General features: G+C 65.2%; 88 protein-coding genes, 2 tRNA genes and 1 pseudogene (1 of these 91 only partly in view). 30 read left to right on the top strand and 61 right to left on the bottom strand.

Annotation, left to right across the window (positions count from 1 at the left end; genetic code table 11):
* Positions 1-128 precede the first annotated feature (128 nt).
* From CFB82_RS08410 to CFB82_RS08350, 13 genes are all read right to left on the bottom strand, one after another.
* Positions 129-1,520, bottom strand: coding sequence for a sigma 54-interacting transcriptional regulator (locus CFB82_RS08410; RefSeq protein WP_089483892.1), 1,392 nt, complete (start codon positions 1,518-1,520; stop codon positions 129-131).
* Between the two features lie 108 nt (positions 1,521-1,628).
* Positions 1,629-3,653: a pilus assembly protein TadG-related protein gene (locus tag CFB82_RS08405; protein ID WP_256990305.1), complete on the bottom strand. Its 2,025-nt coding sequence runs from the start codon at positions 3,651-3,653 to the stop codon at positions 1,629-1,631.
* An 11-nt stretch (positions 3,654-3,664) separates the two neighbouring features.
* Positions 3,665-3,991 carry a DUF3613 domain-containing protein gene (locus tag CFB82_RS08400; protein WP_089483890.1) on the bottom strand — a complete coding sequence of 109 codons (327 nt, stop codon included), beginning with the start codon at positions 3,989-3,991 and terminating at the stop codon, positions 3,665-3,667.
* Between the two features lie 20 nt (positions 3,992-4,011).
* Positions 4,012-4,857, bottom strand: a complete 846-nt coding sequence (locus CFB82_RS08395) for a tetratricopeptide repeat protein (protein WP_089483889.1) — start codon at positions 4,855-4,857, stop codon at positions 4,012-4,014.
* Between the two features lie 17 nt (positions 4,858-4,874).
* Positions 4,875-5,870 carry a type II secretion system F family protein gene (locus tag CFB82_RS08390; protein ID WP_089483888.1) on the bottom strand — a complete coding sequence of 332 codons (996 nt, stop codon included), beginning with the start codon at positions 5,868-5,870 and terminating at the stop codon, positions 4,875-4,877.
* Between the two features lie 4 nt (positions 5,871-5,874).
* Positions 5,875-6,876, bottom strand: coding sequence for a type II secretion system F family protein (locus CFB82_RS08385; protein ID WP_089483887.1), 1,002 nt, complete (start codon positions 6,874-6,876; stop codon positions 5,875-5,877).
* On the bottom strand, positions 6,869-8,224 hold the full coding sequence (locus tag CFB82_RS08380) for a CpaF family protein (RefSeq protein WP_089483886.1): 1,356 nt from the start codon (positions 8,222-8,224) through the stop codon (positions 6,869-6,871). Before CFB82_RS08380 ends, CFB82_RS08385 begins: the two co-directional genes overlap by 8 nt.
* A 3-nt stretch (positions 8,225-8,227) precedes the next feature.
* Positions 8,228-9,502 (bottom strand): fimbrial protein, encoded by a 1,275-nt coding sequence (locus tag CFB82_RS08375; RefSeq protein ID WP_089483900.1) that lies wholly within the window; start codon positions 9,500-9,502, stop codon positions 8,228-8,230.
* Positions 9,503-9,562: 60 nt separating this feature from the next.
* On the bottom strand, positions 9,563-10,891 hold the full coding sequence (locus CFB82_RS08370) for a type II and III secretion system protein family protein (RefSeq protein WP_089445495.1): 1,329 nt from the start codon (positions 10,889-10,891) through the stop codon (positions 9,563-9,565).
* Between the two features lie 65 nt (positions 10,892-10,956).
* Positions 10,957-11,889 carry a Flp pilus assembly protein CpaB gene (gene cpaB / locus CFB82_RS08365; RefSeq protein ID WP_089483885.1) on the bottom strand — a complete coding sequence of 311 codons (933 nt, stop codon included), beginning with the start codon at positions 11,887-11,889 and terminating at the stop codon, positions 10,957-10,959.
* Between the two features lie 86 nt (positions 11,890-11,975).
* On the bottom strand, positions 11,976-12,422 hold the full coding sequence (locus CFB82_RS08360; RefSeq protein ID WP_089425228.1) for a TadE/TadG family type IV pilus assembly protein: 447 nt from the start codon (positions 12,420-12,422) through the stop codon (positions 11,976-11,978).
* Positions 12,419-12,919, bottom strand: coding sequence for an A24 family peptidase (locus CFB82_RS08355; protein ID WP_089483884.1), 501 nt, complete (start codon positions 12,917-12,919; stop codon positions 12,419-12,421). Before CFB82_RS08355 ends, CFB82_RS08360 begins: the two co-directional genes overlap by 4 nt.
* Before the next feature lie 114 nt (positions 12,920-13,033).
* Positions 13,034-13,240, bottom strand: coding sequence for a Flp family type IVb pilin (locus tag CFB82_RS08350; protein WP_089483883.1), 207 nt, complete (start codon positions 13,238-13,240; stop codon positions 13,034-13,036).
* Between the two features lie 674 nt (positions 13,241-13,914).
* On the opposite strand from CFB82_RS08350, the gene CFB82_RS08340 reads away from it, so the two are divergent.
* The 4 genes from CFB82_RS08340 (at position 13,915) to CFB82_RS08325 (ending at position 19,436) form a co-directional block, all read left to right on the top strand.
* The gene (locus CFB82_RS08340) at positions 13,915-15,582 is read left to right on the top strand and encodes a collagen-like triple helix repeat-containing protein (protein ID WP_089483881.1); all 1,668 of its coding nucleotides are present in this window, start codon (positions 13,915-13,917) and stop codon (positions 15,580-15,582) included.
* 40 nt (positions 15,583-15,622) lie between these two features.
* On the top strand, positions 15,623-16,969 hold the full coding sequence (locus CFB82_RS08335) for a collagen-like triple helix repeat-containing protein (RefSeq protein ID WP_089483880.1): 1,347 nt from the start codon (positions 15,623-15,625) through the stop codon (positions 16,967-16,969).
* 144 nt (positions 16,970-17,113) lie between these two features.
* Complete coding sequence (locus CFB82_RS08330) at positions 17,114-18,799, top strand: ShlB/FhaC/HecB family hemolysin secretion/activation protein (RefSeq protein ID WP_089483879.1); 1,686 nt, start codon at positions 17,114-17,116, stop codon at positions 18,797-18,799.
* 175 nt (positions 18,800-18,974) lie between these two features.
* Positions 18,975-19,436, top strand: a complete 462-nt coding sequence (locus tag CFB82_RS08325) for a DUF2147 domain-containing protein (RefSeq protein ID WP_089483878.1) — start codon at positions 18,975-18,977, stop codon at positions 19,434-19,436.
* 103 nt (positions 19,437-19,539) lie between these two features.
* Here CFB82_RS08325 and CFB82_RS08320 read toward each other — a convergent pair whose 3' ends face one another.
* From CFB82_RS08320 to typA, 6 genes are all read right to left on the bottom strand, one after another.
* Positions 19,540-19,950 (bottom strand): transposase, encoded by a 411-nt coding sequence (locus CFB82_RS08320; RefSeq protein ID WP_069247828.1) that lies wholly within the window; start codon positions 19,948-19,950, stop codon positions 19,540-19,542.
* A gap of 144 nt (positions 19,951-20,094) precedes the next feature.
* Positions 20,095-21,192 (bottom strand): cell division protein ZapE, encoded by a 1,098-nt coding sequence (gene zapE, locus CFB82_RS08315; protein WP_069247827.1) that lies wholly within the window; start codon positions 21,190-21,192, stop codon positions 20,095-20,097.
* Between the two features lie 98 nt (positions 21,193-21,290).
* Positions 21,291-22,721 carry a dihydrolipoyl dehydrogenase gene (gene lpdA / locus CFB82_RS08310; protein ID WP_069247826.1) on the bottom strand — a complete coding sequence of 477 codons (1,431 nt, stop codon included), beginning with the start codon at positions 22,719-22,721 and terminating at the stop codon, positions 21,291-21,293.
* Positions 22,722-22,804: 83 nt separating this feature from the next.
* Complete coding sequence (gene odhB, locus CFB82_RS08305) at positions 22,805-24,085, bottom strand: 2-oxoglutarate dehydrogenase complex dihydrolipoyllysine-residue succinyltransferase (protein ID WP_047849437.1); 1,281 nt, start codon at positions 24,083-24,085, stop codon at positions 22,805-22,807.
* 135 nt (positions 24,086-24,220) lie between these two features.
* Positions 24,221-27,085 (bottom strand): 2-oxoglutarate dehydrogenase E1 component, encoded by a 2,865-nt coding sequence (locus tag CFB82_RS08300; protein ID WP_069247825.1) that lies wholly within the window; start codon positions 27,083-27,085, stop codon positions 24,221-24,223.
* Positions 27,086-27,403: 318 nt separating this feature from the next.
* The gene (gene typA, locus CFB82_RS08295) at positions 27,404-29,230 is read right to left on the bottom strand and encodes a translational GTPase TypA (RefSeq protein ID WP_039358989.1); all 1,827 of its coding nucleotides are present in this window, start codon (positions 29,228-29,230) and stop codon (positions 27,404-27,406) included.
* Positions 29,231-29,558: 328 nt separating this feature from the next.
* Here typA and CFB82_RS08290 point away from each other — a divergent pair, with 328 nt between their 5' ends.
* The 4 genes from CFB82_RS08290 to CFB82_RS08275 all read left to right on the top strand — a co-directional run bounded on the left by CFB82_RS08290 (position 29,559) and on the right by CFB82_RS08275 (position 34,489).
* Complete coding sequence (locus CFB82_RS08290) at positions 29,559-30,050, top strand: MarR family winged helix-turn-helix transcriptional regulator (RefSeq protein ID WP_069247824.1); 492 nt, start codon at positions 29,559-29,561, stop codon at positions 30,048-30,050.
* Positions 30,051-30,137: 87 nt separating this feature from the next.
* Positions 30,138-31,634: an efflux transporter outer membrane subunit gene (locus tag CFB82_RS08285; protein ID WP_089445484.1), complete on the top strand. Its 1,497-nt coding sequence runs from the start codon at positions 30,138-30,140 to the stop codon at positions 31,632-31,634.
* Positions 31,635-31,686: 52 nt separating this feature from the next.
* Entirely contained in the window at positions 31,687-32,901 is a 1,215-nt protein-coding gene (locus tag CFB82_RS08280; RefSeq protein WP_069247822.1) for an HlyD family secretion protein, read from the top strand.
* Positions 32,902-32,929: 28 nt separating this feature from the next.
* Positions 32,930-34,489, top strand: a complete 1,560-nt coding sequence (locus CFB82_RS08275; RefSeq protein WP_069247821.1) for a DHA2 family efflux MFS transporter permease subunit — start codon at positions 32,930-32,932, stop codon at positions 34,487-34,489.
* A gap of 91 nt (positions 34,490-34,580) precedes the next feature.
* Here the strand turns inward: CFB82_RS08275 and truB are convergent, their stop codons facing one another.
* The 9 genes from truB to CFB82_RS08230 all read right to left on the bottom strand — a co-directional run bounded on the left by truB (position 34,581) and on the right by CFB82_RS08230 (position 46,768).
* Positions 34,581-35,513 carry a tRNA pseudouridine(55) synthase TruB gene (gene truB, locus CFB82_RS08270; RefSeq protein ID WP_089483877.1) on the bottom strand — a complete coding sequence of 311 codons (933 nt, stop codon included), beginning with the start codon at positions 35,511-35,513 and terminating at the stop codon, positions 34,581-34,583.
* 13 nt (positions 35,514-35,526) lie between these two features.
* On the bottom strand, positions 35,527-35,925 hold the full coding sequence (gene rbfA / locus CFB82_RS08265; protein WP_039339297.1) for a 30S ribosome-binding factor RbfA: 399 nt from the start codon (positions 35,923-35,925) through the stop codon (positions 35,527-35,529).
* 113 nt (positions 35,926-36,038) lie between these two features.
* Positions 36,039-38,957, bottom strand: coding sequence for a translation initiation factor IF-2 (infB, locus tag CFB82_RS08260; protein WP_069247818.1), 2,919 nt, complete (start codon positions 38,955-38,957; stop codon positions 36,039-36,041).
* Between the two features lie 91 nt (positions 38,958-39,048).
* Entirely contained in the window at positions 39,049-40,524 is a 1,476-nt protein-coding gene (nusA, locus tag CFB82_RS08255) for a transcription termination factor NusA (RefSeq protein ID WP_006476166.1), read from the bottom strand.
* Positions 40,524-40,982: a ribosome maturation factor RimP gene (gene rimP, locus CFB82_RS08250; protein WP_014897219.1), complete on the bottom strand. Its 459-nt coding sequence runs from the start codon at positions 40,980-40,982 to the stop codon at positions 40,524-40,526. Before rimP ends, nusA begins: the two co-directional genes overlap by 1 nt.
* A 453-nt stretch (positions 40,983-41,435) precedes the next feature.
* A complete protein-coding gene (rluB, locus tag CFB82_RS08245) occupies positions 41,436-43,214 on the bottom strand; it encodes a 23S rRNA pseudouridine(2605) synthase RluB (RefSeq protein ID WP_089483876.1) in 1,779 nt (592 codons plus the stop codon).
* Between the two features lie 60 nt (positions 43,215-43,274).
* The gene (gene scpB, locus CFB82_RS08240; RefSeq protein ID WP_089483875.1) at positions 43,275-44,306 is read right to left on the bottom strand and encodes an SMC-Scp complex subunit ScpB; all 1,032 of its coding nucleotides are present in this window, start codon (positions 44,304-44,306) and stop codon (positions 43,275-43,277) included.
* A gap of 272 nt (positions 44,307-44,578) precedes the next feature.
* Positions 44,579-45,790 (bottom strand): pyridoxal phosphate-dependent aminotransferase, encoded by a 1,212-nt coding sequence (locus CFB82_RS08235; protein WP_089483874.1) that lies wholly within the window; start codon positions 45,788-45,790, stop codon positions 44,579-44,581.
* A gap of 75 nt (positions 45,791-45,865) precedes the next feature.
* Positions 45,866-46,768 (bottom strand): LysR family transcriptional regulator, encoded by a 903-nt coding sequence (locus tag CFB82_RS08230; RefSeq protein ID WP_011351793.1) that lies wholly within the window; start codon positions 46,766-46,768, stop codon positions 45,866-45,868.
* A 431-nt stretch (positions 46,769-47,199) separates the two neighbouring features.
* Between CFB82_RS08230 and CFB82_RS08225 the strand changes: the two are divergent.
* Positions 47,200-47,595, top strand: a pseudogene (locus CFB82_RS08225) (transposase); the annotation flags it as partial.
* 201 nt (positions 47,596-47,796) lie between these two features.
* Positions 47,797-48,048 carry a hypothetical protein gene (locus CFB82_RS08220; RefSeq protein ID WP_069247814.1) on the top strand — a complete coding sequence of 84 codons (252 nt, stop codon included), beginning with the start codon at positions 47,797-47,799 and terminating at the stop codon, positions 48,046-48,048.
* 195 nt (positions 48,049-48,243) lie between these two features.
* On the opposite strand, the gene CFB82_RS08215 is transcribed toward CFB82_RS08220, so the two are convergent.
* Positions 48,244-48,561: a hypothetical protein gene (locus tag CFB82_RS08215; protein WP_011351791.1), complete on the bottom strand. Its 318-nt coding sequence runs from the start codon at positions 48,559-48,561 to the stop codon at positions 48,244-48,246.
* 157 nt (positions 48,562-48,718) lie between these two features.
* Between CFB82_RS08215 and CFB82_RS08210 the strand changes: the two genes are divergently transcribed.
* The 3 genes from CFB82_RS08210 (at position 48,719) to CFB82_RS08200 (ending at position 50,328) form a co-directional block, all read left to right on the top strand.
* Positions 48,719-49,435 (top strand): YdcF family protein, encoded by a 717-nt coding sequence (locus CFB82_RS08210; protein ID WP_069247813.1) that lies wholly within the window; start codon positions 48,719-48,721, stop codon positions 49,433-49,435.
* A gap of 220 nt (positions 49,436-49,655) precedes the next feature.
* Positions 49,656-49,934 carry a hypothetical protein gene (locus CFB82_RS08205; RefSeq protein ID WP_069247812.1) on the top strand — a complete coding sequence of 93 codons (279 nt, stop codon included), beginning with the start codon at positions 49,656-49,658 and terminating at the stop codon, positions 49,932-49,934.
* Between the two features lie 136 nt (positions 49,935-50,070).
* Positions 50,071-50,328 carry a hypothetical protein gene (locus CFB82_RS08200; RefSeq protein ID WP_021162409.1) on the top strand — a complete coding sequence of 86 codons (258 nt, stop codon included), beginning with the start codon at positions 50,071-50,073 and terminating at the stop codon, positions 50,326-50,328.
* Positions 50,329-50,367: 39 nt separating this feature from the next.
* Here the strand turns inward: CFB82_RS08200 and CFB82_RS08195 are convergent, their stop codons facing one another.
* From CFB82_RS08195 to CFB82_RS43155, 5 genes are all read right to left on the bottom strand, one after another.
* Positions 50,368-50,658: a putative quinol monooxygenase gene (locus tag CFB82_RS08195; protein ID WP_089483873.1), complete on the bottom strand. Its 291-nt coding sequence runs from the start codon at positions 50,656-50,658 to the stop codon at positions 50,368-50,370.
* A 529-nt stretch (positions 50,659-51,187) separates the two neighbouring features.
* Positions 51,188-52,399, bottom strand: a complete 1,212-nt coding sequence (bamC, locus tag CFB82_RS08190) for an outer membrane protein assembly factor BamC (protein WP_089483872.1) — start codon at positions 52,397-52,399, stop codon at positions 51,188-51,190.
* A 141-nt stretch (positions 52,400-52,540) separates the two neighbouring features.
* Positions 52,541-52,617 (bottom strand) — tRNA-Pro (locus CFB82_RS08185).
* A 159-nt stretch (positions 52,618-52,776) separates the two neighbouring features.
* The gene (locus CFB82_RS08180; protein WP_089483871.1) at positions 52,777-53,490 is read right to left on the bottom strand and encodes a class I SAM-dependent methyltransferase; all 714 of its coding nucleotides are present in this window, start codon (positions 53,488-53,490) and stop codon (positions 52,777-52,779) included.
* 126 nt (positions 53,491-53,616) lie between these two features.
* The gene (locus CFB82_RS43155; protein ID WP_179255383.1) at positions 53,617-53,775 is read right to left on the bottom strand and encodes a hypothetical protein; all 159 of its coding nucleotides are present in this window, start codon (positions 53,773-53,775) and stop codon (positions 53,617-53,619) included.
* Positions 53,776-53,885: 110 nt separating this feature from the next.
* Between CFB82_RS43155 and CFB82_RS08175 the strand changes: the two genes are divergently transcribed.
* Both CFB82_RS08175 and CFB82_RS08165 read left to right on the top strand, forming a co-directional pair.
* The gene (locus CFB82_RS08175; RefSeq protein ID WP_256990303.1) at positions 53,886-54,701 is read left to right on the top strand and encodes a tyrosine-protein phosphatase; all 816 of its coding nucleotides are present in this window, start codon (positions 53,886-53,888) and stop codon (positions 54,699-54,701) included.
* Between the two features lie 345 nt (positions 54,702-55,046).
* Positions 55,047-57,257 (top strand): hypothetical protein, encoded by a 2,211-nt coding sequence (locus tag CFB82_RS08165; protein ID WP_089483869.1) that lies wholly within the window; start codon positions 55,047-55,049, stop codon positions 57,255-57,257.
* Between the two features lie 79 nt (positions 57,258-57,336).
* Here CFB82_RS08165 and CFB82_RS08160 read toward each other — a convergent pair whose 3' ends face one another.
* From CFB82_RS08160 to infC, 7 genes are all read right to left on the bottom strand, one after another.
* Positions 57,337-57,750 carry a MerR family transcriptional regulator gene (locus tag CFB82_RS08160; RefSeq protein WP_089483868.1) on the bottom strand — a complete coding sequence of 138 codons (414 nt, stop codon included), beginning with the start codon at positions 57,748-57,750 and terminating at the stop codon, positions 57,337-57,339.
* A 61-nt stretch (positions 57,751-57,811) separates the two neighbouring features.
* Entirely contained in the window at positions 57,812-58,198 is a 387-nt protein-coding gene (locus CFB82_RS08155) for an integration host factor subunit alpha (RefSeq protein ID WP_006486093.1), read from the bottom strand.
* A gap of 72 nt (positions 58,199-58,270) precedes the next feature.
* A complete protein-coding gene (gene pheT, locus CFB82_RS08150) occupies positions 58,271-60,700 on the bottom strand; it encodes a phenylalanine--tRNA ligase subunit beta (RefSeq protein WP_089483867.1) in 2,430 nt (809 codons plus the stop codon).
* Positions 60,701-60,796: 96 nt separating this feature from the next.
* Positions 60,797-61,810 carry a phenylalanine--tRNA ligase subunit alpha gene (pheS, locus tag CFB82_RS08145; RefSeq protein ID WP_006486107.1) on the bottom strand — a complete coding sequence of 338 codons (1,014 nt, stop codon included), beginning with the start codon at positions 61,808-61,810 and terminating at the stop codon, positions 60,797-60,799.
* Positions 61,811-61,958: 148 nt separating this feature from the next.
* Positions 61,959-62,318: a 50S ribosomal protein L20 gene (gene rplT / locus CFB82_RS08140; protein WP_004192938.1), complete on the bottom strand. Its 360-nt coding sequence runs from the start codon at positions 62,316-62,318 to the stop codon at positions 61,959-61,961.
* A 29-nt stretch (positions 62,319-62,347) separates the two neighbouring features.
* Positions 62,348-62,545 carry a 50S ribosomal protein L35 gene (gene rpmI / locus CFB82_RS08135; protein WP_004191477.1) on the bottom strand — a complete coding sequence of 66 codons (198 nt, stop codon included), beginning with the start codon at positions 62,543-62,545 and terminating at the stop codon, positions 62,348-62,350.
* A 189-nt stretch (positions 62,546-62,734) separates the two neighbouring features.
* A complete protein-coding gene (gene infC, locus CFB82_RS08130; RefSeq protein WP_217443260.1) occupies positions 62,735-63,199 on the bottom strand; it encodes a translation initiation factor IF-3 in 465 nt (154 codons plus the stop codon).
* On the opposite strand from infC, the gene CFB82_RS43925 reads away from it, so the two are divergent.
* A complete protein-coding gene (locus CFB82_RS43925; RefSeq protein WP_256990307.1) occupies positions 63,098-63,316 on the top strand; it encodes a hypothetical protein in 219 nt (72 codons plus the stop codon). The two genes, infC and CFB82_RS43925, sit on opposite strands and share 102 nt — an antisense overlap.
* On the opposite strand, the gene thrS is transcribed toward CFB82_RS43925, so the two are convergent.
* The 7 genes from thrS to CFB82_RS08090 form a co-directional block, all read right to left on the bottom strand.
* The gene (thrS, locus tag CFB82_RS08125; protein WP_069247806.1) at positions 63,309-65,216 is read right to left on the bottom strand and encodes a threonine--tRNA ligase; all 1,908 of its coding nucleotides are present in this window, start codon (positions 65,214-65,216) and stop codon (positions 63,309-63,311) included. The genes CFB82_RS43925 and thrS overlap by 8 nt on opposite strands.
* A gap of 271 nt (positions 65,217-65,487) precedes the next feature.
* A tRNA-Val gene (locus tag CFB82_RS08115) sits at positions 65,488-65,564 on the bottom strand.
* A gap of 87 nt (positions 65,565-65,651) precedes the next feature.
* Entirely contained in the window at positions 65,652-67,886 is a 2,235-nt protein-coding gene (locus tag CFB82_RS08110; RefSeq protein WP_089483866.1) for a RelA/SpoT family protein, read from the bottom strand.
* A gap of 39 nt (positions 67,887-67,925) precedes the next feature.
* On the bottom strand, positions 67,926-68,279 hold the full coding sequence (locus tag CFB82_RS08105; protein WP_027784253.1) for a RidA family protein: 354 nt from the start codon (positions 68,277-68,279) through the stop codon (positions 67,926-67,928).
* A gap of 80 nt (positions 68,280-68,359) precedes the next feature.
* The gene (locus CFB82_RS08100; protein ID WP_089483865.1) at positions 68,360-69,256 is read right to left on the bottom strand and encodes an alpha/beta fold hydrolase; all 897 of its coding nucleotides are present in this window, start codon (positions 69,254-69,256) and stop codon (positions 68,360-68,362) included.
* A gap of 199 nt (positions 69,257-69,455) precedes the next feature.
* Positions 69,456-70,097 (bottom strand): CoA transferase subunit B, encoded by a 642-nt coding sequence (locus tag CFB82_RS08095; RefSeq protein WP_089439875.1) that lies wholly within the window; start codon positions 70,095-70,097, stop codon positions 69,456-69,458.
* Between the two features lies 1 nt (position 70,098).
* The gene (locus CFB82_RS08090; protein ID WP_069247801.1) at positions 70,099-70,803 is read right to left on the bottom strand and encodes a CoA transferase subunit A; all 705 of its coding nucleotides are present in this window, start codon (positions 70,801-70,803) and stop codon (positions 70,099-70,101) included.
* 223 nt (positions 70,804-71,026) lie between these two features.
* Here CFB82_RS08090 and CFB82_RS08085 point away from each other — a divergent pair, with 223 nt between their 5' ends.
* The gene (locus tag CFB82_RS08085) at positions 71,027-71,572 is read left to right on the top strand and encodes a LuxR C-terminal-related transcriptional regulator (RefSeq protein WP_069247800.1); all 546 of its coding nucleotides are present in this window, start codon (positions 71,027-71,029) and stop codon (positions 71,570-71,572) included.
* A 112-nt stretch (positions 71,573-71,684) separates the two neighbouring features.
* Here CFB82_RS08085 and CFB82_RS08080 read toward each other — a convergent pair whose 3' ends face one another.
* Entirely contained in the window at positions 71,685-72,116 is a 432-nt protein-coding gene (locus CFB82_RS08080; protein WP_069247799.1) for an acyl-CoA thioesterase, read from the bottom strand.
* 32 nt (positions 72,117-72,148) lie between these two features.
* Positions 72,149-72,931 (bottom strand): SDR family oxidoreductase, encoded by a 783-nt coding sequence (locus CFB82_RS08075; protein ID WP_011351770.1) that lies wholly within the window; start codon positions 72,929-72,931, stop codon positions 72,149-72,151.
* Positions 72,932-73,109: 178 nt separating this feature from the next.
* Here CFB82_RS08075 and CFB82_RS08070 point away from each other — a divergent pair, with 178 nt between their 5' ends.
* Positions 73,110-74,783, top strand: a complete 1,674-nt coding sequence (locus CFB82_RS08070) for an electron transfer flavoprotein-ubiquinone oxidoreductase (protein ID WP_089460963.1) — start codon at positions 73,110-73,112, stop codon at positions 74,781-74,783.
* Positions 74,784-74,919: 136 nt separating this feature from the next.
* On the opposite strand, the gene aroC is transcribed toward CFB82_RS08070, so the two are convergent.
* From aroC to CFB82_RS08055, 3 genes are all read right to left on the bottom strand, one after another.
* Complete coding sequence (gene aroC, locus CFB82_RS08065; protein ID WP_069247797.1) at positions 74,920-76,020, bottom strand: chorismate synthase; 1,101 nt, start codon at positions 76,018-76,020, stop codon at positions 74,920-74,922.
* Positions 76,021-76,282: 262 nt separating this feature from the next.
* The gene (locus CFB82_RS08060; protein ID WP_089483864.1) at positions 76,283-78,217 is read right to left on the bottom strand and encodes an MFS transporter; all 1,935 of its coding nucleotides are present in this window, start codon (positions 78,215-78,217) and stop codon (positions 76,283-76,285) included.
* A gap of 139 nt (positions 78,218-78,356) precedes the next feature.
* Positions 78,357-78,812, bottom strand: coding sequence for a CBS domain-containing protein (locus tag CFB82_RS08055; RefSeq protein WP_006755543.1), 456 nt, complete (start codon positions 78,810-78,812; stop codon positions 78,357-78,359).
* A 157-nt stretch (positions 78,813-78,969) separates the two neighbouring features.
* Between CFB82_RS08055 and CFB82_RS08050 the strand changes: the two genes are divergently transcribed.
* On the top strand, positions 78,970-79,287 hold the full coding sequence (locus tag CFB82_RS08050; protein WP_039347312.1) for an Mpo1-like protein: 318 nt from the start codon (positions 78,970-78,972) through the stop codon (positions 79,285-79,287).
* An 18-nt stretch (positions 79,288-79,305) separates the two neighbouring features.
* Here the strand turns inward: CFB82_RS08050 and CFB82_RS08045 are convergent, their stop codons facing one another.
* Complete coding sequence (locus CFB82_RS08045; RefSeq protein ID WP_089483863.1) at positions 79,306-80,637, bottom strand: YihY family inner membrane protein; 1,332 nt, start codon at positions 80,635-80,637, stop codon at positions 79,306-79,308.
* 145 nt (positions 80,638-80,782) lie between these two features.
* Here CFB82_RS08045 and wrbA point away from each other — a divergent pair, with 145 nt between their 5' ends.
* Genes wrbA through CFB82_RS08025 form a run of 4 tightly spaced genes read left to right on the top strand, consistent with a single transcriptional unit; the run spans position 80,783 to position 84,088 of the window.
* Positions 80,783-81,403 (top strand): NAD(P)H:quinone oxidoreductase, encoded by a 621-nt coding sequence (gene wrbA, locus CFB82_RS08040; RefSeq protein ID WP_069247794.1) that lies wholly within the window; start codon positions 80,783-80,785, stop codon positions 81,401-81,403.
* Positions 81,400-81,792: a DUF2069 domain-containing protein gene (locus CFB82_RS08035; protein ID WP_089483862.1), complete on the top strand. Its 393-nt coding sequence runs from the start codon at positions 81,400-81,402 to the stop codon at positions 81,790-81,792. The genes wrbA and CFB82_RS08035 overlap by 4 nt, the downstream gene beginning before the upstream one ends.
* An 18-nt stretch (positions 81,793-81,810) precedes the next feature.
* Entirely contained in the window at positions 81,811-83,232 is a 1,422-nt protein-coding gene (locus CFB82_RS08030; protein WP_027787719.1) for an FAD-binding oxidoreductase, read from the top strand.
* Between the two features lie 25 nt (positions 83,233-83,257).
* On the top strand, positions 83,258-84,088 hold the full coding sequence (locus tag CFB82_RS08025) for a metallophosphoesterase (protein WP_089483861.1): 831 nt from the start codon (positions 83,258-83,260) through the stop codon (positions 84,086-84,088).
* A gap of 60 nt (positions 84,089-84,148) precedes the next feature.
* Here CFB82_RS08025 and CFB82_RS43150 read toward each other — a convergent pair whose 3' ends face one another.
* Both CFB82_RS43150 and CFB82_RS08020 read right to left on the bottom strand, forming a co-directional pair.
* Positions 84,149-84,301, bottom strand: coding sequence for a hypothetical protein (locus CFB82_RS43150; protein WP_163008969.1), 153 nt, complete (start codon positions 84,299-84,301; stop codon positions 84,149-84,151).
* Positions 84,302-84,418: 117 nt separating this feature from the next.
* Positions 84,419-85,360, bottom strand: a complete 942-nt coding sequence (locus CFB82_RS08020) for a LysR family transcriptional regulator (protein ID WP_089483860.1) — start codon at positions 85,358-85,360, stop codon at positions 84,419-84,421.
* Positions 85,361-85,517: 157 nt separating this feature from the next.
* Here CFB82_RS08020 and CFB82_RS08015 point away from each other — a divergent pair, with 157 nt between their 5' ends.
* From CFB82_RS08015 to CFB82_RS08000, 4 genes are read left to right on the top strand one after another with little or no spacing between them, the layout of a single operon-like run.
* Positions 85,518-87,110 carry an efflux transporter outer membrane subunit gene (locus CFB82_RS08015; protein WP_089483859.1) on the top strand — a complete coding sequence of 531 codons (1,593 nt, stop codon included), beginning with the start codon at positions 85,518-85,520 and terminating at the stop codon, positions 87,108-87,110.
* A gap of 14 nt (positions 87,111-87,124) precedes the next feature.
* Positions 87,125-89,326: an FUSC family protein gene (locus CFB82_RS08010; protein ID WP_089483858.1), complete on the top strand. Its 2,202-nt coding sequence runs from the start codon at positions 87,125-87,127 to the stop codon at positions 89,324-89,326.
* Positions 89,323-89,526 (top strand): DUF1656 domain-containing protein, encoded by a 204-nt coding sequence (locus tag CFB82_RS08005; protein WP_069247787.1) that lies wholly within the window; start codon positions 89,323-89,325, stop codon positions 89,524-89,526. Before CFB82_RS08010 ends, CFB82_RS08005 begins: the two co-directional genes overlap by 4 nt.
* A 12-nt stretch (positions 89,527-89,538) precedes the next feature.
* Positions 89,539-90,414: an efflux RND transporter periplasmic adaptor subunit gene (locus CFB82_RS08000; protein WP_011351755.1), complete on the top strand. Its 876-nt coding sequence runs from the start codon at positions 89,539-89,541 to the stop codon at positions 90,412-90,414.
* 21 nt (positions 90,415-90,435) lie between these two features.
* Here the strand turns inward: CFB82_RS08000 and CFB82_RS07995 are convergent, their stop codons facing one another.
* Positions 90,436-92,109 carry a methyl-accepting chemotaxis protein gene (locus CFB82_RS07995; protein ID WP_069247786.1) on the bottom strand — a complete coding sequence of 558 codons (1,674 nt, stop codon included), beginning with the start codon at positions 92,107-92,109 and terminating at the stop codon, positions 90,436-90,438.
* Between the two features lie 409 nt (positions 92,110-92,518).
* Here CFB82_RS07995 and CFB82_RS07990 point away from each other — a divergent pair, with 409 nt between their 5' ends.
* Complete coding sequence (locus CFB82_RS07990) at positions 92,519-93,757, top strand: MFS transporter (RefSeq protein WP_089483857.1); 1,239 nt, start codon at positions 92,519-92,521, stop codon at positions 93,755-93,757.
* Positions 93,758-93,831: 74 nt separating this feature from the next.
* Here CFB82_RS07990 and CFB82_RS07985 read toward each other — a convergent pair whose 3' ends face one another.
* Both CFB82_RS07985 and CFB82_RS07980 read right to left on the bottom strand, forming a co-directional pair.
* Complete coding sequence (locus CFB82_RS07985; protein WP_373558765.1) at positions 93,832-94,626, bottom strand: 5'-methylthioadenosine/adenosylhomocysteine nucleosidase; 795 nt, start codon at positions 94,624-94,626, stop codon at positions 93,832-93,834.
* The gene (locus CFB82_RS07980) at positions 94,626-96,989 is read right to left on the bottom strand and encodes a UvrD-helicase domain-containing protein (protein WP_085043069.1); all 2,364 of its coding nucleotides are present in this window, start codon (positions 96,987-96,989) and stop codon (positions 94,626-94,628) included. Before CFB82_RS07980 ends, CFB82_RS07985 begins: the two co-directional genes overlap by 1 nt.
* 213 nt (positions 96,990-97,202) lie before the next feature.
* On the opposite strand from CFB82_RS07980, the gene CFB82_RS07970 reads away from it, so the two are divergent.
* Together CFB82_RS07970 and galU are read left to right on the top strand one after the other, a co-directional pair.
* Complete coding sequence (locus CFB82_RS07970) at positions 97,203-100,070, top strand: valine--tRNA ligase (protein ID WP_089483855.1); 2,868 nt, start codon at positions 97,203-97,205, stop codon at positions 100,068-100,070.
* A gap of 87 nt (positions 100,071-100,157) precedes the next feature.
* Positions 100,158-101,042, top strand: a complete 885-nt coding sequence (gene galU, locus CFB82_RS07965; protein WP_069247781.1) for a UTP--glucose-1-phosphate uridylyltransferase GalU — start codon at positions 100,158-100,160, stop codon at positions 101,040-101,042.
* 61 nt (positions 101,043-101,103) lie between these two features.
* Here the strand turns inward: galU and CFB82_RS07960 are convergent, their stop codons facing one another.
* Both CFB82_RS07960 and CFB82_RS07955 read right to left on the bottom strand, forming a co-directional pair.
* Positions 101,104-101,718 carry a DUF4136 domain-containing protein gene (locus tag CFB82_RS07960; RefSeq protein WP_089483854.1) on the bottom strand — a complete coding sequence of 205 codons (615 nt, stop codon included), beginning with the start codon at positions 101,716-101,718 and terminating at the stop codon, positions 101,104-101,106.
* Between the two features lie 37 nt (positions 101,719-101,755).
* Positions 101,756-102,008: the 3' end of a CHASE2 domain-containing protein gene (locus CFB82_RS07955; protein WP_089483853.1), read on the bottom strand. Its footprint extends 2,135 nt past the window's final position; 253 of the gene's 2,388 nt are visible here — the last part of the coding sequence; its start codon lies beyond the right edge, outside the window; it ends in the stop codon at positions 101,756-101,758.

Genomic DNA, 102,008 nt, shown 5'->3' with positions numbered 1-102,008 from the left:
GTCACGCACGGCTTCGACCACCGTCTTCCTCAGGTACGCCTGCGTCGCCTGATCCAACTTTCGGGCATCAGTTTTCGTCTTCATACCCGTATAACGCACCACGAACTATTTGGTGCACTCGTCAGTAATTACTCACTTTCGCGGGTCTCGGGTTCCTCGTCGAAGATCTGGTATTTGCGCATTTTTTCCCACAGTACCTTGCGGCTGATGCCGAGCTGCTGCGCCGTATCCTGACGCCGCCAACCGTTTGCGTCGAGCGCCGCAATGACTCGGTTGCGCTCGCTCATGTCCCACTTGCTGCGATCGACGAAGACCTCGGCCGCACTCTCCACCGGTACCGGCTGGGCCGAACTGCGCGCGTGCGCGATCAGCCGCTGCAGCCGCGCGGCATCCCACCCGCCCGTCTGCCGCACCGTCACGCCGACACGCTCGGCGAGGTTGCGCAGTTCACGCACGTTGCCGGGGAAATAGCTGTCCGCGACGGAATCCGTCAGCCAGTACGGCAGGTCGGACAACTGAGCGAGCCGCTCCTCGCCGACGACCTGTGCGACGAACGACTTGAACAGCGCGATCTTGTCGACGGCGCCGCGCTCTTCCAGCGACGGAATGCTCAGCTCGATCACCGCGAGCCGGTAGTAGAGATCGGCGCGGAACAGCCCATCCTTCACGAGCTGCGGCAGCTTCTTGTTGCTCGCCGCGACCAGACGGAAATCGACCTTGACCGGTGTCGTCGCGCCGACGCGCAGCACCGCGCCATCCTCGAGCACGCGCAGCAGCTTGACCTGCTGGTACAGCGGCAGATCGCCGACTTCGTCGAGGAACAGCGTGCCGCCGCCCGCCTGCTCGAAATAGCCTTTATGCGCAACAACCGCGCCCGTGAACGATCCCTTCGCATGACCGAAGAACAGCGATTCGAACAGACCGTCGGGAATCGCGCCGCAGTTCACGGGTACGAATTCGCCATGCCGGTAGCGCGAATGTTTTTCGTGCAGCAGCTGTGCGATGCGCTCCTTGCCGACGCCGGTTTCGCCGTGCAGCAACACGTTGGTGTCGCAATCGGCGAACGTATCGACTTCGTGCAGCAGAGCCTGCATCGATTCCGAGTGCGCGACGAGTTCGGCCGGATGCGATGTTTCGGCCGTATGCGCGCGCAGTTGCGTGACGAGCTTGCCGATCATGCCGCGCAGTTCCGCGCACGTGAAGTCGAGCGGCAGGATGTGCGAATACTCGGGCGGATACTGCGACGCGTCGTGGTCGCGCGCCGCGCCGACCCAGACGACCGGCATGCCGATATTGGCCTGCCAGTCGCGCAGGAATGCCGCGCCGCCTTCGATCATCGTCACGCTGATGATCGCCAGCGACCGCCGCATCGCGGCGCGCTCGGGCGAGACCGTCGCGTTGTCGGCGCGGATCACTTCGACGTCGAAGCTCGCCATGCACCGGGCGACGCGGTCGACAATGTCCGCCTTGCCTTCCCAGACGTACAGGTCGAGCTCTTCGATTGCGGGCGTGGTTCTCATGTTTCGGGTGCGGCTTCAGTGATTGACGAGTTGCTTTGCATTGCAGATCAGTGCGCAGTTGCAGGCAGCAGCGACGCTGCCCGCGTTGATGACTGAACGTTCAGGCATTTATTGAACCAGCATGGGGTTGCCGCATTTGATCGAGTCCGGTGTGTTCGTGACATAGGCGTTCCCGAGGCCCAGACCGAGCAGGCCCGTGACCGAGTTCAGGAGAGAGTCGACCGGTTGCAGGAGCAGCGGAACGAGCGTACTTCCGAGTGCGCTCAGGAGCGGCACGGTCAGGACATTCAACACCGGATTCAAGATGCCGGCCAGCACCTTTGCAAGGCCACCTTGCGCCGACAACGTGAACGATAGTCCACTATTGGCTATTCCCTTGACAGCAGGCGCCAGAAACTGACCCGTTGTCGTACTAAGCATGTAAGGCGACCCAGGACTCGGCAGCGCGGACGACCCAGGTCCAGGATACGTAAACGTCAGCGGCGCCCAATTCTGATTGGCAACGGGAATCGTCACCTGTCCTGGCTGTATGGCGATGTTGACCGAAATCTGATTCAGGTTGATGAGCCCAAACGTCAGAGCAGTGAGCAAATCCGTCACGGAACCAAGGCCGAGCAGGTCGAGCAGACTCTGCAGGCTAACGGTCACCAGCGGAATCGGGGTTGCTCCGCTGTCGGGCGTATATCCAGACGGTGCGTTGAGATTGAGCAGCGTAGTCGATGAACCGCCGATATACACGGCAGCCACTCCGGTCTGCACGTTCACAGTTGCGCTCTTCGTACCGTCCGCGGAACAGGTGACGGACGCGAGGCCGGCCTTGGCCGGCGCCACGGAGGCGGTGATCGGCAATTGAACGGCAGCAAGCGGTGTCGGACTGCCCGAAGGGCAACTGCCGCCCGGATAGACCAATCCGCCGGTAGGACAGCTCGACAACAGCGATATCGACGTATTGAGGAAAATGTTCCCTTGCGCGGTCGACGTATTGGTCGTGCAATTGTCCGTTCCGCAGTTCGACGGCCCGGGCGGACCACTCGCGGTGGACGGCGGATTGGCCCCCAGCTTGACGGAACCCGACACGGTCACGTTCAGTAACGGCGCGAGCAAAGTAGGCGTCTGGACCGTGACGCTCGGAATGGCGACCGAATTCGTGCCATTCGCGATCTGCAATGCGGTCGACAGCAATCCGAGGGCATTGACGCTAGCGTCAACTGCGGAGGTTCCGGTCGCGGTTGCAGCGGAAACCAATTGGCCGAGCGCGATCTGCGGCCCGGTGCAGACACCGGTCGAACAAAGGGCGATGTTCAGCGCATTCAGCACCGTCAAATTCGCCGCGGCCACGTTTTGCTGTGTCGCTGCCTGCAATACGGCAGTGGCCAGTTGGCCGAGCGTCACGGTACCGTTCAATACGCCCGTGGTCGTGCCGACTGGCAGATTGGCGAGAATACCGGCCAGTTTCACGTTGACTTGCGCCAGACCCTGGTAGTCGAGGACCTTCAGACTCAGCGCATTCGGAGACCCCGTCAGCACTTGCAGCAACTTGTTGGCCAACCCGCCGTTCAACGCAGCCAGCGACGTGGTCAGCGTGAAGCTGTCGGTCGGCACGCTCTTGGCGATAGCCGACGCACTGATCGTGACGCCGTTGATAAAGATCCCGCTCACCGGCTCCGAAACGGTCACGCACACCGCGTTGACCGATTGCCCCGCGCCGACCGCTCCGCCTGACAAGCCCGCGCATTGGTTATTGGCGGGCAGCGGGGCTCCCGAGGTGCGTGTGAACTGGGCGCTCGCGCCGCTGGCTGCCGGCGGGCTCCAGATCCCGCACGTCACGGCTGCAGTGGCCTTTCCCGACAGCAGGCTTGCCGGCACGTTCGTGACTTGATTGACCGCAGTCGTTGCGGCCGTGCAAGTGGCATCGCTGGCGACCTGCGTCACGGCAGACAGCGCGGCCGTATCGGCGGCCGCCTGCATATGGCGTCGTTCGGCATAGAAGCGGCCTATATCGGTCGCGCCCAGCACGATAACCGCGATCGCCAGAAATATCGTCGCCATGATCGCCGCACCACCACGCTGGCGACGCCCCCCCGGGCAGCCGGCACGGCGCCGCCGAGCCACGTGTGATTGATCTGTGCGCATCGCCGTCTCGCTTACTGCGCGCTTTGACCGCCACCCGACATGCCGCTGGCAGAGCCGAGCTGCGAATTCATCGTGTCGGGAATCTTATTCTTGAACGAGTCGAGATAGCGTTGATAGACAAGCGACGCAACGTCGCCGAGCACCGGTTGCGCCGGCGCCGCAGCAAGATTGCCGCGCTGCATGTCGAGCCATTCCTTCGCCGAGCGCTCGACTTCGGACGCGCGCGGCGCACCTGCATCCTGTGCATAGGCGACAGCCGAGCCGACCACGATCCACACGATTGCACCGAGTGCTGCGATGCGGCCCACGCGCACGTTTCGATGATGTTTATTGTTCATGTCGTTCCCCCGATGTCTGTTCATTGTGCAAAGCGCTGCAACAGTGGCACGGTCTGGTCATAGCCGAAATTGTTCGCCATCGGTGTAATCGGCGCTGCGGCAGCGCGACGCGACACCACCGATGGTGTCGCGACCGCACGCTGCTGCGCCCGTGCCGCCGCGACGATCTTCGCCGCGTCGCCGGCGATGTCCTTGCGGATATCCGCCGGTAGATGTTGCTGATTCATCAACCGCTGAGCATCCTGTGTACGCCCCGCCGCGATCAGGTAAAGCGCAAGATTGCTGACAATCTTGGGATTGCGCTGATCCAGTTCGGCCGCTTTCATCAACGGCACCCGCGCACCGACGACGTCGCCGCTGCGCAACTTCGCGTATGCGAGATCGGACAGCAGCGACGCATCGGTCGGCGCGAGATCCGACGCCTGCGCGAGCACCTGCGCCGCACGATCGAAATCGCCTGCCGCGCCAGCGATCAACCCGAGCCCGCGATAACCTCGCGCGGCAAGCGGCGTTTTCAGCAGTTGCGTATAGACGGCCGCGCTTGCGGCCGGCTGGTCGGTCATCCGCAGTGCGTCCGCGCGCAACAGGATCGACTCCGGAATCGCGCCATAGGTCTTGTCGTACGCATCGATATGCGCGAGCGATGCAAAGTAGAGCCCCTGTCCCTGCATCCGCTGGATCAGACCGAGGTACATCCCGGGCGTATCCGGCACGGACTGCTTCTGATCGGCCGCCTGCATCAGCGCCGCACGCTCGGTCTGCGAGCTGACGCCGTACCCGTTTTCCTTGGTTGCGCACGCACCGAGCAGCAGCACTGCTGCCGCAGCCACGCCCATTTGCGATGCCATCCCGCTGATCCGCTTCATCGTCTTTCCTTCCACCGTCAATGGCGCGACGACAGTGCGTGCGTCACCGCCAGCAAACCCGGTCCGGCCGTCACGATCAGCAAGGCGGGCAGCAACGTCAACACCATCACGCCAGTCATCTTCACGGTCAATCGGCCAATCCGTTCACGCAACATCGCACGGCGCGTCTCGCGCAACCGGTCGCCGAACTGCTTGAGCGGCTCCTGCACCGCACCGCCATGTTTGTCGACCTGGACCATCAATCGCACGATCGCGCGCAGATCCTCGTTGTCGAATCCGCCGGACAGACGCTGCAACGACTGCTCGCGCGTCCGGCCTGCCGCGAACTGGCGCTGTGCGATCCCCATTTCCGACGACAGTACCGGCATCATTCCGCGAAAATCGTTCGTCACGACCTGCAGGCTCTGATCGAGCGACAACCCGACGCCTTGCAGCAGACGCAGCATGTCGACGAGCAACGGCAGTTCGTCGATCACGCTTTGACGCCGCGCCGCCGCGCGGCGCTGCACGTATAGCTTCGGCAACATGAAGCCGAGCCCGAAAGCGGCAAATGAGCCGACCATCCACGTGCTGCCCTTCATATGCCCGCTCGCGAAAATCGCGAACAGCAGCGGCAGCCCGATTCCGCACGCGACCCGCGCGCTCAGGAACAGCCCACGCGTGCGCGTGTCGACGTACCCGCATTGCTCGAGCAAGCGGCGATCCTCTTCCGCGACAGCGTATTTGCCGAGCCCGGTATCGAGCCAGCGCACACCTGCCGCCGACAGACGATCGAGAATACGTTCGACGCGCTGTCCCCGACGGACGTCGGGCTTGGCTGGCGCCTCGCCGCCGTCCGGCGCGGTCCGCGCTTTCGCTGCTTCGAGCGTGGCCATGCGCCGGTCGAGCGCATCGACAAGCGCGCGCTCGGCGCGCGTCGCGGCACTCGCACGCAACAACGCGATCATGCCGAACAGCAGCACGCCGAGTGCGCCGCTCCCCAGGGCAATCGCTCCGATCTGAGTCGCTGTCATAACATCACCTGAGTCGAGCCATTCGATACAGCCAGACACTGCCGGCCAATTGCAACAGGAACGCGAACATCAGGAGCGTCCGCCCGCTCGGGTCGTTCCACATTCCGTGCAAATACTTCGGATTGGTCACGACGATAAAGCTGCCGATCCCGATCGGCAACATCACGAGCACGAACGCCGACAACCGCGTTTCTGCCGACATCGCTGTCAACTCGCGTTCCGCCTGTTCGAGATCGCGCATGAACACGGCCATGCGCTCGAGCATCACGTCCGCGCGGCCGCCGTACTTGACCGACAGTCGCAACACGGAACCAACGAGTTCGAACTCCTCGGTCCGGTAGATTTTCGCGATGTGCACCATTGCGCGATCGATTTCGACACCGCCTCGCAACATCCTCGACACGTGATCGAGACAGCCGCGAAGCGGCTCCTCGGTCGTCAGCAGTGCGGACTGGAATGCCGCCGGCACGCTATTGCCAAGCGTCACGAGACGCACGATGCCGTCGAGGAACGACGGGATCTGCCGGACGATCTTCAGCCTGCGCCGCTGAATTCGCGACGCGAGCCAGACGCCGAAAATCGAGCAGCCGCACGCGAGCGCGGCGAAGCACGCGAGCGCGCCACCGCGGTTGCCCGCGAACGCCACGATCGCAACCAACACGGCGAGCGCGACCAGCGTCTTGCCGCGCGCATCCTCGATCCCCGCGCGACTCACAAGGTTCGTCAGATATTCGGATGCGACCGCATACTGACGCTTCCAGAACGTATCAGACGATGCGCTCCGTGCAGCGCCAGGTTGCGGTGACATCGCACGCTCGGCACCTGCCGTCGACGGCCGTGCTGCCCGTGCGGCAACCCCGGCACGTGCGCCCGGTTCGAGCCGGCTGTCGATAAAGCGTTTCGCGTCGGTCCGTACGCGCCGGTTCTCCGCGTGACGCCACAGCATCACCGCCGCCGCGACGCACAGCATCGCGAAAGCCAGCACCCACGCCATCGCGCTATACATTGAAGCCCCCGCCGCCGCGGCCGAACCCGCCACCACCGAAGCCACCGCCAAACCCGCCGCTCGTCAGCGTCTGACGGAATCGTGCGAGCTTCGGCGAATGCGGATGAATACCCAGCGTTTCCCAGTTGTCGACTTCCTCGCCCTCCGGCGTCACGCGCGCTTCATAGCGATAAAGCTCCTGCGTCGCGATGATGTTGTCGGACAATCCGGTCACTTCGGTGATCGACAGGATCCGCCGCCGCCCGTTCGACAGACGCCCGATCTGCACGATGAAGTCGATCGCGTTCGCGATTTGCCGGCGCAGGCTCGATTCGGTGCCCTGGAAGCCAGCAAATCCGGCAAGCATCTCGAGACGGTACAGACACTCACGCGGCGAACTCGCATGCACGGTGCCCATCGAGCCGTCGTGACCGGTATTCATCGCCTGCAGCATTTCCAGCACTTCGCCGCCGCGCACTTCGCCGACGATGATCCGGTCAGGGCGCATCCGCAGTGTATTGCGCAACAGGTCGCGAATCGACACGACGCCGGTGCCGTCGAACCCGCCCGGACGGCTTTCGAGCCGCACGACGTGCGGGTGGTTCAGCGACAGCTCCGCCGTATCCTCGATCGTCACGACACGCTCGATCTCCGGAATGTGGAACGCGAGCGCGTTGAGCAACGACGTCTTGCCGGAACTCGTGCCGCCCGACACGAGAATGTTGCAGCGTGCCTCGACCGCTGCCTGGAGCAGCGTGTTGATCTCTTCGTTGAACGTGCCGTTGCCGAGCAGATCGGACGGCTTCAGTGGATCCTTGCGAAATTTCCGGATCGATACGACCGGGCCGTCGATCGACAGCGGCTCGATCACGACGTTCACGCGGCCACCGTCGGGCAGCCGCGCGTCGACCATCGGGTTAGACTCGTCGAGCCGACGACCGATCGGCGCGAGAATCCGGCGCACGATCCGCAGCAGGTGCGCGTTGTCGGTAAAGCGCACCGGCAGCCTCGCGAGGATCCCGTGACGCGACACGTACACGTCGTTGTAGCCGTTGATCAGGATGTCCTCGACGGCCGGGTCCGCGAGCAGGTCCTCGATCGGCCCGAAGCCCGTAAGCTCCTTGGTCAGCGCCTCGGCGATCGCCCGCACCTCGTTCTCGTTGAGCGGAATGCGGCGCAGGCGCACGAAGCTGTCGATCTCGAGATCGACGAACTGGTTGATCGCCTGTCGGGACCATCGGCCGAATTCGGCGCCCAGTTCTTCGATGCGCGTCAGCAGATGTTCATGCGCTGCATTCTTGATGTCGTGGAATTGCTGCGTCTGGGAGAACGGCGCTGCGCCGTCGGCGAATTGAATGTCGTGTGCCATCGCTTACGACCGCTTGGACGAGGGTTGAATGAAGCGCTTCAGCGCAGACAGGCCGGATGCCGGTCGCGTGGCGGTCGATCTGACCGACACGCCCGGCAGCCGCGCGGCAAGCGACTCGAGCGCGCGAACGTACGGGTCGCGCTCCGTCATGTCGACGATGAGCCGGCCCTGGTTTGCCGCGTGGCCGATCGCGACGCGTCGCGACGGCAACGTACCCACCAACGCCAGGCCGAGACGCTCGGTAATCTGTGCAGGCGTCAGGTCGAGTGCGGGATCGTACTGGTTGACGACGAGCCGGACGCGATCGGTGTCGACACCCGCGTCGCGCAGCCCGGTGAGCAGATCAGCTGCGGACACGATCGACGCGACGCCCTGATCGCAGACGAGCCACGCCTCATCGGCCGACGTCGTCATCTGGGCAACGAACTCGCGATTCGAAAAACCACCGAGATCGACGATCTGCTGATCGAAGAAGGCTCGAAACCGGTTCAGCAACCCGGCACACGACGCATACGAGACATCGCGCAGCCCGCCGAGATCGGCAGGAAGCGTCGTCAATGCAACACCGCTCTCATGCCGGGTCAGTGCGGTATTCACGAAGGTTCGGTCGATGCGGCGCAGGTTGTGAACCGCATCGATGAAATGGAATTCGCAGCGGGTATTCAGGAACAGCGCACCGTCGCCTGCCGGCAGCCCCAGGTCGACGAGTGCGGTCTGGCGACCGGCCGGTGTGCTGCCAGTCGACTCGCCGCTCCCCCCCGGACTCACCGCGCGCTTCTGCAGCCATACGGCGAGATTCGCAGCGAGCGTGCTCACCCCCATGCCGGCGCGCGCGCCAAGCAATGCGACGACCTTGCCATGGCGGCTCGCCGGCTCGCCGACGTTCGCAAGCAGTCCGCGAGTCGTGCGCAATGCCTCCTCTGGCGGCGCCGACACGTCGATGAAATCGCGCACGCCTGCACGCAATGCAGCCAGCGTGCTCTCCGGCTGTGCGAGCGAGCCGAGCGCAACAATCGGCAGGCCCGGATGCGATGCGCGTACCGCTGCGGCCGCCACGCTCGCCGCCGTGCTGCCACCGGAAAAATCGATGAATACAAGAGCCGGGTTGAGACCCGTAATGCGCTGCGCGAGCACGCCCGGCTCAAGTGACGCAGGCTCGACCGCACCGGCCGATACGAGCGTATCCGCCAACCAGCGGACGTGCGCCTCCTGTTGCGATGCGCAAACGAAATAGTCTGTCACGGCGGGTTCACACAATGATTGGATTCGCGCGTTCATGTCGAACACCCCGGATTACGCAAGGCGAGGCAATACGTCGCGACTCGCGATGCATCGCACTCATTTCGAAAAACCCGGAGCTGCATCCGGCGATGCTGCTCCGCCCAAATACGATTTCCAAACCGGCCCGTCCCGCTGCTCAGACAGTTCACCAGGTGTCGCGGGCAATACCGCGCCCTTCGCAATCGGTGCGACGAGATGCGGCGTCACGATGAACAGCAATTCCTTGTCGTTCTGCTGATAGTTCAGATTCTTGAAGAACGTACCGATGATCGGCAAATCACCGAGCAGCGGCACCTTGTTGACGTTCGACATGGTCTGGCGATCGATCAGGCCGCCAATCACGAAGCTCTCGCCGTCGCCGAGCTCGACCGTCGTGTCCGCACGACGCGTTGTGATCCCCGGCACCGCAACACCGCTGATCGTCACGCTGTTCACGTAATCGAGTTGGCTCGATTCGGGCGCAACCTTCAACGCGATCCGCTGCGGGCTCAGCACCGTGGGCGTCAGCGACAGTCCGACACCGTACTGCTTCCACTGGATCGCGGTCGAGCCAAGCCCTTGCGGCGACGGAACCGGAATCTCGCCGCCTGCGAGGAAGCTCGCGCTCTGGCCGGACAACGCAACGAGCGTCGGCTCCGCAAGCACGCGGGCGAGATTGTTCGCCTCGAGCAGCGACAGGTCGGCGAAGATCCCGCGGCCCGCAGCGTTCACGACCAGGTTGAACGCGGACGAGACAGGCGAGCCGAGCGTCGGAATGTATCCCGCCGCGCCGGGGGACCCACCGTTATACGATTGCACACCGCCGGGCGAAAACGATCCGAACGAAAAGCCGTTGCTCTGCTTGAAGAAATTGAATCCGACCTGTTTGAGGACCGAGCGGCTGAATTCAACGACCCGCACGTCGACCTGCACGACGCTCTTGCCAGCGATCGTCGAGCGATCGATCACGGCGCCCTTCCCGCTCATGTTCTTGCCGACTGCGGCCGCGCGCGCATGCGCATCGAGCGACGCCGACGAACCCTGCAGCACGGCAGTGCCACCGTATGCATTGACACGCGGCGTGGAGCCGTCGAGCACCGCTTGCGCCGCCGCGTCGACAACCTCGACGCTCCAGACCGTCGGTTCGTCGTGACCACGCTCCCACAGCATCACATTCGTCGCGCCGGGCGCCTTCGCCGTCAGCAAGACGGAACCGGAGCGGCTGCCCTTCATGATCAGTACGTCGGCGATTGTCGGATCGCCAACCGCGACACGCTGCAGCGCACGGCCTGCCGAAAGCTGCCGCTGCGCGCCGACCGCCAGCTCGATCGTGCCGTTCGCGCTTGCAAACGACGCCAAAGTCATGGTGCAGATAGCAATCGCGAATCCAATCAGTGTGTTTTTCATTGTTTGGTCGACCGTCACGCGGCCCTTTACTTGTCGTCGCTGATATCGACGGCCGTCGATGTCGTTCAATTGGCAACCGTTTCCGACCGGCCGCCGCGGATCACTTCGATTCCGCCTCCGCCGCCCCCGCCCGTCCGCACCGCCGGCGGCAGACGCGATGGCAACGGCGGCACGTTCACATTGGCCACCGCGGTTCTCTGTGTGCCGGATAGTTGCTGCAGCGAGACGCCAGCGGCGGCGAGCGCCGACGGCGACAGCTTGTTGTCCGTCCGCACCGCGACCGTCTGTATCGCAAGCTCGTCGTCGCGCGGGTTGCGCAACGCGAACGTCAGGCGCCCGCTCGCCTCGCCGAGCGTCAGCGCATCGACTTGCGCGGTCGGCACCGCAAGCACCGCGATGCGGACGCCGGCCGGTTGACCGTTGTTGCCGTTGGCAGTGTTGCCGCTGTCTCGATCGGGTGTCGCGTCTCCGAACGACAACACACGCACCTTCGACAACAGCAGCCGCGCCTGCGTCTGCGAGACTTCGCCGTCAAGCATCGTGCCCCCGCCTTCGCGCTTCAAATTCAGAAATACGTCGACGAAATTGCCGGGCCGCAACCGGTTGCCGACCGCATTGGTTTCGTCGACCCGCACTGCGATCGCACGCTCGCCCGGTTGTACGTCCTCCGCAAGCCCCGACACCAGCGCCCCCGCGACAACCGGCGACGAAGCCGGAATATCCGCTGCCGGCACCCGGCCAACGAGCACGGACGGATCGGCAAACGCACCCGTCGGTATCGGTGCCGTCTGCTTGATCTTCAGTGCGTCGGCCGTGATCGGCTGGCCGGCGGGCAACACCCGTGTCGCGATCACGACCGGAAACGGGCTGGCCGCCACGGTTTGCTGGACTGGCGTCGCATTCTGCGTGCTGCGCCCGAGCATCCACGCGTAGATTCCGAGCAATACTGCGATCGCAATCAGCAGTCCCGCGATGATCTTCGTTAAATTGTTGGCCATGTTGTTGTGTGGATGCCGGAATGAAAGTCCGATGGGTTTCTGCGTGATTCGCGCGTCAGCGGGCCCTTCGCGTCACGATACGTACTTCAAAGGATCGACTGCGGAATCTGCACGACCGCCGTACTCGTCAACGGTCGATTCAGTATGCTTCCCAGAAATGGCATGGTCGTTATCCAGTCCTTGGGGGTGTAATTCACCGTAACCGACAGGCAGTACAACGACGGCGGAACCGACGTGTCGTAACTGCACGGCGGTGCCACGACTTGCGGCGTACCGACATTCAGCCAGGCCACGACACTCTGCGCAGTCGTTGTGGCGTTCGTTATGCGCGCCGCAAGAGTGGGGGCGTAAACCAACCCGGCCCGTGCACCTTCGCTGGCGGCGAATGTCAGGCTCTGCTGAATCGTGAAGATCATCCCGAAACTGACGACGCCGTAGAAAATCACGAACAACAACGGAAACACGATCGCAAACTCGACTGCCGTCGCGCCACGCTGCCGACGGCGTCCACGCGGACGCATCTGTCGTTTCATCGCACGCCCCCCCTTGCGACAAGAAAGACAACCCATGCGGCAGCTGGCGCCATGAGGCATGCCGCATAGGGTGTTGCCCGGTATTTGCCAAGCCCCATTGCCGGCCGGCCCCGTTGCCACAACGCGCTGATCGACGTGCGCGACAGCAGCATCAGGGCCAGAGCATGAATGCAGGCGGCAAGACTGGCGGCAATCCAGATCCACAGCAGCGCGTGTGCGCCGGACCACACGCCGATCGCGGCAAAGATCTTGACGTCCGCCGCGCCCATGACGCGCAGCAAAAAAAGCGGAAAAAAGGCGACCAACCCGACCAGCAGGCCGATCATCGCCTGCGCCGGGAGAATGCCGAATGGGCCGGCGTTGAAATACGCTCCACTCAGGCCAAAGACCAACCCCGCCAGAACGAGCGAATTCGAAACGCGCCGATAACGGATGTCGCTGGTTGCGACGAACGCAGCCCAGACCAGGAACACCCCGCTGAAAATGAAATGTGCCATCGCACCGCAACCTGCGACAAATGTCGCGGAGGACGGACTGCCAACGGCAATCCGCCCGCCACAACATCAAGACGACTCAATGTTTCGAGGTCGTACCAATTAACGCCAGGTGGGTTACTTAAAGATACTGGCAGCCGTACAGTTCGTGCCGCTCGGGGCGGTCAGACATGTCCCGAGGTTCGAGAACATATTGCCAAGATTAGTGCCGATCGTTGAAGCACCAGCCAGGATCGCGACAGCGATAAGACCCGCAATCAGCCCGTACTCGATCGCGGTAACCCCGTTGTTTTCCTTAAGAAAACGCTTGATGTTTGCTCTCATTTTATTCCTCGTGCCTGTATTTACGTTCTTTGGCCTTTTATACGTATACGTCCCCGCATATCTGGCCCTTGCCCCACGCTGTTCGCCACTTCTGCTGCAACGACAACCGGGTGCGCTTTCTTTATAGATTGCCCCGAGGGGCATGGCTCAACATTTGATGCAAGTTAACATTCGCGATAGTGACCCTCCTCGAACGTTGTGTACCGAACCGTACATTTCCTTACATCTGCTTCGGATTCTATATCCGATCCTATTTAACTTCCAACCTCTTTTAACGGCCTGGATGGAAAAAACTGACCAGGAGCGCAACGTATTTGTACGGCGTTTCGGTACGACTTACACATAGGATTTACGATAGGTTAGATGTGCACACCTAATCCACCAGTAAAACAATTGCCTCGTCCACCAAGCCTGCGCCCCCACGTTACGCCGCACGCGTAACGCCAATGTTGTGACGTTACGTTACGAAACACTCGAAACCGTTCTCATTCATCCGTCCTTAAACAGATTCAACAATCTTTCAATTTCCATAACTTCCTTTTCCGACAAGGAATTGCCCCGTTTAAAACCTGTTGTCGAACCGTCGAGCATCGAAATGGCACGACAGTTGCAGAGTAGTCCTCGCATCACTCAACACAACGCAGTTCACAACACATTTTTAATGCGAGGAAGAAATGGACATTAAGGTTATCCCTCATGGCGTGTTCCGGACGACTCTGATCGCGGCCACCGTTGCAGCCATGGTTTCCCTCTCCGCGTGCGGCGGCTCCGGTTCGATCAGCAAGGGCATCAGCGGCGGCTCGAGCTCCGGCGGCGGCGACTCCATCTCCACGTCGGGCGGCGGCACCTCGGGCGGCACGTCCGGCTCGACGAGCGGCGGCACGTCGGGCAGCACCAGCGGCTCGACGAGTGGGTCGACCAGCGGCACCACGAGTGGAACGTCCAGCGGCACTTCCAGCGGTACCTCCAGCGGCACGAGCGGCACCTCCGGCGTGTCGGCGAATCCAGTGGGTACCGTCATCGCAAAAAGCAGCAATCTCATCACGGATATCGGCGGCACCGTGTCGGGCGTCGGCACCGCGATCGCCGGCCAGTCGCTGCCGGGCGTGAACCCGGGCACGACGCAAGCGGCAGGCGGCATCGTGCAGAGCGTTGGCGGCGCGGTCACGGCACTCGGCAATGGCGTCGGCAACGGCCTCGGCCAGCTCGGCGCGACGAAAGACCCGGTCGGCGTCACGGTCGCCAGCACGGGCGGCGTCGTGAACCAGCTCGGCGGCGCAGTCACGCAGACCGGCAACCTCGTCACCAGCCTCGGCAGCGGCCCGCTGTCGCCGCTCGCACCCGTCACCGGCGCCGTCGGCGGCCTCGTGTCGACGCTCGGCGGCGCCGTATCGAACGGCGGCACCACCCTCACCAACGCACTGTCGACCGGCCCGATCCAGCAAGTCACGCAGACGGTCAGCTCGGCCATCACGCCGATCACGACGATGGTCGGCCAGACGACCCAGACGATCGGCACCGCGACCGGCCTCGGCGCGCCCGTCAATACGCTGCTCGGCACGGTCGGCAACGGCCTGAACCAGGCCGGCGCCCTGCTCGCGTCGGCGGGCGGCAACCCTGCCACGACCGGGCTTGGCAACACGGTCTCGTCGACAGGCAACACCGTGAAGGCCGTCGGCGGCCTGCTTACGGGCGGCACCGGCGGCGTGACCAACCCGCTCGCACCGCTCACGGGTCTCCTCACGACGGTCACGGGTACGCTTGGCGGCGCAACGGGTGGCGCCAGCAGCCCGCTCGCCCCGGTTACCGGCCTCGTCTCAACGGTCACGGGTGCGCTCGGCGGCGTAGCAGGCGGCGGCAGCGGCCCGCTCGCTCCGGTCACCGGCCTTGTCTCGACGGTCACGGGTGCGCTCGGCGGCGCGGCAGGCAGCGGCAGCGGCCCGCTCGCTCCGGTCACCGGCCTCGTCTCGACGGTCACGGGCGCGCTCGGCGGCGCAGCAGGCGGCAGCGGCGGCCCGCTCGCCCCGGTCACCGGCCTCGTCTCGACGGTCACGGGTGCGCTTGGCGGTGCAACGGGCGGCACGAGCGGCGGCCCGCTCGCCCCGGTCACGGGTCTCCTCGGCGCGGTAACGGGCGCACTCGGCGGCGCGACGGGCGGTGCAGGCGGCAGCAGCCCGCTCGCCCCGGTGACGAACGTCGTGTCCACGGTGACCAGCGCGGTCGGCGCACCGGCATTGACCGGCGGCACGGGCGCCGTCACGAACTCGGGTTCGTCGTCGAATCCGCTCGCGCCCGTCACGTCGCTGATCGGCGGCCTGCTCGGCGGCACGCACGGCAAGTAAACCAACATCCATCAATCGACAAGACAGCGAGGAGTCCATCATGTCCCAGCAACGTTCTCTCACGACAGCCGCCCTGCGCCAATGGCGCGCGCCCCTCACGGCCTTCGCCGCCGCCTGCCTGCTGGCCGCCTGCGGCGGCGGTGGCGTCAGCTCGCCGCCGGCCAGCAGCAGCAACAACAACCCGAGCACGAGCGGCACGCCGAGCACGAGCGGTACCAGCGGCTCGCCGACCGGCACCAAGGGCGCCGTCAGCACGCTCGGCCAGACCGCAACCGACCTCGGCAGCACGATCGGCAACGTCAGCCTGCCGGGCCTCGGCGACGGCGTGACGAAGGGTGTCGGTAGCACCGTGTCGAGCACCGGCACGATCATCAACGCGGCCGCGGATGCGTTGAGCAACGGGCTCGGCCAGACCGGCTCCATCAAGGATCCGGTCGGCACCACGGTCGCCGGCCTCGGCAACGTCGTCGGCGCGACGAGCAACACGGTGTCCGGCCTGAGCTCGACCGTCAAGGCGCTGGGCACCGGCCCGTTGGCACCGCTCGCGCCGGTCACGACGCCGGTCGGCACTGTGCTCGACACAGTCGCGAACGGCCTGTCGGCGGCCGGTACCACGGTCGGCTCGACGCTGTCGTCGGGTGCCGTACAGCAAGTCACGCAGCCGCTCAGCTCGGCGATCACGCCGCTGGTGATTACCGCGGGCCAGGTCACGCAACAGGTCGGCACGACCACCGGCCTCGGTCAGCCCGTGTCAGGCCTGCTCGGCCAGATCGGCGGCGCCATCAGCTCGGCCGGCAAGCAGGTCGCCGGCACGTCGAGCCAGCCGCTCATCGGCGACGTCGGTCAGCTCGTCACAGCGGTCGGCAACACCGTGACCAACGCGGGTGGCCTCGTCAACCCGAACGGCCCGAACGGCGCGGCACCGATCCCCGGTCTGATCACGAGCCTCGTTGGCGGCTCGACGGCGACCGTACAGAACGGCACGTCGTCGGGTTCCGGCTCGACGAATCCGCTCGGCGGCCTGCTGTCGGGTCTCGGCTCGACGCCGCTCGGTTCGCTCACGGGCGCACTCGGCGGCGCGACCGGCGGTTCGGGTAGCAGCCCGCTCGCGCCCGTCACGAATCTCGTGTCGACGGTCACGGGCACGCTCGGTGGCGCTACGGGTGGTGCAGGCAGTGCAAACCCTCTCGCGCCTGTCACCGGTTTGCTGAATACTGTCACCGGAGCAGTGGGCGGCGCAGCAGGAGCCGGGGGATCGAGCCCGCTCGCACCGGTCACGTCGCTGGTTGGCAGCGTCACGGGTACGGCAACGTCGGGTGGCGGCTCGACGGGGCTGCTGGCACCGGTAACGGGATTGCTGGGTACGCTGGGTAGCGTTGGCAAGTAAGGAGGACGGTCGCACCTTCGCAGCCGGAGCGGATGGCGCGGCCGTACCAACACAACCGGCATTGCGGCACGCGGCGCGCGGCACCCTGGTGTCGCGCGCCGGCATTACAAAGAAGACGAAGAGCAAGGCCAACGAGGAAGAACAATGAAATCCAGACTCGACAGATGGATGATGCTGCTCGCCATCGCGGCAGCAGGCACGGCACATGCACAAACGCGCGTCGGCGGTAACCCGCTCGACTCCCTGCCCCAGATCAATGCGCCGAAAACCGGCCCGAACGTGACCGTGCAGGTCGCACCGCAAGCGCCGCAATTGCAGGAGTTGCTGTCGCGCCACCTGACGCCGACCACATTCCAGGTCGAAGGCGTGAAGTCCGTTCCGTTCGAGGAAATCTCGCGTCGCTTCACCCCTCTCGTCGGCAAGGACATCACGATCGGCGAACTGATCGAAACCGCCAACGGCGTGACGAAGCTGTACCAGGATCGCGGCTTCGCGCTGTCGTTCGCGTTCGTTCCGGCGCAGACGTTCGAGAACGGCGTCGTGCGCATCACGGTTGTCGAAGGCTATGTATCGGACGTCAAGGTCACCGGCAAGCCCGGTGCGATGGAATCGAAGATTCGTGCAATCGCCGCGCATATCACTGCCGATCGCCCGCTGCGCCGCGCGACGTTCGAACGCTACGTGAACACCTTCGGCCTGTTGCCCGGCCTCACGGTCAAGGCGAACGTACCGCCGCCGCAAACCACCGACGGTGCCACCACGCTCGAACTCGCGGTCGACCGCAAGCCGTTCAACGTCAGCACCGGCATCGACTTCAACCACCCGGGCGTCCAGGGTCTCATCACCGCGACCGAAAACGGCCTCACGTCGTTCGGCGAGCAACTGAGCATTTCCGCGCTGGCGCCGCCGGGACGCGACAAGCAAACCTATTTCGCATTCAGCGGCGCGGTACCTGTGGGCAGCAGCGGCCTGATCACGCGCCTCGACGCGAGCACCTATCGCGGCAAGCCGACCGACAACCCGGGGCTGCCGTCGTACGTGCAGCGCACGGTCAAGAACGAGAAGCTGGGTCTTTCGGCATCCTATCCGATACTGTTGAACAACCAGCGCAGCCTGCTCGGCACGGTGTCTGGCTACGCGGCGCACAACGAGGACAATTACCAGAACCAGATCAACGGCGCGACGCTCAACAATCGGTCGCAGGTTCGCGTGCTGCAACTGCAACTTGACTACACCAGCGTCCAGCCGAAGCAAGTGCGAAAGTTGAGCGTCAACGTGGCCAAGGCGTTCGACATCCTCGGCGCGTCGAAGTCGCAGGTCGCCCAGGCGAACGGCTCGACGATCACGTACGCCGACCCGACTTCGCTGACGTTCGTCCGCACGGGCGCGACCTTCACGCAAACCAACGAGTGGCCGTTCCGGATCGGCACGTCGGTCTCGCTGACCGGTCAATACAGCCCCGACTCGCTGCCGACGTCCGAGCAGATCTCGTTCGGCTCGACGCGTTACGCGCTCGGCTATCAGCCGGGCGAGGCGTCGGGCGACTCGGGATGGGGGATGTCGCTCGAGGTCAACCGCGGCTTCACGCCGGGCTGGACGTATCTGAAATCGATCACGCCGTACATCGCATACGACATGGCGCGCGTGTATCTGCACGCGGGCACGCCATCGCCGAACCGCATGTCGTCGGTCGGCATCGGCGTACGGCTGACGGACAGCCGCTACTACAGTCTCGACCTGAACGTCGCCAAACCGGTCGGCGATGCGCCGGTCGAAAGCGCGTCACGCAGCCCGCGCATCAATGCGGCGTTCTCTTATCAGCTCAACTGATCGGTCACCAAAGTCACGAAACGGCCAGCGTGACGCTGGCCGTTTCGATTAGAGTCCCCTCTATCAAACGTGGCACGCGGTTTCACGTATTCTGGCGAAGCTCGCAACATGCCCGCCCCATGCAGACGGTCGTGCGAGCAAATCGCACACGACATGCAAAACAAGGAGGACGACAATGATTCAACTGACCCACCCGTTTCGTGCAATCGCCGTCGCAGGCGTACTGCTCGCTTGCGCCGCCCCCGCGTTCGCACAAGCAGACAGCCCTATCGGCATGTGGCAGACGATCGACGACAACACGCATCAGCCGAAGGCACTCGTGCAGATCGCCGAGGACGGTGACGGTGCGCTGACCGGCAAGGTCGTGAAGGGCCTCGGCGCGAACGATACGCCTGATCGCCGCTGCACTGCCTGCACGGACGAGCGCAAGGATCAGCTCATCAAGGGCATGACGATCATCAAGGCCATGAAGAAGGAAGGCGACCACTGGGACGGCGGCAACATTCTCGACCCGGAAAACGGCAAGGTCTACAAGTGCAAGATGACGCTTGAAGACGGCGGCCAGAAACTCGTCGTGCGCGGCTACATCGGCGTGTCGCTGCTCGGTCGTTCGCAGACCTGGGTTCGCCAGCAATAATGCGGCTCGCGCTTAAATGCGCGGCTCAATGAAAAAATCGGCCTGCGACGAAGTCGTCAGGCCGATTTTGTTTTGGTGCGTGCGTAGGTGGAACTGATGAAGATCACGCTGCATGCTTCAGCGTGTCCGACGCATAACTGCCAGGTGCGCGATACGCGGGCGCCGCATTGCTGCGTGCTTCCGCCGCCTTCGATTGCGTGTGCTTGCGCATCCGCGTGGACAACTCGTTGCACAGTTTCACACCTGCGTCGCCATAGAGCTCCCGCATGACACTCATCAACGTGCCCGTCTCGTGCCAGACCTTGAAGCGACGATGGCAAGTTTGGTACGAAGGGTAACGACGCGGCATGGCCGACCACGTTGCGCCGCTGTAGATCACCCAGAGCACGCCGTTCAGAACGGCACGCGTATTGGCCAACGGCCGGCCGCGCAACTCGGTGCGCGGCTGCATTTCGGGCAGAAGCGACGCAACACAGCGCCACTCTTGGTCGTTCAGATCGCGATACGGTGTCATGGACATCTCCAGCCTTGGTAACCATGACACAACGATATCGGCTCACCTCAACAATGAATATAAGACAAATCCGAAATTACCCGGGGATTGCTTTAATTTGACCGGAATTGACGTTTGAAGCCCGCCAATTGCCGGGAATCGCACTCAGGTCAGCGACGTATCGACGATGCGGCGCGGTGTTTCGATGTATTCCTTCGACTGCATCTCGACGATTCGCGAGACCGTACGCGCAAATTCGTTGGCCATCGGGCCTTCGATGTACAGCTGCTCCGCCGGCACCGCCGCGGACATCAGCAGCTTGACCTTGTGGTCGTACAGCACGTCGATGAGCCACGTGAAGCGCCGCGCCTCGGATGCCATCCGCGGCGACATCTGCGGCACCTCGGACAGCACGATCGCGTGGAAGCGGCTCGCCAGCTCGAGATAGTCGTTCTGCGAGCGCGGGCCGCCGCACAGCGTCGCGAAGTCGAACCATACGACACCGTCCGCCTTGCGCAGCGCCTTCAACTCGCGCTTCTCGATATGCAGGAGCGGGCTTTCGTCGGGAACGGCCGCGAGCTTCTGGAACGCATGCCGCAATTCGCGATCGGCATCCGCGCCGAGCGGCGTGTGATACATCTTCACCTGCGCGAGCGTGCGCTGGCGATAATCGACGCCCGCGTCGACGTTGAGTACGTCGAGCTTGGACTTGATCAGCGCGATCGCCGGCAGCATGCGGTCGCGATGCAGGCCGTCCGGATACAGGTCGTCGGGATCGTAGTTGGACGTCATCACGAACTGCACGCCGTTGTTGAACAGGCGGTCGAGCAGACGGTACAGGATCATCGCATCGGCAATATCCGACACGTGGAACTCGTCGAAACAGATCAGCCGGTAGCGCTTCGCGATGCGCCGTGCGAGTTCGTCGAGCGGATCGGCCTGCCCTTTCAGTTCCTCGAGCTCGCGGTGCACTTCGCGCATGAATTCGTGGAAATGCAGGCGCGTCTTGCGCTGCACGGGCACGACCGCGTAGAAGCTGTCCATCAGGAAGCTCTTGCCGCGACCGACACCGCCCCACATGTAGACGCCGCGCGGGAGGTCGGGATGATTGATGAGCTTCTTGAATGCGTTCGAGCGGCGCGCCTTGTACTCGACCCACTCGTCGAAACATTCCTGCAGACGATCGACGGCCGCGCGCTGGGCGGGATCGGACTGATAGCCGCGCGTGGTCAGTTCGCGCGTGTAGTATTCGGTGACGTTCATCGGGCAAACCGGAAAAAACGAAGGCGGACGGGAATCCCCGCCCGCCTTCGTCATGAGACGGCTGCGCCGGCCGATGGCCGGCTGGCGCTATACCGCGCTCAGCTGTTCAGCGAGCGCTTGTCGACGGCGAGCGCCGCTTCGCGCATCACTTCCGACATCGACGGGTGCGGATGGCAGATGCGGGCGATGTCTTCCGACGCCGCCTTGAATTCCATCGCGACCACGGCTTCGGCGATCAGGTCCGACGCGTTCGCCGCGATCACGTGCACGCCGAGCAGTTCGTCGGTCTTCGCGTCCGCGATCATCTTCACGAAGCCGTCCGGCGCGTTCATGCCGAGCGCGCGGCCGTTGATCGAGAACGGGAACTTGCCCGACTTGATCTCGCGGCCTTCCGCCTTCAGCTGCTGCTCCGTCTTGCCGACCCAAGCGATTTCCGGGTACGTGTAGATCACCCACGGAATGCAGTTGTAGTCGATGTGCGGCTTCTGACCGTCGATCACTTCCGCGACCAGCACGCCTTCGTCTTCCGCCTTGTGCGCGAGCATCGGGCCGCGCACCACGTCGCCGATCGCGTACACGTTCGGCACCGCCGTGCGGCAGTGGTCGTCCACGTCGATGAAGCCGCGCTCGTTCGCCTTCAGGCCGATTGCCTCGAGGCCGAGGTTGTCGGTGTTCGGCACGCGGCCGACCGACACGATCAGGCGGTCGGCGTCGAGCGTCTGCGCGTTGCCGTCCTTGTCCGTGTAGGCGATCGACACGCCATTCGCGGTCGTCTTCACTTCGCCGATCTTCACGCCGAGATGGATGTCGAGGCCCTGCTTCTTGAACAGCTTGGCCGCTTCCTTCGCGAGCGCTTCGTCAGCTGCGCCGAGGAACGCCGGCAGCGCTTCGAGCACCGTCACTTCGGCACCGAGGCGACGCCACACCGAGCCGAGCTCGAGGCCGATCACGCCTGCGCCGATCACGGCGAGCTTCTTCGGCACCGTATCGAACGTCAGCGCACCTTCGTTGTCCGACACGATCTTGTTGTCGACCGGAATACCCGGCAGGTGACGCGCCTTCGAGCCCGTCGCGATGATCACGTTCTTTGCGGTGACGACTTCGGTTTCACCTTCGCCGCTCACTTCGATCTGCACGCCGGCATCGGTCTTGCCGGTGAACTTGCCATGGCCCTTCAGCCAGGTGATCTTGTTCTTCTTGAACAGGAACTCGATCCCGCTCGTCATCTTCTCGACGATCGCGTCCTTGCGGCCGAGCATCTTCGCAACGTCGATCTTCACGCCGTCAACCGTGATGCCGTGGTCGGCCAGGTGGTGCGACGTGTTCTCGAACTCTTCCGACGATGCGAGCAGCGCCTTCGACGGGATGCAGCCGACGTTCAGGCACGTACCGCCGAGCTTCAGCGCGCCGGCCGGGTTCTTCCACTTCTCGATACAGGCAACGGTCTTGCCGAGCTGCGCGGCGCGGATCGCGGCGATGTAGCCGCCAGGGCCGGCGCCGATCACGACGACGTCAAATTCCTTGGACATGACAATCCTTTCTTCTTGTGCAACCGCACGGGCCGCGCGTGTCACGCGCCCGTGCGGTGCGGGTCAATGCGGTGAAACTCGGCTTACAGGTCGAGCAGCAGGCGTGCCGGATCTTCCAGTGCATCCTTCATCGCGACGAGCGACAGCACGGCTTCGCGGCCGTCGATGATGCGGTGGTCGTACGACAGCGCGAGGTAGTTGATCGGACGGATCACGATCTGGCCGTTTTCGACGACCGGACGCTCCTTCGTCGCGTGCACGCCGAGGATTGCCGACTGCGGCGGGTTGATGATCGGGGTCGACAGCATCGAGCCGAACACGCCGCCGTTCGAGATCGAGAACGTACCGCCCGTCATTTCCTCGATCGACAGCTTGCCGTCCTTCGCCTTCTGGCCGAATTCGGCGATCTTCTTCTCGATCTCGGCGAGGCTCAGTTGATCCGCGTTGCGCAGGATCGGCACGACGAGGCCGCGCGGCGAGCCGACAGCGATACCGATGTCGAAGTAGCCGTGGTAGACGATGTCGTTACCGTCGATCGACGCGTTCACGAGCGGGAACTTCTTCAGCGCGTGCACGGCCGCCTTCACGAAGAACGACATGAAGCCGAGCTTCACGCCATGTTCCTTCTCGAACTTGTCCTTGTACTTGTTGCGCAGCTCCATGACCGGGGCCATGTTCACTTCGTTGAACGTCGTCAGGATCGCGTTGGTCTGCTGCGACTCGAGCAGACGCTCGGCGATACGCGCACGCAGGCGCGACATCGGCACGCGCTGTTCCGGACGGTCGTTCAGCCAGGTCGCGGCCGATGCCGGCACCTTCACTTCCGGCAGCGACGGCTTCGCAGCGGCGGTCTTCGCCGGGGCGGCAGCCGGAGCGGCCTTCGGTGCGCTGCCTGCTGCCAGCGCGTCGCCCTTCGTGACGCGGCCGTCGCGGCCCGAACCTGCGACGTCGCCCGCCGACAGGCCCTTCTCGGCCAGCAGCTTCGATGCGGCCGGCGATGCGGTGGTCGACGATGCCGCTGCGGCTGCGGCGACCGGCTGTGCTGCCGGAGCGGCGGCAGCAGGCGCTGCTGCCGGCTTGACTTCGGCGGCGCCTGCCGCGGCTTCGGCCGCACCTGCCTTCGCTTCGGTGTCGATCGTTGCGATCAGCTGATCGGCAACGACGGTGTCACCGTCGTTCTGCAGCACTTGCGCGAGCACGCCCGCGGCCGGTGCCGGCACTTCGAGCACGACCTTGTCGGTCTCGAGTTCGATCAGGATTTCGTCTTGAGCAACTGCTTCGCCCGGCTTCTTCTTCCACTGCAGCATGGTGGCTTCCGAAACCGACTCCGAAAGCTGGGGGACTTTGACTTCTACGATAGCCATGTGATTTTCCTGGATGCTTAATCTGGGGTGTGACGAGGTTCGTGCGATTCCTTCGGCCGGTGCGGCGCGCAACGCGCCCGGCGGGCCAAAAGAGACGGGAAAGCGCATGGCGCCTTCCCGTTTCGCTTCCGTCGGTTATTTCGCGATCGATGCGCTCTTCAGGCGGCCGAAAGCACCCTCGATGAGGGCCTTCTGCTGCTCGTAGTGCTTCGCGTAGTAGCCAACCGCCGGCGAGGCCGAAGCCGGACGGCCGCTGTATGCCAGCTTCTGCCCTTCCTTCATGCCTTCCTTCAGATGGTGCTCGACGTAGAACCAGGGGCCCTGGTTCTGCGGCTCGTCCTGCACCCAGACCACTTCAGTCGCGTTCTCGTACTTCTTCATTTCGGCTTCGAACTGCTTGTGCGCGAACGGATACAGCTGCTCGATACGGATGATCGCGACGTCGTTCGCCTTCGCTTCGCGGCGATGTGCGACGAGGTCGTAATACACGCGGCCCGAGCATGCCAGCACGCGCTTGACCTTCTTCGCGTCGATGCCGCCGTCGGTTTCGCCCAGCACCGGCTGGAACGAACCCTTCGCGAGTTCCGACAGGTCCGACACCGCTTCCTTGTGACGCAGCAGCGACTTCGGCGTCGCGACGATCAGCGGCTTGCGGAACAGGCGGATCATCTGGCGACGCAGCAGGTGGAAAATCTGCGCCGGCGTCGTCGGTTGAACGACCTGCATGTTGTGATCCGCGCACAGTTGCAGGAAACGCTCGATACGCGTCGACGAGTGTTCCGGACCCTGGCCTTCGTAGCCGTGCGGCAGCAGCATCGTCAGACCCGACACGCGGCCCCACTTCACTTCGCCCGACGAGATGAACTGGTCGATCACGACCTGTGCGCCGTTGACGAAGTCGCCGAACTGCGCTTCCCACAGCACGAGCGTGTTCGGCTCGGCGGTCGAGTAACCGTATTCGAAGCCCAGCACCGCTTCTTCCGACAGCACCGAGTCGATCACCGTGAACTTCGCCTGACCTTCGGCGATGTTCTGCAGCGGCACGTACGTGCCGTCGTTCCAGCGCTCGCGGTTCTGGTCGTGCAGCACCGCGTGACGGTGCGTGAACGTGCCGCGGCCCGAGTCCTGGCCGGTCAGGCGCACCGAGTAACCCGATGCGACGAGCGACGCGAACGCGAGGTGTTCGCCCATGCCCCAGTCGAGCGGCTGGTCGCCACGCGCCATGTTGCGGCGGTCGTTGATCACGCGCTCGACGAGCGGGTGGACCTTGAAGTTTTCCGGGACCGTCGTGATGCGTTCGCCGAGGCGCTTCAGTTCCGCGAGCGGCACGGCCGTGTCGGCTGCATCCGTCCACTTGCGGTTCAGGAACGGAACCCAGTCGACCGCGTACTTGCTCTTGTAGTTCGACAGGACCGGGTCGACCGTGTGGTGACCGTCGTCCATCGCCTTGCGGTACGCCTTCACGTAGTTGTCGGCGTCTTCCGCGGTGATCACGCCCTGCTGCACGAGCTTCTCGGCGTACAGCGCACGGGTGCCCGGGTGCTGCGCGATCTTCTTGTACATCAGCGGCTGCGTGACCGCCGGCGTGTCCTGCTCGTTGTGGCCCAGCTTGCGGAAGCAGACGATGTCGATCACGACATCCTTGTGGAACTGCATCCGGTAGTCGATCGCGATCTGGATCGCGAGCACGACAGCTTCCGGATCGTCGCCGTTCACGTGCAGCACCGGCGCTTCGATCATCTTGACGACGTCGGTACAGTACAGCGTCGAGCGCGCATCGCGCGGGTCGGACGTCGTGAAGCCGATCTGGTTGTTGATGACGATGTGCAGCGTGCCGTGCGTGCCGTAGCCGCGCGTCTGCGCGAGGTTCAGCGTTTCCATCACGACGCCCTGGCCAGCAAAGGCCGCGTCACCGTGGATCTGCACCGGCAGCACTTGCAGGCCGTCTTCGTCGCCGCGACGGTCCATCCGCGCCTTCGCGGAACCTTCGACCACCGGGTTCACGATTTCGAGGTGCGACGGGTTGAACGCGAGCGACAGGTGGACCGGGCCGCCTTCCGTCGACACGTCCGACGAGAAGCCCTTGTGGTACTTCACGTCACCGGCCGGCAGGTCGTCGACGTGCTTGCCTTCGAATTCGGCGAACAGGTCGGCCGGCATCTTGCCCAGCGTGTTGACCAGCACGTTCAGACGGCCACGGTGGGCCATGCCGATGATGATTTCCTGCACGCCGCGCTTGCCCGCGTGCTGGACGACTTCGTCCATCGCCGCGATGAAGCTTTCGCCGCCTTCGAGCGAGAAGCGCTTCTGGCCGACGTACTTGGTATGCAGGTAGCGCTCGAGGCCTTCAGCGGCCGTCAGGCGATTCAGGATGTGCTTCTTCTCGTCTGCCGAGAAGTTCGGCGTCGCGCGGGTCGACTCGAGGCGCTCCTGCCACCAGCGCTTCTGTTCCGGGTCGCTGATGTACATGTACTCGGCGCCGATCGTGCCGCAGTACGTGTCGCGCAGACCCTTGACGATGTCACGCAGCGAAGCCTGGTCGAAACCGAAGTACAGGTTGCTTGCGCTGTACGTCTGGTCGAGGTCGCCTTCGGAGAAATCGTAGAACGCGGGTTCGAGCTCGGGAATGGCGGGACGTTCGCGACGCTTCAGGGGATCCAGATTGGCCCATTGCGAGCCGAGGAAGCGATACGCGCTGATGAGGGACTGGACGTGCACCTGCTTGCGTGCCGCAGCCAGATTGGTCGTGCTTTCGCGCGGGATGAAGGCATTAGCCTTCGCACGCTCGGCGAACGATTCGACGATCGGAAAATGGGCGACGTCATTGGCATTCGAACCGTCCGTTGCAGGTACGTTCTGCAGCGCGTCGAAATACTCTCGCCAGTTCTCCGGCACCGATGCCGGATTGTTGAGGTATGCATCGTACAGTTCTTCAACGTACGAAGCATTGCCGCCGAACAGATAGGAGTTCAGCTGAAACTGCTTCATTACATCTGACATTTTACGCTCACCTTTCTTCGAGCTTCTCGAGAAATAGCGGGTTACTCAACCTTCCGCGACACGGCCTGACCGTTTAGCGGATTGCGAATCAAGTCTTGCTTGGAAGGACCTAAAACTTGCGTGCGCGCAGCATATCACAGAACCGATACCGGAGTTCACGGCGAAATGTGCCTGAAAGCACCGCGCGACGGGGTTTTGCCGGATTGCCACGACCCGCGGGAACAGTGTTTTGCAGTCAACCCGATTGCGCATCGCGCAGATGCAAAAAAGGCTGCCCGCAGGCAGCCTTTTCCGTGATGCAGCGAACGGCCGAAACGCTTAGTCGACCGCGCCTTCGCGGCTCGCGCGGCGACGCTCGTGCTCCTTCAGGAAGCGCTTGCGCAGGCGGATCGATTGCGGCGTCACTTCGACGAGTTCGTCGTCGTCGATGAATTCGACCGCGTATTCCAGCGACATCTGGACCGGCGGCACGAGACGCACGGCTTCGTCGGTACCCGACGCGCGCACGTTGGTCAGCTGCTTGCCCTTGATCGGGTTCACGACGAGGTCGTTGTCGCGGCTGTGGATGCCGATGATCATGCCCTCATAGAGCGCGTCACCCGGCTTCACGAACATGCGGCCGCGATCCTGCAGCTTCCACAGTGCGTAGGCCACCGCAGCGCCGTCGTCCTGCGAGATCAGCACGCCGTTGCGGCGCTCGAACACCGAGCCGTCCTTGACCGGTGCGTACGAGTCGAAGATGTGGCTCATCAGGCCCGTGCCGCGCGTGAGCGTCAGGAATTCGCTCTGGAAGCCGATCAGGCCACGCGCCGAGATCTTGTACTCCAGACGCGTGCGGCCGCGGCCGTCCGACGCCATGTCGAGCATTTCGCCCTTGCGGCGGCCGAGCTCTTCCATCACGCCACCCTGATGCTCGTCCTCGACGTCGACGGTCAGCAGTTCGTACGGCTCGTGACGCACGCCGTCGATTTCCTGCATCACGACGCGCGGACGCGACACGGCCAGCTCGTAGCCTTCACGACGCATGTTCTCGACGAGAATCGTCAGGTGCAGTTCGCCACGGCCCGACACCTCGAACACCGTTTCGTCGCCGGTGTCCTTCACGCGCAGCGCGACGTTGTGGTTCAGTTCCTTCATCAGGCGGTCGCGGATCTGGCGGCTCGTGACGAACTTGCCTTCGCGGCCGGCGAGCGGCGACGAGTTGACGAGGAAGTTCATCGTCAGCGTCGGCTCGTCGACGGTGATCATCGGCAGCGCTTCCGGCGTATCCACCGCGCAGATCGTTGCACCGATGCCGACGTCTTCAATACCGTTGATCAGCACGATGTCGCCCGCTTCGGCCGACTCGACCTGCACGCGCTCGAGGCCCGTGAACGACAGCACCTGGTTGATCTTGCGGTTCAGCACGTCGCCTTCCGGCCCGAAGCGCATCGCGACCGGCTGGCCCGGCTTGATACGACCGCGCGTGATGCGGCCGACGCCGATCCGGCCGACGTACGTCGAATAGTCGAGCGACGTGATCTGCAGCTGCAGCGGCGCGTCCGGATCCGCCGGGCGGACCGGCACGTGCTCGAGGACTGCCTCGAACAGCGGGCGCATGTCGCCTTCGCGCGCGGCCGGGTCGAGCGACGCATAGCCATTCAGGCCCGATGCGTAGACGATCGGGAAGTCGAGCTGCTCTTCCGTTGCGCCGAGCTTGTCGAACAGGTCGAAGGTCTGGTTGATGACCCAGTCGATCCGCGCGCCCGGACGATCGATCTTGTTGACGATGACGATCGGCTTCAGGCCGAGCGCGAGCGCCTTCTTCGTGACGAAGCGCGTCTGCGGCATCGGGCCCTCGACCGCGTCGACGAGCAGCAGCACCGAGTCGACCATCGACAGCACGCGCTCAACCTCGCCACCGAAGTCCGCGTGCCCCGGCGTGTCGACGATGTTGATGTGCGTGCCTTCGTACTCGACCGCGCAGTTCTTCGCGAGAATCGTGATCCCGCGCTCTTTTTCGATGTCGTTCGAATCCATCACCCGCTCCGCAATCTGCTGGTTCTCGCGGAAGGTGCCGGACTGGCGAAGCAGTTGGTCGACGAGCGTAGTCTTGCCGTGGTCGACGTGGGCGATGATGGCGATATTGCGAAGGGCGCGGGTCATAGAAACCTGGAAATCGTTTGAACGCGCAAAAGCGCCCGCTCGTTTTTCACGGGCGCGCGCATTGCAGCTTGGAAAGCCGCAAATTATAGCACGTGCGGATGTCGGGAGCTGACGGCGCGTTGCGACGCAACACAAGTGGGCCGACTACCCCTCCCCCTCGGACACACCAGTCAATCGAAACCCGCGTCATCGGAGCGCTCAAAGACCTTATTTGCACAAGGGATTTGTGTGACGTAAAGCGCGCCCTTTGCCGTTCGATTAACATTTGCCGCGGCAAGCAACTGTGCCTATACTGCTGCCTAGTCAACTATTGCAGCTTCAGGGTTTTATGTCGGATTCTTCTACGCAACCACCCGTTTCGCCGCTGTCCTCGTATCAGATGAACGACAGCGTCGGTTATCTGATGTCGCGCGTGAAGTCGGTGATGACCAACCTCGTCACGCAACGCACGCAGGAAGAGCTCGGCATCACGGGCACGCAGGCGAGCATGCTGTTCATGATCGCGGTCGGCAAATGCTCGACGGCCGCCGAGCTCGCGCGCGAATACGGGATCGATGCGAGCGCGGTCACGCGCCTGCTCGACCGGGTCGAGAAACGCGGCTTGCTGTCGCGCGTGCGCAGCGTCGAGGATCGGCGTGTCGTGCGCCTCGAGCTGACCGACGAAGGCCGTGCGCTCGCCGAACGGCTGCCGCCGATTTTCCGCAGCGTGCTCGACCAGGTGCTGGACGGGTTTACGCCGGAAGAAGTCGGGTTCCTGAAGAGCATGCTGCGCCGCATTCTCAGCAACTACTGTGAGACAGCCGGCGGCAGCATCACGTAATAGTTGCCATAACAATTACTTTTGACAGATTAATGTAAGGAAATCCTTGCAGTGTCCATCATTCATTCCGAGTCAGGGTTCAGCGCGATGAAATCCTCCCCGTTGTCCGTGCGCGCCGGGTCGTGCCGCGCCGCCGTCGCCGCCGCGGTCGCCGCACTGGCGCTGGCGGGTTGCGCGAACTACATCGGCATCAAGAGCGACAAGCAGATCGCCCCCGCGTCGCAATTCGAATCCGCCCAGAGCCTGCCGGCCCAGGGTGGCCAGTGGCCGGCGCTCGACTGGGCCAGCCAGTTCGGCGACCCGCAGCTGCCGAAGCTGATCGACGAAGCCCTGCAGGGCAATCCGTCGATCGCACAGGCGCAGGCGCGCATCGCAAAGGCGTCGTCGTACATCGAATCGTCGCGCTCGAACCTGATGCCGAAGGCGGAAGCCAGCTATTCGTGGACGCGCGAGCTGTATTCGTCGAACGCGCTGTTCCCGCCCCCGTACGGCGGCCAGTGGTACAGCGAGAACAACGCGCTCGCGAGTGCGTCGTGGGAACTCGACCTGTGGGGCAAGAACCGCGAACGCCTGCACACTGCCGTCTCGCAGGAGAAGGCGGCCGAAGCCGACATGCAGCAGGCGCGCATCACGCTCGCGTCGTCGGTCGCACGCACCTACAACTCGCTCGCACAGCTCTATGCGCTGCGCGATATCGCGCAGCGCGAGATCACCAACCGCGAGACGGTCGGCAAGATCACCGACGGCCGTGTGTCGGCAGGCCTCGACACCAACGTCGAACGCCAGACGGCGCGCGGCAATATCGCGACGACCCAGGCTTCGCTGTCCGATCTCGATGGCCAGATCACGACGGTACGCTACCAGCTCGCCGCGCTGCTCGGCAAGGGCCCGGATCGCGGGCTGCAGATTGCGGCGCCCGTGCTGAACCCGAGCGGCGAAGTCGCGCTGCCCGGCAACCTGCCGGCCGATCTCGTCTCGCGCCGCCCCGACATCGTCGCCGCGCGCTGGCAGGTCGAAGCCGCGATGCACGACGTGAAGGAAGCGAAGGCCGAGTTCTATCCCGACGTGAACCTCGCGGCCGGCTTCGGCTTCGATGCGTTCGGCTGGGGCAAATTCCTGAACTTCGCGAGCCGTCAGGCGCAGTTCGGCCCGGCGATCCACCTGCCGATTTTCGACGCCGGTGCGCTGCGCGCGCAGCTCAAGGGCCGCTACGCGGACTTCGACCTGTCGGTGGCGAACTACAACCAGACACTGATCAGTGCGCTGAACGACGTCGCGACGCAGGTCGCATCGATCCGCGCGGTCGATCGCCAGATGGGCGATGCGCAACGCGCACTCGACGCATCGACGCGCGCCTATGACCTCGCGGTCATCCGCTACAAGGCCGGCCTGTCGCCGCAGCTGCAGGTGCTGACCGCGGACAGCAACCGCCTCGCATCGGAGCAGACGGTGACCAACCTGAAGATGCGCCGCCGCGACATGCAGCTCGCGCTGATCAAGGCGCTGGGTGGCGGGTTCGACGCGACCGGCACGCCGCTCGCCGCACCCGATGCCGACAAGCCGACAAAACAGGCCGCCAACTGATCCGGCGCCACCACTACGCAGACACTCGAAATAACGGACGGAGAAAATCGCCATGAGCGACCAACAAAACGCCGCCAGCGCGCAGCCGCAGAACAACGGCAAGCGCAAACGGATGATGACGCTGCTCGTCGCGGTCATCGTGATCGCGGCCATCGCGTATGGTCTGTACTACTTCCTCGTCGCCCGCTTCCATGAAGGGACCGACGACGCGTACGTGAACGGCAACGTCGTGCAGATCACGCCGCAAGTCACCGGCACCGTGATCGCGGTGAAGGCCGACGATACGCAGACCGTCAAGGCCGGCGATCCGCTCGTCGTGCTCGACCCGGCCGACTCGCAAGTCGCGCTGCAACAGGCCGAAGCCAATCTCGCGCAAACGGTGCGCCAGGTGCGTGGCCTGTTCGTCAACGACGATCAGTACCGCGCGCAAGTCGCGCTGCGCCAGTCCGACCTGTCGAAGGCCGAGGACGACCTCCGCCGCCGCGTGGCCGTCGCGCAAACGGGCGCCGTGTCGCAGGAAGAAATCTCGCACGCTCGCGACGCCGTTCGCGCCGCCCAGGCATCGCTCGATGCGTCGCAGCAACAGCTCGCGTCGAACCGCGCACTGACCGCGAACACGACGATCGCCTCGCATCCGAACGTGATGGCTGCGGCCGCGAAGGTTCGCGACGCGTACCTGGCGAACGCCCGTAACGTGCTGCCCGCGCCGGTCACCGGCTATGTCGCGAAGCGCTCGGTGCAGGTCGGCCAGCGCGTGTCGCCGGGCACGCCGCTGATGTCGGTGGTGCCGCTGAACGCAGTGTGGGTCGATGCGAACTTCAAGGAAGTCCAGCTCAAGCACATGCGCATCGGCCAGCCGGTCGAACTGACGGCCGACATCTACGGCTCGTCGGCGGTCTACCACGGCAAGGTGGTCGGCTTCTCGGCCGGTACGGGCTCGGCGTTCTCGCTGCTGCCGGCGCAGAACGCAACGGGTAACTGGATCAAGGTCGTGCAGCGCCTGCCGGTGCGGATCGAACTCGATCCGAAGGATCTCGACAAGCACCCGCTGCGCATCGGCCTGTCGATGCAGGTCGACGTGGACATCAAGGACGAACGCGGCGACCAGCTCGTGAACGCGCCGAACACCGTCTACGAGACCAACGTGTTCGCGAAGTACGGCGACGAAGCCGATGCCGAAATCGCCCGCATCATCGCCGAGAACGCAGGCGGCAACGCACCGGCGCCGGCCGCGTCGAAGTCGAATGCCGTCGCGAAGATGATGTAACCGTTCCGACTCCGGAAAAACAACCGACATGGCACAGGCTCCTGTCTCTCACCCGCCCTTGCAGGGCGGGCAACTCGTGATCGGGACGATCGCGGTATCGCTCGCGGTGTTCATGAACGTGCTCGACACGTCCATCGCGAACGTCGCGATCCCGACCATCTCGGGCGACCTCGGCGTATCGTCCGACCAGGGCACGTGGGTCATCACGTCGTTCGCGGTCGCGAACGCGATTTCCGTGCCGCTGACCGGCTGGCTGACCGATCGCTTCGGGCAGGTGCGCCTGTTCCTCGCGTCGATCATCCTGTTCGTGATTTCGTCGTGGATGTGCGGCCTCTCGCCCAACCTGCCGTTCCTGCTCGGGTCGCGCGTGCTGCAAGGCGCGGTGGCAGGCCCGATGATTCCGCTGTCGCAAGCGCTTCTGCTGTCGAGCTATCCGCGCGCCAAGGCACCGATGGCGCTCGCGCTATGGGCGATGACGACGCTGATCGCGCCCGTCGCCGGCCCGATTCTCGGCGGCTGGATCTCGGACAACTACTCGTGGCCGTGGATCTTCTACGTCAACATCCCGGTCGGCATCGCCGCCGCCGCCGCGACGTGGATGATCTATCGCAATCGGGAGTCGGCCGTGCGCCGCGCGCCGATCGACGGCGTGGGCCTCGCGCTGCTGGTCGTCTGGGTCGGCTCGCTGCAGATCATGCTCGACAAGGGCAAGGATCTCGACTGGTTCGCGTCGACGACCATCATCGTGCTCGCGCTGACCGCCGTCATTGCATTCGCGTTCTTCGTCATCTGGGAATTGACTGCCGAGCATCCGGTCGTCGATCTGTCGCTGTTCCGCATGCGGAACTTCACCGGCGGCACGGTTGCGCTGTCGATCGGGTACGGCCTGTACTTCGGCAACCTCGTGCTGCTGCCGCTGTGGCTGCAGACCCAGATCGGCTACACCGCGACCGACGCCGGTCTCGTGATGGCGCCGGTCGGGCTGTTCGCGATCCTGCTGTCTCCGCTCACCGGGAAGTATCTGCCGCGCACCGATCCGCGCTTCATCTCGACGGCGTCGTTCCTGACGTTTGCGCTGTGCTTCTGGATGCGGTCGCGCTACACGACGGGCGTCGACGAGTGGTCGCTGACGCTGCCGACGCTCGTGCAAGGCATCGCGATGGCCGGCTTCTTCATCCCGCTGGTGTCGATCACGCTGTCCGGCCTGCCCGGCCACCGCATCCCCGCGGCATCGGGCCTGTCGAACTTCGTGCGGATCATGTGCGGCGGCATCGGCACATCGATCTTCCAGACGGCCTGGGACCATCGCAACAACTTCCATCACGCGCAACTGGTCGAGCAGGCGAACGTCTACAATCCGACGTTCAACCAGGCTGTCACGCAGATGGGCAACCTCGGGCTGACGCAGGACCAGGCGCACGGGCTGATCAACAACATGGCCACGCAGCAGGCCGCGCAGCTCGGCGTGAACGACTTGTTCTACATCTCTGCGGCGATCTTCGTGCTGCTGATCGGGCTGATCTGGATCACGAAGCCCGAGCGCGCGGGTGGCGGCGATGCAGGTGCCGCAGCATCGGCCGCGCACTGAACACGCAGCCTGAACGCAAAAAAAGCCCGGTCGACATCTCACGTCGACCGGGCTTTTTTCATCCCGATAGAAGCGCGTTCGCGCGGCTGCGTCAGGCCGCCGTGACGACGAGCCGTTCCGGTGCAAGTACGCCGTTCGCCTTGCGAGCCACGCCGAGCAGCCGAGTGGCGTCATAGACGCGCACACGCTCACCTTCGGCCGCATCGATCGGATCGAGCCCCGACAGCGGCAGACGCTGGCCGTGCAGGAACCGTTTCGCGCTGGTTTCATCGAGACGAACCAGCGGAAACGTCGACAGCAACGCGTCGACCGGCTGGAGCCACGCATCCCGCGACGCTTCGTCCGCATCGGACAGCGCATCGAGCGTCACCGCATGCTCGAGCGTCAGCGCACCGACGCCCGTGCGACGCAGCATCGTCAGATGCGCACCGCAACCGAGTGCCTCGCCGATATCCTCCGCCAGCGTGCGCACATATGTGCCCTTGCTGCAGGTCACGCGAAACGTCACGTCAGGCAGATCGCACGCGAGCAGGTCGAGTGCGAGGATCGTCACGTTGCGGCCCTCGCGCTCGACGGTCTGCCCCGCCCGCGCATATTCGTACAGCGGCTTGCCATCACGCTTGAGCGCCGAATACATCGGCGGCACCTGCACGATCTCGCCGGTGAAGCGCACGAGCGCGGCCTCCACCGCCGTGCGATCACACTCGACCGGCCGCGTGTCGATCACCTCGCCTTCCGCGTCGCCGGTGGCCGTGCGCTGGCCGAGACGCATCGTCGCTTCGTAGGTCTTGTCCGCGTCGAGCAGATCCTGCGAGAACTTCGTCGCCTCGCCGAAGCACAGCGGCAGCAGGCCCGAAGCCAGCGGATCGAGCGTGCCGGTGTGACCGGCTTTCTTCGCGAGCAGCAGACGCTTCGCGCGAATCAGCGCGTCGTTGCTCGACAGGCCGACGGGCTTGTCGAGCAGGAGGACGCCATCCAGCACGCGCCGGGGCACGCGCGGACGTTGGGATGCTGCAGTCGTCATAGGCCGGTCGAGCTCAGTCGTCCTTGGCGGCCGCGTCGGCCTCGTCGTCGTCCTTCGCGCGCGTCGAGTTCGCTTCCTTGATCAGGCGCGACATTTCCACGGCCTTCTCGATCGTCTGGTCGTAGTGGAAATGCAGCGTCGGCACCGTATGGATGTGCAGGCGCTTGAACAACAGGTTGTGCAAGTGACCCGACGCGTGGTTCAGCGCTTCCTGCGTCTTGTCCGGATCGCCGGTCAACGCGGTGAAGTAGACCTTCGCGTGTGCGTAATCCGGCGTGAGTTCCACGCTCTGGATGGTCACGATGCCGATGCGCGGATCCTTGACCTCGCGCATGATGAGTTCGGACAGATCGCGCTGAATCTGGTCAGCGATCTGCACGTTACGATTGGGGGAAGTACGTTTCCTGGACATGATCGATCCGTGATCCGTTTATCAGGATAAAGCGGCGGCCAGTGTTGGCACGCCACATGAAAATGGGCGGGACAGGCCCAAGCCTGCCCCGCCCATGAGCCGATGCGCGAGGGTTACAGCGTACGCGCGACTTCGGTCACTTCGAAGACTTCGAACTGGTCGCCTTCGACGATGTCGTTGAAGTTCTTCACCGACATACCGCACTCGAAGCCTTGCTTCACTTCCTTCACGTCGTCCTTGAAGCGCTTCAGCGATTCGAGTTCGCCCGTGAAGATCACGACGTTGTTGCGCAGCACGCGCACCGACGACGAGCGCTTGACGATACCGTCCGTCACCATACAGCCGGCGACTGCACCGATCTTCGGTACCTTGAAGACCTGGCGCACCTCGACCATGCCGGTGATGACTTCGCGCTTCTCCGGCGCCAACATGCCCGACATTGCCGCCTTCACCTCATCCACTGCGTCATAGATGATGTTGTAGTAACGGATGTCGATGCCGTTCGACTCGGCCAGCTTGCGCGCCTGTGCATCTGCACGCGTGTTGAAACCGATGATGACCGCCTTCGATGCCGTTGCGAGGTTGACGTCGTTTTCGCTGATGCCACCCACCGCGCTGTGCACGATCTGCACGCGCACTTCGTCGGTCGACAGCTTGAGCAGCGACTGCACGAGTGCTTCCTGCGAGCCCTGCACGTCCGCCTTGATGATGAGCGGCAGGTTCTGCACTTCGCCTTCGCCCATCTGCTCGAGCATGCTTTCCAGCTTCGCGGCCTGCTGCTTCGCAAGCTTCACGTCGCGGAACTTGCCTTGACGGAACAGTGCGATTTCACGCGCCTTGCGCTCGTCCGGCAGCACGATCACTTCCTCGCCCGCACCCGGCACTTCCGACAGACCCTGGATTTCGACCGGGATCGACGGGCCGGCTTCCTTCGTCGGCTTGCCGTTCTCGTCGAGCATCGCGCGCACGCGGCCGTAAGCCGTACCCGCCAGCACGACGTCGCCTCGGTTCAGCGTACCGGACTGCACCAGGATCGTCGCGACCGGGCCCTTGCCCTTGTCGAGCTTCGCTTCGATCACGATGCCCTTGGCCGGCGCCTCGACCGGTGCCTTCAGTTCCAGCACTTCGGCTTGCAGCAGCACGTTCTCGAGCAGATCGTCGATACCCGCGCCCGTCTTCGCCGAAACCGGCACGAACGGCGAATCGCCACCGTACTCTTCCGGCACGACGCCTTCCGCGACCAGCTCCTGCTTGACGCGATCGAGATTCGCGTCCGGCTTGTCGATCTTGTTGATCGCGACGACGATCGGCACACCGCCTGCCTTCGCGTGGGCGATGGCTTCCTTCGTCTGCGGCATCACACCGTCGTCGGCTGCCACCACCAGCACCACGATGTCGGTCGCCTTCGCGCCGCGTGCACGCATTGCCGTGAACGCTTCGTGACCCGGCGTATCGAGGAACGTGATGACGCCACGCGGCGTCTCGACGTGATAAGCGCCGATGTGCTGCGTAATACCGCCCGCTTCGCCAGCAGCAACCTTCGCGCGGCGGATGTGGTCGAGCAGCGAGGTCTTGCCGTGGTCGACGTGACCCATGACCGTGACGACCGGCGGACGCGGCAGTTGCTCCGCATCGGTACCCGTTTCGCCTTCGACGAGCAGCGCTTCCGGATCGTCCAGCTTCGCGGCAACCGCGCGGTGGCCCAGTTCCTCGACGATGATCATCGCCGTTTCCTGGTCCAGCACCTGGTTGATCGTGACCATCTGGCCCATCTTCATCATCACCTTGATGACTTCAGAGGCCTTGACCGACATCTTGTGCGCGAGGTCGGCAACCGATACGGTTTCCGGCACGTGCACTTCGCGGACGATCGGTTCGGTCGGCGCCTGGAACGTCGAGCTGTCCTGGTGACGGCCGCGACCCTTCGGGCCGCCGCGCCAGCCGCGGTCAACGCCGCCGCTCGAATCGCCGCGCGTCTTGATGCCGCGACGCTTCGACGCGTCGTCCTGCCAGCCGCCCTTGCCTGCGCCCGGCTTCTTGTTGCGGTCGCCCGCGCCTGCCGGCGCCTGCGTCGTTGCGGGTGCAGCACCGGCCGGCTTCTTCACGGCCGGACGCGCCTGCGCACCTTCCGGCTTTGCCGGCTTGTGCAGCGTGCCCTTCGCTTCGGCCGGCTTCGGCGGCTCGACCGGCTTCGGCGGCTCGACTGCCTTGACCACGGCCTTGCGCGGCGTGTTCATCATTTCGCGAATCGCACGCGCTTCGGCTTCTGCCGCCGCACGACGCTTGCTGATCTCTTCCTGCTCGGCGCGCGCCTTGTCCGCCGCCTCGCGGGCAGCGTCTTCAGCCTTCTTCGCCGCTTCGCGCTGAGCCGCACGTTCGGCGGCTGCGCGTGCTTCGTCCTGCGCGGACTGCGTGCTCGCCGCTTCCTGCTGCTCGGCTGCTGCAGCCTGCTGTGCGGCTGCCTGCTGCTGAGCGGCCGCAGCTTCGGCCGCAGCACGCTTCGTCGCTGCCTCTTCCTCGGCGCGACGACGCTCGGCTTCAGCCGCTTCCTCGCGGGCGCGGCGCTCCGCTTCCTCGCGCTCGAGGCGTTCCTGACGCTCGCGAAGCTCCTGCGCCTGCTTCTCGAGCAGCTCGGCCTCACGGCGCGCTTCTTCTTCGCGACGCTTCAGTTCCGCATCGTCGTCCGCTTCGGCGACCTGCGCCTGACCCTGTTCCGCACCCTCGCTCACGTCGTCGCGCTTGACGAACGTACGCTTCTTGCGGACCTCGACCTGAATGGTGCGAGCCTTGCCCGTCGCGTCAGATTGCTTGATCTCCGACGTATGCTTGCGGGTCAGCGTGATCTTGCGCTTGTCGCCGTCGGTTGCGCCGTGCGACTTGCGCAAATGATCGAGCAGACGCGCCTTGTCCGTTTCGGACAGCGCATCGTCTTCACTCGCTTTCTGGACGCCCGCTGCCTGCAGCTGTTCGAGCAGCACACCAGCAGGCATTTTCAGTTCCGCGGCAAATTGGGCTACGTTGTTACTCGCCATTCATTCCTCTTAGTGCAAGGACCGATTCCTTGCGGTTAGCATCGGGTCAGGCCATACGGCCGCCATCAAATCAGTGCGCCATGGTCATTTCTCACTGGAACCAATGTTCACGTGCTTTCATGATCAACGCCTTAGCGGCATCCTCTTCCATTCCGGTCATGTCGACCAGTTCATCTACAGCCAGCTCGGCGAGATCGTCGCGCGTCTGCACGCCGTGTTCGGCCAGCTTCGCGAGCAGCTCCGGCGTGATGCCGTCGAGGCTCTTGAGATCCAGCGCTGCGTTCTCGACCTTTTCTTCGTTCGCGATGGCCATCGTCAACAGCGCGTCGCGTGCGCGGTTGCGCAGTTCGTGCACGGTGTCCTCGTCGAACGCCTCGATTTCGAGCATTTCGTTGAGCGGCACGTACGCGATCTCTTCCAGGCTCGTGAAACCTTCGTCAATCAGGATGTCGGCAACTTCTTCGTCGACGTCGAGACGCGCCATGAACAGTGCACGCAGCCGGTCGCGCTCTTCACCCTGCTTCAGGGCAGATTCGTCCGGCGTCATGATGTTGATCTGCCAGCCGGTCAGTTCGCCTGCAAGACGAACGTTCTGACCGCTGCGGCCGATCGCGACAGCCAGCTCGTTCTCGTCGACGACGACGTCCATCGAGTGCTTTTCTTCATCGACGACAATCGACTGGACAGCTGCCGGCGCGAGCGCGCCGATCACGAACTGGGCGGGATCCTCCGACCATAGCACGATGTCGATGTTTTCGCCACCGAGCTCGTTGCGCACGGCCTGCACGCGGGAACCGCGGATGCCGACGCAGGTGCCGATCGGATCGATCCGCTTGTCGTACGCGATGACGCCGATCTTCGCGCGCACGCCCGGGTCGCGGGCAGCCGCCTTGATCTCGAGCAGGCCCTGCTCGATTTCCGGCACTTCCATCTCGAAAAGCTTCATCAGGAACTCGGGCGCCGTACGCGACAGCTCGATCTGCGGGCCGCGCGCGGTGCGGTCGACCTTCGCGATGTAAGCGCGCACGCGGTCGCCCACGCGCAGGTTTTCCTTCGGGATCAGCTGATCGCGGCGCAGCAGCGCCTCGACACGGCCCGATTCGACGATGAAGTTGCCCTTGTCGAGGCGCTTCACCGTACCCGTCATGATCTTTTCACCACGCTCGAGGTAGTCGTTCAGGATCTGCTCGCGCTCGGCGTCGCGCACCTTCTGCAGGATCACCTGCTTGGCGGCCTGCGCGCCGATGCGACCGAACTCGATCGACGGAACGGGTTCCTCGACATACTCGCCGACTTCGACGTCGGGCTTCTGCTCACGTGCTTCGAACAGCAGGATCTCGCGATCCGGCTCCTGCAAGCCTGCCTCATCGGGCACGACGAGCCAGCGACGGAAGGTTTCGTGCTCGCCGCTTTCGCGATCGATATGGACGCGGATTTCGGCGCCTTCGTCGAACAACTTCTTGGAAGCGGACGCGAGCGCAGCCTCGAGGGCGCCCAGCACCACATCCTTGTCGACGTTTTTCTCGCGCGCCAGCGCATCCACCAGCATCAACACTTCGCGACTCATTATTTGCGGCTCCTAAAGTCAACTTGCGGAATCAGGCGGGCTTTGTCGATATCGGCCAGCGTGAAATCCAGCATGGCCGCCTCGCCCTTCTTCCTCTCAAATTCCAAACCGATCGTTTCGCCATTCGGCGCGTGCAGAATGCCCCGGTACGTCTTGCGCCCGTCCAGCGGCTTTTTCAAGGTCACGGAAACTTCGCTGCCGGCGAAGCGCTCGAAGTCGGCCAGCTTCTTCAACGGGCGGTCGAGCCCCGGGGACGAGACTTCGAGCCGTTCGTAATCGATGTTTTCGACCGTCAAGACGTGCTGGAGCTGACGCGTGACCTTTTCGCAATCTTCGAGCGAGATGCCGGCAGGCTGATCGATATAGATGCAAAGCATGCCGCGCCCGGTGCGCTCGAGATCCACCAGCTCGTAGCCGAGCCCGGTGACCGTGGTTTCTATCAGTTCCGTCAGTTGCACTGTGTCCTCTCAGGTGTTCGCGCCCGCCGCTCGCGATTCACCCGCGGGCGCGCGCCTTAGCCGGCGCAGGAAGCGCTACCCGAGATGCCTAACCGTTTCAGCAAAAAAAAATGGGCGGAACGCCCATCTTCTTACTGGTGGTCGCACCTGAGCCGCACATTGAATCCGTACGCCCAGCGACTCCGCGATTATAGCGATTTTTGGCGCAAACGCCAAGCCAGCCGGTAAAAGCAGCATGTCGCCTGCCTTTACGGGCCCAAAAATGCGAAATCGGGCTGCATGATCGACCGGCGCCATCGTGGCATGCCGGTGATCGGTTATGCCGGCGGCCGTCCAGCACCGCGTGACATATATACAGTCGAAAGCAATAAACGCAATGCCTCGCGCCGGCAGGACCGGCCGGATGCCGATCCGGCCGGCACACCGGCGGCCTTGCGCCGCATGCCTGAATACTCAGCGGCTGCGCGTACGGCTGCGCTGCGGACGCTGACCGCCGCGCGGGCCGCCGCCGTTGCCGGCACCCTCGGCACGATTGCCGTTCGGGTTGCGGTTACCGCCCTTGCTGCCGCCACGCTTGGGGCCCGCGCCGCCACGCTTGGGGCCCGCGCCGTCGCGCTTGGGGCCTGCGCCATACGACGCGCGGTTGCCGTCGACATCGCCACGGCCACCGCCAGCGCGATTGCCATCGCGCCCGCCTCCGCCCGCACGGTTGCCATCCCGGCCGCCGCCGGCGCGATTGCCGTAGCCCGACGGCGCGACCGGCAGGCTGCCGTAGCCGCTCAGACCCGGCAGGCCCGGCCCGCCACGACGACCACCACCACGACGCGGCTGATCCAGCTGCCCGTGCGTCGTCAGCACCGGCTCACGGCTGATGAAGCCCATCGACGTCTGCATCGGATCGGGCTGGCGACGCTCTGCCTGACCTGCACCGGCACGCTTGCCCTTCTCCTCGGACGGCGCCTTCAGGCCAACGGTCGCCATCAGCTTGCGCACCTGCGTGTCGTCGAGCTCTTCCCAACGACCGCGCTTCAGGCCGCGCGGCAGCGGAATCGGGCCGTGACGCGTACGGATCAGGCGGCTCACCATCAGGCCGACCGCCTCGAACATCCGGCGCACTTCGCGGTTGCGGCCTTCGGCCAGCGCAACGTGATACCAGTGGTTCGTGCCTTCGCCGCCGCCGTCGCGGATGCGCAGGAAGTTCGCCGGACCGTCATCGAGCTCGACGCCGTGCAGCAGCTTCTGCCGCATGCCTTCGGCCAGTTCGCCGACGACGCGCACCGCGTACTCGCGCTCGACGCTGTAGCGCGGATGCATGAAGCGGTTTGCGAGGTCACCCGAAGTCGTCAGCATCAGCAGACCTTCGGTATTGAAGTCGAGGCGGCCCACCGCGAGCCATTTCGCCGTCTTCATCGGCGGCAGGCGGTCGAACACCGACGGACGGCCTTCCGGATCCGCGTGGCTGACGATCTCGCCCGTCGGCTTGTGGTACAGCAGCACGCGCGGCGGCTTGTTCGGCAGCTTGCGCTTGACCGGCTTGCCGTTGATCCGCACCTGGTCGGTCGGCATGATGCGCTGGCCAATGTGCGCGGGCTCGCCGTTCACCGACACGCGGCCGGCGACGATCAGCTCTTCCATTTCGCGGCGCGAGCCCATGCCCGCTTCCGCCAGCACCTTGTGAAGCTTCGGCGCGTCGTCGTCCGGCGACAGCACGCGCTTGTTCGCCGGCTGGCTACGGCCGCGACGCAGCATCGGCGCACGCACGCCGCTACCGCCCGCGGAGTTGTCCGCGTCGAATGCCGGCGACGTCACGTAGGCGAACAGTTCGTCCTGGGACGCATCGCCTTCCACCTTTGCCGCGCCGCCTTCAGCCTTCGGCGCGCTGCCGCGACGACCCTGGCCGCCCTGAGCCTTGGCCGCGCCTTCGCGCTTGGCCGCCGGCTTGCGAGCACCCTTGGCCGCACCTTCCTTGCGCGGCGCACGCGTCGGCTGCTGCGCTTCGGCGGCCTCGGCCGGCTGCGCGTCAGCGCCTTCGCCGCCCTGCGGCTCGCCTTCGGCGCCCTTCGACTTGGCTGCCGCGCGACGCCGCGCGATCAGGCTGCGCGGGCCTCGCCGCAGACCGCGGCGGGGACGCTCGTCGCCACCCTCGGCCGAAGCGCCCTGCTCCGGTGCATCGTCGGCACGCGCTGCCTGCACGGCAGGCGCGGACGATTCAATATCGTGGATATCTGTCAAAACAACCTCAAAATGTCAGGTCTCGCGCCCGGCGCGGGCGCGGCAAGAAGTTGGCCGCGATCAGGCGCGACGCTGTTCAGGTTCTGCTTCGTCGTCCGGCAGCGCATCGGCACCGATGGGTGCACTGGCGCTTCGTACGGCATCGGCGAGACTGTCGGACGTGTCGTCCAGCATCTCGTCGTCCGCAGGACGGGAACGGGGGGCGTCGGCCTGACCAGCCTCGCCGGGCGTGTCGCCGGCCGCTTCCGCTCCGTCTCCGGCAACCGCTTCGGCAGCCGGCTTGCGATCTTCCTCGCTCCAATCCGCGCGCAGCGGCTCGGGCTGCACACCGGCCGGCACTGCTTCGGCGCCAGCCTGTTCCATTTGTTCCGTTTGCCCGCGGACAGCATCGAGCGTATCGCGGCTCGCGATTTCATGCGTCGACGCGACGTCCGCCGCGGGATCATCCGGCAATCCTGCCGATTGACCGGCGGATGCCTCATCCGTTTGCGGCGCGTCGTCCGTGGCGTCGCCGGCAACCGGCATGCCCTCGTCGAAATCCATCGCCTGCTGCGCAAGCAGCGCGGCCTCGATGTTCGCGGCCGGCTCTTCGAGGGCCGGCAGATCATCGAGCGCCTTCAGGCCGAGGTCGTCGAGGAACTGCTTGGTCGTCGCATACAGCGCCGGGCGTCCCGGCACGTCGCGATGACCGATCACTTCGATCCAGCCGCGATCCTCGAGTTGCTTGACCACCTGCGTATTGACCGTCACGCCGCGAATCTCTTCGATGTCGCCGCGCGTGACAGGTTGCCGGTACGCGATGATCGCGAGCGTTTCGAGCACCGCACGCGAATATTTCGGCGGCTTCTCGGGATGCAGGCGATCGAGATAGTGACGCATCGCCGGCTTGCTCTGGAAGCGCCATCCGGTTGCCAGCGCCACCAGTTCGACGCCGCGGCCGGACCAATCCTGTTTCAGATCTTCGAGCAACGTGCGGACCGTGTCAGCCGACACGCCGTCGGCAAAGAGCTTGCGCAAATCGCCGAGTTTCAGCGGTTCCTGCGCGCAGATCAAAGCAGTCTCGAGGACGATCTTCGCCTCTTGGGTATTCATGCAGCTAGGCCAGACCCTGTGGTCAAACGAACCGGATCAACAAACAGACGAAAGGAACGGAAGACGCGCTCGCCCGATTCTGATCGGTCATATTGATGGGAGCACGAACCGGGGGCGGCGAACCAACTTCAGGCCAGGCCCAAACCGGACGGAACAGCACGGCTCAACGACGGAACCGCGTGACTGAGCGCCATATTACGCAAAATTGCCCGGTGCGTAAAGATGAGCCGAACGGGTTGCCGCCAGCGCGCCGTGCCCGCTCCGGCCCCGCTTCAGCGGTCGGCCACGCCCCGTGCGAGGAACCGCCGCAACCGCTCGACACCCGCGTCGAGGCGCGCCGGATCGCACGCGTAGCACCAGCGCACGAACCCTTCCCCCTCCGGGCCGAATGCACGCCCAGGCGCGAGGCCGAGCCCCGCCTCGCGCACCAGCGTCTTGCAGAACGCGAGGCTGTCTGACGCACCCGGCAGGCGCAAAAACAGGTACATCGCGCCCGGCGGAGGCGGCACCTCGACACCCGGCAAGGTGCGCAGCGCGGCGACCAGGTGATCGCGCGCATCGCGCAGTGCCGCGACGAACGATCGCACGAACGGCTCGCCATCGCGCAGCGCGACCTCACCCGCGGCCTGCACGAAGCCCGGCGCACACGATGTGTTGTATTCGACGAGCTTCGACAGGTCAGCCATCACCGCTGCCGGCGCGATGAGCCACCCCAGGCGCCAGCCCGTCATCGCCCACGCTTTCGAAAACGAATTCACGACGACGACCCGCTCGTCGCGCGATGCGATGTCGAGGAACGATGGCGCGCCGTCCGCGCCGCCTGCGTCGAACGCGAGCCGCTCGTACACCTCGTCGGCAACCAGCCAGATACCGTGGCGGCGGCAATGGGCGAGCACGGCTTGCTGGTCGTCGCGCGACATCGTCCAGCCGGTCGGATTGTTCGGCGAGTTGATCAGCAGCATCCGCGTATCGGGCGTCAGCGCCGCAAGCAGCCGCCCGACATCGAGCTGCCAGCCCGCATCGCCATAGCCGAGCGGGACGCATTCGACCTGCGCCCCAAGGATCTTCGGAATCTCGACGAGATTCGGCCACAGCGGCGTGACCGCGACGACGCGCTCGCCCGGACCGACCAGCATCTGCGCGGCCAGCATCAGCGCGCTCACGCCCGAACTCGTCACGGCCACGGTGTCGGCCGCCGTCGCCCCGTGACGGGCGCCGACGTAGGCCGCGATCGCGGCGCGCAGCGGCGCAGTGCCGAGGTTGTGCGTGTAGAAGGTCGCGCCATCGCGCAGCGCCGCCGCGGCGGCTGCGCGAATGAAGTCCGGTGTCACGCGATCGGATTCGCCGAACCAGAACGGCAGCATGTCCGGCACGCCAAAGCCGGCGTTTGCCACTTCCCGGATCAGCGACGGACGCAACGCGTGTACGGCGTCGCGGGCCGCCGGCGCGCCGGCCACCGGAAGAGAATCTGCGGAATGCACCATCGAGAACCACCTTCGAGGAACACGATCCGCGTAGTGTACCGGCCCGCAAGCAGGGCCGGCGCACGTCGATGCGCGTCAGTCGAGGTCCTCTGCCCTCGCCGGCATCTGCCGCACGAGTTCCCAGATCGCCTGCGCAGCGGGCGACAACGACCGGTCGCGGCGGCGCACGAGTTCGACCGTGCGCTCGGTGCGTGGCGTGAGCGGCCGCGCGACGAGCGTCGAGCCGGCCGGTAGCGGCAGCGACAGCCACGGCTGCACGCTCACGCCGACGCCGGCCTCGACGAGTCCGAACACGGTCGCCGAATGCCCGAGCTCCTGCATGACCGTCGCGTTGACACGATGGGCGGCCAGCGCGGCATCGATCAGCGGCCGGCTTCCCGATGCATGATCGAGGAGCACGAGGCGCTCGCCGTCCAGCGCCGTCCAGGGCACCTCGGCACGCGCCGCGAGCGGATGGTCGGCGCGCGCGACCAGGCAGAACGAATCGGTCATCAACGATTCGCAGACGAGATCGGCCACCGCGAGCGGACCGATCACGACGCCGAAATCGACCTCGCTCGACTTCACCTTGCGCAACACGTCGCTCTGCACGTCGTCGCGCAAACCCAGCGTCACGAACGGAAACTGGCGCTCGCACGACGCAACCACGCGCGGCATCAACCGGCACGCGATCGTCGGACTGGCCGCGACGATCACGCGCCCTCGGCGCTGCTCGCCGATCTCGCGAATCTCGCGCAGCGTGTCGTCGAGATCGTCGAGCAGACGGGACACGCTCGCGATCAGGTTTGCACCGACATCGGTCAGCTGCACGTCGCGCGTCGTGCGGTCGATCAGCTTCAACCCGAGCTCGGCCTCGAGCTCGCGCACGCAGCGACTGACCGCGGACTGCGTGAGCCCGATCTCGTCGCCCGCGCGACTGAAGCTCTTGAGCCGCGCGACCTCGATGAAGACGCGAAGCTGACGCAGCGTGACGTTCATTTCCTGACCTCATCAATCGTCGATATCGATGCGCGATTTTAATGCGCGAATCCGGCTTCGATGTGCGAATCAGGCACCTGCCCCACATGTTTCGCTGCGGTGCAATACATCCGCGAACGCACGTGGTGCGGGCGAACTGCACAAGATTGGTGATTGTCCCGATTTGCTGGCGGGTTATTTTGGCGTCTTATACGCCCCTAGCTGACTTAGCCGTTAGCTCGCTGCCAAGCGGCTCTCGAGGGAATTACCTCCGACATGGCACGCTTCGTGCATTACCTGGCGCACAGGGCGCAGGTGTCGTCGGACGGAAGAGCAGAAACGCCGCTGCCGGCCAACCGGACGCCCCCACCCGGCACTCGACAATCGAGTGCCTGAAGAGTGCGCGGCGCAGGGCAGCGCACCGGAGTTAGCTTCGCTGAGGTGAGGACATGATGCTGTTCGACGATTTGAGAGATAACGAGTGGGCGCTGGTCGAGGGTCTGTTTTGCTCTGAACCCGCACGGAGTGAGCGGCGCGGCCGCCCCCGCGTGGAAGCCCGCTCGGTGGTGAACGCCGTGCTGTGGGTGCTGTCGACGGGTGAAGGCTGGTCGAAGCTGCCGGGCCGCTATCCGTCGCCGCCGACTTGCCGCCGTCGCTTCGACGAATGGCAGGCGGACGGCACGCTCGCCGAAATCGTGAAGCGACTCGGCACGAGCGGCCGGCAGATCTCCCTGCGCGGGCGCATCGGCGCAAGCGCCGCGAAGCCGCCCGCACCGCCGAGCCGCGACCGGCTGCGCGGCGCCTTCTGGACCAATCCGGAATCCTGGCGCGCGCCCGTCAAGATGGCGTAACGAATGCTCGATCGGGCGGCTTCGGCCGCCCGGTTTCTTTCAGCGACGCGACTTGCCCGCGACGCGTGCGTTGCCGTCGATTACCGTTGACGTGCCGCGATACATCTATTTACCAATATTTACAGCAAGCCTGCGCTCCCACGCTTACCTTAGCGAATTATCAACAGGCCGCGTCGACGGCTTGAAGGGAGCCCCGCCATGAAACCAATGTCACTGCTCGTCGCATGCGGCATTGTCATTTCCGTGGCGTTGTCCGCTCCAGCCCGCGCCGACGATCGCGTGAAGCCGCCCCACCGCCAGCAGGATCACCGGAACACCCTCCGCCAGCCGCCGTCCGCCAACCTGCCCAGCCGGCAAACCGTGCCGCGTGGCGACCTGCGCGGCGACATCGCCAGCAATGCGCGAGCGCGCATCGGCTCGCAGCCGACCGACGTCCCGCGTCATCCGTAGTCCTGCCAATTTCGGGATTTCGCCAAAGAAAATGCCCGCGGTCGGGAACTGCGCCGCATGCGACGAGTCACAACGTTGCCATGAGCACAGCGTGGCAACAGCAAAAGTATCCGGTACGCCCGTATCCTCGCGATACGGGCTTTTTTTTGGGTATCGCCAGGCGCGCGGCGATGCGCGTGACGGGATGATCGACCGCTACAGGCGGCTTTCGAGAATCGCCACGGCACTCGCTTCGCTCAGTGCGTAGTCGGCCATGCGGCGATCGGTCCAGGAAAGTAATTTCTCGTCGCGCTCGAGGCGCGAGAATTCGGCTCGACCGCTTTCGGTCAGTACGGCAATATCGACCGGCGCATGGAAGCCCGGCGCGGGGGCAACGGTTTTCTGCCTGACCGTGTCCATCAGCCCGAGCGAACGGAGATACTCGAACACGCCCGGGCGGCGCGCCCACGGTACCTGGCGGTACTGCACTCGTCTCAATGCGTCGAGCACCGCTTCGTTGGAATACGTGGCCATCTCGATTCTTTCTTAAAGTGCAGCGACAATGCGAAGCGGCGCGCCGGGCGGCTTCTCCGCCCGCCGATACCGCCACCGATTCTGGATGCCGACGTTCGGCGTCGCGTCAGGGCCGGATCGTCAGCCGTCCATAAAAAGACACCATACCCCAATCAAATTGATTCTGTTCGATTCATTTGTACTTCTCTTCATCTGTTTCATGCTCTGCCGCAAGCGGCGACGAATCATCTCGATCGCCGCCGCTGCGTTGTTCTGGCTGCTCGCGACAGGCTGGCTCGCCGCGCCGCTGATCGCCTGGACCGAGGCGGGCGTCGAACCCGTCGAGCACCCGGACATGCATGGACGGACCACACTGATTCTCATCGGCGCAGGGACGAAGCACGGCGACTCAGGGCTGCGACCGCCACCTGACGGAACCGCCCGCATCCACAAGGTCGCAGCGCTCTACCGCACCTGCCGGCAGCAAGCCGAGCGCTGCACTGTGGTGATGTCGGGCGGCGACCCGCAGCATCACGGCGAAACCGAGGCTGCCGTCTACGGGCGCCAACTCGTGGCCGAAGGCGTCGCGCCCGCGGACCTCGTGCTGGAGCCGGATAGCCGCACAACCTACGAAAACGCGAAATTCACTGCGTCTATACTACGCTCACAGTATGACGACGCGCGCATTCTCGTCACCTCCTCCTACCAGATGCGCCGCGCATTGCTCGATTTCCACCGGTTCGGGATCGATCCGCAGCCCGTTTATGCGAATCGCCGGCGTGCGCAAACGGGCTGGCTGCCGCACTGGCGCAATGTGGTCAACGCAGAGCAGGCGCTGCACGAACTGGTCGGCATCGCGCAGTTCCATGTCTATCGATGGCTCGGGTGGTTCTGAGGGCTCCGGGAAACCGCAGCGGAAATGTCCGCGACGGCGACGATGGCAGGCGCGTGACGGAGTGAGCGAAGTGTTGCGCGACTTCAACGGGACCTTGCGTCGTGCCACGATCCGGTGCACATTGATCCGTCACTTTTGTTACACTCGACACGCACTCGATTGCAGTCGCCAGACAAAACGGCAACACTCGGGTTCATCACCACTTAGCGGAGGTAAAGCAATGAAGAAGACGTCCCTGGCTATCCTGGTAGCGATGTCGGCGCTGACTGGCGCAGCGTATGCGCAAGAGAGCACGGAAATCAAGACGATTACCGATCCGGCCAAGATCTCCGAGATCGAGCAACGCGCACAGGCGCTGCAGCAGCAGCAAGCGACTGAAGCCGCACAGCCGGCGATGCAGGAAGAGCATCACCACGGCAAGAAGGCCGCTCACCACAAGGCTGCTGCGAAGAAGGCCGGCAAGAAGGCTGCCAAGGCCGCAGACGCTGCCAGCCAGTAAGTTCGGCGGCACCGCACAAGCGAAAAGCCGAATCCGGGCAACCGGGTTCGGCTTTTTTGGTTGCGGTGCCCGTGCGCTGTGCTAAAGTCGCGCACCGAAATTTTCCACCCGTGCGCACCCCGGTGCGGAGGACAGCATGAGCAACATTCAACTCGACATCGAGTGGACCGAAGCCGCCACTCGCCAGATCAAGCAACTGATGCCCCGCGGCTCGGCTGACGCGTTCCTCGCGCTGCCGCCGATCGAATGCCTGCCGATGGAGGGCGACGTGCTTTTCCTCGGCCCGCAAGGCAAGCAGCAACCGTTCATCGTCGCCGAGCGCCAGTACCATCACGACGGCGACGCCGACTGGACGATCATCCTGATCCTCGACGTACCCAACACGTCGCACTGACGCGCCGGCGGCCGGATACATCCGGTCGCCCCGCCCGGCTCAGACGAGCTTCGACAGCACGCGGATTTCGGAACGCTCGATCCAGTCCGCGGCCGCTTCCCGATAAGCGAGAATGTGCGCGGAACGCGCATGAGCAGCCAGCGCCTCCTCGCTTTCCCAGCGCTCGACGAATACGAATCGCGCCGGCTCCTTCAGGTCCCGATGCAGGTCGTACTGCAACGCTCCCGCTTCGTTGCGGGTCGGCTCGACGATCCCTTCGAGCTGGGCACGCAACTCCTCCTCGGCGCCCGGCTTCGCCACGATCAGCGCCACGACTGCAATTTCTGCCATTCCCGCTCCCCTTCATCTGGAAAAGCCCGAGAATACGCGAATCGCGCATCGGCTGCGCCAGCACGGTATCGCACGACGGCCCCAAAAAAAATAGCCCGCGCTTCAGAGAAGCGCGGGCGAAACCGTCGCCCTACGAGGATAGGCGACGGGGCCATCGAGATCCGCACGCTGGCGCGGATCGTCATTCGTTGCGCCGACGCTTGCCGCGTCGACATTCGAAGACGTCGATACCGTTGATCGGGCGCTCGCGGCGCACGCCCGGTATCTGACACCATCCTCCCTGTTTCAACAATTCCAACATATAAAGCAGGTTACGTGCCAACTGACGTGAACCGACCATCTAGTTGATTTATAAGGACAATTTTTTTGATACCGACGATGCTGCGGGCGCTTTGCCGCCGTAACGCGCGGATGTTACGTAACGTCACGAGGAGGGACCGACCGTCCAGCACATGCGCATGCCGGCGAGCGGCAATGAAAAAAGCCCGCCATGTGGCGGGCTTTTCATTGATGCGGAGAAACGTCGAGATCAGCGAAGCTGATTCACGAGCAGCCCCATGATCTGGCGAGCCGGTGACGACGTGTCGATCGCGCCCGAATCGTCGACGACCGCGACGCGCGTCTGGTCGGCCGTGAGTGCCTTCACGTTGACACGGTATTGCTTCGCCTGCTTTTCCTTCTTGCCGTGGAACAACTGGCTCCAGAAGCCCTGCTCGGCCGAGGTCAGATCCTTCGGATCGACATAGCGCACGAAATACAGGCCCTTCGTGCGATCACGATCGTCGACGGTGAAGTTCGCACGATCGAGCGCGAGACCGACGTGCAGCCACGACCGGTCGTACGGCTCGCCGAGCGTGACTTCCGACGGGACGGCAGCATCAGCCGCATCGTTGCCTTGCGCCGACGTGCGGGAGACGTTTTGCGCGGCAATCGCTGCAGCAGCCTTCGACGATGCGTCGTCGGCCTTCTTGTCCTTGGCTACCGGTACCGTGTTGTCCTTGATGTTCGCGATTGGCGGCTCGCCATTCTTCGCGCGCTGCTCGTTCTGTGCGAGCACGGCCATCAATCGCTTCAGGTATTCGGTCTCGAGCGCCGGATCATTCGGCTTCGCTTCCCACTTGCTCGAATCGTTGTTCGAGCCCGTGATCGCTTCACGCATCCCCTTCTGGCTGATGAACACGTAGGTGCCGCCATTCGGTGCCGAATCGAGACGCGTACGGTACTTGTTGCGCTCGGCCGTCACGTACGAGTTGCCCATCGCCTTCGAGATCACGCTGCGGATCAGGCCGTCGTTGATCTGCGGATGGGTTTCGTTCCAGTCGGTTTCCATCACGCCCTTGTCGCGCTGGTCGACGACGAGCAGGAAGCCCTGTTCCTGCCAGAAGCGGCGAACCTGCGGCCAGACGTCGGCGGGCTGCTTGCCGTCGATCACGAGCCAGCTCTCGGTGCCGTCGCGCTGGATATGCATGCCGGCGACGGCCGGAGCAACGGTGTCCAGCGCAGGCGCTGCCTGCTGGACCTGCTGAAGCGCGGACAGGGAAGTCGCGCCGCCCTGGGGCGGCAGCGAACGCTGATCGGCCGTCTCGTCGAGCATGTTGGGCGGCACTGCGAGCGACGCTTCCTTCGATTTCGAATCGCTCTTGTAGTCCACTTTCGTGGGCGACGACGTACCGCAACCGGCGACGAGCGCGCCGGTGGCGAGCACTGCAGCGAACCGCATGGTAAGACGAAGATCAGTCATGTTCGGGGAATCCTCTTCCGCTAAATCACGGCGCTTTCCGTGGATCAACCTTGCATTTTACCGGGGCCGCGCCGCGATGTGCAAAAAAGCGACCGGCAAGAAAAAACCCGCGTCAGCCTGAGCTGACGCGGGTTCTTTATCTGGTCGGGGCGAGAGGATTTGAACCTCCGACCACCTGCACCCCATGCAGGTACGCTACCAGGCTGCGCTACGCCCCGAAAGAAAAAAATTATAACAGACAGTTTTCCGATTTAGAACGGGTCGCATGCATTTTGTGAATATTCTTGTGAAATTTTTTGGCGCGAAGGCGCCGATGCGAGCAACGACAAGCGTGGCATGGACGATTCGCGCGCCGACCACACGGCCCCGCATCGCATTCACCGCTTGCGCGCAACACAGATGACCGTCAGCCCGGCGACGCGGTTGAAGCGGAAGATCGGCAACTCGATCCGGCAGATCGACTTGAGCAGGCCGTTGACGAACGGATGGTGGCGACGCAATTGCGACGCCGGCTCGCTCGGCTGCCGTCGCACCCGCTCGCCGAGCCGCAACGCTGCCGCAAGCGGAAACGTGAGACCGAAATAATAGGCGCCGTGCTCGACGTCGAGCCCCGAGCGACGCACCACGTCCTCGAGACTGCCGAGCGTATATCGGCGCTTGTGCTCGAGAAAATCGTCATGACCGCTCCAGAGGAACTGGAACGCGGGAACCGTGATCAGGAAGCGGCTGCCCGAAGGCGCGCCCTTGACGTACTGCGTGAGCAGACCGACATCGTCGTCGACATGCTCGAGCACGTCCATCAGCAACACGAGATCGGCGTCGAATCGGTCAACCGATCGCCGAAAGTGGATGGGCTTGCCGGACGCCTCGCCGTCGGTATCGTCGGCATAGCTCGTATCGACACACCACGCTTCCGTCGCCTGCGTACGCTCCAGCAAGTGCTTCGAGAAAAAGCCCGAGCCTGCACCGACATCGAGTATCCGGTTCGCGCCTGGCGCCCCCAGGAACCGACGGATCGCACTCGCCTTCGACGCGTAGTACCAGTGATCGCCCACGCCCGCACCCAGTACGTCGACTTCCTTGAGATCCATGACGTTTCCCCGTGATGGCTACTGTGCTTTGGTCGATACAGCCACTGATGCCGATCTTACCTCGCTGCCGCCGCCGATCCTACCCGTCGACAACGCGCAGCCGACACCGGCAACCCGCATTCCGACCTAATCGAAAAGGACGATGGCCGGTTCGCCGCAAATCGCTACCGTGCGGTTACCCGGCGCGAGATCGATGCGCATGGGCGGACCGTCCGACTGCATGCCGATCGATCCGGCCCGCCCCGGCTTTGCCGCGTCGCGTGATACAGGGGCGACTTCGGTCATCCCCGCAGTCGCGACCTCTTGTAACCGTCTTCGACACAGGGCATTGAATGCATCAGAAAAACGAAATTTCCCGTCGACATTTTCTCCGGCTAGGCGCCGGCACGATAGGCGTGGCGCTGGGAAGCGCATCGCTTCTGTCGGCATGCGGAGGCGACTCGATTTCGGTCGCGCCGGTCACGACACCGCGGCTGAGTTCCGCATCGAATTTTCGCGACACGGCCGGGCCGGACGGAACCGGCTACGTGACAACGAGCGGCGCCAGGATGAAAAAAGGCGTGATCTATCGTTCATCCGCACTCGCGTTGTCGGCCGCGGACATCGCCACCGTCGGCACGCTCGGCATCAGGCAGGTCTGCGACCTGCGCACGCCCGCCGAGATCAAGACGCAACCGGATGTGCCGCTGGCCGGCGCCACCTGGCAAAACCTCAACGTGCTCGGGGCTGCCAGCATCGATCCGATCCCGACCACCGGCGCCACGGCGATGGCATTCATGTCGAGCATGTACCGCGCGTTCGTCACGTCGGACGCTGCGCATGCCGGCTATCACGCGCTCTTCGCCGGCTTCGCTGGCTCAGGCGCAAACCTGGTGTTCCACTGCACGGCCGGCAAGGATCGCACGGGCTGGGCAACCGCGATCCTGCACACGATCCTCGGCGCGTCCGAGCAGACGATATTCGCCGACTATCTGTTGACGAACGTCTATAGCGCGTCGGAAATCACCGCTTCGGTCGCCCAGGCACAAAAAGCCGGCGGGCAAAATGCAGCAGACATGATGACCGCGCTGCAAGGCGCGCACACCGGCTATCTGCAGGCGGCATTCGACCAGGTCACCGCGTCGTACGGCTCGATGACGTCGTATATCGCGAACGGGCTGCAACTCGACCAGGCGACGCTGAACGCAATCCGGCAGCACATGCTGGTCTGACCGACCCGCGGGCTGCTGCGACGAGGCCGGATCCCATCCCCGCTTCGACGGCCGCGGCCGCTGCCCGTCGCATCCGGCGAAACCCGCATCGGCCAAGGCTGCAGCGGATTTTCCCGGTCGCAGAAGCCTTCGCCGACGACGGGCCGCGCAAACCAAACGACCGTTTGATCCGGCCGCCCAACCACCCCGAATCCATTGTCCCGCAGCCCGCCGGACCGCCGCGCCCCGGCGCCCGTTGTTTGGTGACGCCGCTCTAGCGCGCTATGCCACACTACACGGCATCGACGCTCGCGCCGTGCAGTGGCGCGCGCCGCCGTCGATCACGACAAGATATGGAGACAGACGATGCGGAATGCGGTCCGGCGCGGCCATCGCTCGCCTTTGGCAATTTTCGACTGGATTTCCGGCCCGCCACGCGCGGCCCGCCCCCTCTCGCGCAGGACATTCCGCGTGTTCGGCTGCGGCGTGCTGACGCTCGCGCTGCTGTGCGCCGGTTGCGCGGAATCATCCGCGCAGCGTGACGGCAACACGTCGGTCGCGTCGACGAAGATCGAACGCACCAAGGCCGAACGCCTCGCCCGCGAGCAGCAGGTCGCGCGCACCGTCCCGTCGCTCGCATCGATCAGCCTCACGCAACCGCGCTCGTTCACGCTCCGCGACTCGGGCCAGAACGGCGCGATGACGTTCCTGCGCGACGTCGATTTCCGCATCGTCAACAACCTCGGCTTCTTCATCCATCAGTTGTCGGCCACGCTGGTACCAACGCAAGCCGGCGCGCCGATCGTGTTCGACGATCCGACCAGTTTCCAGATCGACGTGCATGAAGGCACGGTCACGCTCGACGACGCGAAGCTCACCGCCCTCTTCAACACGTACATCTTCGGCTACCGCAACGCGCCGCTGCGCAAGCTCGCCGTGTCGGCCGGCGACGGCGTGATCCATCTGCAAGGCGAGATGCAGCGCGACGGCTGGGTGCCGTTCTCGCTGACCGGTACCCTCGCGATCCGTGACGGCAGCCAGCTCGTGTTCCATCCGACGGGCGTGCGCGTATCGGGCATCAACGCGCAGCCGGTGATGCGCGCGGCCAACGTGAAGATGGCCGACCTGCTGAAAGTCCAGACGCCGATCGCGCAACTCGCCGGCGACGATCTCGTGATGTCGGTCGACAAGCTGATGCCGCCGCCTCGCCTGAAGCTCACGATCACCGCGCTGCGCGTGACGCCGGCCGGGCTCGACCTGAAGCTCGACGACGGCACGCATGCCGGCTTCGCGATGCCCGCGAACGCGCCGCAGCAAGCGATGTACATTCGCGGCGGCGACGTGAAGTTCATGCGCTCGATGCCGATGAACGCGGACATCCTGATCGGTCCGGTCGATTCCACGAAGCGCGACCAGATTTTCGTGTTCGATCTGTATCACTATCGCGACCAGGTATCGGCCGGCTACTTCAATTTCGACGAAAGCGGCGCGATGGCGATCCGGATGCCGTCGTATGCGGGCCCGGCCAGCGGCGCGCTGCTCGGCAGCGCGACCGCGCGCCTGAACGACAGCTTCCTCGCCGCGCAACAGAATGCGCTGCGCGACATACGCCAGCACTGGGAAGCCTACGCACTCGCGGCGAACACCGCTCACCCCGGCATGCAGAAGGTCGCCATGCGGCGCACGTCGACCACGCCGTTCAACGAACGGCACGTGTCGAACCGCAACCCGACGATCCATCTGCGCAACGTCGACTTCAACCTGTCCGGGGATATCGGCTTTCACGTCGAGGACCTCGACGTGGAACTCGTATCGAAGCGGCCCGGCGAACCCGTCGATCTCGACGATCCGAACCAGTACGATATCCGCATTCTGGGCGGCACCGTCGTCGAGTCGTGGAAGGCGATGTCCGCGCTCTTCAACAACTATCTGCTCGACTACTCACCGCGCTCGCTCAACGACCTGCAACTGAGCGCGGACGGCACGAACCTGCGCGTCCAGGGCGGCATCAAGCTGTGGAACCACGTACCGGGCGTCTGGCTGCCGACCGACATGAACGGCACGCTGTCCGTGCTCGATGACCGGCATCTCGCGTTCAAGCCATCCCAGGTGTCGGTGCTCGGCATCCCGCAGGCGAAGCTGCTGCGTTCGCTCGGCATCGAGCTCGCTTCGCTGACGCCGTTGCAGCGTCGCGGCGCGGAACTGCGTGGCGACACGCTCGTGCTCGACCAGTACACCGTGTTCCCGCCCCCCGTGCTGAACGGCAAGCTCGGACAGGCAACGGTCGAACGCGACGGGCTGCGCCTCACGTTCAGGCGCATGGCAGGCGCGCCCTCGCCGCAACGGCCGCAGATCGATGCACCGAGCTACATGTGGATGGAAGGCGGCGACATGAAGATGTTCAACGTGCTCGAACTGAACGTGCGCGCGCTGATCCGGAATTCGGCCGAGGCCGGCCCGATGCGTTTCGACCTGTACGGCTACCGCAGCCAGGTCGCGCAAGGCTCGGTGCGGATGCTGCCGGACGGCACGCTGGTCGTCGACATGGGGCAGAAGAACCCGCTCGCGTCACGCTGAAACGCACACGGCATGCATGAAAAAAGCCCGGTGGCACGCGGCCAACCGGGCTTTTCATTTCATCCTTCACGCTTCGCACTCAGTCGCGCTTCAGTCCGTCGAGCACGTCGAGCAGCGCCTGCCGCAATGCAATGACGTCGACGGTCGCGCCCGGCTTGCCCGGCGTGCGTGCATCGGTGGCCGGCGCCTCCGGCTCGACGGGTGCCGCCGCGGCCCGCTCCCCGGCCGGCGAATCGAGCCGGTTGCGCGCGCCGTTGATCGTGAATCCCTGCTCGTACAGCAACTCGCGAATCCGCCGGATCAGCAGCACTTCATGGTGCTGGTAATACCGACGATTGCCACGCCGCTTCACCGGCCGCAGTTGAGTGAATTCCTGTTCCCAATAACGCAGCACATGCGGCTTGACCCCGCACAGTTCGCTGACTTCACCGATCGTGAAGTAGCGCTTCGCGGGAATCGGAGGCAAGACGACTTTCTCAACCGTAGTGGTCATCGTCGGTTAACCGTCGGTAAAGGGTGCGCGGCGGCCGCGCGGAGATGTCAGCGCGCGGGGCTTACTCCGCGCCGTTTTCGACCAGCGCCTTCAGCTTCTGGCTCGCGTGGAAGGTTACCACCCGGCGGGCCGCGATCGGAATCGCCTCGCCCGTCTTCGGATTGCGGCCCGGACGCTGCGGCTTGTCGCGCAACTGGAAATTGCCGAACCCCGACAGCTTGACGCTCTCGCCGTTTTCGAGCGCGTCACGGATCACCTCGAAAAACGCCTCGACCATGTCCTTCGCTTCACGCTTGTTCAGCCCGACGCTGTCGAACAGCAGCTCCGCCAGTTCCGCCTTCGTCAGCGTGGGCGTCTCGGTGGACGCCGGCGCCGAAGCGTCGCGGTTCATGGCGCTGCGTTGCGCCGTCAGGAGGGCTTCGAATTCACTCGAGGTCATGTCGTTCATATCTGCCATACAGCGCGTTAAATCAAAACTTACGATCGGAAAAGGCCGCCCGCAAGCGGGCGGACCTCCTCCTTAGCCGCGCAGACGCGCACCGGCACGAGCCATCCGCTCGACCAGCGTCTGGATCGCCTGATCGACGACCTCGTCCTGTAGCGTGCCAGCCGCGTCCTGCAGCGTCACGCGGAAGGCAAGGCTCTTCTCGTGCGCGGCAAGACCACCGGAAGTATTTGATTTTGCACGAAATTCGTCAAAGAGTACAACCTTCTGAACGAATCGGCAGGCCTCTTCGGCAAGCGCCTTCTTCATTTCGTCGAAAAGTGCCTGAACCTCGACCGCCTGATCGACGACAACGGCGATATCGCGACGAACCGGCGGGAATTTCGATACGTCGGTCGGCGCGGGCAACGCACGCGCAATCAGCGCGTCCGCGTCGACCTCGAACATCACCGGCGCGTGCGGCAGTTCGTACTTCTGCATCAGGCGCGGGTGCAGCTCGCCGATCCAGCCGACCGCACGACCATCGACTTCGATGCGCGCGCTGCGGCCCGGATGGAGGGCCGGATGCTCTGCCTTCACGAAGCGAGCGGTCGCGGGCGCGAACAGTGCCTCGAGATCCCCCTTCACGTCGAAGAAATCGACCGGGCGGGTCGCCGTGCCCCATTGCTCGTCGAGCGCCGGACCATAGGCAAGCGCACCGACGCGCTTCGGCTGCACGTAGCCCTCGACCGTCAGCTCGCCGGCCTTCGCCGCCGTATCGGTGAGGAACACGCGGCCAGCCTCGAACACGCGCACGCGATCCGCGCGGCGGTTCAGGTTGTGGCGCAGCACGGAAATCAGGCTGCCGAACAGCGTCGTGCGCATCACCGACAGCTGGCTCGCGATCGGGTTCAGCAGGCGGATCGGATGGTCGTTGCCCGCGAAATCCTGCTCCCACTCCGCATCGACGAAGCTGAAGTTGACGGTTTCCGCGTAGTCGCGCGCGGCGAGCGCGTGACGGATGTCGTGGATCGAGCGCCGCGTCTCGTTGGTCGCGCGCATTTCGCTCGTCGCGACCGGCGGACGCGCCGGGATCTTTTCGAAGCCGTAGATGCGCGCCACTTCCTCGATCAGGTCTTCCTCGATCTCGATGTCGAAGCGATGCGACGGCGGCGTGACGAGGAATGCGTCGTCTTCACGCTCGAACGGCAGGCCGAGGCGCGTGAAGATGCTGGCGATCTCGTCGGCGCCGATCTGCACGCCGATGATGCGGTTCGCGCGCGATACGCGCATCTTCACCGGCGCGCGCTGCGGCAGGTTCACGGACTGATCGTCGACCGGGCCGGCCTTGCCGCCGCAGATCTCGAGAATCAGTTGCGTGATGCGCTCGACGTGCTCGACGGTCGTCGCGTAGTCGACGCCGCGCTCGAAGCGATGCGCCGCATCGGTCGAGAAGTTGTACTTGCGCGCACGGCCGCGGATGCTGTCCGGCCACCAGAATGCGGCTTCCAGGTAGATGTTGGTCGTATCGAGCGTGACGGCCGTGCTGTCGCCGCCCATGATGCCGGCCAGGCTTTCGACCTGACGGTCGTCCGAAATCACGCCGACCGTTTCGTCGAGTTCGACCGTGTTGCCGTTGAGCAGCTTCAGCGATTCGCCGCGCTTGCCCCAGCGCACCTCGATGCCGCCGTGGATCTTGTCGAGATCGAACACGTGCGACGGACGGCCGAGCTCGAACATCACGTAATTCGAGATGTCGACGAGCGCCGACACGCTGCGCTGGCCGGAACGCTCGAGGCGCTCGACCATCCACTGCGGGGTCTTCGCATGCGCGTTCACGCCGCGGATCACGCGACCCGAGAAGCGGCCGCACAGATCGGGCGCGGCAATGCGCACCGGCAGCGTTTCGTCGAGCTCGACGCGCACCGGGCGGATGTCGACCGGCGTCAGCGGTGCGCCGGTGATCGCAGCCGTCTCGCGGGCGATGCCGAACACGGACAGGCAGTCGGCCTTGTTCGGGGTCAGCTTGATTTCGAAGATCGTGTCGTCGAGGTTCAGCGTCTCGCGGATGTCCTGGCCGACCGGCGTGTCTTCCGGCAGCACCAGCAGGCCGCTGTGATCCTCGGACAGCTTCAGCTCGCGCGCCGAGCACAGCATCCCCTGGCTCTCCACGCCGCGCAGCTTCGACAGCTTGATCGCGAACGGCTTGCCGCCCTCTTCTGCCGGCGGCAGTTCCGCGCCGACCAGCGCGACCGGTACCTTGATGCCGGGCGCGACATTCGGTGCGCCGCAGACGATATTCAGCGTCGCGCCGGTGCCGGCGTCGACCTGGCAGACATTGAGCTTGTCCGCATCCGGATGCTTGACGACTTCGAGCACGCGGCCGACGACGATCTTCGACGTCGGCGGCGCAGCCTTGCTCAGCGATTCGACTTCGAGCCCCGCCATCGTCAGCGCGTGCGACAGTTCGTCGGTCGTCAGCTGCGGGTCGACAAAGGTTCTCAACCAGGATTCAGGGAATTGCATGGATGTCTACGTTCGAAACAGGTTAGATCGACGCCCGGGCCCCGTCGGATCATCCGTCGGGGCGTGCACGGGCACAGGTCGGCGCGGCGCGCGGCGTTACGCGAACTGGCGCAGGAAACGCAGGTCGTTCTCGAAGAACAGCCGGAGATCCTGGACGCCGTAGCGCAGCATCGTCAGGCGTTCGAGGCCGCTGCCGAACGCAAAGCCGATGTAGCGCTCGGGATCGAGGCCCATGTTGCGAATCACGGTCGGATGCACCTGCCCCGAACCGGAGATCTCGAGCCACTTGCCGGCGTTCTTGCCTTGCTCGAACATCATGTCGATCTCGGCCGACGGTTCCGTGAACGGGAAATACGACGGACGGAAGCGCACGAGGATGTCGTCGCGCTCGAAGAATTTTTTCAGGAAGTCGGTATAGACGCCCTTGAGGTCGGCGAAGCTGATGTTTTCGTCGATCCACAGCCCCTCGACCTGATTGAACATCGGCGAGTGGGTCGCATCGCTGTCGACGCGATACGTGCGGCCCGGCGCGATCACCTTGATCGGCGGACGGTTCATGCGCGCGTAACGCACCTGCATCGGGCTCGTGTGCGTGCGCAACAGCAGCTGGCGGCCGTCGGCATCCTTGCCTTCGACGTAGAAGGTGTCCTGCATCGAACGCGCCGGATGGTTCTCCGGGCTGTTCAGCGACGTGAAGTTGTACCAGTCCGTCTCGATTTCGGGGCCGTCGGCCACATCGAAGCCGATCGAGCCGAAAATCTGTTCGACACGCTCCCACGTGCGCATCACGGGGTGCAGGCTGCCTGCACCGGCGCCGCGGCCCGGCAACGTCACGTCGATCGCTTCGGCAGTGAGGCGCTGATTCAGCAGCGCGTCGGCCAGCGCCTGACGGCGTGCGGTCAGCGCGGCTTCAACCTGCTGCTTCGCGACGTTGATGCGTGCGCCTTCGGTCTTGCGTGCTTCGGGATCGAGCTTGCCGAGGCCCTTCAGCAACTCGGTCAGCGCACCCGATTTGCCGAGAAATCGTGCTTTCTCGTTTTCGAGCGTGGTGATGTCGGCAGCCTGTTCGAAGGACTGCTGCGCGTCGGCGACAATCTGGTCCAGATCCATAGATCCCATCATTTCCAACGTCATTCGGTCTTGGCGAGCGAAATCGCCCACCAAACAAAAAAGGGGCTCGGAAGAGCCCCGTTTTCGCTGCAGCGGCCGAGACTACCGGAACCTCGCTGCAACTAACCACGCAGTGCTAATTTCGCAATTAGGCTGCAACGGCGGCTTTCACCTGCTTGACGATCGCAGCAAAAGCAGCCTTGTCGAACACCGCCATGTCGGCCAGAACCTTACGGTCGAGTTCGATCGACGCCTTCTTCAGGCCGTTGATGAACACGCTGTAGGTCATGTCGTGCTGGCGAACTGCCGCGTTGATACGCGTGATCCACAGTGCGCGGAACACACGCTTCTTGTTGCGGCGATCGCGGTACGCGTACTGACCAGCGCGCATCACCGCCTGCTTGGCGATGCGGTAGACGTTATTGCGGCGGCCGCGATAACCCTTGGCCAGGTTGATGATCTTCTTGTGGCGGGCCCGTGCGGTTACCCCACGTTTGACTCGAGGCATGTTTCTCTCCTTAGAGTATCAGTTAGGGGTTACGCGAACGGCAGCATCGCGCGGACGGAGTTCAGATCGGAATCATGAACTGCCGTTGCGCCGCGCAGGTGACGCTTGTTCTTCGTGGTTTTCTTGGTCAGGATGTGACGCTTGAAGGCTTGACCGCGCTTGACGGTACCGCCCGGACGCACCACGAAGCGCTTTGCAGCACTCTTCTTGGTCTTCATCTTAGGCATGACGAACAACTCCAGTTTATTAGATGGCGATGGGTGTGCGGTTGGCTTGCGCCCTTGACCCGCCCTTCGAAACCCAGTCCACTTGTGTACGGCGAACCGCTTGCGCAGCCACCGTCATTGTTGGCGCGCCGCCCTGACCGGGCAACGCGCCGAACCTCTGCGAACCTGCGCGCGACGCGCGCGGGCCCGTTACTTCTTTTTCTTCGGCGAGAGCACCATGATCATCTGGCGCCCTTCCATCTTCGGCATCTGCTCGACCTGGCCGACTTCCTCGAGATCCGTGCGCAGACGCTCGAGCATCCGCATACCGATTTCCTGGTGAGCCATTTCGCGGCCGCGGAAACGCAACGTGATCTTCGTCTTGTCGCCTTCTTCGAGGAAGCGCACGAGATTGCGGAGCTTGACGTTGTAGTCACCGTCATCGGTACCCGGGCGGAACTTGACTTCCTTGACCTGGATGACCTTCTGCTTCAGCTTCGCTTCGTGCTGCTTCTTCGACTCCTGGTACTTGAACTTGCCGTAATCCATCAGACGGCAAACCGGGGGAACCGCTTGCGGCGCGATTTCCACCAGGTCAACATCCAGTTCTTCCGATTTACGGAAAGCATCAGCGAGTTTTACGATACCGAGCGGTTCGTTCTCGATCCCGACCAGGCGCACTTCCGGCGCAGTGATTTCACCGTTGATGCGGTGCGACGACTTATCAGTAGCGATGTTACGTTTCCTCTAAAAATTAAAAAAACGAGCCGCGCTGCCAGGGCGGTTACTTGAACGAGCGCAGGTCTTCCTGCAGACGCTCAACGAAGGCTTCGACCGGCATCACGCCAAGATCGACGCCGCCACGGGCACGCACGGCTACCGTTTGCGCATCACGCTCCTTGTCCCCCACGACGAGGAGATAAGGCACCTTTTCCAGCGTGTGCTCGCGTATTTTATAGCTAATCTTCTCATTGCGCAAATCGGCCGTCACTCTAACCCCTTGTTTTTGCAACGATTGGGCCAGAGATTGCGCATATTCGGCCTGACTTTCGGCGATATTGAGCACAACTGCCTGGAACGGCGCGAGCCAGGCAGGCATCGCACCAGCGTGGTGCTCGATCAAAATGCCGAGGAAACGCTCCATCGAACCGACGATCGCACGGTGCAACATCACCGGACGGCGGCGGCTGCTGTCATCCGCGACATACTCAGCGCCGAGGCGCTCCGGCAGGACCATGTCGAGCTGCAGCGTGCCGCACTGCCACGAACGGCCGAGCGCATCCTTGATGTGGTACTCGATCTTCGGACCGTAGAACGCCCCTTCACCCGGCAGCTCTTCCCACGTGAGGCCGCACGCCGTCAGCGCGTCGCGCAGGCCCTGCTCGGCGCGATCCCAGGTCTCGTCCGTACCCGCGCGTTGCTCCGGGCGCAGCGACAGCTTGATGTCGATGTGATCGAAACCGAAGTCCTTGTACACGCTCATCGCCAGCGTGTTGAACGCGATCGATTCCGAGATGAACTGGTCTTCCGTACAGAAAATGTGCGCATCGTCCTGCACGAAGCCGCGCACGCGCATCAGGCCGTGCAGCGCGCCCGACGCCTCGTTGCGGTGGCACGAACCGAATTCCGCGTAACGCAGCGGCAGGTCGCGGTACGAGCGCAGGCCGTGCTTGAACACCTGGACATGGCCCGGGCAGTTCATCGGCTTGATCGCGTAGTCGCGCTTCTCCGACTCCGTCGTGAACATGTTCTCGCGGTAGTTCTGCCAGTGACCCGACGCTTCCCACAGCGAGCGGTCCATGATCATCGGCGTCTTGATCTCGAGGTAGCCGGCTTCGTTCACGCGGCGGCGCATGTACTGCTCGACCTGCTGCCACAGCGCCCAGCCCTTCGGATGCCAGAACACCATGCCCGGCGACTCTTCCTGCATGTGGAACAGGTCGAGCTGCTTGCCGAGCTTGCGGTGGTCGCGCTTTTCCGCTTCCTCGAGCATGTGCAGGTACTGGTCCTGGTCTTCCTTCTTCGTCCAGGCCGTGCCGTAGATGCGCTGCAGCTGCTCGTTCTTCGAATCGCCGCGCCAGTACGCGCCGGCGACCTTCATCAGCTTGAAGACCTTCAGCTTGCCGGTGGACGGCACGTGCGGGCCACGGCACAGATCGGTAAAGCCGCCGTGCGAATACAGCTTGATTTCGTCGCTTTGCGGAATCGATTCGATGATCTCGGCCTTGTACTTCTCGCCGATGCTGCGGAAGTAGCCCGCCGCTTCGTCACGCGACACGACACGACGCGTCACGGGCTCGTCCTTCTTCACGAGCTCCTGCATGCGCTTTTCGATCTTCTCCAGATCTTCGGGCGTAAACGGACGGTTGTACGAGAAGTCGTAATAGAAGCCGTTGTCGATCACCGGGCCGATCGTCACCTGCGCGTCCGGATACAGCTCCTTCACCGCGTACGCGAGCAAGTGCGCCGTCGAGTGACGGATGATGTCGAGGCCGTCGGCATCCTTGTCGGTCACGATCGCGAGCGACGCGTCGCGGTCGATCACGGCCGACGTATCGACGAGCTCGCCATCGAGCTTGCCACCAAGCGCAGCCTTCGCAAGGCCGGGACCGATCGAGGCTGCAACCTCGGCAACTGTCACCGGATGCTCGTATTGTCGAACTGAGCCGTCAGGCAAGCGTATCGAAACCATAGCAATCTCCGTGATGCCGACAGTGGGCGGCAGACCAGGTACGCGATATAAAAATCACGCGGGAAAATGTCGCGACAAAAAAAATGCGGCCCCGCTTTCGAGGGGCCGCATTCGATACTTCACTCAAACTGAAAGGGCGAAAGGGTTCCTCGACTAGCGTCGCTCCGAAAAAGTTTCGGTCAACGTTCGCGGTGTCATAACCGTATTCGCCTTGTTCGCGTTGAGTTATTTGCTGCATCGAACACCCGGAGACCGGGCATTCTCAATTCGTTGGTAGGCTCGATTGGACTCGAACCAACGACCCCCACCATGTCAAGGTGGTGCTCTAACCAGCTGAGCTACGAGCCTAGTGAAGCTAAGATTATATGGAGCCGTTACCCGCTTGGCAAGTATTTTTATGCGGTCGCAGCAAAATAACGGTGTTCGATCCCCACATCATGCCTTCCGCCCCGCCCGCACGACGCCCTGCACCTCACCCAGCAACGTGCACGCGCGCTGCACCTGCGCCGAGTTCGACACTTCGACCGTGAACTGCATGAATGCCGCATTGCGGCGGCTCTGCGTCTTCACGCCGACGACGTTCATCTTCTCGCGCGCGAACACTTCGGAGATGTCGCGCAGCAGCCCTTGCCGGTCGCTCGCCTCGATCATCAGGTCGACCGGATACACGGACGCACCGCGCCCGCCGAGCACGTCGGCCGACCAGGTCGTCTGCAGCACGCGTTCCGGCGCACGCTCGACCATCCGGCGGAACGTCGGGCAATCGGTGCGGTGGATCGACATTCCCTTGCCGCGCGTGACGAAACCGCTGATCGGATCGGGCGGCGCCGGACGGCAGCAGCGCGCCAGCTGGGTCAGCAGCGCGTCAACGCCCACGACCAGCACACCGGTCGACGCGCCATGCGCCACGCTGGCGCCGCTGCTGCGCTTTTCGAAATCGGCAGGCGCCTCGGGCGCCGGTTCGGGCGGCGGCGCGTCGGACAGCGCGTGCTCGACATTGCGCAGACTGAACTCTTCCTTGCCGACGACCGAGAACAGCTCCTCGGGCGACTTGAAGCCGAGCTTCGCGGCGAGATTATCCAGGCTGACCGACGTCCTGCCCTCGCGTTGCAGCGTCTTTTCGACGAGCGCGCGGCCATGCGCGACGTTTTCTTCCTGCTCGATCGAGTTGAACCACGCCCGCACCTTCTGACGGGCGCGCGGGCTCTTCATATAGCCGAGCTGCAAGTTCAGCCAGTCGCGCGACGGCCCGCCCTCCTTCACCGCGACGATCTCGACCGTCTGGCCGTTTGCGAGCGGCGTATTGAGCGGCACCATCGCGCCGTCGACGCGTGCGCCACGGCAGCGATGCCCAAGCTCGCTGTGCAGGTGGTACGCGAAATCGACCGGCGTCGCGCCCTGCGGCAACGCGATCACGCGCGCCTGCGGCGTCAGCACGTAGATGTGATCGTCGTCGAGCGACGTCTCGCGCAATTGCGCCCACGCCTTGTCGCCCGACTTTTCCGCGCCGTCCTCGACGTCATCCTTCCACGCGAGCAGCTGGCGCAGCCATGCAATCTTCTCGTCGTACTTGTCGCTTGCCGAGAACTGGCCGCCGTAGCCACGCGCGCCGGCTTCCTTGTAGCGCCAGTGAGCGGCGACGCCATACTCGGCGAAGCGGTGCATCTCCTGCGTGCGGATCTGCACTTCGAACGCGCGGCCGTCGTCGCCGATCACGACCGTGTGCAGCGACTTGTAGCCGTTCGGCTTCGGCCGCGAGATGTAGTCGTCGAATTCCTTCGGCACCGGCTGCCACAGGTGATGCACGATGCCGAGCACCGCGTAGCAATCCTTGATGTCCGGCACGATCACGCGAAACGCGCGCACGTCGTACAGCTCGGAGAAGTCGAGTTCCTTGCCGCGCATCTTGCGCCAGATGCTGTAGATGTGCTTCGGCCGGCCGCTCACGTCGGCCTGGATGTGCGCATCCGCCAGCTCCTGCTGCAACCGGTCGATCGCCTGCGTGACGTACGCTTCGCGCTCGATGCGCTTCTCGTCGAGCAGCTTCGCGATCCGCTTGTAGGTGACGGGATCCTCGAAGCGGAACGCGAGATCCTCGAGCTCCCACTTCAGTTGCCAGATGCCGAGACGGTTCGCGAGCGGCGCATAGATCTCGAGCGTCTCGCGCGCGACGTCGGGCGGCGGGTCGATCTTCGCGGCCGCATAGTAGCGCAGCGACTGCAAGCGCGACGCGAGCCGGATCAGCACCACGCGGATGTCTTGCGCGAACGCAAGCAGCATCTTGCGCAGCGCCTCGATCTGCGTGCGCCGCTCTTCGGCCGCATCGCGCCCCGCGTCGGACCCCGCGTTCTGCGCGGCGCGCAGGCTGACGGTACCGAGCCGCAACAGTTTGCGCACGTCGGACACGAGCCGCGCCACTTCGTCGCCAAAACGCTCGGTGAGCTCACGCTCGGGGTCGCTCAGGTGCGGCGTCAGCACGAACAGCGCGGCCGCCTGCATCGCGGACGGATCGACGTTCAGCGTGCGCATGATCGACGCCGTGCCCGCCGAGTGATCGGCAAGCAGTTCGCCCGACGACAGGCGCACGTCGCCGGCCCGCTCGCGCACGAACGCGAGCACGTCGTCGAACGACGGCGCCGCGACGGGGGATGCGGAAACGGACTCGGTCATTGCTCGGCCTGGCGGAATGCGATCATCGTCGGGTTACGTTCAGCTCCGCTGCGCAGCGACGACCACGATCTCGACGAGCAGCGCGGGATCCGCGAGCTTCGCCTCGACGGTGGCGCGCGGCGGCGTGTTGCCCTGCGCGACCCATGCGTCCCACTCCGCATTCATGCCTTCGAAGTTCGCCAGATCCGAGATGTAGATCTGCACCGACAGCAGATGCGCCTTGTCGCTGTTCGCTTCGGCGAGCAGGCGATCGATGTGGCCGAGCACTTCGCGCGTCTGGCCCCTGATGTCCTGTGTGGTGTCTTCGGCGATCTGGCCGGCCAGATACACGGTACCGTTGTGGATCGCGGTTTCGGAGAGACGGGCCCCGACGTGGTGACGAATGACTGCCATGGAATGTTCCGGTCGTAAGTGGATGGAGATTCGGGCGGCGGCACGGCCCGCGTGCCGCTGAACCGCATATTATGACGCGTTTATGCGCCGCCTTCGACGAAAAACCGCCGCGCGAGGGCAATCTGGCTTGCGTCGATGAACGCCGGCGCGTGGCCCGCCCCTGGGATCTCGGCATGCGTCACATGCCGGCCGCGACGCTCCATGTCGGCCACCGTCTCGCGCGACAGCAGGTCGGACACCTCGCCTCGCACGACGAGCAGCGACGCGTTCGTCGTCTCGATCGCGTGCCACAGCGCGGCCTCACCGAGCGCCGCCAATTCGGGCGTCGTCGCCTTGAACGGTTCGGCGATGCGCGGATCGTAGCGGATCGTCCAGCCCCCTTCGGGCAGTTCACGCAGCAGCGGCCCGTTGATCTCGCGCCACTCGTCGGCGGTCAGCGCACCGAACGGCAGCGACAGCGACGTCAGATAGTCGATGCCCTCCTGCCGGGTCGCAAAGCGCGGCTGCACGCCGAGATATTCGCCGATGCGCGTCAGCGAATCGGGTTCGATGCGCGGGCCGACGTCGTTGATGATCATCCGGCGCAGCGGCGAACCCGGCAGCCCCGCGAACGCCATGCCGATCAACCCGCCCATCGACGTGCCGAACCAGTCGACCGATTCGACGTCGAGCCGCGCGATCAGCGTCACCATGTCGGACACGTATTGCGGGATCGCATAGAGCCGCGGATCGGCCAGCCAGTCCGACTGGCCGCGCCCGACCACATCGGGGCAGACGACGCGATACGTATCGGACAGCGCCGCGGCGAGCCGGTCGAAATCGCGCCCCGAACGGGTCAGCCCATGCACGCAGACCAGCACGCGCGGGTTGGCGGGATCGCCCCACTCGGTGTAGGCGACGTGGTGAAGGCCGGCAGCACTCGCGCACTGCACACGCCGCTGGCGAGGAACCTGGGAATTCGCTGGGGTCGTTGGCATCGTTGGCATCCTGTCGAACGGGGGCGACGCGCGGGGCAACGCTTGCGACGCCCGATGCAAACGATTGTAAACCGCTTCAGCCGCACGGGTCCGCTCGCCGGGCACCCGACAATCGGCCCGACGGAGGACACCATGACAAACGCCCCGCATGCCGTCGTCCGGCATGCGGGGCGTCGAAGCCGCGCCGACGCGCGGAACCTTATGCGACCGCGCTGACGTCGAGCGGCGCGCCCGTCTTCGCCTGAATCTCGTCGACGCTCACGCCGTCGGCGAGTTCAAGAACCTTCAGGCCGGACGGCGTCACTTCGATCACACCGAGATCGGTGATGATCAGGTCGACCACGCCGACACCCGTCAACGGCAGGTTGCATTCCTCGAGGATCTTGTGCTGGTCGCCCTTCGCGACATGCTCCATCAGCACGACCACGCGCTTCACGCCGGCGACGAGATCCATCGCGCCGCCCATCCCCTTGATCATCTTGCCGGGGATCATCCAGTTCGCGAGGTCGCCCTGCTTGCTGACCTGCATCGCGCCGAGGATCGCGAGGTTGATATGGCCGCCGCGAATCATCGCGAACGAATCGGCCGACGAGAAGATCGACGAACCCGGCAGCGTCGTGACGGTCTGCTTGCCGGCGTTGATGAGATCGGCGTCGACTTCGTCTTCGGTCGGCGACGGGCCGATGCCGAGCAGGCCGTTCTCCGACTGCAGCCACACCTCGACGCCTTCCGGCACGTGGTTCGCCACGAGCGTCGGCAAGCCGATGCCGAGGTTCACGTAGAAGCCGTCCTGCAATTCCTTCGCCGCGCGCGCGGCCATCTGGTCACGATTCCAGGCCATGTCAGTCTCCTTTCGCGCGTACGACGCGTTGTTCGATGCGTTTTTCGGGCGTCGCGTTCAGCACGATGCGCTGCACGAAAATCCCCGGCGTATGGATGTGGTCCGGATCGAGCGCGCCGTTCTCGACGATCTCCTCGACCTCGGCGACGGTGATCTTGCCGGCCATCGCACACATCGGGTTGAAGTTGCGCGCGGTGCGGCGAAAGATCAGGTTGCCGGACTTGTCGGCCTTCCAGGCCTTCACGAGCGCGACATCGGCCGTCAGCGACGGCTCGAGCACGTAGTGGCGATCGCCGAACTGGCGCGTTTCCTTGCCTTCCGCGATCACGGTGCCGTAGCCCGTGTTCGTGAAGAACGCCGGGATGCCCGCACCGCCCGCGCGCAGCTTCTCGGCGAGCGTGCCTTGCGGCGTGAATTCGAGCTCGAGTTCGCCGGCCAGGTACTGGCGCTCGAACTCCTTGTTCTCGCCGACGTACGACGAGATCATCTTCTTGATCTGGCGCGTTTCCAGCAGCAGGCCGAGGCCGAAACCGTCGACGCCCGCGTTGTTGCTGATGCAGGTGATGCCCTTGACGGCCGAATCGCGCAACGCCGCGATCAGCGCCTCGGGAATTCCGCACAGGCCGAAGCCGCCCACCGCGAAGGTCTGTCCGTCACGGACGATCCCTTCCAGCGCGGCAGCCGCGCTTGGATAGACTTTGTTCATCAGTTGTCCCTTCCTCTATGGAAACCAGCGAAACCGGTTCACGCGCCCACGTGGCCCGCAAGCCCGCCGCATCATTCTATGCATGCACGGCGATACCTGCGTCGAGGCGCGCTGTTTTTATATCGCGGCAAACCGCCACGAGATGCCTGAAAGGGTACGATGCGGCGCGGATGCGGCACAATACGCAAAAATACATAAGCGTTTGCCTCCGCTTGCCCGCGCCATGCCCGCTCTCGATTACCAGACCGCCTTCCTCCTCGCACCGCTCGGCCTCGTCCTGTCGCGCGACCGCGTGATCGAGGACTGCAACGACGCGCTCGCGTCGATCTTCCGCTGCGTGCGCGCCGACCTGATCGGGAAATCTTACGAGGTGCTCTACCCGTCGACGGACGAATTCCAGCGCATCGGCGAACGCATCGCGCGCGTGATGGCCGCGAACGGCATCTACTCGGATGACAGAATCATGAAACGGGCGGACGGCGAGCTGTTCTGGTGCCACGTCACCGGCCGCGCGATCGACCGCACCGCGCCCCTTGCGGCGGGCGTGTGGACCTTCGAGGATCTGAGCGCGACGCGCCGGGTCGCCGTCGAACTGACCCCCCGCGAGCGCGAGATCGCCGCGCAGCTCGCGACCGGCAAGACCAGCAAGCAGATCGGGCGCGTGCTCGACATCAGCTCGCGCACGGTCGATATCTATCGCGCACGGCTGATGCGCAAGTACGGGACCAACAATACGCCGGAGCTGCTGCAGCGCCTGCTCGGGCAGTGAATGACGGCGCCCGGATGACAATCGGCCGCACATGGCGGCCGATTCGGTAAACAACGGATATGGCGTGCCGCCCCGGCGACCTTGTGCCGGCCCGGACTCGCCGACTCGACGCTCAGCCGACCTTCGCCGCGAGCGCGCGCTCGATCGTGTCGCGCAGCAACTGGGGCAGCGGCACCGACTTGCCGAGCGCGTAGTCGACCCATACGCAGCGCGCATTGCCGCGCGCATAGACATGCTGCGGATCGTCGGCGCGCGTCAGCTCGAAACCCGTGTCGAAGCTGCTCCGGCCGGGTTTCGCAGCCGACATCTTCGCGATCACGTCGCCCGGATAGTGCAGCTGCTTGAGAAATTCCATCGACGCCGTGACGATGACGGGCCCCTGCCCCTCGCCGTTGCCGCCGGCAATGCCGAGTTCCTCGAACCACGAGATCCGCGCCTGCTCCATGTAGCGGAAATAGACCGTGTTGTTCACATGGCCGAACGCGTCCATGTCGCCCCAGCGGATCGGCATCGACATCTCAAAAACGGGGGAATAATCGCTCATTGCAGTCTTCTTTGTTGCTGAATGTCATCCGCTCAGGCGAGGCCGAAGCCGTCGTCGGCGGAGATAATCGAGCCATTGATGAACTGCGACTCGTCGGCCGCGAGCAGCAACAACAGCCCGTCGAGATCCTGCGGCTTGCCGACGCGCCGGCGCGGCAGCATCGACTGCAGCTTCTGGCCCTGCTCGGTTTCCCACAGGTAATGATTGATTTCGGTATCGATATAACCCGGACAGATCGCGTTGACGTTGATCCCGTGGCGCCCCCATTCGAGCGCCATCGCACGCGTCATCTGCACGACCGCGGCCTTGCTCATCGCGTACAGCCCGATCTGCGGAAACACGCGCAGCCCGGCCACCGACGCGATGTTGATGATCCGGCACGGCGGCTTGCCGTTGCCGCTTCCGTTCGCGCGCATGATCATCCGCTTCGCGACTTCCTGTGCGACGAAAAATGCGCCGCGCGTGTTGGTGTCGAACACGAACTCGAAATCCGCCGGCGTCACGTCGACGAGCTTCTGCATCGTCGAGACGCCCGAATTGTTCACGAGGATGTCGATCGTACCGGCTTCCGTCTCCGCGTGCGCGACCGCCGCCTTGATGCTCTGGACGTCGGTGACGTCGAGCGACACGACGTGCGCGGCGCCACCCGCCGCCTCGATCTCGGCACGCAACTCCTTCAGGCGCTCGACCCGACGGCTCGCGAGCACGACCTTCGCACCGGCCTGCGACAGCACCTGCGCAAAGCGCTGCCCGAGGCCGCTCGACGCGCCCGTGACCAGCGCAACCTTGCCTTCCAGATTGATCGACCGACCCATTTGCACTTCCCCTTTCGATGTCGTTTCGCCGCCACGGGCAGCACGGCCCGAGCGGCATTACCCTAGCACGAAAATAGAACGATCGTGCTAATCTAGCCGCATGCTGTTGCGGCAAGCGTTTCGTTTCGCAGACAATACGCTCCCGAATAAAAGCATTCTAACGGTTAGAGGAACGCCAATGACCCCCGCAAGCCTCATCGAGCAATACGGCCCGCGCGAATCGATGGAATACGACGTCGTGATCGTCGGCGGCGGCCCCGCCGGGCTGTCGGCGGCGATCCGGCTCAAGCAGCTGGCCGCCGAGAAAGGCACCGAAATCGGCGTGTGCGTGCTCGAGAAGGGCTCCGAGATCGGCGCGCACATCCTGTCGGGCGCGGTGATGGACCCGCGCGCGATCACCGAGCTGTTCCCCGACTGGAAGGAACGCGGCGCGCCGCTCGACGTCGAGGTGACGGAAGACCGCTTCCTGTTCCTGTCCGAGAAGAGCGCAGTCACCACGCCGAACTGGGCATTGCCCGCCAACTTCCAGAACCACGGCAACTACGTGATTTCGCTGGGCAACGTCACGCGCTGGCTTGGGGCCCAGGCCGAAGCGCTGGGCGTCGAGATCTTTCCGGGCTTCCCGGCTGCCGAAATCCTGTACAACGACGACGGCTCGGTGAAAGGCGTCGCGACCGGCAACATGGGCGTAGGCAAGGACGGCGAGCCGACCGAGAACTTCCAGCTCGGCATGGAACTGCACGCGAAATACACGCTGTTCGCCGAAGGCTGTCGTGGCCACCTCGGCCGCCAGCTGATCTCGAAGTTCAAGCTCGACGCGAACGCGGATCCGCAGGCCTACGGGATCGGCATCAAGGAACTGTGGGAAATCGATCCCGCGAAGCACAAGCCGGGCCTCGTGATCCACACGGCCGGCTGGCCGCTGAAGTCGGACACCTACGGCGGCTCGTTCCTGTATCACATGGACAACAACCAGGTCGTGGTCGGCTTCGTGGTGGGCCTCGGCTACACGAACCCGTACCTGTCGCCGTTCGAGGAATTCCAGCGCTACAAGACGCATCCGTCGATCCGCGCGTTCCTGGAAGGCGGCAAGCGCGTGTCGTACGGCGCGCGCGCGATCACGGCCGGCGGGCTGCTGTCGCTGCCGAAGACGGTATTCCCGGGCGGCGCGCTGATCGGCGACGACGCGGGCTTCCTGAACGCGTCGCGGATCAAGGGCAGCCACGCGGCGATCAAGACCGGCATGCTGGCCGCCGACGCGGCATTTGACGCGGTGCAGGCCGGCCGTCAGTCGGACGAGCTCAACGCGTACCCGGATGCCTTCAAGCAGTCGTGGCTGTACACGGAGCTGTACCGCGCGCGCAACTTCAAGCAGTGGATGGCCAAGGGGCTGTACCTCGGCACGCTGATGGTCGGGCTCGAGCAGAAGGTGATGGGCGGCAACGTACCGTGGACGCTGCACCACAAGCATGCGGATCACGAGATGCTGAAGCCGGCGTCGCAATGCCAGCCGATCGAGTATCCGAAGCCGGACGGCAAGCTGACGTTCGACCGACTGTCGTCGGTGTTCATCTCGAACACGAACCACGAAGAGAACCAGCCGGCGCACCTGACGCTGAAGGATGCGAACGTGCCGGTGAACGTGAACCTGCGCACGTACGCGGGGCCGGAGGGGCGCTTCTGCCCGGCGGCCGTGTACGAATTCGTGAAGAACGACGACGGCAGTGACCGCCTGGTGATCAACGCGCAGAACTGCGTGCACTGCAAGACCTGCGACATCAAGGACCCGACGCAGAACATCGTGTGGGTCACGCCGGAAGGCGGCGGCGGGCCGAACTACCCGAACATGTAATTGCCGGAACGCGCCGCCACGAGCGGCGCGTTGTTTGGCTGCCGCAAACGAAACGGGGCGCCGCATCAAGCAGCGCCCCGTTTTGCATGCTCCGCGCAACGGCCGGGCGAGACGCGCAGCGCCCCGCCCGCTTGCGTCAGGTCGCGCTGCCCGCGATCTTCGGCGTCGTCGTCTCGACGTCCCCGCACTGCGCGCGATGGCGCAGCGCATGATCGATCAGCACCAGCGCGAGCATCGACTCGGCGATCGGCGTCGCGCGAATGCCGACACACGGATCGTGACGGCCGAACGTTTCCACCGTCGCTTCCTCGCCGGCCTTCGTAATCGAACGACGCGGCGTGCGGATGCTCGACGTCGGCTTGATCGCGATCGACACGGTGATGTCCTGCCCGGTCGAAATCCCGCCGAGCACGCCGCCCGCATGGTTGCCGACGAAGCCGGCCGGCGTCAGCTCATCGCCATGCACCGAGCCGCGCTGCGCGACGCTGTCGAAGCCCGCGCCGATCTCGACGCCCTTCACCGCGTTGATGCTCATCATCGCCTTTGCGATGTCCGCATCGAGACGGTCGAACACCGGCTCGCCCCAGCCGACCGGCACGCCCGATGCGACGACGTCGATGCGCGCGCCGATCGAATCGCCATCCTTGCGCAGCGCATCCATGTACGCCTCGAGCTCCGGCACGACGGCCGCATTCGGCGAGAAGAACGGATTCTCGTGCACGTGCGACCAGTCGACGAACGGCACGTCGATCTCGCCGAGGCCGCTCATGTAGCCGCGCACCTCGACGCCGAAGCGCTCGCGCAGCCACTTCTTCGCGACCGCACCCGCGCCGACGATCGGCGCGGTCAGCCGTGCGGACGAGCGGCCGCCGCCGCGATAGTCGCGGATGCCGTATTTCTGCCAGTAGGTGTAGTCGGCGTGGCCGGGGCGGAACGTCTCGACGATGTTGCCGTAGTCCTTGCTGCGCTGGTCGGTGTTGCGGATCAGCAGCGCGATCGGCGTACCGGTCGTCACGCCTTCGAACACGCCCGACAGGATCTCGACCTCGTCGGCCTCCTGCCGCTGCGTCACGTGGCGCGACGTGCCAGGCTTGCGGCGATCGAGTTCGACCTGGATGTCGGCTTCGGTCAGCCCCATTCCCGGCGGGCAGCCGTCGATCACGCAGCCGATCGCGGGACCGTGCGATTCGCCGAAGGTCGTGACAGTGAAAAGCGTGCCGAGGGTATTGCCGGACATGATGGAACCGCCCAAAGAGAAATGGACAAACCGATGCGCTGCCCAGGCCGCAGGCAGGTCGATCGTTTGCCGGTCGAGAAAAGAGGTAAGCCGCTATTATGCCAGCCGTCCCGGGCACGCGGGCCGTGTGAACCGTTCGGACCATACCGGCCTGGCACGGGAACGGCCCGGGCGACGATTGCGGACCCGCACCGTTCCGGTCGAACGGGCCCGTTCACGGCGGCCATGACGGCCCGGGGCGACGCCGCCGGGCCCGCCCCGCCTACTTCCGCGCGCCGCGCAGTTCGGTGACTGCCGCCTGAAGCGCTTCGGGCGTCGCGACCGACGCCGGGATCGGCTCGCCGACCGCCAGCGTCAGCCGGCTCATTACGCCGCGCTTGATGGGCCGCGGCATCCGCGCATCGGAATGCCGCGAAAAATAGCTGCCCCACAGCCCGCGCAGCGCCATCGGGATCACCGGCGCCGGCGTGCGACCCAGGATCTCCGTGATGCCATGGTGGAACGTGTTGATGTCGCCCGTCTTCGTCAGCTTGCCTTCCGGGAAGATGCACACGAGTTCGCCTTCCTTCAGCGCGGCCTCGCATGCGTCGTACGCACGCGCGAGCATCGCGGGATCCTCGTGGCGCGGCGCGATCGGGATCGCCTTCGCATGCCGGAACACCCAGCTCGCGAAGCGCGTCTTGAAGATCCGGTGGTCCATCACGAAACGGATCGGGCGCGGGCTCGCGGCGGCCAGCACGAGCGCATCGACATAACTGACGTGGTTGCACACGAGCACGGCCGCCCCTTCCGCCGGAATCCGCTCCGCGTGCACGAGGCGAATCCGGTAGAACGTATGCACGAGCACCCATGCGATGAAGCGCAGCAGGAACTCGGGCACGAGCAGATAGATATACGCGGCGACGATCACGTTCAGCAGCGCGGTGACGAGGAACAGCCCCGGGATATCGACGCCGGCCTTGGTCAGCCCCATCGCCATCACGGCCGACAGGATCATGAACAGTGCGTTCAGGATGTTGTTCGCGGCGATGATCCGCGCACGGTGCGTCGGCGCGCTGCGGCTCTGGATCAGCGCGTACAGCGGCACGCTGTAGAAGCCGCCGAACATCGCGAGCAGGAACAGGTCCGCCAGGATGCGCCAGTGGCGCGCACCGGCCAGGAATTCGCCGACCGACAGCAGATGGCCGGGCGACGGCAGTGCGTGGCTCGCGAAATACAGCTCGATCGCGAACACGCTGATGCCGATCGAGCCGAGCGGCACGAGGCCGATCTCGACCCGCCGCTGCGACAGCCGTTCGCACAGCAGCGAGCCGAGGCCGATGCCGACCGAGAACGTCGCGAGCAGGATCGTGACGACGTCGGGGCTTGCGGACAGCACGTCCTTCGCGAAATTGAAGAACGACGTGAGGAACGTCGCGCCGACGAACCACAGCCACGAGATGCCGAGCAGGCTCAGGAACACGGTGCGGTTCTGCCGGGCGAGCCCGAGGTTGCGCCAGGTCTCGCTGACCGGATTCCAGTTGATCACGAGATCGGGCTGCGGCGCCGGCGTGGACGGCACGCGCTGCGCGACGAACCGCCCCGCGAGCGCGATGACGACGACGCTCACCGCGAGCACGCGCTCGCCGTTGCCCTCGATGCCCGCGGCCGCGCCGCCGATGATCGTGCCGATCAGGATCGCGATGAACGTGCCCATCTCGACGAGGCCGTTGCCGCCGACCAGCTCGTGCTCACCGAGATGCTGCGGCAGGTACGAATACTTGACGGGCCCGAACAGCGTCGAGTGCATCCCCATCATGAACGTGCACAGATACAGCAGCGGCGCGCTGTGCGTAACGAAGCCAGCCGCGCCGACCAGCATCAGCACGATCTCGAACGATTTCACGAAGCGCGTGAGGGTTGCCTTGTCGTACTTGTCGGCGATCTGGCCGGACGTCGCCGAGAACAGCACGAACGGCAAGATGAAGATCGCGGAAATCAGGAAAGCCGCCGTCTTCGCATCGACGCCGGAGAACCGCGCGGTGTGATAGGTGACGAGCGACGTAAAGCCGATCTTGAAGACGTTGTCGTTCAGCGCGCCGAGGAACTGGGTCGTGAAGAACGGCGCGAAACGGCGCTCGCGCAGCAGGTCGAACTGCGACGCGTGCGCGTGCCGTTCGTCACGCCGCCTGGAAGTGGCTTGCGTTTGATCGCTCATGCGGAATACGCGCGCGCCGTCTGGGCAGCGCTGCGCGGGCCTCGTGTGGTCATTGAAAAAACGGCGGCGCAGGACAAGCCTGCGCCGCCGCGTGCCGGGTGGCGGCGCCCGCGCGTGACGGCGACGGGCGCGGCGGGGTTCACGACTTGTGCGCTTCGGCTTCCGATTCCGGCCAGTCGCGGATGTATGCCTTCAGCATCCGGTTCTCGAAGCTCTGCGCCTCGACGACCGTCTTCGCGACGTCGTAGAACGAAATGACGCCCATCAGCACCTTCTTGTCGAGCACCGGCATGTAGCGCGCATGGCGCTCGAGCATCATCCGGCGCACTTCGTTGACGTCCGTTTCCGGCGTGCACGTGAGCGGCTCGTCCATCACCTTGCGCACCTGCACGTCGCCGATCGCGCCGCCGTTCACGTGCAGGCGCAGGATGATCTCGCGGAACGTCAGCATCCCGACGAGATCGCCGTACTCCATCACGACGAGCGAACCGATGTCGTGTTCGGCCATCGTATCGACCGCTTCGCGCAGCGGCTTATCGGGCGTCACCGTAAACAGCGTGTTGCCCTTCACTTTCAGAATATCGCTGACGCGCATCGTAGTCCCCTCATGCTTGAATGCAAAACCTCTTTCGATCGTATCGGAAAGCCTGTCAAAAGGAAAGCGCGGGCCCGCGCGGCGGCCCGCCCCCGCTTGCGGAAGCGGACTGCCGGCAGCACAATGGCCCCATGAACAGCGGCCGGAGGAGACGTCCATGGCGCATACGCATTCGGAGCAATTCGCCAGCTTCGCCGATTTCTACCCGTATTACCTGAATGAACACCAGAACCGGACGTCGCGGCGGCTGCACTTCATCGGCTCGCTCGGCGTGATCGGCTGTGTCGCGATGGCGATCGCGACCGGCGACTGGCTGTGGCTGCCTGCAGCCATCGTCTGCGGCTACGGGTTCGCGTGGGTCGGACACTTCTTCTTCGAGAAGAACCGCCCGGCCACGTTCCGGCACCCGATCTACAGCCTGATGGGCGACTGGGTGATGTTCAAGGATATCTGTACGGGCAAGATCCCGTTGTAACGCGGCCGAGCACCCCGCTCACGCGGGCCGCGGCGGACGGGCATGCGGATCGGACACGCCGCCTGGCGCCTGTCCCGGGACGCCCGCCGGCTGTGCGCCGGCCAGCCGGTGCGCGGCGATCAGCGTCGCGAGCGACACGTCGAAGCGGTCGCTCGACAGCACCGCAAGCAGCGCCGCACCGTCGACGTGGCTGCGGCGCCGCTGCAGCTGGTAGGTGAGTTCCGTGCGGTCGATCACCAGCACGTCGAACAGCTGCGCAAGCGTCAGCTGCTCCGGATTCGCGAGCAGGATGTAGCGCGGCGTGGTTTCGCCGCCGCCGTCGAGCCGCGCAATCCACTCCCGCTCCTCCATCGTCGTCAGCAGGCGCTGGGCGGTTTCCATGTCGCAGCGCAGCATGGTCGCGAGCAGCATCGCCGTATAGCCGCGCTTGCCGGCCGTGCGCGCTTCGGCCAGCCGCGCGAGCATCTCCAGCGCGTCGAGCAGATCGCTGCCCGGATAGTGGATGCGGTGAAACTGGCCGACGCGAATCGCCGGCAGCGCGGAAGCCACCATCGCGCCGAGCAGCGCGATGAACCAGCTCAGGTACACCCATAACAGGAACACGGGCAGCGCCGCGAACGCGCCATAAACGGCCGTATAGGTCGGAATGCGCCGAACGTAGTAGCCGAAGCCGCGCTTCGCGAGCTCGAACGCGACGGCCGCGAACAGTCCGCCGATCACCGCGTCGCGCCATGCAACCGTGCAGTTCGGCAGGTACACGTACAGCAGCGTGAATGCGAGCACCGTCAACGGCAACGATACGAGCGCGAGCAGCCACTCGACGATCGATGTGGACGGCGCGGCGCCGGTAAATGCCAGCGACTGCGTGAACAGGTACGACGAGATCGACAGGCTCACGCCGAACAGCAGCGGGCCGAGCGTGATCAGCGCCCAGTACGCGAGCACGCGCTGCGCGAACGGCCGCGGCTTGCGCACCCGCCAGATCAGGTTGAAGGCCGACTCGATCGTCATCATCGTCATCACCGACGTGACGACGAGCACGATCAGGCCGGCCGTCGTCAGCCCCTTCGCCTTCGACGCGAACTGGTTCAGGTACTTGAAGATCTGGACGTTGAACTGCGCGGGCATCAGGTGATCCGCGAGGAACCCCTGCAGCGAGATCTGGAACGACGCGAACATCGGGAACGCGGTGAACAGCGCGAACGCGACCGTCACGAGCGGCACGAGCGCCAGCATCGTCGTGAACGTCAGGCTGCCCGCCACTTGCGGGATGCGATCCTCGGCGCTGCGCCGGGCCGCGAACTGCGCGAGGCGCTTGATGGTGTCGAGATCGACGCTCAACTTCGGCAAACGACTTCTCCTTCTTGATGCCGCGCGCCCGACGGCGCGCCGCCGCCGCGCTGCGCGACGGCTTCAGCCCCTATAATAGCCGCTCGATTCCAGCAGGGGCCGACTGCACCGGGCACGCGCGCGGCCGCACGCGGCTCCGTAGCCCATGAAAGACATCCTCGTCCTCTATTACAGCCGTCACGGCGCCACGCGCGATCTCGCGCTCGCGATCGCGAACGGCATCGACAGCGTGCCGGGCATGCAGGCCCGCATCCGCACCGTGCCGCCCGTGTCGGCCGTCTGTGAAGCCACCGCCCCCGACATTCCCGCCGACGGGCCGCCGTACGCGGAACTGCGGGATCTCGAGGAATGCGCGGGCCTCGCGCTCGGCTCGCCGACCCGCTTCGGCAACATGGCCGCCTCGCTCAAGTATTTCCTCGACGGCACCACACCGCAATGGCTGTCGGGCGCACTGACCGGCAAGCCGGCCAGCGTGTTCACGTCGACGGGCAGCCTGCACGGCGGCCAGGAATCGACGTTGCTGTCGATGATGCTGCCGCTGCTCCATCACGGAATGATGATCGTCGGGATCCCGTACACGGAATCCGCGCTCACCACGACGCGCACCGGCGGCACGCCGTACGGCGCGTCGCACGTCGCGCAGCACGATCGCTCGGCAGCCGCCGGGCTGTCGGCGGACGAAAAGGCGCTCGCGGCCGCGCTCGGCGTGCGGCTCGCGCGCGCGGCCGCCGCCCTTTCCAGCGCCCAGGCCGCCGAGACCGCATGAACGCGCCCGCCCGCCCCGCCGTCGCGGCCCAGCCGCGCTACGCGCTGGTCGCCACCGTGTGCCTCGTCGCACTGATCGCGCTGTCGCTCGCGTGGGAGCTGTGGCTCGCGCCGCTGCGTCCGGGCGGCTCCGCGCTGATGCTCAAGGCGATCCCGCTCGCGCTCGCGCTGCCCGGCGTCTGGCGGCGTAACATCTATACGATGCAGTGGGCGAGCATGCTGATACTCGTCTATTTCGCCGAAGGCGTCGTGCGCGGCATGTCCGATCGCGGGCTGTCCGCGACGCTCGGCTGGTGCGAGACCGCGCTCGCCGTCGTCTTCTTCGTGGCGGCGCTGGCGTACGTCGCGCCGTTCAAGCGCGCGGCGAAAAAGTCGCGCGCCGCGTCCTGACCCTTACGCGACAAGGTGATGATGTCCTCCGAAGCTTTCGTTTCCGCGTGCCGCGACGCGATCGGCGCCGATCACGTGCTGACCGACCCGCACGATACCGAACCGTTCCTGACCGACTGGCGCCGCCGCTACAAGGGCGCCGCGTGCGCGGTGCTGAAGCCCGCGAACACGGCTGAAGTCGCCGCGCTCGTCAAGCTGGCCAACGCACACGGCATCGCGCTCGTGCCGCAAGGCGGCAACACGGGCCTGGCCGGCGGCGCCACGCCCGACGCGAGCGGCAGCCAGGCCGTGCTGAGCGTCGCGCGCCTGAACCGCGTGCGTGCGCTCGATCCGCACAACAACACGATCACCGTCGAAGCCGGCGTGATCCTCGCAGACGTGCAGGCGCGCGCCCGCGAAGGCGGCCGGCTGTTCGCGCTGAGCCTCGCGGCGGAAGGCAGCTGCACGATCGGCGGCAACCTGTCGACCAACGCGGGCGGCACCGCGGTGCTGCGCTACGGCAACGCGCGCGAGCTGTGTCTCGGGCTCGAGGTCGTGACGCCGCAGGGCGAGATCTGGGACGGCCTGCGCGGACTGCGCAAGGACAACACGGGCTACGACCTGCGCGACCTGTTCATCGGCGCGGAAGGCACGCTCGGGATCATCACGGCGGCCGTGATGAAACTGCATCCGCTGCCCGCGGCGCAGGTCACCGCACTCGCCGCGCTCGAATCGCCGCACGCGGCGCTCGATTTCCTCGCCCTCGCGCAGCGCGCGGCCGGGCCGCTGCTGACCGGCTTCGAGCTGATGTCGGACTTCTGCATGCAGCTCGTCGGCAAGCACTACCCGCAACTGCGCTACCCGTTCGCGCAGACACATGCGCAGACGGTGCTGCTCGAACTGTCCGACAACGAAAGCGAAGCGCATGCGCGCGCGCTGTTCGAGAAACTGATGGAAGAAGCGTTCGAGGCCGGGCTCGTGGTCGACGCGGTGGTTGCGGAGAATCTCGCGCAGTCGCGCGCGTTCTGGGATCTGCGCGAGCACATCCCGCTCGCGCAGGCCGACGAAGGGCTCAACATCAAGCACGACATCGCGGTGCCGATTTCGTCGATCGCGCGCTTCATCGACGAGACCGACGCGGCGATCCAGCAGGCCGCGCCGGGCGCGCGGATGGTCACGTTCGGCCACCTCGGCGACGGCAATCTCCACTACAACGTGCAGATGCCCGAAGGCGGCGACCCGAAAGCGTTCCTGGCCGCGTTCCAGGCGCCGATCAACCGGATCGTCTACGACAACGTGCATCGCCACCACGGCACGATCAGCGCGGAGCACGGCATCGGCCAGTTGAAGATCGACGACGCGCAGCGTTACAAGTCGCCGGTCGAAACGACGCTGATGCGCACGCTGAAGACCGCGCTCGATCCGCGCGGCCTGATGAATCCCGGCAAGGTCCTGCGCTGAAGCCGTCCACTCCGGAGCCACGCCCGTGAAAGTCCGCGTCCTGTCCGACCTGCATCTCGAAAGCAACCTGCCCGATGCGATCCCGCATGCCGACGCGGATCTCGTCGTGCTCGCCGGCGACATCCACAATCACGCGGAAGGCCTGCGCTGGGCCGCCGAAACGTTCGATCCCGCGGTGCCGGTGATCTACGTGCCGGGCAACCACGAGTATTACGACGGGGAATTCGGTGCGCTGGAGACGGCGATGCGCGATGCGGCGCAGGCGCTCGACAACGTGCATTACCTGAACAACGACGTCTACGTCGATCCCGAGCAGCGCTTCCGCGTGCTCGGCACGACGCTCTGGGCCGATTTTTCGCTGTTCGGCAGCGACGAAGCCAGCGTCGCCGGTTCGATCGAGGCCGGGCTGCGCGTGATGCTCGATTTCAAGGGATTGATCCAGGTGACGTGGCCGCACGACGCGGCACTGCATGCGGCGCCGGGCACGCAAGAGCGGGATTTCTCACCGGCGGACGCGATCGCGCTGCATCGACGCAGCCGCGCGTGGCTCGAAGCGCAGCTCGCCACACCGTTCGCGGGCCAGACGATCGTCGTGACCCACCATGCGCCGCACCGGCGCTCGCTGGCGGAACGCTACGCGGAAGATCTTGCGTCGGCGGGATTCGTGACAGACATGGCGGAACTCGTGCAGCCGCCGGTCAATCTGTGGCTCCACGGCCACACGCATACGTCATTCGACTATGTGGCGGACGGCGGCACACGCGTGGTGTGCAACCCGCGCGGCTACATCCACCGGCGCACCGGTGAACTGGAAAATACCGCGTTCGCGTGGGACAAGGTCGTCGAGCTCGGCTGAACGCCGAGCCCGCGCGGCCGCGTTGCACGGCCTTTTTCGACCCGGAGCGTGACGGCCGGATCAGCGGCCGGGGCGGCGTTGCTCGCGCACTCGCACCGGTACCGGCTTCATCTGCGCCTTCGCCTTCATCGCGCGCAGCAGGTCGCGGGTCGCCGCGGCGGCCGCGGCCGCGCCCAGCAGGACTCCAAGGCCGATCATCAGGTGCGTATCCATTGCTACTCCGGGGTTGCGTATCTCGTTAATTCCCACAGTATCAAACTGTCTGACACGCGTTCGTAAAAAAATGTTGCGTGAAGGACAAATCTCGTCAGATTGCGGTCAACCGCGCTGTCATGTCGCACGCGTGTACGGCTCGAGCGCGGCTTCGTCGGCTGCGAGCGTGGCCGGCAGTTCGTCGCGCAGGAAATCGACCCAGGTGCGAATTTTCGCGTCGAGGTACTGGCGCGACGGATACAGCGCGTAGATGTTCATCACGTGCGACCGGTAATCGGGCATCACACGCACGATGTGCCCGCTGCGCAACCAGCCGATCGCCGAATAGAGCGGCAGACCGCCGATCCCCATCCCTTCCCGCACGGCCACCGCGAGCGCCTCGGCGACGTTTACACGAAACGGCGGCGCCGTGATCGGGACGACCTCGTCGCCGTTCGGCCCCGCCAGCGCCCATTCGTCGAACTGGAAGCCCGGCGCGATCATCCCGAGACAGACGTGCTGGGCGAGATCCGCCGGCCGCTGCGGCACGCCGTGCTCCTCGACGTAGCCGCGCGACGCGCACACCACGCTGTAGCTCTCGCCGAGCCGCTGCGACACGAGCCCCGAATCCGGCAGGTCGCGGCCGACGACGATCGCGACGTCATACCCCTCGTCGAGCAGGTCCGGCATCCGCTGCGCGAGGGTCAGCTCGACGTGCACGTCCGGGTAGCGCTCGCGATAACGCGCGATGGCCGGCACCAGATAGTGCTGGCCGAGGCTCGTGAAGCAATGCACCTTCAGCTTGCCCGACGGGCGCGCATGTGCGTCGCCCGCCTCGGCTTCGGCCTGGTCGACATACGCGAGGATCTGCTCGCAGCGCTGCAGATAACGCTCGCCGGCTTCGGTCAGCGCGATCCGGCGCGTCGTGCGGTTCAGGAGACGCGTGCGCAGGTGCGCCTCGAGATCCGAGACCGCGCGCGACGCGTAGGCGGTAGTCGAATTCATCTGCTGGGCGGCCGCGGTAAAGCTTCCCGCGTCGACCACGCGGACGAATACCCGCATGTTTTGTAACGTATCCATCCCATTACCCATTTGAATCCGGACGGATTGTTGCACAGAGGCGAACAAGTATTGTCTCAGGATTCGTAAAAATGACTTGCACCCTTGTCCATTTATTCAGGAATCACTGAAAAATATAATCGCATCCGACTCATCTATATCCGAAAGGGAGAAAATCGTGCAGTCTCCGGCGACAAAAGGGACGCTCGCACTGGCGGTTCTTGCAGTCTCATTAATAATGGCCGGATGCGCGAGCATGGGCGACAACAAGCCGCAGTCGGCCCGCATCGAGGCGAACGCGCTCGATGCCGGCGCCGCGATCCGTGCGGCCGACCGTGACGCGGGCTGGCCCGCAGCCGACTGGTGGCGCGCCTACCGCGATCCGCAACTCGACGCCTGGATCGCCAACGCCCAGGCCGGCAACCCGACGCTCGCGGCCGCCGAGGCACGGGTGCGCGAAGCGCAGGCAATGGCACGCGTGGCCCGTTCGGCCGAGTTGCCGCAGATCAACGGCAACCTGTCGCTGATGCGTCAGCACTGGCCGGACAACGTGTACTACGGCCCCGGCCCGCTCGCGAACGCCGATACCTGGAACAACACCGGCACGCTCGGCCTGTCGTACCACCTCGACCTGTGGGGCAAGGACAAGAACGCGACCGAGCGCGCGCTCGACACCGCGCATGCGACCGCCGCCGACGCACGTGCGGCCAAGCTCGAGCTCGAAGTCAACGTCGTGCGCGCGTACGTCGGCATGTCGATGAACTATGCGTTGCTCGACCTCGCGCACGAAACGTTCGAACGCCAGCGCTCGCTCGCCGATCTGGCGCGCAAGCGGCTGCAGGCCGGCCTCGGCACGCAGCTCGAAGTGAGCCAGGCGGAATCGACGCTGCCCGATTATGAGCGCCAGATCGACAGCTACGAGGAAGCAATCCAGCTCGCGCGGCACCAGCTCGCCGCACTGGCCGGCAAGGGCCCGGGCGCAGGCGATGCGATCAAGCGGCCAAAGCTGTCGCTCGACGCACCGGCCGGCCTGCCGTCGGCGATGCCGGCCGACCTGCTCGGCCGCCGCCCCGACGTCGTCGCGGCGCGCTGGACGGTCGACGCGCAGGCGCGCGGCATCGATGTCGCAAAAGCGTCGTTCTACCCGAACATCGACCTGCTCGCGACGGTCGGCGGCTTCGGCGTGACCGCGCCGTTCACCGACTTCCTGCGCGCGATGAACGGCGGCTGGACGGCCGGCCCCGCGCTGTCGCTGCCGATCTTCGAAGGCGGCCGGCTGCGTGCGCAACTCGGCGCCGCGAATGCCGGCTACGACCAGGCGGTCGAGCGCTACAACCAGACGATCGTCGGCGCGCTCAAGGACATCGCCGACCAGGTCGTGCGGATCCGTTCGCTCGATACGCAGAAAAAGGACGCCGCACGCTCGGTGGCCGCCAACGACCGCAGCTACCAGCTGTCGCGCGAAGGCTTCCGCCGCGGGCTGACCGACTACGTGAACGTGCTGGTCGCGCAGCAGCAGTTGCTGCGCGCGCAGGAGACGGCCGCCCGCATCGATGCGGAACGCCTCGCCGCACACGCGCAGTTGATGGCCGCGCTCGGCGGTGGCGTCGAGACGGGTATGGACGTTCAGGGCGGCGATCCGTCGCACGACGAATCCGCCGCGGGCGCAGCCGCGCCTGCCGCCGCGTCGGGCGCGAAGCCCGTGGCAGCCGTCGCCCGGCGCGCGCAGGTGGCCGCCGCCGGCGCGTCCGGCGTGCCGGCCGCACGGTAACGCGGAGCGACGCCATGTCAGCCTCCTCTCCCGCCTCCACGCCCGCCGGCGGCCCGTTCGCGGCCTGGGCCGCCGCGTTCGGCGACTGGGCCCGCACCGACGGCGCCGCGTGGCTCTACCTGTTCAAGGCGCTGCTCGCGACCTTCATCGCGCTCGGCGTGTCGATGCGGCTCGACCTGCCGGCACCGAAGACGGCGATGACGACCGTCTTCATCGTGATGCAGCCGCAAAGCGGCGCCGTGCTCGCGAAGAGCTTCTACCGGGTCGCCGGAACGATCTTCGGGCTCATCGCGACGCTCACGTTCGTCGGGCTGTTCCCGCAGCAGCCGCAGCTGTTCCTGCTGGCGATCGCCATCTGGATCGCACTGTGCACCGCAGGCGCCGCGCGCAATCGCAACTTCCGCAGCTACGGCTTCCTGCTCGCCGGCTATACGACCGCGCTGATCGGCCTGCCCGCGTCGCAGCACCCGGACGGGGCATTCATGAGCGCGATGACGCGCGTGTCCGAAGTCATCATCGGGATCGTGTCGGCCGGCGTCGTCAGCGCGCTCGTGTTTCCGCAGTACACGGGCGAACAGATGCGCACGACGGTGCGCAAGCGCTTCGGCAGCTTCGTGGACTACGTTGCGTCGGCGCTGTCGGGCCAGCTCGACCGCGCGCACATCGAGACCATCCACACGCGCTTCGTCGCCGACGTGGTCGGCTTCGAGGCCGCGCGCAGCATGGCCGTATTCGAGAATCCGGACACGCGCATGCGCAGCGGCCGGCTCGCGCGCCTGAACAGCGAGTTCATGAGCGCATCGAGCCGCTTTCACGCGCTGCATCAGTTGATGAACCGGCTGCACGCGGCCGGTGCGCAGGCCGCGATCGATGCGATCGAACCGTATTTTCGCGAAATCGCGCCGCTGCTCACGCGCCATGGCGAACCCGTGCGCACGTCGATCGACGCCGCGCACTCGGCCGAGCAACTGCTCGCGTGGCGCGACGCGCTGCCGCGCCGCATCCGCGCGACGCGCGCGGAACTCGAAACGCAGCCCGATTTCCCGCTGCTCGACTTCGACACGGCCGCCGAGCTGCTGTACCGCTTCATCACCGACCTGCAGGAATACGCGGCGACCTACGCATCGCTCGCGACCGCGACGCACGAGCGCGAACGCTGGATCGAGCGCTACGAGCCGCGCACCAACCGGACGGCCGCCACGATCGCGGGGATCCGCACCGCGACGGTGATTCTCGCGCTGGGCTGGTTCTGGATCGAGACCGCGTGGCCGAGCGGCGTGATGCTGGTGCTGAACGCCGCGGCGACCTGCGCGCTCGCGTCGTCGGCACCGCGCCCGACCGCGATGGCCGCCCAGATGGGGGTGGGCACGGCGCTGGCCGTTTGTACCGGCTTCCTGCTGATGTTCGGCATCTACCCGCGGATCGACGGCTTCTGGCTGCTGTGCGCGGCGCTCACGCCGCTGCTCGCGATCGGCATCTACATGACGCTGAAGCCGAAGCTCGCGGGCTACGGGATGGGCTACCTGATCTTCTTCTGCTTCCTCGCCGGCCCGGACAGCATCACGCACTACGATCCGATGAGCTTCATGAACGACGCGCTCGCGCTGCTGCTGTCGATGCTGGTATCGGCGATCGCGTTCGCCGTGCTGTTCCCGCCGACCGCGCCGTGGCTCAAGAAACGCCTGTTCGCGGACCTGCGTCACCAGGCCGTCGCGGCCTGCCATGCGCGGCTCGCCGGATTGCGCACGCGCTTCGAGAGCGGCGCGCGCGACCTGATGTACCAGGCGCACACGCTGTCGGCCGACCAGCCCGACGTGCAGCGCGACGCGCTGCGCTGGATGTTCGCCGTGCTCGAAACCGGCAACGCGGCCATCGACCTGCGCCTCGAGCTGGCCACGCTGCCGTCCGATCCGCGCTATGCGCCGGCGACGCCGTGGCGACGTGCGATCGAGACGATGCGCGCCGCGCTGTCGTCGCTGTTCGCCCGGCCGGACGCCGAACGCTTCGACGCAACGCTCGCCGCGGTCAACGATGCGATCGACGCGACCCGGCAGACGCTCGACGCGTTCACGCCGACGCGCGAGGAGCGCCACCGGCTGCAGCGCATCCTGAGCCACCTGCATTTCGTGCGCACGGCCCTGCTCGATCCCGAATCGCCGCTCGCCGCGCTCAACCGCAACCGCCCCGTGCGTCCCCAACCAGGAGCCTCGTCATGATGCCGCGTGAAATCGCCATTCTCGATGCCTACATGCCCACGGTGGTGCTGATGTTCGTCGTCGGCGCGCTCGCGACCTGGGCCGTCGACCGCCTGCTCGCCTACACGGGCCTCTACCGCCTCGTCTGGCACCCGTCGCTGTTCCGGGCCTGCCTTCTCGTCTGCATTTGCGGCGGACTGAGTCTTGCCGTTTACCGTTGATTCCGAACCATCATGATTCTCAGAAAACTCTTCGGCTTCGTCGCGACCGCCGTCATTCTTCTCGTCGCGATCCTGATCGGGCGCTCGCTGTGGGTGCACTACATGGATGATCCGTGGACGCGCGACGGGCGCGTGCGCGCCGAGATCGTCAACGTCGCGCCGGACGTGTCGGGCGCGATCGTCGAGCTGCCCGTGCATGACAACCAGCTCGTCAAGAAAGGCGACCTGATCATGCAGATCGACCCGTCGCACTACCAGATCGCGGTCGAGCAGGCGCAGGCGGCCGTCGCCGCCCGTCGCGCGGAACTGCAGATGCGCCGCGACGACGCGGCCCGCCGCGCGGATCTCGATGCGCTCGTCGTGTCGAAGGAAAACCGCGAGAACGCGGCACACAGCGCGTCGAGCGCCGATGCGCAGTACCAGCAGGCGATCGCCGCGCTCGATGCCGCGAAGCTCAACCTCGAGCGCACGCGTGTCGTCGCGCCGGTCGACGGCTACATCACGAACCTGCAGACGTTCAAGGGCAACTACGCGGTGGCCGGCCAGGCGAAGCTCGCGATCGTCGACAGCCATTCGTTCTGGGTCTACGGCTACTTCGAGGAAACCAAGCTGCCGCGCGTGAAGATCGGCGCGCCGGCCGAGATGCGGCTCATGAGCGGCGGCGTGATGAAGGGCCACGTCGAGAGCATCTCGCGCGGCATCTACGACCGCGACAACCCGCAGAGCCGCGATCTCGTCGCGGACGTGAACCCGACCTTCAACTGGGTGCGCCTTGCGCAGCGCGTGCCGGTGCGCATCAAGATCGACGACGTGCCGGCCGACGTGGTGCTGTCGGCGGGCACGACCTGCACGGTCATCATCGATCCGGACAAGCAGAAGAAGTCGTAAGCGCCGGATGACCGGGCGTGCTTACGCGGCGATGCGGAAACGCCCGACCAGCGACTTCAGCGCCTGAGCCTGCTCGTCGAGCGCATTCGCGGCCGCGGCCGCCTGTTCGACGAGCGCCGCGTTCTGCTGCGTGCCGGCATCCATCTGCGTGACCGCACGGCCAATCTCCTCGATGCCGGCGCTCTGCTCGTCGGATGCCGCCGAAATCTCGCCGATGATGTCGGTCACGCGCTTCACCGCCCGCACGACGTCGCCCATCGTGCGGCCCGCATCGTGCGCGAGCGTCGCGCCGTTCGCGACGCGTTCGACCGATGCACCGATCAACTCGCGGATCTCCTTCGCCGCGGTCGCCGAACGCTGCGCGAGCAACCGCACCTCTCCAGCGACCACCGAGAAGCCTCGCCCCTGCTCGCCGGCGCGCGCGGCTTCGACCGCCGCATTCAACGCGAGAATGTTGGTCTGGAACGCGATCCCCTCGATCGTGCCGATGATGTCGCGGATGTTCTTCGCGCTGTCGTCGATCTCGCTCATCGTCGCCACCACACGCCCCACGACTTCCCCGCCCGTCTCCGCGACGGCCGATGCGTTGGCCGCGAGCGCGCTCGCCTGCCGCGCGTTCTCGGCGTTCTGGCGTACGGTCGACGTGAGCTGCTCCATGCTGGCCGCGGTGCGTTCGAGCGCGACGGCCTGCTGCTCGGTGCGCTTCGACAGATCGAGGTTGCCGGTGGAGATCTCGCCCGACGCCGCCGCGATCGCCTCGGCGCTGACGGCGATCTCGCCGACCGTCGCCGCGAGCCCCGTCTGCATCTCGGCCAGGGCACGCACCATGCTGTCGCGGTCGTGTCGGCCCAGCGTGATCGGTCGCGTCAGGTCGCCGCGCGCGATGTCCGCGGCGATCGCCTTCGCGTGCGCGGGCTCGCCGCCGAGCTGCGACGCGAGACGGCGCACGACGCGCTCGGCGATCACGATCGCGAGCACGATCAGCGCAACCGTCATCGCCGCGATCATCGCGAACGACGACGAGAAAATGGTGGCGGACGCATCGAGCGTCGCCTTCGACTTCGCCCCGCGCGTCTTCACGAGTTCGGCGACGAGTTTCTCGAGCTTGCCGGTTTCGACCAGCAGCGACACGTCCTGCGTGCCGACCTGCCAGTTCATCTGCGACAGGTCGAGCGGCTGCGCACGCACGAGTTCGACGAAATCGCGCAGATGCGCGCTCCACGTACCGACCGCCGTCGAGAAGGCACGCAGCCGCGCCGAATCGTCGGCGTCGGCCGGATCCGCGTAGCGCTGCAGCGTGCCGAGCGCCTGGCCGATCGACGCGAGCCCCGCGCCCACGTCGGCGCCCAGTTCGTCGCGCTCCTTCGCGGTGGTCGCAGTCAGCAGCATCTTCTGGGCACGGCTCGCGCGCAGCACTTCGGCCCGGACCTCCTCGGCCGCGCGGCTCGCGACGTGGCCCTGCTCGTAGACCGACGAGATCGACGCATTCAGCCGGCTGATCTGCCAGAGCGAAAACATGCCGATCGCCAGCGTGCCGGCGAGCAGGATCGCGAATGCGGCGCGCAACGTCGCCTTGACGGTCCACGGCCGGCGCTCGCGACGCGCCGCGCGCAGGCGCCGTGCGGCGCGACCGGCGGCAACGTCGGGTGCGGCAGCCGCCGCACCGGGCTGTGGATGCAAAGATGCTGCTTTCATCGAACTATCCCCATATTGATCACGCAGCCGGAAAGGTCGGTCCCGGCGTTCCCGCGATGGCTGGCCTTGCCGCGCGTCCTGCGCCCGCACCCGCGGATAGCCGGTGCCGGGCGCGGCGCGCCTGTTGTCATTGGGTCGTTCTACGGCCGCCACCGCCGTTTCTTGAGTCCGGGAAACCACGCACCGGCCCCGGGCGCGCCCGCCATCTGACCGGCAGGCGCGCCGCCAGCGTTATACCCGGTCAAAAAAACGCGCACCCGGCGATCCATCAGATGAATGTCCGATTCACGATAAAAGTTGTCCTGACATTCTCGATACGCCACATTACACTTCTTTGACGCAGCAACGATTCAAGACGCGCCGATCCCCAGCAGAGCGCGCCCGCCACCTCAACTCGTTCAGCTCTCACATGGAAACCAGCCTCGACACCGGCTCCGCCGGCGCAGCCGCCGCCCAGCCATCCACGCCCGCCGTCGCCCGCACCGTCTACCCGGTGCTCGGCGCGATCAGCTTCTCGCACATGCTCAACGACATGATCCAGTCGTTGATCCTCGCGATCTATCCGATGCTCAAGAGCCAGTTCGCGCTGTCGTTCGCGCAGATCGGCCTGATCACGCTGACCTACCAGATCACCGCGTCGCTGCTGCAGCCGCTCATCGGCCTCTATACCGACAAGCGTCCGAAACCGTATTCGCTGCCGGTCGGCATGGGCTTCACGCTCGCGGGGCTGCTGCTGATGTCGGTCGCGACGAGTTTCCCGATGCTGCTGGTGGCCGCCGCGCTCGTCGGCTGCGGCTCGTCGGTGTTCCATCCCGAATCGTCGCGCGTCGCGCGGATGGCGTCGGGCGGCCAGCACGGGCTCGCGCAGTCGGTGTTCCAGGTTGGCGGCAATGCGGGTTCCGCGCTCGGGCCGCTGCTGGCCGCACTCGTGATCATTCCGCACGGCCAGCACAGCATCGCGTGGTTCTCGGCGGCCGCGCTCGTCGCGATGATCGTGCTCACGCAGATCGGCCACTGGTACAAGAAGCATCCGTCGATGAAGAAGAAGGCCGCGGCGGCCGGCCACCCGACGCTGTCGCGCGGCCGCGTGATGGGCGCGATCGGCGTGCTGGTGCTGCTCGTGTTCTCGAAGTATTTCTACCTCGCGAGCATCAACAGCTATTTCACGTTCTACCTGATCGACAAGTTCCACCTGTCGGTACAGGCCGCGCAGATCCACCTGTTCGTGTTCCTCGCGGCCGTGGCGGCCGGCACGCTGATCGGCGGGCCCGTCGGCGACCGGATCGGCCGCAAGTACGTAATCTGGGTGTCGATCCTCGGCGTCGCGCCGTTCACGATGCTGCTGCCGTACGCGAACCTGTTCTGGACGAGCGTGCTGACCGTGATCATCGGCATCGTGCTGGCATCGGCGTTCGCTGCGATCCTCGTCTACGCGACGGAACTGATGCCCGGCAAGGTCGGGATGGTCGCGGGCCTGTTCTTCGGCTTCGCGTTCGGCCTGGGCGGCGTCGGCGCGGCCGTGCTTGGCCAGCTCGCCGACGCGACGAGCATCCCGTTCGTCTACAAGGTGTGCTCGTTCCTGCCGCTGATCGGCGTGCTGACGGTGTTCCTGCCGAACCTCGAAAGCAGCCGGCGCAAGCGGGCGTGACGAACCGGCCGCGGCGTGCGCGCCGCGGCCGGTCGAACGGCTCGAATGAAGGAAAGAAGAAAACGGCGGCGGCGTCAGGCCGCCGTCGTCGCATGCAGCGTCAGGAAACGCTTGAGGATGCCGGACGAATAGCTGCTCGCGATCGCCGACAGGAAGTGCGAGAACGACTGCGTCGCGTGATCGTCGGCCGTATCGGAGATCGTGCGCACGAGCGCGAACGGCACGTCGTGCTCCGCACAGACCTGCGCAATCGCGGCGCCTTCCATCTCGACCGCAAGCGCATCCGGCAGCGCATCGCGCAGCGCGATGACCTCGCGCTCGCTCGACACGAAGCGGTCGCCGCTGATGATGAGCCCCGCATGCAGCGTCGCACCGGCCAGGCCGAAGCGCGCGGCGAATTGCGCGCCCTCTTCCTCGACGAACTGCGTGCACGCCGCCCGCAGGCTCGCGGTCAGCGCCGTGTCGGTAGCGAAACGCGTGATGCCGAGCAGCGGCACCTCGTAGCGCGGAAAGAGCGGCGACGCATCGAGATCGTGCTGCAGCAGCATATCGGCCACGACGACATCGCCGACCCGCACCGTGCGCGACACGCCGCCCGCCACGCCGGTGAACACGACGCCCGCCACGCCGAACACGTGGATCAGCGCGCTGACCGTCGCGGCGGCCGCAACCTTGCCGACCCGTGCGAGCGTCACGACGCAGGCCGCGCCGTGCACGGTGCCGACGTGATAATCGCGACGGCCGAGCGTGACCGTCTTCATCGCGCCGTCGGCGCGCATCGCGGCGATCAGGTCGCCGAGTTCCTCGGGCAGCGCGGCCAGAATGCCGAGCGGACGGGCCGCAAGCGTCACATCCATGTCGACGCCCATCATTCCACCGCCTGCAGTTTCGCGACCGCGAGCGCGAGCCACTTCTCGCCGTGCCGCTTGAATTTCACCTGCGCCTTCGCATCGGTGCCGTTGCCTTCGAGCGCGGTGACCGTGCCTTCGCCGAACTTGGTGTGGAACACCTGCTGCCCTACCCGGAAGCCGGCATCGGCGGCGCGCTGCTTGTCCGCGAACGCGGGCAGCGGCGCGGATACGGCCGGGTCGACGATCTGCTCGCGACTGCCGCCGCCCGGCCGCGCGAACCAGTCGCGACCGTACCCGGCGTTGTCCGACCGGCCGCCCCAGCGCGAACCGGCCTCGACCTTCGGCGTCAGCCACTTCAACACGTGCTCGGGCAGTTCGTCGAAGAAGCGCGAGCGCACGTTGTAGCGCGTCTGGCCGTGCAGCATCCGGCTCTGCGCGAACGACAGGTAGAGCCGCTCCTTCGCGCGCGTGATCGCGACGTACATCAACCGGCGCTCTTCCTCGAGGCCGTCCGATTCGAGCACGCTGTTCTCGTGCGGGAACAGCCCTTCCTCGAGGCCCGTGATGAACACGGCCGAAAATTCGAGCCCCTTCGCCGCGTGCACCGTCATCAGCTGCACGGCGTCCTGCCCGGCCTGCGCCTGGTTGTCGCCGGCCTCCAGCGACGCATGCGACAGGAAGCCGGCGAGCGGCGTCATCGTGTCGGGGTTCTGTGCCGGGTCGGCGGGCGATACCGGATCGAGCACGTCGACCGCCGGATCGTCCGTCGCGGTGCCGAGCTCGGGCGCCGCGATCGCGCCCGCGCGCAGCGGGATCGAACGCGCCGGCGTGTCGAGCCCGTAGCCTTCCTCGGCGATGAACGCGGTGGCCGCGTTCACGAGTTCCTGCAAGTTCTCGAGACGGTCCTGGCCTTCGCGCTCGCCCTGGTAGAAATCGGCAAGGCCGCTGGCGCGCACGATGTGCTCGACGGTGTCGGGCAGGTTCATGTGCTGCGTGTCCGCGCGCATCTTCGCGACCAGGTTCGCGAACCCGCCGAGGCTCGTGCCGGCCTTGCCCGTCACGTACGGGATCGCGGCGGCCATCGAGCAGCCGTACAGGCGCGCGGCGTCGGCCAGCTGCTCGATCGAGCGCGCGCCGATGCCGCGGGTCGGGAAGTTCACGACGCGCACGAACGCGGTGTCGTCGTTCGGGTTGTCGATCAGGCGCAGGTAAGCGAGCGCATGCTTCACTTCCTGGCGCTCGAAGAAGCGCAGGCCGCCGTACACGCGGTACGGGATGCCCGACGACATCAGCGTGTGCTCGATCGAGCGCGACTGCGCGTTGCTGCGGTACAGGACGGCCACTTCGCTGCGTGCCATCCCGGTGTTGATCAGCGAGCGGATCTCCTCGACGATCCAGCCGGCTTCCTGCGAATCGGTGCTCGCCTCGTACACGCGCACGGGCTCGCCGTGGCCCGCGTCGGTGCGCAGGTTCTTGCCGAGGCGGTGCGCGTTGTTCGAGATCAGCTGGTTCGCCGCGTCGAGGATGTTGCCGTGCGACCGGTAGTTCTGCTCGAGCTTGATCAGGTTGCGCACGCGGAATTCGTCTTCGAAGTCGCGCATGTTGCCGACGTTCGCGCCGCGGAACGCATAGATCGACTGGTCGTCGTCGCCGACCGCGAAGATCGCGTTCTCGCCGCCCGCGAGCATCTTGAGCCACGCGTACTGCAGCTTGTTGGTGTCCTGGAACTCGTCGACGAGGATGTGCCGGAAGCGCGCCTGATAGTGCGCGCGCAGCGGCGCGTTGTACGCGAGCAGTTCGTAGCAGCGCAGCAGCAGCTCGGGGAAATCGACGACGCCCTCGCGCTGGCACTGCTGGTCGTACGCCTGGTACAGCTCGACGAACTTGCGGTTGAAGTTGTCGGACGCGTCGACCTTGTCGGGACGCAGCCCCTGCTCCTTCGCGTTGTTGATGAAGTACTGGACGTTCTTCGGCGGGTACTTTTCATCATCGACGTTCGCCGCCTTCATCAGCCGCTTGATCGCGGACAGCTGGTCGGCCGTATCGAGGATCTGGAAGGTCTGCGGCAGGCCGGCGTCGCGCCAGTGCGTGCGCAGCATCCGGTTGCACAGGCCGTGGAACGTGCCGATCCACATCCCGCGCGTGTCGATCGGCATCATCGCCGACAGGCGCGCCATCATCTCGCGCGCGGCCTTGTTGGTAAAGGTCACGGCGAGCACGGTGGGCGGCGATGCGTAGCCCTGCTGGATCAGCCACGCGATGCGGGTGATCAGCACGCGGGTCTTGCCGCTGCCCGCCCCTGCAAGGATCAGCGCCGGTTCGTTCGGCAACGTGACGGCGGCGAGTTGTTCGGGGTTCAGATTGGCGAGCAGGTCGGGCATGGAGCGGCAGCGGACGGGCGAGAAAAATGCGGACCCGACATTATAAGTCGGCCGCGCGATGCTGTTCCCGATCCGTTCGACGGCACGTCACAGGCGCGCTGCGACCGCGTCCCGAGCGCCCCGCGCCGGCAAGGCGATGGCTGGTCGATGTGCATCCATTTATAATTGTCAGATTCGGCATCCAATTCACGCATTTTTCGGCAGATTTCCAACATGAGCGACAACACGCTTGCGAAGAGCTTCGAGCCCCACACCATCGAGTCCCAATGGGGGCCGGAGTGGGAAAAGCGCGGCTATGCGGCCCCGGCCTTCGATCCGGCCCGCCCCGATTTCTCGATCCAGTTGCCGCCGCCGAACGTGACGGGCACGCTGCACATGGGCCACGCGTTCAACCAGACGATCATGGACGGCCTCACCCGCTACCACCGGATGCTCGGCGAGAACACGCTGTGGGTGCCCGGCACCGACCACGCGGGGATCGCGACCCAGATCGTCGTCGAGCGCCAGCTCGACGCGCAGGGCGTGTCGCGCCACGACCTCGGCCGCGAGAAGTTCGTCGAACGCGTATGGGAATGGAAGGAAAAATCGGGGTCGACGATCACCGGCCAGGTGCGCCGCCTCGGCGCATCGCCCGACTGGTCGCGCGAGTACTTCACGATGGACGACAAGATGTCGGCCGCCGTGCGCGACGTGTTCGTCACGCTCTTTGAACAGGGCCTGATCTATCGCGGCAAGCGCCTCGTCAACTGGGATCCGGTGCTGCTGACCGCCGTGTCGGATCTCGAAGTCGTGAGCGAAGAGGAAAACGGCCACCTGTGGCACATCCGCTACCCGCTCGTCGATGGCTCGGGTTCGCTGACCGTTGCCACGACGCGCCCGGAAACGATGCTCGGCGACGTCGCGCTGATGGTCCACCCGGAAGACGAGCGCTACGCGCACCTGATCGGCAAGCTCGTCACGCTGCCGCTGACGGGCCGCGAGATCCCGGTGATCGCCGACGACTACGTCGACCGCGAGTTCGGCACGGGCGTCGTGAAGGTCACGCCCGCGCACGACTTCAACGACTACCAGGTCGGCCAGCGCCACAAGCTCGCGCCGATCGAGATCCTGACGCTCGACGCGAAGATCAACGACAACGGCCCCGAGCAGTATCGCGGCCTCGACCGCTTCGACGCGCGCAAGGCGATCGTCGCCGACCTCGACGCGGAAGGCTTCCTCGACTCGGTGAAGCCGCACAAGCTGATGGTGCCGCGCGGCGACCGCACGGGCGTCGTGATCGAGCCGATGCTGACCGACCAGTGGTTCGTCGCGATGACGAAGCCGGCGCCGGAAGGCACGTTCAATCCGGGCAAGTCGATCACGGAAACGTCGCTCGACGTCGTGCGCAGCGGCCAGATCAAGTTCGTCCCGGAAAACTGGACGACCACCTACTATCAGTGGCTCGAGAACATCCAGGACTGGTGCATCTCGCGCCAGCTGTGGTGGGGCCACCAGATTCCCGCGTGGTACGGCGAGAACGGCGAGGTGTTCGTCGCGCGCAACGAGGAAGAAGCGCGCGCGCAGGCTGCCGCGAAGGGTTACACGGGTGCGCTGAAGCGCGACGAAGACGTGCTCGACACGTGGTTCTCGTCGGCGCTCGTGCCGTTCTCGTCGCTCGGCTGGCCGAACGAAACGCCTGAACTGAAGCACTTCCTGCCGTCGTCGGTGCTCGTCACGGGCTTCGACATCATCTTCTTCTGGGTCGCCCGGATGGTGATGATGACCACGCACTTCACGGGCAAGGTGCCGTTCCACACCGTCTACGTGCACGGCCTCGTGCGCGACGCGGAAGGCCAGAAGATGTCGAAGAGCAAGGGCAACACGCTCGACCCGATCGACATCGTCGACGGCATCGACCTCGACACGCTGGTCGCGAAGCGCACGACGGGCCTGATGAACCCGAAGCAGGCTGCGACGATCGAGAAGAAGACGCGCAAGGAATTCCCGGACGGCATCGCCGCGTTCGGCACCGATGCGCTGCGCTTCACGATGGCGTCGATGGCGACGCTCGGCCGCAACGTGAACTTCGACCTCGCGCGCTGCGAAGGCTATCGCAACTTCTGCAACAAGCTGTGGAACGCCACGCGCTTCGTGCTGATGAACTGCGAAGGCCACGACTGCGGCAGCGACAAGCCAGAAGTGTGCGGCGCGGGCGATTGCGGCCCGGGCGGCTACCTCGACTTCTCGGCGGCCGACCGCTGGATCGTGTCGCTGCTGCAGCGTACCGAGGCCGACATCGCGAAGGGCTTCGCCGATTACCGCTTCGACAACATCGCCAGCGGCATCTACAAGTTCGTGTGGGACGAGTACTGCGACTGGTATCTCGAACTCGCGAAGGTGCAGATCCAGAACGGCACGCCGGAGCAGCAGCGCGCAACGCGCCGCACGCTGCTGCGCGTGCTCGAGACGGTGCTGCGCCTCGCGCACCCGATCATCCCGTTCATCACCGAAGCGCTCTGGCAGAAGGTCGCGCCGCTCGCGGGCCGTTATCCGCAAGGCAAGGCCGAAGGCGAAGCGTCGCTGATGACGCAGGCGTACCCGATCGCGAACCTGCAGAAGATCGACGAGGTGTCCGAACAGTGGGCGGCCGACCTGAAGGCGATCGTCGACGCGTGCCGCAACCTGCGCGGCGAGATGAACCTGTCGCCGGCCACCAAGGTGCCGCTGCTCGCAGCCGGCGATGCCGAGCGCCTGCGCTCGTTCGCGCCATACGTTCAGGCCCTCGCGCGCCTGTCGGAAGTGCAGATCCTCGCCGACGAAGCGACGCTCGACAAGGAAGCGCACGGCGCGCCGATCGCGATCGTCGGGCCGAACAAGCTGGTGCTGAAGGTCGAGATCGACGTCGCGGCCGAACGCGAGCGCCTGTCGAAGGAAATCACGCGCCTGACGAACGAGATCACGAAGTGCAATGCGAAGCTCGGCAACGAGGCATTCGTCGCGAAAGCGCCGCCGGCCGTGGTCGAGCAGGAGCAGAAGCGCGTCGCGGAATTCCAGAGCACACTCGAGAAGCTGCGCGCGCAGCTCGATCGGTTGCCTGCGTAACAAAGGGTAAGGTCGTTTGCGTTCACTATAATGGGGACGTGAACATACATCGTCTGACAAGTCGATTACAGGAATAAAGGTTCGATCATGTTGAAAGTTACCAAGGCAGTGTTCCCCGTTGCTGGTCTCGGCACGCGGTTCCTCCCGGCAACGAAAGCGAGCCCCAAGGAAATGCTGCCGGTCGTCGACAAGCCGCTGATCCAGTACGCTGTCGAAGAAGCGATCGCCGCCGGCATCACCGAGATGATCTTCGTCACCGGGCGCAGCAAGCGCGCGATCGAGGACCACTTCGACAAGTCGTACGAGGTCGAGGCCGAACTCGAGGCGCGCGGCAAGGAAAAGCTGCTCGAACTGGTGCGCAGCATCAAGCCGAGCCATGTCGACTGCTTCTACGTGCGCCAGCCGGAAGCGCTCGGCCTCGGTCATGCGGTGCTGTGCGCGGAAAAGCTCGTGGCCGACAACCCGTTCGCGGTGATCCTCGCGGACGACCTGCTCGACGGCAACCCGCCCGTGATGAAGCAGATGGTCGACGTGTTCGACCACTATCACAGCTCGGTGATCGGCGTCGAAGAGATCCCGCCGTCGGAGACGAAGTCGTACGGGATCGTCGACGGCAAGGAGTGGGAAGAGTCGATCGTCAAGATGTCGGCGATCGTCGAGAAGCCGGCGCCGGAAGTCGCGCCGTCGAACCTCGGCGTGGTCGGCCGCTACATCCTGAAGCCGCGGATCTTCGAGCACCTGCGTGCACTGAAGCCCGGCGCGGGCGGCGAGCTGCAGCTCACCGACGCGATCCAGGCGCTGCTCGCCGATGAGCAAGTGCTGGCCTACAAGTACCAGGGCACGCGCTACGACTGCGGCAGCAAGCTCGGCTACCTGAAGGCGACGGTCGAATTCGCGCTGCGCCACGCGGAAGTCGGCGCGGAGTTCGACGCGTACCTGCGCGCGCGCGACGGCGCACACCCGGCCGACTGAACGCGGCAAGGGCACGAGGGCTCGCTCCCGCGAGCCCTGCCCTCACCTCACCGGCCGACGCTCAGCGCGCTTCGGCCGGCTTCACCGAGACGACGCCCGGCATTCCGCCCGCGTCGTCTTTTTTCGTCTTGACGAGCCAGCCGCCGCCGTCGCCGAACGGCACCTTCGCGAGCGCGCTCTTCACGAGCGCCGGCGCGGCCTGCTGCGTGCCGGGATCGCGATCGCGCAGCGCGGCCGATACGCGGTAGACGTCGGCGCCCGATTTCGCGTCGACGAAGCGCAGCGTCAGCACATGGCGATACACGCGGCCCATGAACGGCAGCTCGAACGGCGCCGGCCCGTCGACCGTCACGCATGCGCTGCTTGCGGCCCCGCACCCGTCGGCGCTCGCCACGACCGAGGCCGGCTGCGTCGCATACGCGATCGACAGCCGGTAGCGCGCGGCCGCGAGCGGCTGCGCATCGAAGCCGCGGTGCGCGAGTTCGTCGCGCACGAGCGCCTCGATCTGCCGGTATTCGGCATCATTGGCCTGCGCGGCCGTCCGCACGAAATCGTAGCCGTGCGCGTCGGATGCGAACGCGTTCGGCTGCCCGACCGCACTGACGCCGCTCGTCACGCCGGCGCAACCCGTCAACAGCGACGCCGCCAGCGCGGTCGCTGCCCATTGCTTTCTCATGGCTTTCCCCAAATGCCTGCCGTCGCGCCCGGCCCTGTCAGGCGGACGGCTCGTCGATCGCGGGCAGCGACACCGTCACCGCGGTGCCGACACCCACCTCGCTGTCGACCGACACGCTGCCCCCATGGCGCGTGACGACCGTCTTCACGAATGCCATGCCGAGCCCGGAACCCGAGATTTCGGGCCGCTCGCCGGCATGGAATCGCTTGAAACGCTCGAACAGATGCCGCTGATCTTCCGGCGCAATGCCGTATCCCTGATCGCGAATCGTACAGAACATCCGTTTCGAC

Origin of the sequence: Burkholderia sp. HI2714 (genome assembly GCF_002223085.1) — a bacterium.
Classification (GTDB): domain Bacteria; phylum Pseudomonadota; class Gammaproteobacteria; order Burkholderiales; family Burkholderiaceae; genus Burkholderia; species Burkholderia lata_D.
Note: the sequence above shows the minus strand (reverse complement) of the source record. Positions and strands in the feature narration are given on the sequence as shown.

What these genes read in the sequence shown, in the direction of transcription:
- CFB82_RS08100 (WP_089483865.1), bottom strand. Translation starts at nt 69,256, where the DNA reads ATGCCAACGACCCCAGCGAATTCCCAGGTTCCTCGCCAGCGGCGTGTG.
- CFB82_RS08290 (WP_069247824.1), top strand. Translation starts at nt 29,559, where the DNA reads ATGTCGGATTCTTCTACGCAACCACCCGTTTCGCCGCTGTCCTCGTAT.
- CFB82_RS08385 (WP_089483887.1), bottom strand. Translation starts at nt 6,876, where the DNA reads ATGTATAGCGCGATGGCGTGGGTGCTGGCTTTCGCGATGCTGTGCGTC.
- CFB82_RS08070 (WP_089460963.1), top strand. Translation starts at nt 73,110, where the DNA reads ATGACCCCCGCAAGCCTCATCGAGCAATACGGCCCGCGCGAATCGATG.
- CFB82_RS08060 (WP_089483864.1), bottom strand. Translation starts at nt 78,217, where the DNA reads ATGAGCGATCAAACGCAAGCCACTTCCAGGCGGCGTGACGAACGGCAC.
- nusA (WP_006476166.1), bottom strand. Translation starts at nt 40,524, where the DNA reads ATGAGTCGCGAAGTGTTGATGCTGGTGGATGCGCTGGCGCGCGAGAAA.
- CFB82_RS08340 (WP_089483881.1), top strand. Translation starts at nt 13,915, where the DNA reads ATGGACATTAAGGTTATCCCTCATGGCGTGTTCCGGACGACTCTGATC.
- CFB82_RS07995 (WP_069247786.1), bottom strand. Translation starts at nt 92,109, where the DNA reads ATGAAAGCAGCATCTTTGCATCCACAGCCCGGTGCGGCGGCTGCCGCA.
- CFB82_RS08205 (WP_069247812.1), top strand. Translation starts at nt 49,656, where the DNA reads ATGAAGAAGACGTCCCTGGCTATCCTGGTAGCGATGTCGGCGCTGACT.
- CFB82_RS08235 (WP_089483874.1), bottom strand. Translation starts at nt 45,790, where the DNA reads ATGGTGCATTCCGCAGATTCTCTTCCGGTGGCCGGCGCGCCGGCGGCC.
- CFB82_RS08155 (WP_006486093.1), bottom strand. Translation starts at nt 58,198, where the DNA reads ATGAACGACATGACCTCGAGTGAATTCGAAGCCCTCCTGACGGCGCAA.
- CFB82_RS08000 (WP_011351755.1), top strand. Translation starts at nt 89,539, where the DNA reads ATGATTCTCAGAAAACTCTTCGGCTTCGTCGCGACCGCCGTCATTCTT.
- infB (WP_069247818.1), bottom strand. Translation starts at nt 38,957, where the DNA reads ATGGCGAGTAACAACGTAGCCCAATTTGCCGCGGAACTGAAAATGCCT.
- pheS (WP_006486107.1), bottom strand. Translation starts at nt 61,810, where the DNA reads ATGGATCTGGACCAGATTGTCGCCGACGCGCAGCAGTCCTTCGAACAG.
- CFB82_RS08275 (WP_069247821.1), top strand. Translation starts at nt 32,930, where the DNA reads ATGGCACAGGCTCCTGTCTCTCACCCGCCCTTGCAGGGCGGGCAACTC.
- CFB82_RS08390 (WP_089483888.1), bottom strand. Translation starts at nt 5,870, where the DNA reads ATGACAGCGACTCAGATCGGAGCGATTGCCCTGGGGAGCGGCGCACTC.
- CFB82_RS08285 (WP_089445484.1), top strand. Translation starts at nt 30,138, where the DNA reads ATGAAATCCTCCCCGTTGTCCGTGCGCGCCGGGTCGTGCCGCGCCGCC.
- CFB82_RS08055 (WP_006755543.1), bottom strand. Translation starts at nt 78,812, where the DNA reads ATGCGCGTCAGCGATATTCTGAAAGTGAAGGGCAACACGCTGTTTACG.
- rbfA (WP_039339297.1), bottom strand. Translation starts at nt 35,925, where the DNA reads ATGTCCAGGAAACGTACTTCCCCCAATCGTAACGTGCAGATCGCTGAC.
- CFB82_RS08010 (WP_089483858.1), top strand. Translation starts at nt 87,125, where the DNA reads ATGTCAGCCTCCTCTCCCGCCTCCACGCCCGCCGGCGGCCCGTTCGCG.
- CFB82_RS08085 (WP_069247800.1), top strand. Translation starts at nt 71,027, where the DNA reads ATGCCCGCTCTCGATTACCAGACCGCCTTCCTCCTCGCACCGCTCGGC.
- CFB82_RS08030 (WP_027787719.1), top strand. Translation starts at nt 81,811, where the DNA reads ATGATGTCCTCCGAAGCTTTCGTTTCCGCGTGCCGCGACGCGATCGGC.
- CFB82_RS08335 (WP_089483880.1), top strand. Translation starts at nt 15,623, where the DNA reads ATGTCCCAGCAACGTTCTCTCACGACAGCCGCCCTGCGCCAATGGCGC.
- CFB82_RS08400 (WP_089483890.1), bottom strand. Translation starts at nt 3,991, where the DNA reads ATGAACAATAAACATCATCGAAACGTGCGCGTGGGCCGCATCGCAGCA.
- CFB82_RS08370 (WP_089445495.1), bottom strand. Translation starts at nt 10,891, where the DNA reads ATGAAAAACACACTGATTGGATTCGCGATTGCTATCTGCACCATGACT.
- CFB82_RS08360 (WP_089425228.1), bottom strand. Translation starts at nt 12,422, where the DNA reads ATGAAACGACAGATGCGTCCGCGTGGACGCCGTCGGCAGCGTGGCGCG.
- zapE (WP_069247827.1), bottom strand. Translation starts at nt 21,192, where the DNA reads ATGAACGTCACCGAATACTACACGCGCGAACTGACCACGCGCGGCTAT.
- pheT (WP_089483867.1), bottom strand. Translation starts at nt 60,700, where the DNA reads ATGCAATTCCCTGAATCCTGGTTGAGAACCTTTGTCGACCCGCAGCTG.
- lpdA (WP_069247826.1), bottom strand. Translation starts at nt 22,721, where the DNA reads ATGTCCAAGGAATTTGACGTCGTCGTGATCGGCGCCGGCCCTGGCGGC.
- odhB (WP_047849437.1), bottom strand. Translation starts at nt 24,085, where the DNA reads ATGGCTATCGTAGAAGTCAAAGTCCCCCAGCTTTCGGAGTCGGTTTCG.
- CFB82_RS08215 (WP_011351791.1), bottom strand. Translation starts at nt 48,561, where the DNA reads ATGGCCACGTATTCCAACGAAGCGGTGCTCGACGCATTGAGACGAGTG.
- cpaB (WP_089483885.1), bottom strand. Translation starts at nt 11,889, where the DNA reads ATGGCCAACAATTTAACGAAGATCATCGCGGGACTGCTGATTGCGATC.
- CFB82_RS08095 (WP_089439875.1), bottom strand. Translation starts at nt 70,097, where the DNA reads ATGGCCTGGAATCGTGACCAGATGGCCGCGCGCGCGGCGAAGGAATTG.
- CFB82_RS08230 (WP_011351793.1), bottom strand. Translation starts at nt 46,768, where the DNA reads ATGAACGTCACGCTGCGTCAGCTTCGCGTCTTCATCGAGGTCGCGCGG.
- CFB82_RS08195 (WP_089483873.1), bottom strand. Translation starts at nt 50,658, where the DNA reads ATGGCAGAAATTGCAGTCGTGGCGCTGATCGTGGCGAAGCCGGGCGCC.
- CFB82_RS08200 (WP_021162409.1), top strand. Translation starts at nt 50,071, where the DNA reads ATGAGCAACATTCAACTCGACATCGAGTGGACCGAAGCCGCCACTCGC.
- CFB82_RS08105 (WP_027784253.1), bottom strand. Translation starts at nt 68,279, where the DNA reads ATGGCAGTCATTCGTCACCACGTCGGGGCCCGTCTCTCCGAAACCGCG.
- wrbA (WP_069247794.1), top strand. Translation starts at nt 80,783, where the DNA reads ATGAAAGACATCCTCGTCCTCTATTACAGCCGTCACGGCGCCACGCGC.
- CFB82_RS08035 (WP_089483862.1), top strand. Translation starts at nt 81,400, where the DNA reads ATGAACGCGCCCGCCCGCCCCGCCGTCGCGGCCCAGCCGCGCTACGCG.
- CFB82_RS43150 (WP_163008969.1), bottom strand. Translation starts at nt 84,301, where the DNA reads ATGGATACGCACCTGATGATCGGCCTTGGAGTCCTGCTGGGCGCGGCC.
- CFB82_RS08375 (WP_089483900.1), bottom strand. Translation starts at nt 9,502, where the DNA reads ATGAACGCGCGAATCCAATCATTGTGTGAACCCGCCGTGACAGACTAT.
- galU (WP_069247781.1), top strand. Translation starts at nt 100,158, where the DNA reads ATGTTGAAAGTTACCAAGGCAGTGTTCCCCGTTGCTGGTCTCGGCACG.
- CFB82_RS08165 (WP_089483869.1), top strand. Translation starts at nt 55,047, where the DNA reads ATGCGGAATGCGGTCCGGCGCGGCCATCGCTCGCCTTTGGCAATTTTC.
- CFB82_RS08075 (WP_011351770.1), bottom strand. Translation starts at nt 72,931, where the DNA reads ATGGGTCGGTCGATCAATCTGGAAGGCAAGGTTGCGCTGGTCACGGGC.
- CFB82_RS08090 (WP_069247801.1), bottom strand. Translation starts at nt 70,803, where the DNA reads ATGAACAAAGTCTATCCAAGCGCGGCTGCCGCGCTGGAAGGGATCGTC.
- CFB82_RS43155 (WP_179255383.1), bottom strand. Translation starts at nt 53,775, where the DNA reads ATGACCGAAGTCGCCCCTGTATCACGCGACGCGGCAAAGCCGGGGCGG.
- CFB82_RS08080 (WP_069247799.1), bottom strand. Translation starts at nt 72,116, where the DNA reads ATGAGCGATTATTCCCCCGTTTTTGAGATGTCGATGCCGATCCGCTGG.
- aroC (WP_069247797.1), bottom strand. Translation starts at nt 76,020, where the DNA reads ATGTCCGGCAATACCCTCGGCACGCTTTTCACTGTCACGACCTTCGGC.
- typA (WP_039358989.1), bottom strand. Translation starts at nt 29,230, where the DNA reads ATGACCCGCGCCCTTCGCAATATCGCCATCATCGCCCACGTCGACCAC.
- CFB82_RS08280 (WP_069247822.1), top strand. Translation starts at nt 31,687, where the DNA reads ATGAGCGACCAACAAAACGCCGCCAGCGCGCAGCCGCAGAACAACGGC.
- CFB82_RS08395 (WP_089483889.1), bottom strand. Translation starts at nt 4,857, where the DNA reads ATGAAGCGGATCAGCGGGATGGCATCGCAAATGGGCGTGGCTGCGGCA.
- rpmI (WP_004191477.1), bottom strand. Translation starts at nt 62,545, where the DNA reads ATGCCTAAGATGAAGACCAAGAAGAGTGCTGCAAAGCGCTTCGTGGTG.
- bamC (WP_089483872.1), bottom strand. Translation starts at nt 52,399, where the DNA reads ATGACTGATCTTCGTCTTACCATGCGGTTCGCTGCAGTGCTCGCCACC.
- CFB82_RS08050 (WP_039347312.1), top strand. Translation starts at nt 78,970, where the DNA reads ATGGCGCATACGCATTCGGAGCAATTCGCCAGCTTCGCCGATTTCTAC.
- CFB82_RS07985 (WP_373558765.1), bottom strand. Translation starts at nt 94,626, where the DNA reads ATGGGCGTCGACATGGATGTGACGCTTGCGGCCCGTCCGCTCGGCATT.
- thrS (WP_069247806.1), bottom strand. Translation starts at nt 65,216, where the DNA reads ATGGTTTCGATACGCTTGCCTGACGGCTCAGTTCGACAATACGAGCAT.
- CFB82_RS08005 (WP_069247787.1), top strand. Translation starts at nt 89,323, where the DNA reads ATGATGCCGCGTGAAATCGCCATTCTCGATGCCTACATGCCCACGGTG.
- CFB82_RS08405 (WP_256990305.1), bottom strand. Translation starts at nt 3,653, where the DNA reads ATGCGCACAGATCAATCACACGTGGCTCGGCGGCGCCGTGCCGGCTGC.
- CFB82_RS08350 (WP_089483883.1), bottom strand. Translation starts at nt 13,240, where the DNA reads ATGAGAGCAAACATCAAGCGTTTTCTTAAGGAAAACAACGGGGTTACC.
- CFB82_RS07980 (WP_085043069.1), bottom strand. Translation starts at nt 96,989, where the DNA reads ATGCCCGACCTGCTCGCCAATCTGAACCCCGAACAACTCGCCGCCGTC.
- CFB82_RS08300 (WP_069247825.1), bottom strand. Translation starts at nt 27,085, where the DNA reads ATGTCAGATGTAATGAAGCAGTTTCAGCTGAACTCCTATCTGTTCGGC.
- CFB82_RS08180 (WP_089483871.1), bottom strand. Translation starts at nt 53,490, where the DNA reads ATGGATCTCAAGGAAGTCGACGTACTGGGTGCGGGCGTGGGCGATCAC.
- CFB82_RS08355 (WP_089483884.1), bottom strand. Translation starts at nt 12,919, where the DNA reads ATGGCACATTTCATTTTCAGCGGGGTGTTCCTGGTCTGGGCTGCGTTC.
- CFB82_RS08320 (WP_069247828.1), bottom strand. Translation starts at nt 19,950, where the DNA reads ATGACACCGTATCGCGATCTGAACGACCAAGAGTGGCGCTGTGTTGCG.
- CFB82_RS07960 (WP_089483854.1), bottom strand. Translation starts at nt 101,718, where the DNA reads ATGAGAAAGCAATGGGCAGCGACCGCGCTGGCGGCGTCGCTGTTGACG.
- CFB82_RS07990 (WP_089483857.1), top strand. Translation starts at nt 92,519, where the DNA reads ATGGAAACCAGCCTCGACACCGGCTCCGCCGGCGCAGCCGCCGCCCAG.
- scpB (WP_089483875.1), bottom strand. Translation starts at nt 44,306, where the DNA reads ATGAATACCCAAGAGGCGAAGATCGTCCTCGAGACTGCTTTGATCTGC.
- CFB82_RS08410 (WP_089483892.1), bottom strand. Translation starts at nt 1,520, where the DNA reads ATGAGAACCACGCCCGCAATCGAAGAGCTCGACCTGTACGTCTGGGAA.
- rplT (WP_004192938.1), bottom strand. Translation starts at nt 62,318, where the DNA reads ATGCCTCGAGTCAAACGTGGGGTAACCGCACGGGCCCGCCACAAGAAG.
- CFB82_RS08220 (WP_069247814.1), top strand. Translation starts at nt 47,797, where the DNA reads ATGAAACCAATGTCACTGCTCGTCGCATGCGGCATTGTCATTTCCGTG.
- CFB82_RS08330 (WP_089483879.1), top strand. Translation starts at nt 17,114, where the DNA reads ATGAAATCCAGACTCGACAGATGGATGATGCTGCTCGCCATCGCGGCA.
- CFB82_RS08020 (WP_089483860.1), bottom strand. Translation starts at nt 85,360, where the DNA reads ATGGATACGTTACAAAACATGCGGGTATTCGTCCGCGTGGTCGACGCG.
- CFB82_RS08380 (WP_089483886.1), bottom strand. Translation starts at nt 8,224, where the DNA reads ATGGCACACGACATTCAATTCGCCGACGGCGCAGCGCCGTTCTCCCAG.
- truB (WP_089483877.1), bottom strand. Translation starts at nt 35,513, where the DNA reads ATGACGACTGCAGCATCCCAACGTCCGCGCGTGCCCCGGCGCGTGCTG.
- CFB82_RS08110 (WP_089483866.1), bottom strand. Translation starts at nt 67,886, where the DNA reads ATGACCGAGTCCGTTTCCGCATCCCCCGTCGCGGCGCCGTCGTTCGAC.
- CFB82_RS08160 (WP_089483868.1), bottom strand. Translation starts at nt 57,750, where the DNA reads ATGACCACTACGGTTGAGAAAGTCGTCTTGCCTCCGATTCCCGCGAAG.
- CFB82_RS08325 (WP_089483878.1), top strand. Translation starts at nt 18,975, where the DNA reads ATGATTCAACTGACCCACCCGTTTCGTGCAATCGCCGTCGCAGGCGTA.
- CFB82_RS07970 (WP_089483855.1), top strand. Translation starts at nt 97,203, where the DNA reads ATGAGCGACAACACGCTTGCGAAGAGCTTCGAGCCCCACACCATCGAG.